Genomic DNA, 113,288 nt, shown 5'->3' on the forward strand with positions numbered 1-113,288 from the left:
CGCAACGCCAAGCATGTCGACCGCCCGACAGTGGCGCAGACGCTGCCTTCGGCGCTGGAATGGCTGTGGAAGGGCTATCCGTTTCCGTGAGGTCTTGCAATGTCGTGGACAGAAAGCGTGTGGCCGAACAGTCTCCGAGCCTCAGAAACTTCACCATCAATTTTGGCCCACAGCATCCCGCCGCTCACGGCGTGCTCCGGCTCGTGCACGAACTTGATGGCGAGGTGGTCACGCGGGTCGATCCGCATATCGGCCTGTTGCATCGGGGCACCGAGAAGCTGATCGAAGCCAAGACGTATCTCCAGGCGATCCCGTATTTCGACAGGCTCGACTATGTTGCTCCACTGACTCAGGAACACGCCTTCTGTCTTGCGATCGAGAGATTGATCGGGCTCGAAGTGCCGCGGCGAGGGCAGCTCATCCGGGTGCTCTATCACGAGATCAGCCGGATCCTGTCCCACCTCCTGAACGTCACCACCCAAGCCATGGATGTCGGTGCCCTGACGCCGCCGCTGTGGGGCTTCGAGGAACGCGAAAAGCTGATGGTTTTCTACGAGCGCGCGTCGGGCAGCCGGATGCATGCGAACTACTACCGGCCAGGCGGCGTGCACCAGGATCTCCCCCCGAAGCTGATCGACGACATCGAGGCCTCGTGCGATCCGTTCCTGCGTGTGGTGGATGATCTGGATCGGCTGCTTTCGCTGAACCGGATCTTCAGGGGCCGTAACGTGGATATCGGCAGGGTCACCCTCGAGCAAGCCTGGGCCCGGGGCTTCTCGGGCGTGATGGTGCGCGGGTCCGGTGCGGCCTGGGACCTGCGGAAGCGCAGCCCTATGACTGTTATGCGGAAATGGACTTCGATATCCCGGTTGGTAAGAACGGAGACTGCTACGATCGGTATCTCATTATGGAGGAGATGCGGCAGTCAGTCCGCATCATGAAGCAGTGCATCGAGAAGCTGAGGTCTCCGTACGGAAGAGGCCCGGTTCTCGTACAAGACAACAACGTCGCGCCGCCTCGGCGCGGCGAGATGAAGCGCTCCATGGAAGCGCTCATTCATCATTTCAAGCTGTACACGGAAGGATTTCACGTTCCTGCCGGCGAGATTCACGTAGCCGTCGAAGCGCCCAAAGGCGAGTTTGGAGTGTTCCTGGTCTCGGATGGCACCAACAAGGCCTACAAATGCAAGATCAGGTCGCCGGGGTTTGCCCACCTCCAGGCGATGGACTTTCTCTGCAAGGGGCACTTGCTGCCGATGTCTCAGCGATTCTAGGCTCATTGGACATCGTGTTTGGCGAGGTGGATCGTTAAGAGGTCGTGTTTGCATTGGACGCAACGTCTTGAGCCAGTGCCTGGTCGAATAGATCTCGCTTTGACCTTCACTTGAACGCGATATCACCCGGAGGCAGTTTCGATCCAAAGGCCGCCAGTGTTGCGAAAGGGCTGTTGATCCCTGGCTTTCTTAGGCTCGTCATTCCTCGCGGCGAAATTGCCGGTCTCCGTCGAAGTCCTTAGCCGTTTCGTCACGTCGCCGATCGCTTCCCGCGGCGAGCGGCCGAACTTCCTCAAGCCGCGGAAATATTCGAGCTGAAGATGCGCCGAGGTACCGCGCTTCGGGATGGTCTTGAGATGCTGGATGTCCTCTTCGACCCCGAGATGTTCGATGTCGGGCGCTAGCAGGGCTATCACCGCGTTTCAGCCAGCTTCTGGCTCCAACGACACCAAATCGATGTAGGTGCCATCGGTTCCGTAGCGCTAGGCGCGCCAGCGGTTTTCTTCGATCAGCGCGCGATGCACTGCCGAATGGTTCGCATTCAGATCGGGATGATGCACGACGTGCCTCACCAGCGCACGACCGCCGCGATCGCGACCGAGTCCGCAATCGCTGTGCAGCAGTCGGTTATACGCAGCTCGAGGGTGGGGTGCTGGAGGGAGGGCCGCAAGGCCCACCAGACATAGCTGGCGTTGGGGACGATGCCCGCGTCGACCAATGTCTTCACATAAGTCTCGTATTCGGCGAGGTTGCGAAACATCTCGGGAAAGCCGGTGCGGGGCAGGGCATCATTCGCGGCGTTGCGATAGCCCAGCAATCCAGTGGGATAGCCGCACCAGAACGGCGACGAGGTCGACAGCGCGAGCAGTAGCGGGAGGAACGGTACCAGTCGGTGCATGATCTCGACCCGCAGGTCGGGCTCGGGCACCTCGACGTGAACATGTAGCCCGCTGATGGGGTTGCCGAGGCCGACCATCCCGAGATCGCTGATGACCTTGCGGCGCTGCGGATTGGCGGTTGACCAGGAAGTATTCCTCCTCGATACCGAAGCGGTAGCGGTGCATGGCCCTAAGCTGTCCTTTTCGCCTTTGCATGCAAGCGAACCGCATCTCCGAAGGTGGAGAGGATGCGCCGATGCATGATCTGTGTTGCCCAATACTTCGGGTGAAACAGCGTGCCGAGCGCAAAAGCGCCGGCGCCCGCGACGATGACGGCCTCTATCGAGCCATCCTCCGCCACGGCCTCCGCGATGAGCCCCGGTGCGAGATCTTTGATTAGGAAGCTGTGCAGCGAATTCACTGTGACGCGTCTGCGCCGCAGATCTGTTGCAGGACACCTCCTTTGCGCAACGTCACCTTTTGCCGGAGCCGGTAGCGCGCATCTTCATTGTCCGCGTCGGGCGTGCCGTGGCGCTGGTCTTCGGGCAGGCCATCCGGGTCCTTCGCCAGCGTGCCGCCAAAAGCGACGTTCAGCTCCTGGATCCGCGGCAGACAAAGAGCGCGGGGATTCCGCGCGCCAGCGCGCGCGGGATCAGATGGAGCGCGACTCGTCGCGGAATTCATCGAACCGGCCGTCGCGAGAGTCGTCGACCATTTGGCTGTAATGCGAGGGATGAACATTGGTCTGCCCGCCGCTGATGAAAAGACCGTCAAGGCCATCGAGATAGGCGTCGATGTCGGCTTGGCGCGCCGCCGGAAGGATCCGCGGCACGGCACCGGCGACCAGGCCGATGGCGTTCACGCAATCATCGCAACCGACGAGAGCTGCTCGCCGCGTGCGACCATCGTCTCGGAGAGAATGCCCACCTGCGGCGCGCCGATGCGCGCTTGCCACTGCCCCCGCGAGGCGCTGTGCTGCCACTGCTGGAGGCCGTAGGCCACCGCACCCGCGGCGCTGCCGAATTGATGAATCGCTGCCTTGCGCTCCCCGACGTTCGTTCCCAAGCGAAGCGCCCATCGACTACAGGCGGCGGGGTCGTGCGATCGATTGTGGGATGCGGCTCGTGCAAATGTCTCGCCTGCGTCAATTCGTGTGTCTGTGCCTGGTAAAACAGCGATTGATCAGAATGGTTGCTCTGCTTAGATCTGTTGACCCTGTGGCGCCGTTAACTTTTGTTATGAACGCGGATCTTCGGGCAAGAGCCGAAGTACGCAACGAGCATCCAAAACCGGGCGAGGGGCGCCAGAGCAAACCGGGTAAGCAACTGGGCAAACCCAAGATGGGCCGACATTCCTCGCCGCGTGCCTCTGCCCATTCAACGATCGTCCGAGATTAACCTTTGTTGTGGGCGCCTCGTGCCCAATTGCATATCCTCATCAAATTAAGAAGAGAAACGCGATGGGATTGAAGCGCAGGCGGATCAAGCAAACAAACTCTCTCCAAGACCGCTTGGCTCAATCCGAGAAGCACATGAGGAAGCGAGCTCACGCCGAGCCGATCGACGCTGAGAAGAACGAGCTTCTCAAGAAGGTCCGCAACGCAGAGCAAACCGTGGACATAGAACGGCAGCTCCGGCAACCGCACTCGGGCGGATGTACCCCAGCGAGCCAGAAGGCCTCCGGTCCGACCCCGGAGGCCTTCTGCCAGTGTTCAAGTTGAAAGCAGATCAGCGATCCGCTATTCATTTCAGCTCAAGGCATTCGTCACGGGCGGCTCGTTCATCTGCTCCACCTGAGCGCTGCTGTCAGGCCCTGGCGGCCCGAGCACCGGCTCTTGGCCCAGGGCTCGAACCCGCCGCAGAACGCGAAGAATACATGTCGGCCCGGAGATTGCCGCTGGCGTAGATGTGCGAGCGGTCGAACGGCGCGCCGTCGCAATTGGCTGGGAATGTCGACAGGCTGGTCGAGAGCAAATGCCGATGCAACATTCCCTCGATGACATGCCGCGGCGCATCGAGGGGGCGAAGGTCGCCGGCATTCATGAAATGGTGCTGAGGCTGCCCAATGGCCCCGAAGCCGCTTTCGAGTCTGCCCCGCTCCCGCACGACTTCGCTGGCCATTGCGCTTAGAGTAAAGAACTGATCGACGATCGAAACGAACAGAAAAACCACGAATCTAAGCACCGACGAGAATCGCAAAGTTCGTCCACGCTTCGACGCCTCAGGTGGTCACCGACTTTAGCTGGGATACGACGAAGAGTAGCAATTGGTATGCCCAGCAATTGACCTTGAATTTCGACCAACGTCTTATGTATGCGCGTGAGGAATCCAGGTTAGCAGTTTCGATGTCGGTCTTGATCTTGTCGTAGGAAAAGCTCGATAACGAAGAGGCGATAGCGAACCACGTTGAGCACTGTTGTCATTTGAAAACGGCCGTTAAACTATTGAACTTATTAGAAGGCATTTTGAGCCCCTTTTCCAAACCCGCTTTCATTAATCAAGCAGGTGTTGATTCCGCCATTCGGAGGCTCGATCCCTCCCGCGCCCAGCCAGCCCTGAGGTCGCGGCTCTATCTTGTTGCTCCACCTCGCCGAGGTCTTGCACGCCGGGCGTCGGCCAGGCGGTCGTCAATTGCGCGGCGTCGGGGTAGCCAAGCTATAGGAACCGCGGGCGGGTGCGCCGGTTTCCACGTCATGAAGAAACACTTAGCGCCCCGTCCACAAGCTGCACCCGGGCTGACGCCGGCTCTCGAGCGGAATATCCACGCTCTAGTCGAGCGAAGGAAGCGCGAGCAATCCGACGCGTCTATTCAGCAAAAGGTCGCCGATGCGATAACTTCGTTTACCGGCAGCATGCAGTTTGTTTACCTGCACTTATTCGCTTTTGGATTTTGGATAGCCGCAAACCTCGGATGGCTTCCAGGAATTGTGCCATGGGACCAGAGCTTTGTAGTGCTCGCTATGATTGCCTCTGTAGAGGCAATCTTTCTTTCGACCTTTGTTCTGATCTCTCAAAATCGTATGGCGGCCGAAGCGGATAGAAGGGCGGAGTTGGATCTGCAGATCAGTCTCCTCACCGAACATGAGATCACGAAGGTGGTCGCGCTCCTGAATGAAATGGCCCGCAAAATGGAGATAGATTCCCGGCAGAACGAAGAGCTTCAGGAAGCCGCCTCAGATATCGCGCCGGAGCGCGTTCTCGACAAGATCGAAGAGAGCAAGGACTAAGCAGGCGCAACGGCGCTCCTGCCGCGAGACGCCAGAGCCGGAATGAGCGCTTCTGGCTCTCAGCTGGCTATTCGGGACTGAGCAGGCTGCGCGCCGGACCTCTCTTTCGCTGCGCGAGAGCTGGCACGAGCGTCGGTGGCTCGCCCGCGATGCGCATCGCGAAATAGGCGATCGTGGCTTGAAGACCATCCTTCAGTGCCACCCGCGGGCGCCATCCCAACAGCCGCATAGCGGTGTCAATGGCGGGCTTGCGGCGCTTTGGATCGTCTTTTGGCAGCGGCTCGAAGCGGAGCGGCGAGGCCGAGTCCGTATACGTCAGAACCTCTCGGGCTATAGCTTCGATCGTCACCTCGTGCGGATTGCCGAGGTTGCAGGGACCGGTCACCGATGAGGAGCTTTCCATCAGCAACTGGAGGCCTCGCACGAGATCATCGACGAAGCAGAAGCTTCTGGTCTGCGTACCGCCGCCATAGATCGTAATCGGCTCCCCGCGCAGGGCCTGCACGATGAAGTTGGAGACGACACGGCCATCGTTCTCCAGCATGCGTGGGCCGTAGGTGTTGAAGATGCGCGCCACCTTGATCTCGGTCCCCCGCGTGCGGTTGTAGTCGAACATCAGTGTTTCGGCGGCGCGCTTGCCCTCGTCGTAGCAGGCTCGTGGCCCGATTGGGTTGACGTTACCTAGATAGGATTCCGGCTGTGGGTGCACCTCCGGATCACCGTAGACTTCGCTCGTGGAAGCTTGCAGGACGCGGGCACCCTTCCGGTGCGCGAGCTCGAGCAGGTTGATGGTACCGAGCACGCATGTCTTCATCGTGCCGACCGGATCCTTCTGATAATGCCGGGGCGAAGCTGGGCAGGCGAGGCTGTAAATGCGGTCAATTTCCCCGTCGATCTCGATCTCCTCCTGCACGTCATGCTCGATGAACCGGAAGTTCGGATGGTTCAGCAGTGGCCTGATGTTGTCGATGCTCCCCGTGAAGAGATTGTCGAGGCAGATCACGGCGTAGCCATGTTGCAAAAGCGAATCGCAGAGATGAGAGCCGATGAAGCCGGCACCGCCAGCAATGAGCACGGTCGGCGAGCGGCGGAGCGTAGGGATGCGGGTCTGGAGTTTCATTGCAGGCTCTCTTCGGCGACTTGAATGGGACGGCTGGCGGCAGGCCGCGGGGATTTGCGGCGGCGGTGCGCGGCTGCTTCGGCGTAGTAACCCTCCAGCTGGCAGGCCCGGTGATCGGCGGTGTGACCGGTCAGAACGCGTCGGCGTGCGCATTCCGCAATAGTGCGCCGACGCTCCTCGGGCATGTCGCGCAGGATCTCGATGACGTCGCGCGGGCTTGAGGCCAGCAGGATTTCCCGCGACGGTGCGAAGATGGTTTCGATTCCCGGCCATTGGTCAGAGATCACGGGCGTGCCGCAGGCAGCGGCTTCGAACAGGCGAACGCTCGGCGAGAAGCCCAACGCACGCATGTCGGCGCGGGTCGCGTTGAGGGTGAAGCGCTGTTCCGCATAAAACTCCGGGTGCTGTTTTGGCGCGAGGTGCTCGATCCGCACGACATTGTCGGGCCAGACGATATCAGCGGGATATTGCGCCCCTGCGACCGCGAACTGCTCTGACGGCAGCGTGCGCGCCGGGGACAGGAGCAGCTGTTCGAGGACGGGCTGCCGGTCCTCACTATAGGTGCCGAGATAGCCGAGGGCCCATCTAACCTCCGCCTGCAGCGGAGCGTAAGCCTCCGTGTCGGCGCTGCAATAGAGAACTCGGGCCATCGGGCTGCCATACCGCTCCTCGATCATGTTGGGCACGGGCCCGCCGGCGAATGACAGATAGAGGTCGAAGCGTGGGATCATTGCGGCTGACAGGTAGTTCAGGCCTTCGTCGAGCCTCGCGAGCGTTACGGGCGTGTCGATGTCATAGAACGCGGTGATTCCCCGCGCCTGACTCGTGATCCACTCGGAAATGGCAATGCCGTCGGGCACATAAGAACCGATGATGACGAGGTCGGCGCCCCGGATCAGCTTGCCGAAGCGGCGAGGCACGTCCTTCAGCGACTGGTAAAGCTCGACCGTCCACGACGACGGCTTGGTCAGATCGCGATGCTCACGATACCAGTGGACGTCGCGCTCGAGGAAGGTGACATGGTGACCTCGTCGCGCCAGGGCCTCGATCAGGGCGCGATAGGTCGTGGCGTGACCATTGCCCCACGACGAGGTGACCGAAAGACCGACGACGACGATACTGAGGTTCATTCTGCTGCCTCGATGCGCGAGCTGCTTCCGAAAAAGAGTTGGTTGAACTGGCGGGCGCGATGCCGATAGGTGTGTTTGCTCAGGACGCGTGCGCGGGCACGGTTGGCGATCGCGGCGGCGCGATCGGCGCTGAGCGCGCCGAGATGGCCCGCCACCTCAGCTCCGCTCGCAGCCACCAGCACCTCGCGATCCGGCTCGAGAAAATGGTCGATACCCGGCCATTGATCGGTGATCAGGCAGGCGCCGGCCCCGATCGCCTCGAACACCCGCGTCGGCGGCGAGAAGCCGCAGCGCGCCATGCTGTCGCGATTGACGTTGAGGGTGGCAAGTCCGGAGCCGAAGAAGGCGTTGTGCTCGCCGGTGCCGACATGGCCGATCTTGCGGAGATTGCTTGCCGTGTCCTTGGTCTCCCAGCCGGAGCCGCCGAGCAGGAACGACTTGTCCGGCAGCTCGAGTGCGACGTCGAGAAAGAAGTGTTCGACCCGCTGTTCGCGATCAGGCAGGCGGTTTGCCAGCAGGCTGAGATCGCAGGCGAAGTCCGGTCTTGGCGGGAATGGAAAATGCGTCTCAGGATCGAGCGCGTTGTAGATCGGCACGCAGTCCCGCGCGCCCATGGCGCGGTAAGCCGAGACGACGCCGTCGCCGCCGCCGTAGGTCAGGACCGTGTCGTAGGAGGGGATCGCACCGCGCAGATGATGGCTCGGATCGTTCGCCATCGCTTCGAGAGTGGCGGGGGCATCGACATCCCAGTAGATCCGTAGGGTTCGGGAGGGCAGGGCGGCGACGGCGATCTCTAGCTCCTGATCGAAGACGCCGACGCCGCTGGCCTTGATCAGCATGTCGGCCGATCGCGCCGCAGCATCGAGCGAGCCGCGCCAACCATCGGACGTTGCGGGGTACACGACGACCCTAGCCCAATCGGGATCGGCGATGTCGCGATGGGCCTGCCGCTCGAACGCGTCGGGTTCGAAGAAGGTGATGTCGTGTCCGAGTGCCGCAATCTGCTTGAGCATGCCGCGATAATAGGTGGCGGCACCGTTCCAGTAGGAGGAGACGAGGCTGGATCCGAAGAAGCAGATCTTCATGCGGAGGCTCCAATGTATCGCAGAGGCCGGGACGAATCGGCGGAGGTGCGAATGGCCTCCACAATGCCCACGAGCTGTTGTGCGCGATGACGGCAAGTATGGCGCTCCCGGATCGTCCGCAGCCCGGCGGCCAGCATGGCGGCGGACATCTCCCGATCATCGAGCACAGAACGGAGCGCGCGCTTCATCTCTTCGCCACTGGCGGCCTGGAGATAGGCGCCATCAGGAAACAGGCCTTCCACGTCGGACCAGGGGGCCGAGATCAGGGGAATGCCGCAGGCGAGCGCCTCGAACACCCGAATGGTGGGGATCCCCGGAAGCGAGCGCACATAGGGCCCGCGAGGAACGTGAACGGTCGCGCGCGCTCCCGCGAAGGCGACCGACGCCCAGTGCGCCGGCAGCCAGCCTCCATAGCGGATGCCCGCGGCCTGGATGGTCTGGAGAGCGGCATCAGAGTAGCGAACGCCGTAGACGTTCGCGCTCAGCTTCAGTTCAGCAACGGGCTCGACCAGAAACTCGTTGAGTTCGGCGCTGCGTTCGCCGTCGCCCCAATTGCCGATCCAGACCAGATCGTCGGTGCGCTCGATATGCGGCAAGGGATGATACATGGACGTGTCGGCTGCCTCGTGCCAGGTATAGGCACGATCTGCCCAGCCGAGATTCATGTAGATCTGACGAAGCACCTCGCCGAAGGCGAGCACACCGTCGAACGCGTCGAGGTCGAACTGCGCGAGCTCGTCCGGCGCGGTGACCGCCCGATGATGGGTGTCGTGGAACAGCAGCGTGAAGGGGGCGCCGTGCGCGCGCCTATATCCGATCTGCCCGATCACGTCGGGCGAATTCCATTCGTGCACGACGACGAGATCGGCACCATCCAGAGCCTCATCGAAATCGAGTGAAGCATCGTAGCGACGAATGGAGATGCCGGGGAAGAGCCGGCGGATGTCTTGCAGGGCCTGACTGGCGCTTTCGCGGATGGCATTCAACCGGCTCCAGCCATCGACCGGCTCGAACACCACGACCTCGTGGCCGAGTGCATGCAGCTCGCGGGCATAGCCGCGCAGGAAATGGGCGTTGCCGTTGTTCCAGCAGGAGGTGAATGCGTGGTAGAACAGAACGCATTTCATGCGCGCACCTCGATCTGACCGGCTTGCGTTGACCTGCGATCGGAGGCGTGCAGCCCCTCGTAGAGCTTCAGATAGGCGCTGGTCGTGCGCGCCAGGGAATAGGTCAGGGAATGTTCATACGCAGCGCGTTGCAGGCGCGTCCTTTCGAGATCATCGGCGCAGAGTTTGACGAGGATTCGGTGCAAGGCCTGACTGTCGCCGGCATCGAAGAAGAGCGCTGCTCCACTCCACAATTCCCGGAACGTTGGAATATCCGACAGCACGAGCGCGCAGCCGGCGGCGGCCGCCTCCAGAACGGAGAGGCCGAACGGCTCGTACAGCGCTGGGCTGACGAAGATTGGGGCGTGTCGGAGATGTTCGCGCAGGGCGCTGTGCGGCAATGGACCAAGCCAGGCGATGCCGAGGGGATCTATCTCCGCCGGGCCCGCGACCTCGACCGGCCAATCCAGTCCTGGCGCAGCCTCAGCCAAGACTTCGATATTCTTGGCACGATCCCACAGGCGACCGGCCGCGAAGATCAGCTCCCGCTTTCGGCTTGGCGCGGCGCCAGCCGCAATCCCATTCCAGATCACGGCGCCGGGAGAGCGCGGGTGATAGATCTCGACGATGTCATCGTGAAAGGATTGGCTCGGGCAAACCCATGCCTGCGCACTGTTGAGCGCAGCGGCCACCCGGTCCGTGTAACGCGCCCATCGGGGCTCGCCGAGCCATGCCGAATCCTGGCAGGCCAGCGCCCATGAGTTGACGCAGGAATGCGCGACGAGAACGGTCGGCGCATGCCACGGCAGGGTTGCCTCCCGAAAACTGTTGAGGTGGGCGACGTCGGGCCTGAGCCTCGCTTCGAGGCCGGCGAGGACACGTTCGGCCTTGGGAAAGTCGCGTCCTTCCGGATCTTGCCACTCCAAAGCGAGGTCGGTTTCGACGAGGCGGACTCGAGAGTCGCGCAGCATCTCGCGCTGGTCGGCGCGCGCGGGCGGGCCCATGGTTGCCAAGGTTACTTCGGCGCCCGAGGCGGCAAGGCTCGCGGCGAGGGAGCAGGAATAGGTCCATACGCCCCCGACGGTGTCGGTCGTCATCAGGATTTTGATGTCCGCATCTCGGCTCATGGCGCCACCGGATGTTCGAGGGCATCGAGGGGCATCGGCCGATCGTTCTGCACGTCGCTGAACTGGTCGTACATTCCGAGATAATGCCGGTGCGCGCGCTCCCAGGCGAAATCGTCGGCTTCGCCCCACAGCTTTTGATAGTCCGGCGAGCCCGGATAGGGATAAAGCGGGACCGGGTCGTTGGCCCAGATGCCGGCATTCTGCATCTTGCTGCGCCAACGCTGCACGACGGGATCGTCGTCCTCGGGCACCTCGATCAGATTGGCCTGTACGAAGGGGACGTGGCGCCGGGCCTCGACCAGCCGGTCGGCAAGCTGATCGGTGGTCATCTTGCAATTCTTGGCGAGCGCCGCCCGTCCCTCGACCGTGAGGCTCTCGATTCCAGCCTCGATCGAAACGCAGCCGGCGCGGCCGAGCAGCGCGAGCATGTCTGGCTTCCAGAGATCGATCCGCGTCTGCACGCCGAATTTGAGGCCGCGCGTACTCAGCCCTTCCAGCAGTTCCGCATTCGGAAGGAATATCTCGTCGATGAAGTAGATATATTCGACGCCTTGGCCGCGCAGGCTGTCGATCTCATCAAGGATGATCGCGGGAGGGCGCTTGCGGTAGGCGTTGCGGAAATTCTCCTTGGCGCAGAACGTACAGTTGTAGGGGCATCCCCGCGAAGCCTCGACCTCCGCGCCGGGGCCGACCGGCTCGGCGTCGAAACGGTGATGGTGGTGATAATGACGCCGGATCATCTCGTCCGGCCAAGCGAGCGCCGGCTGATCCCTGAACTCGACAGCTTGAGGACCGCCATTGACGCGGATTGAGCCACCGTCGGCAAAGCACAGACCGGGAAAGTCTCGCTCGCCGTTTGCGAGCCTCAACAAGGATCCTTCGCATTCCCCCATTACGACCAAGTCGACGCCGAGCTTCCTGAGCGCCGCCCGTGGGGTCGTTGAGCCGTGCGGACCTACTGCGGCCAGGACTGGCGCTAGATCCCGCGCCGCCGATGCGAGCTCCTGCGGAACGCGCAGCTCCGGTGGCGCGCAACGCCAGAACAGATAGGTCGGCGCCGTCGTGATGACGATCATGTCGGGCTCGAACGCACGCAGTTCGGCCTCGATGTCCCGCAACGACAGATCGAACATGTGCGCATCGAGCAACAGCGTCCGGTGCCCGGCCGCTCTCAGATAATGCTCGCAGATGCCGAGCTCGAGCGGAAGGTGGGGGGACCGGCACCCGAAATAGATGCTGCCGCCGAAATCCCAATTCGGATTGATCAGGGCGACGCGCCTCATGCCAGGGCCTCGCGGTTACCTTGAGCTGCTCCAAAACGACTGTCGAGCCAGGCGTGGAGCGAGCGGAGGCCCTCCGTCAGCGAAACCCGCGGTGCCCAACCGAGTGCGGTCGACAAAGCACGGGTGTCGGTGACGTACCAGGGCTGATCGCCCGGACGCCAATCGGCAAAGCTGTAAGCGATTTCACGGCCGGTCAGTTCCGTGATATGGTCGATGAGCTCGCGAAGGCTGACCGCGTTGGCGGGCCCGCCGCCGAGATTGAATACGCGTCCCCGCGCGAGCGCGATGCGATCGAGCACCGCGAGCCAGGCCGCGGCGGCATCCGACACGTGCAAGGCGTCGCGAACCTGATAGCCATCACCATAGATCGTCAACGGCTTGCCGCGGATCGCGCTCAGCAGGAAGTGCGCGATCCAGCCCTGATCCTCAGTGCCGAACTGGCGGGGGCCGTAGATGCAGCTCATGCGCATCACCACGGTCTGGAGCCCGTAGACTCGCGCATAGTCATGGACGTACTGATCGGCGGTTCCCTTGGAGCAGCCATAGGGGCTGTAGAAGTCGAGCGGCGCGTTCTCGGAGATGCCGTCCGCCAGCAGGGCGCTAGTGGGCGTGTAACGACGGCCGGTGAGGGCGATCTCACTGTCCTCGATCAGGCGGCCATAGACCTTGTTGGTGGACGCGAATACGATCGGCGCGGTGCTGTTGTGAAGCCGAACCGCTTCGAGCACGTTCAGGGTGCCGCGTGCGTTGATCTCGAAATCGGCAGCGGGATCGCTCACGCTGTCCGTGACGGCGACCTGAGCTGCCAAATGCAGCACGGCGCGGGCATCGCGTACGGCGTCGATCACCGGGATCAGCTCGCGGACGTCGGCCACTGCGATGGTGATGAGGTCGCCGTGCCTGGATTTCAGCCATTGCGCGTTTTCGCGCACGCCCGCGCGAGCTAGATTGTCCAGCACCAATACACGCTCGCCGCGCTCCGCCAGCCGGTCGGCAAGATTACAGCCGATGAAGCCGCAGCCTCCGGTGATTAGCACGGGCCTGCTATCTTGCTCATTTATCACGCAACCAACCCTCGTTGTAGCAGCTCCTGCGTCGCCCGTGCCGCCTGGTCGTCGGCAACCTGGTATGCGAGATAATCCGCGAGTTCCTCCAGGCCGTCCTTGAACGCCACGTGCGGCTCGAAGCCGAGAAGGTCGCGCGATTTGCCGATGTCTGCGAAGCAGTGCCTGATGTCGCCGGCGCGGTATTTGAGCGTGATCTCGGGGGCGATGTCGCTGCGCCCCATGACCTGGGCGAGATCATCGGCTACCGACAGGATGCTCCTGCTTTGGCCCGAGCCGACGTTGAAGACATCATGCGCATGTTCGGCTTCCAACGCGATGCGGCAGGCACGGGCGACATCATGCACGTGAACGAAATCGCGACATTGCTCGCCATCCTCGAACACGAGCGGGGGGCGCCCGTTGAGGAGCCGCGCGGCGAAGATGGCGAGTACGCCGGTATAGGGATTCGACAACGCCTGACGGGGGCCGAACACATTGAAGAAGCGCAGCGCGACGGTCGGAATACCGTAAGCCTTGCCGGTGATCAGGCACATGCGTTCCTGTGCATACTTGTTCAGCGCATAGACGGAGCTGAGTGAAGGCAACTTGGTCTCCGGCGTAGGCACGGGCTCGAGCGGATGCCCGGCTGTGTCGCGCAACCCCCATTCCCCTCGGCGGAGCTGTTCGATTGATCGTTCGTCGCAGGCAACGACGCTTTGATCGGGCCTTCGATAGAGGCCTTCGCCATAGATGCTCATGGACGAGGCGACGACCAGCCGCTCGACGGGGCGCTTCGACAAGGCTTGGAGCAGTACGGCGGTGCCCAGCTCATTCGTCCGCACATAGGGCTCAATGTCGTACATGCTCTGGCCGACGCCGACGGCGGAAGCAAGATGCAAGACCATGTCGGCGCCGCGCAGCGCGTGGTCCACGGACACGCTGTCAGTGATGTCACCAACAATGAGCTCGGCATCTTCGGCGAGATAGGAGGGACGCTGGCAGTTACTGCCGTGAACCTGAGGCGAAAGGTTGTCGAGCAGACGGACTTCGTAGCCCGCCGCCAGCAGAATGTCCGTCGCATGAGAGCCGATGAAACCAGCGCCACCCGTAATCAATACCCGCGTCATTCACCGCTCCGTGCAGCCTTAAGACCGATCCGCTCAGATCGGTCGATGATGTCTGGTGAAGCGCACCTTGCTGACTGGTCGGATGACCCGCGCGCCGGTCACGTATGGACTCAGAAGCAATGCAAGGAATGTTCGTTCCTGGGAATTGTACAAACGAATATTTCTATAACCTGGATCAATAACCCAAGTGAATCGGTGTGCTGACGACGTCTAGAAATGCACCCCGTGAGGCGGCTGGGGCAGGTCAAGATGCCTTGCCGCGGTGGCGCCGATATCGGCAAAGCCGGCGCGGCGGCCGACGGGAGAAGAAGATTGCGTCGTCCAGGCCAGGATTGGCACCTGCTCGCGGGTGTGATCGGTGCCGCTCCAGGTGGGATCGCAGCCGTGATCGGCGGTGATGATGAGAAGATCATCGCTGCGCAATCGGGACAATAGTTCGGGCAGGCGATCGTCGAAGGCTTCCAGTGCCGTGGCATAGCCGGTAACGTCTCGGCGGTGGCCGTAGAGCGTGTCGAAGTCGATGAAGTTGGCGAATAGCAATCCGCCATCCGCAAGGCTCGCCAGTCCCCTCAGTGTGGCATCGAAGAGCGCCATGTTGCCATCGCCGCGCAAGTTTCGCCCTGTCGCGCGATGAGCAAAGATGTCGTCGATCTTGCCGATGGTCACGATGTCACGGCCGGCGCTCGCGGCGTGGTCGAGGATGGTGTTTTCAGGGGGCAGCACGGAAAAATCGCGCCGGTGCGCCGTCCGCTTGAAGTGGCTCGCGCTTGTGCCGACGAAAGGGCGGGCAATGACGCGGCCGATGTTGAGGGGATTGATCAGTCGTCTTGCGATTGCGCAAATCTCGTACAGACGTTCGAGCCCGAAAGTCTGCTCATGCGCTGCGATCTGGAACACGCTGTCGGCTGAGGTGTAGCAGATCGGCATTCCCGTTCGCATGTGGCGCTCGCCGAACTCGGCGATGATCTCTGTACCGGACGCGTGGCAATCTCCATGGATCCCGGGTAGCCCGGCCTGATCGCACAATGCGTTCGTCAGATCCGCGGGAAAGCAGGGTTTGGTTCGGGGGAAATAGCCCCATTCGAACGGGACCGGCACTCCGGAGATCTCCCAATGGCCCGACGGTGTATCCTTGCCCTTCGAGATTTCGCTTGCGCAGCCAAATTGCCGGTGCTCGACCTGACCGTCCAGGCCCGGCGGCACGCGACCGTTAGCGAGGCTGCAGGCTTGGCCAAGGCCCAGCGCGACGAGATTGGGCAGATAGAGCGGACCCTCGCGGGCGTTGCTGTCGGCCCGCCCAGCCGCGCAGGCGTCCGCGATGTGACCGACGGTGTCGGCGCCATCGTCGGCATAGCGTGCGGCATCCGGCGCACCGCCGATGCCGACGGAGTCCATGACCAGGATCAGGGCACGCATGTTGGCTCTCTGATGGGAGGATCGGCCGATGCTGGCGAGGCGGCAAGACCGGTCTTCGAGCAGTAACGATCGACCATCGATGCGCAGAAATCGGCGAATTCATTGACATCGAGCGGCGGGCTGGTGTGATGCGGCTCGATGCCTCGATGCTCGGGCGTGAAGCAGAACGTGACGGTGACCTGAAATTCCGCCAGCGTCTCCATCTGGCGATCGAACCAATCTAGCGCATTCGGACGGAAACTGTCAGCCCATGACAGGCCAGTCCTGAGATGGGTCACGCCGAGACGGCGCATCCATTGCACGGCATTGTCGAGGCGATGATCCCCAAAGTGAAACCACTGGCACAGCCCCATGGCCGGGGCATAGGCGCCGAACAGATTGGCGGCCGCCTTCGGCGTGCCATCCTCACGCAGCAGGCCCATGTGGAAATGCCTGTAATAGGACGAGCCCTCAGCTTCCTTGTGCCGCGTCGTGGCTTCCCATGCGGAGGGAAGGTCATAAAGGCTGTACCAGTGAATGCGCGGCGCGCGGCCGATCAGGAGCTCGGCGGTGCGCGACAGGCCCCAGGCCTGCACCTCTTCGGCGCCGAACGAGGAGACGCCGACCTCGGTGACCCAGACGGGAAGCGCGGTGACCGCCTTGATCTCCTCGATCTTGGCCGGCCACTCGCCGATCCGCCACAGGTTCCAGTCGAGCGGAAAGCCGTGTACGGCGACCGCGTGGAAATGGTCGAGAACGTCGCGGCTCTGCATTTTGCGCATGAAGGAGGGGTCGATCGGCGAGATGCCGCCAAGCACGATGGGCAGTGCGGGCCGAGTACTGCGGATCGCCTTGCCGGCCGCAATGGCGAGGTCCGCGAACATAGACCAATCCGGATCGATCTGAAGATCCCAATGTGATTTGTTGTTCGGCTCGTTCCAGATCTTGGCGGCCTCGATCATCAGCTAGTACTCCGGGATGGATAGACGGGACCGTCGATTTGAGGCCGATCGGTTCGCCTGCAGAGGTAGACTTCCTCCTCAGGATGGGCGGTGATCGCGAAGCCGGCGCTGCGCAGCATGGCCTCAACGCAGGCTCGGTTCGGCACCCACCAATTGGTGGGATCGTCGGCATATTTGTGCTCGATGAAGTGCAGCTTGGGATAGCCGGCGGAATCGAACTGGTCGGTGGTCCAGAAATCGTAATTCTTGTCGATCGTATCGACATGGCTGGTGCCGCGCTGCATCGACTGGAACAGCAGGAGATCCGTGGCGACGTGCTCATGGATGAGATCCAGCGCCAGCAGCGGATGACGCAGATGATAGAGCACGCCCATGAAGATCACGAGATCGAACTTCTCGCGGAGCTGTCCGACGTCGTAGGTCGACATCTGGCGGAATTCGATCCTGAGGCCGTTTACCTCGGTGGCGAAGCGCGCCTGAGCGAGGTACTCCTCGTCGGTATCGAGGCCAAGCACGCGCTCGGCGCCCCGCCGCTTCATCTCCATGGCGTAGAAGCCGGCGTTGCAGCCGATGTCGAGTACGCTCTTGCCATCGAGCCGGTCCGGTATGATTGCCGCGAAGCGGCGCCATTTCACGTTGGGATAGTCGCCCAGGAAGTGTGTGGGGGCGGTCGGCACACCGTTGAGGTCGAGATTGTGAAACCACGGCCCGAGCGCGTCGATGCGCCTGCGAATTTCCTCGCGCGTGAGTAGCGCTCTCGTCATGCAGTCGCTCCATTCTCCATTGCAGCGATCGGTCGAGTTCCATCCGCGACGCCAGCCCGCAATCTCGATCGACTGTCGGCGCCTGTGCTCTCCGCAAGGACCGCCATTGCCGTGCGATAGCCGCCGACAGTCCCGACATCGACATAGGACTCGCCTGCCTTGATCCCGATGCCACTGCCGCCGGCCTGGAGATAAGCATTGACCAACGTGCCGAAGTATTCGTCCAGCTTGTCCCGGTCGATCCAGAGTGCATGCAGTTCGCGGAAGCCGTGGGCGGACATCCTGAACGCGCCCCAGATCCATCGCGATGTCGGGTTCGGCTGCTTGACCTGGATCTCCCGCACGCTGTCGCCGTCGAGCACGACGGCGTCGAAGAATTCCGGACGCTCGACGGGAAAGAGCAGGAAGGAGAGGTCGGCGCCGGGAAGCGCCTGCAAGGCGGCTTTCGGAAACCAGACGGTATCGGGCAGGCCGACGACGACGTCTTCATCATGGCCAACGACGGTGCCGGCCCTGAAGACGGCGTCGCACAGGCCGGAGGCGTCGGGCTGGACGACATAGGCGAGCTGGGCGCTGCCGTAGTGATCGCCAAAATATTCGAGAATGTCGGACTTGCCAGGCGAGATCACGAAGCAGATCTTGTCCGCGCCGCCGAGGATCAGGCGCTCCAGCAGATACTCGGAGACCGCGCAGGGCCGCTCGGTGCCATCGTCGCACCGGCTGCCGACGGGCAGCAACTCCTTGGAGAAAGCCAGCGGCTGGATACGACTGCCGCGGCCCGCGGCCGGAACGATGCCCCACATGTCAGGCCTCCTCGGATTGCTGGTAACGCGCGCCGCTGGATACCGCCTGCTCGAGCAGCGCCACCAGCTCGCGCGCCCGTTTGTCGGATGTGTGCTGATCCATCGTCCGCTCATAGGCGCGCTTGGCGATGGACTGGAGGTCGGGGCTCGACAGCGCCAACGCAGCCAAAGTGTCCTGTGCATCGCGGGCGATCAGGATCTCCCTGCCGGGCGTGAAGAACTCTACGATGCCTGGCCAATCATCGCTCAGGAGCGGGACGCCGCAGGCCGCCGCCTCGAACAGACGGCCGGAGGGGCACCAGCCCATCTCCGCCATGGCTTTGCGCGTGACGTTGAGGGTCATGCGTGAGGACGCAAAGAAAGGCGCATGCTCCGATGGCGGCAGATGCCGCACGAAGTAGATGTTGGGCGACCACGGAAAGTCGTCAGGATATTGTGCTCCACCAATCAGGAAGCGCAGGTCTTGCCGCGCTCGCGCCGGTTCGACGAATAGCGCCTCGAGCCCGTGTTGGCGGTCTTCGGAGTAGGTGCCGAGATAGGACAGATCCGCGCGATAGTGCGGCTCGGACGGCACTGGGCGGTGAATATCGCTATCGACGTGGCCGTACAGGGGACGTATGTCGTGGGCCCCAAGTCGGTCGCGAAACTCCTGGACGACGCGCGGTCCGCCGGTGAAGCTGAGGACAAGCGCGAAGTCGCGTAGACCTCGCGGACCCATGTAGGGAACGGATTCTCCCGCCATGAGCCGCGCCAGCGTGATCGGGGTATCCAGATCATAGAAGACGGGTAAGGCGCGCCCTTCGGAGATGATCAGGTCGGTCGCCGCAATTGCGTCGGGACAGTAGGACGTCACGATCGCAACATCGGCATCCGCGATGTCATTGCGGGCGAGGGAGCGGGTCTCCTCCCAATTCGAAAAAAGCCGCAGCTGCCCACCGGGCAATTCATTGAAGTCCCGGGCATCGGCATAATAGGGCACGTCGCGCTCGTAGAAGACGACGATGTGGCCGAGACGCGTCAGATGCTTGCAGAGGCCGCGCCAGAGTGTGGCGTGGCCGTTGCCCCAGGAGGACGAGATCGTCAGTCCAAAAATGACGATCTTCACGCCGGCACCCGCTGGTTGATCCCGGTAATCCTGAACCCGCCTCTGTCAGCGCTGAGAGTGCTGATGCTGGATGGATCGATCTCGATCGACAGGAAGTCGTCAAGACGCCTGCGTGCGTAATGCAGCAGCGCCGCACGGATCGGCTCGGCATGACTGACGGCGATGACGGCGCCAGTCGAATTATCGTTGCGCAGTTGCTCCAAATGGCCGACGACGCGATTCTGGAGCGACCGCATGCTCTCGCCTCCGGGTGGGCGGGTGCTGCCGCGCCGCCTGTTCCAGCGTGACCATCGCGGATCCCTGCCGAGTTCCTCGAACGATCGTCCGGTCCATTCGCCATAGTCGAGCTCGTCGAGCGCGGGAACGATCTCGATCGCCGATCCGAAGTGGGCCGCAAGAATGGAGGCCGATTGCGTGCAGCGCCGCTGCGGGCTCGACTGGATCAAGGCAGGCTGCGGACTGACGTTGGTCGCACAACGCGCGACTTCCTCGCAACCGATGTCATCAAGTGTGACGCCGTTCATCCGGCCGCACAACGTGTGGCCGAGCAGGGCGTGGTGACCATGGCGGACAAGATGGATGATCCCGACCATTAGCTGTACGCCTTGTCGTCGATGAAGGCGCGCGTCCGCCGTCCAGCCTCTTCGTCGGTGAACTGCTGCGGCGGCGATTTCATGAAATAGCTCGAAGGGCCGGTCAGGGCGCCGCCCTGGCCGCGGTCCATGGCGAGTTTTGCGCAGCGGACCGCGTCGATCACGACGCCCGCCGAGTTCGGTGAGTCCCACACTTCGAGCTTGACCTCGGCGCTCAGCGGCACGCCGCCGAACGTCGTGCCTTCGAGCCGGATGAAGGCGAGCTTGCGATCGGTCAGCCAGGGTACGTGGTCGCTCGGCCCGACGTGAATGTTGTCGGGATCCATCGGGACGTCGAACTGGCTGGTGACCGCCTGGGTCTTGGATATCTTCTTCGAAGTCAGCCGCTCGCGTTCCAGCATATTCTTGAAATCGGTGTTGCCGCCGACATTAAGCTGATATGTGCGGTCTAGCCGCACGCCGCGGTCGCGAAACAAATTGGCAAGCACGCGGTGCAGGATAGTCGCGCCGACCTGGCTCTTGATGTCGTCGCCGATGATCGGAAGGCCGGCATCGTCGAACCGCCGCCGCCAGTCCGGATTTGAGGCGATGAAGACAGGGATGCAATTGACGTAACCGCAGCCGGCTTCGATCGCGCGTGCCGCATACCATTCGCTTGCGCGTTGTGAGCCGACGGGCAGGTAGGACACCAGAACGTCGGTGCGCGACATCGCCAGGACTTCCGAAACATCGGCCTCCGGCACGTCAGCGACCGGAACGTCATCTTCGAGATAATGACCGATGCCGTCCATCACCGGGCCACGTTGAACAACCACGCCAGTCTGATCGACATCAGCGAAGCGATGCGTGTTGTTTGGCTTGGCAAAGATGGCATCGGCGACGTCGCGCCCGACCTTGCTGGCGTTGACGTCGAAGGCCGATGCGATCTGGATATCGTTGATGTGGTACCCGCCGAGGTCGACGTTCATCAGGCCGGGCACAGGCTCGTTCGAATTGGCGTTCCGATAGTAGGTGAGACCCTGGACGAAGGAGCTTGCGCAGTTGCCGACGCCGACGATACCGACGCGTACGCGCCGCCTGTCCTGAAGACGGGAGTGCATGGACGAAAACCTCCGGCGCGTGGTGTCAGCGTAAGTAGGTCGGCGAACGTGCCGGAAGGTATGTTCGTTCCTGCGTCCAAGCCGCTATGCCTGCGCGCGGATCGATTCCGGGCAAGAAAATGCACCGGGCTTAACCTGGGATAGAATCCGGGGCTGCATGAAAGGAACGAAGATCATCTTGGATGAAGATGAAGAAGATGATGCAGGTCGTCTCGCATCAGCCGTGTCGCGCCGTAAAGAACAAATCTTGCCGACCCGCGTTTCACGGCAGATGGTTCGATGCGATCCCGTGACATTGCCGGACCTACCAACAGGCGAGGTGCCGCATGACGTCCAAAACCCAGAGCAGCGAAGCCCAGCAGACCACCGACCACGCTGCGATGCGCAAATGGGTGGATGAGCGCGGTGGCCAGCCGGCGACGGTCAAGGCAACCGAGGAGGACGGGCATGCCGGCATCCTGCGTATCGATTTCGATCCGCCGGATGAGGGCCTCGACCGTATCGGCTGGGACGAACTCTTCGAGAGATTCGATCAGGCTGATATTGCCTTGCTGCACCAGGACCGGACCAGGGACGGCAAGCTGAGCCGTTTCCACAAATTCGTCCGCCGCTAGCCGGATCGCCGGCGATGGCGAACGACTGGGTGGAGGCGATGCGCGCGGGCGATTTCGCGCGCGCCTGGGCCATCAACGACCGCGATCTGGCAGTGCTGGCATATCCGCCAAAGCACACTGGCCCGCGTCATCTCCAGCGGATCTGGCGTGGCGAGCCGCTCACGGACAGGCACGTGCTGGTGCGGTGCTACCACGGGCTCGGCGACACCCTCCAGTTTCTGCGCTTCATGCAGCCTCTCCGCGACTTGGCGCGCAGCGTCACGGTCTGGTGTCAGGCCGGACTCTTACCGCTGGTGGAGCGCACGACAGGCGTCGATCGCGCACTTGTGCTCCAAGAGGGGACGCCCGAAACAGATTTCGAGGTGGATATAGAGATTATGGAGGTACCGCACGCTCTCAAGGTAGGGCGAGAGCAAGTCGCGATGCCCGCGCCATATTTGACTCTGCCAGCGAGGAGCACGCCGGTTTCAGTCGACGGCGAAATTTTTGCCGTCGGCCTGGTCTGGGAAGTTGGCCAATGGGACAAGCGACGGGCGATTCCGCCCGCAATGCTGCGACATCTCGCTGTCCCTAGCGTAGCGCTTCACTCGCTTCAGAGGGATGCGCCGGCTGAAGATCTCATCCGGATCGGCGCGTGCGACATCAGTACGCCGGACATCCCGACCCTCGGCCATCTTCTTTGCCAGCTCGATCTGGCCATTTGCGTGGATACCATGGTCGCACATCTCGCGGGCGCACTCGGATGCGAGGCCTGGGTGCTGCTGCACGCCGACTGTGACTGGCGGTGGCCATCCTCAGGGTGCCGCTCACTTTGGTATCCGAGCTTGCGGTTGTTTCGTCAAAAGGCGGCTGGCGACTGGGGCGCTGTCATCTCTGAGGTGGCCGAAGCATTGCGGGCGCGTGCGAATTGCAAGCAAAGGGTCGCATAAATACCGTTAGGCCGGCACGACGGCCGCTTTATCCGATTCCAGTTGGGCTGGCCGCGCGCTTTGATCGCGCGGCCGGACGCCAAGATAGTTGGGCTCGAAGCCCGCCAGCCGAACCAGCCCGGGCCAGTCCGAGATCACCAGAGTCTTGCCCTGCCATTGCAACAGGTTGCCCTGCCGTAGCGCCTGGATGGTGCGGTTGGCGTGGACGGGAGAGATGCTGCAGGCGGCGGCGAGGTCGGATTGGGTGAAGGGCGAAGACAACCGCAAATCCTTGGCGAGCCCGACATTTTGCAGTCGCGTGGTGATCTCGCAGAGCAGGTGGGCCACTCGTGTCAACGCATCCCGGCTGCCGAGGTTGATGGTCCAGTTGCGCTGTATGGCGTGGTCACGAAGCAGCATCAGCAGCAGGGTACGCGACAATGCAGGCGAGCGAGCTGATAGCTCGCGGAAGAAGCGATGTGGCACGAGCGCGACAACGGCGGGGCCGAGCGCAATGAGGTTGCCGTTGACGCGGGGCCGGTAGAGTGTCTGGAGGTCAGCGATGTCGCCGGGCACAGAGATCGATGTGATCTGCCCGTTTGCTCGCTGGGCATCCTGCCAGGACAGATAACCCTGGAGCAGCACGCAGCATTGATGGCTGTCGTCGCCGTGGCGCAGGATCGCCTGATGTGAATTGAGGTGCGCGATCGTGCTCGGCATCTCTGCCAGCAGATCGAGATCGTCGGCGGTCACGTCACCGAGACTCGCCAGGTGATCGGCGAGCCTGGAAAAAGCAAATCCAGTCTGCATTGGTCTTCCGATCGCCCGCGCCTCCACCAACTCTGACTCAAATGGAAAAGGGCAGGCAATAACCTGTGATACTGTCTATAGATCCATGCGTATGCATCGGCGGATACAAGTCGACCTTCGACGATCTTCAATGTTCCCACGGAAAGGAGATCACACTAGGAGGCCGCTGCAAACCGCGCGAAAATTTATCTACGGGTCGCTCGATCTTTAACAATGTTGAATCTCCCGCCGTCCCCGTTGCCTTAGTCTTGGGTCTTCAGCTGGAGGCGGATGTTCGACACCGATCCGACGGCGCTTTTGCGCGCCGTGCTCGAGGAAGTTTGCAAAACCATCTTCTGTCGCGAGATTGGTGCCCGGACTCACGTGGCCTCGAAGCTTCTGGAAGCGGCGACAAGAGGACAGACGTCTTTTGACGACCTCAGGCAGGCCGGTTCCAGGGCTTTGTCCGAAGCCTCCGTCGCGCGGAGGTATAGGTGAGAGGAACGAGCGTTCTACCCGGGGATTTGAGCAAGGTCTCCACCGGAAGACGCTCATGCACGAAGTTGATGCCGCCCCACTGACTGCTACCCTGACGAGGGCTACGGACGACATCTGGATCGCCGACGATGCACCCATCAGTGCAGCGGGCTTGCGCCTGCCTGTTCGCATGACGGTCATCCGGTTGTCGAACGGCGACCTTATCCTGCACTCGCCGGTGCGATATTCGCGAGCTCTGCGCGATGAGCTGGAACGTCTGGGTTCGATCGAATATTTGATGGCGCCGAACGTTGCGCATTGGACGTTTTTGCTTGCTTGGCAGAGAGAGTTGCCGCAAGCACGGACCTTCGCGGCGCGCGGAATTTCGGCGCGGAAGCAGGCAAGCGAGGCCGGCCTTCGCATTGATCGCGAGCTCGGCGAAACCACCCCTGAAGAGTGGGCGGTCGAGCTTGAGACCGTCTCGTTGCAGGCCCCGATATTTTCCGAGGTGGAGATATTCGACAAACGGAGCCGCACATTGGTCCTGACGGATCTCGTGCAAAATCTTGATCCTCATCATCTTCCTCGCTCGAATCAGGCCGCCGCAAGCCTGCTTGGCATCGCCAAGCCGGACGGGATTGCACCGATCTATTTGCGGATGTTGTTGCGCCTGGGCGGCCGTTCCGTCCAAGCCGCGGCAGAGCGGCTCGTGGGCCTTGCGCCCGAGCGGGTCATTTTTGCCCACGGCGACTGGTTCGAAACCGGCGGCGCACAGCGTCTCCGCCGGTCACTGCGATGGCTGCTTCCTAGGAGCACTTCGCGATCGCCAACCCGGTCAATGGCAGGCACGCGCGTGGTCATTACGGGGGCATCCAGCGGAATAGGCCGGGCTGCGGCGCTGGCATTTGCGCGGGAAGGGGCGAGCGTTGCGCTCGCCGCGCGGCGCGGCGAGGTCCTGAGTGGCCTAGCGGCGGAGTGCGAGGCGCTGGGAGGCCGCGCCCTGGAAGTCCCGACCGACGTCAGCGATGCCGAGGCGGTGCAGCGACTGGCCAGGCAGGCGGAGGACGCCTTCGGCGGGATCGACGTCTGGATCAACAATGCCGGCACGGGTGTGTTCGGCGCCTACCAGGACGCCGATCTTGCACTTCATCGCCGGACTGTTGAGGTCAATCTGCTGGGAGCGATGCACGGCGCCTTCGCAGTCCTTCCGATCTTCCTGCGCCAGAAGCGAGGCGTCCTGATCAACAATATCTCGCTTGGAGGATGGGCGCCGACACCGTTCGCTGCGGCCTATACAGCAAGCAAGTTCGGCCTGCGGGGATTCACGGCAAGCCTGCGGCAGGAGCTCGGGGCACATCCTCACATCCATGTCTGCGGTGTGTTCCCGGCGATGGTGGATACGCCGGGATTCGTCCACGGCGCCAACATGTCCGGGGAGAGGCTCGAACCGGGCCCATTGTTGTACCAGTCCGAAGACGTCGCCCAGACCTTTTTGAGCCTGGTTCGCGCGCCGCGCGATGAAATGGCCGTCGGGTGGCCGGCCCGTGCCGGTCAGATGGCCTACGCCGTGGCGCCGAAGCTGACCGAGGATTTGCTCGGAGGCGCGTTCCGGTTTCTCTTGTCGCGCGCGCGCCGGGCTCCGATTAGCGAGGGAAGCATGATCGAGGCGTCTCCGCCGGGCACGTCGGTCGATGGGGGTTGGCTGGCGCGGAAGCAGCTTCCGCCGGCTGGGGTCATCAGCGCAGGGCTAGCTGTGCTTGGAATAGCAGCGTGTGCGGCCATCGTAGCCTTGGCAGTTGCTCGTCCGCGCCGGCAGAGCGGGATAAGACGTCGCCGAGCATCCACGCATCGTACCGACGGGCATCATGGCAGCGAGTAGGCCCGCACGTAGGCGCCGAGCTTGGTGCCGAACGAGCCGTGCCCGCCATCGACCGTCACGACATATTGCTTGCCGCCTGCCTCATACGTCATCGGCGTCGATTGGCCGCCCGTCGCCGGCTTTTGCCGGGATAAAGATCGCGGGCGTGGTGCCGCCCATTCGAACGGAGATCGACCCGGCTCGGCTGCGAGGGCATGTCCATGTCCCAGACATCGTGATGCACGTTCTGGAATGACCAGCGCAGCTTCCCGGTCGTGATGTCGAGTGCGATCAGCGCTGAATCGTAGTGCTCCTTGTCAGGCGAACGGCCACCGCCCCAGATATCTGGAGAGCTCGAGCCGGGCGGGACATAGACGAGCCCGAGATTTTCATCGACCGCCGAGATGCCGTCGGCGTCACACCATTTCACGGCGAGCTCACCGTTCGGATCGGGTTGCTGGCGTCGAAGGCCCAGATCAGCCGCCCCGAATAGATGTCGAAGCTGCGGATCACGCCTGACGGGACCTTGTCGGAATAATTATCGATGACGGCACCACCGACGATCAGTACCTTGTCGGTCACGACGGGCGGCGAGGTACCCTCGTAGAAGCCGAACGTCTGGACCTCGCTACCTTCCTTGAGGTCGATCTGCCCATGATCGCCGAAGCTGGCACAAGGCGAGCCACTTTGGGCATCCAGCGCAAAGATCCGGCCGTCATTGGTCGGCACGAAGATGCGCTCCGGACAATCGCCTGGCGCCGTCGCGCCGTCGGCCGTCACGGCGCCCGGCTTCGTGGCGTGATAGGACACGCCGCGGCAGGTCATGTGCTGGAAGGCCTTGTTGTGCTGGACCTGTGGATCGAACTTCCAGCGCAACTGGCCGGTCGCCGCATCGAGCTCGAACACGATCTGGTGCGGCGAGCAGGTGTAGAGCAGATCACCGATCTTGAGCGGCGTTGCCTCGCTGGTGATCTCGTCGGGATCATCAGGACCCTTGTGATCGCCTGTGCGGAACTCCCAGGCGAGGCTTGAGATGCTTTACATTGGCTATAGTTATCTGGCGAGCGCGGAATAGCGCGCGCTGAAACCGCTGCCGCCATAACCCGTCCGGTCCTCGCCGGCGGTGGGCGGGGCTGCTTCGGAGGAGGCAACGGCGCCGGCGTCCGCGATGGTGTCGGCAAGGTCGTGACGATCGCGCGCCAGGGAGAAAGCGAGCACGCCAGCGGCCACGATCAGCACCAGGCCGAGCGCCCATCGCGCGGTCCGCATCTGCGGTATCAGGCGGCCCGCGATGAACGGCAACAGCAGCCAGACGCCCAATGGTGCAAGCACGTCGCCGCGAGCGCGAGCGACCAGAAATCCAGCCCGGCTTCCAGACCGCCCACGCCAAGGTGCCGAGCAGCAGCGCGGCATAGACCCAGAACGCCCCTGCGCGCGAGCAGCCAGCTCGTGAGGAGGAGCGTGATGCCGGCAACGAGATAGTAGACGGAGCCGCCAAGCGTCGCGAGCCAAGCGCCGCCGCCGATGAGTGCCAATCCGATGATCGCCACAATGACAACGGTGGTGGCCAGTATCGGCGTCGCGAAGCAATCTTGCCGAACGGTGGATGGAATTCATGTGGTTTACTTCAGCGTATAGAGAAACGCGGCAATGTCGCGTGCGTCCTTCTGCGGGATGCCCATTCTGGGCATGGCGTTGCCCGGCAACGCCCGCTGCGGATCTTCGATCCAGTCGGCCATGTTGTCCGGCGAATTCTGGATGTAGCCGGCGATGTAGCTCCGCGTGCCGATCCGCTGCAGCGGCGGGCCGACATTGCCGTCGGCACCTGCGATGCCGGGAATGTCGTGGCAGCTGCCGCAGTGATATTGTTTGACGAGCTCGGTGCCACGGCGCGCATCGCCCATGAAATTGTCGGGGCCGGTGGCCCTGCCTGCCTCGCAGGCCGCAGCGGTCACGGCCAGCAGCGAAGCGATGAGTAATCGAGTCGTCGGACTCACCATCGGCTGCTCCCTTTTCTAATCAGGGTTTTTGGCCGAAATTGAAGGTCTTCGTGGCGGACCACGGATCGGTCGTCGAGACTTGCTCGCTCGGGACTTGCTCGACCTCAGGCGACAGCGGATTGGCCGAGAAGGTCCGACCCCATTGCCGGCTGGGCTCGTTGCTGATCTTGCCGATATAGGTGACGAGATCCCAGATCACGCTGTCCGGCAGCACCCCGCCCCAGGCCGGCATGCCATTGGGGCGCCCCTGATAGATCGACAGGTAGATGTTCTCGGGCTGCGAGCCGTAGGTGAAGAGGTTGTTGCTCAGAGCCGGGCCCATGCCGCCGCCGCCATTCGGCGCGTGGCAGCCGACGCAATTGAAATTGACGAAATAGGTCATCCCGCGTTGCTCGGCATTGGGGTCACCCTGCACCGGGTTCTTGATCATAGGCGGATCCGGCTGCGCACCCGGCAAAAGAGTGGTCACGGGCACCTGCATGAACACGCCCGGTCGGCCATTGCCGACGCTGCCGCCGAAATTCGGGCGCGGCGCCAACATCGGCGTCTGCGCCTCCTGAGATTGTGGCAGGGTTTGCTGGGCGAGAGCTGGGCCGTTCAGGAAGGCCGCAAGCAGGAGGGACAGGGCGCTCGTGCGCGGCGCAGACATCATTGACGTCCTCCGGAGGCTGCGACCGGCACGTCGACCATAGGCACGCCGTAGCTCCGTAACAGTGCGGCAATCTCGGACCGATGCTCGTCGATGTAAGCATTCAGTTGATCGCGGAGCGCGCGGTCTCCTTTGCGTACCCCCATCGAGATGGCGAACTCAAACTGCTGAGGCGCAAAACGCTCGCCGTCCTGGATCGGCGTAACCGTCAGCGGCACCCTGGAGTGCCCGGAAAAGTATCCGGCGAGCGGACCCCAGGCCGCGGCGACGTCGATCTCGCCGCGCGCGACCGCCTCGATCAGGCGTGCAGGCGGATTGGCCTGACGATAATCTCCATAGATCGAATAGCCGCGAACATTGTCGACGATGCCCAGCTCGCCGAGCGCCTGCGCCGGCGGTGGATTGTTGCCCTCATCGCCTACGAGATGAACGCCGATCACCAGACGATGCAGGCGCGGGTCGAGCAGCGAAGACAGATCGAGATGCGCGTCCTGGCGGCTGACGAAGACGTAGGTGGAGCGATAATAGGGTTTTGTGGTCTCCACGAGTTCGTAGCCGGAAGGCACCCCTATCACGACGTCGCATTTTTCCGTCTTGAGCGTGTTGCGGATGAAGCCCCGACGCTGTGCCCACCAGGTGAAGGACACCGAGCGTCCCAGCGCCTCGGCCACCATGGAGGCAAGCTTGTTCTCGAAGCCGGCTTCCGTGTTGTTGGAAAATGGCAGATTGTTTGGATCGGCGCAGACACGAAGCGTGCCATTCGGCGCGGCGAATGCGGGGAACGCGATTCCGGTCAGGCCGGCAAGCGCAAGTGCAAGAGTAAGGGCGGCGCAATCACTGCGGAGGTGCATGGCTGTTGTCCTGACCACTGGCGCCGCCGAGCTTGAACACCAGGAGCTCGCTGCCGCCCGTGGTGTAGAACGGAAGATCCTGCATCGCACCGGTGAAACCGAGCGCACCATTGCGTACGCGCTGATCGACCTCTACATTCGCCACCACGCCGGGCCAGCCGCCGACACCTGAGAGGATTGCGATGTATTGCTGCCCATCCGAGCCGCGATAGGAGATTGGTTGTCCGACGAACCCGGAGCCTGCGCGGAACTGCCAGAGCACGTTGCCCTTTTTGGCGTCCACTGCCTTAAACAGGCGGTCCATCGTTCCGTAGAAGGCGACGTCGCCTGCAGTCACCAGCGCGCCACTCCAGACCGGCAGCTTTTCGTGAATTTCCCAGACCTTCTTGCGCGCGACCGGATCCCACGCCATGAACTCGCCGCGATGGCCGCCCGGGCCGGCATACATGTCGACATCGGCACCGACATAGGGCGTGCCGGCGATATAACCGACCTGCGACGCCTTGAAGTTCATGCAGAGATGCTGATGTGGAACGTACAGAAGCTTGGTGCGCGGTGACCACGCTGACGGCTGCCAATCCTTGGCGCCCGGCGCGCTCGGGCAGATGTTCTCGACCGTCTTGCCGACCAGGGGAGTCTTCTCCTCATTCGGGATGATCTTGCCGGTCTTGAAGTCAACGCCCTTGTAGGCGTTCACGAATTCATAGGCGTCCGCCGAGATCACTTCGCCGGTGGCGCGGTCCATGACGTACATGTAGCCGTTGCGGCCAGGATGAATCAGCACCTTGCGCGGCTGACCATTCAGCTCGAGGTCGACCAATACGTTCTCGTTGATCTCGTCATGATCGAACAGATCGTGCGGGTTGACCTGATACGCCCATTTGGCATGGCCATTGTCGGGATCGCGCGCGAAAATGGTCGTGCTCCAGAGATTGTCGCCGCTTCGCTGGTTCGCATTCCATGGACTGGGATTTGCGGTGCCGTAGTAGATCAGGTTGAGGTCGGGATCGTAGGAGATCCATCCCCACATGGTGCCGCCGCCCACCTGCCAGCGGTCGGCAGGCCAGCTATTGACGCCGAGATCCTTGCCCTTGAGGTTGTCGTAGAACGGCTTGAAGTCGTCGCCGATCAAGACGTCCTTGTCGGGACCCGTGGCGTAGGCGCGCCAGGCGATGGCTCCGGTGTTCTCGTCGAGCGCGGTAACCCAGCCGCGCACGCCCATCTCTCCGCCGCTGTTGCCGATGAGAACCTTGCCCTTGACGATGACGGGCGCCATCGTGATGGTCTCGCCCTTGTTGATCTCGCCGAGCTTCGTGTGCCAAAGCTCCTTCCCCGTTTTGGCATCGAGTGCGACGGAATGATTGTCGAGCGTATTGAGGAAGATCTTGCCGTTGTCGAAGGCAAGCCCGCGATTCACGACGTCGCAACAGGCAACGCCCGCCGCAGCAGGCTCCGGCTTCGGCGCATAAGACCATTTCAACTCGCCCGTTGTTGCGTCCAGCGCGAACACACGGTTCGGGTAGGGGCCGGCATAGGGGCCGACCACATACATGGTCCCGTCGACCACAAGGGGGGCGGCCTCCTGACCGCGATCCGCCCCGATCGAGAACGTCCAAGCGAGCTGCAGGCGTGAGGCATTGCCTGCGTTGATCTGATCGAGCTCGCTGTAACGGGTGTTGGCGTAGTCGCGCGCAGCCATCGGCCACTGATCGGGATCCTTCATGCGACTGGCCAGATCGGTCTGGGCAAAGCTAGGCGATAACAATGCGAGGCCTGCGCAGAGCGTACTCAGTACTCCCCACAGCAATCGCCTGAGGCCGAAACCTAACATAAGTGAAGATCTCCACGGCATCGACGAGGCCTTGCCCAGGCCGGTTTGCGAACGTACAAACGTTTGGCTTCCGCTTGGTTCCTAAGCTCTGCGGAGTGTCGCTATCTCACGACATTTCCCGAGACGCCGGCACCGAGATCGACGGCGATCTGGTCTTCCTTGCCGTTGCACTTGGGATGACCGAAGCCCGACGGGCTTTTGCCGTCAGGCCCGATGTCGTAGATGATCGCGTCCTTCATGTTGGGGCTGACGCCGGCCGGCACGTGATCGAGGCCGAGGAAGTGTCGCACGCGCCAGGCGACATTGTGATCCGCACAAGAGCTGTCGCCGCTGACGCCGAGCGCGCCGGCAATGCCGTTGCCGTCATAGAGTGCGAGCCCGCCGCCGAACACGATCACGCCGCCAACGGGCTTGCCGACCATCGGATCTTTTGCCGTGCCGAACTCCTCTGGCGTGCCCGCATAGATAACTTCCGGAGACGGCGGATTGCTGAGCGCCGCGCCGAACAGGAAGCCGCCGGGTTGGGCGCCCGCGTAGAGATTGGCAGTGGCCATCGCCTTGTTTTTCAGGCTGAACGCATTTGCCGTGTTGGCCTTCTCGGCGGCGATGGCGCGGCTGCCGAGCCATTGGTCGTCGACCTTGCTGCCGCTGTAGGCGACGGCGCAAACCACTCCCTGCCGGTTCACCACGGCAGCCCACTCGTTGTTGTCGAGGCCGCCATTGCTGGGGCCGCCGCTGGGCTTGACGCTTTTCTTCAGGATGTCCGCCAGCTGATCATGGTCGACCGGACATGACATTCCCGGGCGCGGCTGATCTTGCGCTGTCGCGCCTTGCAGCATCGCAAGAGCGGCCGCGATGATAACAGTCGCTCGGACGGTTCGTATGCCCATATGGCCTCCACGGGATGGTCGAGAGTCAGCTGGCGAACGTTGCATTACAGCCGCGGTTCCTATGTTCGCCGTGGGTCTAAGGTCATTCAGCCGGCATGCCGAGCCGCTGGAATGTGGCAGTGCGCAGGAATCGTGATGAGCCAACGATAGGCGAAGAACAGCGCTGCGCCGGTGTAGAGCATACCCATGGGCACCCACATCAAAATGCCCGCGAGCTGCTGATCTTCCAGGGGAGACAAACCGAATTCGCTGGCGAGTGCGCCTTGTCCCGGAACCCAAATGCGTGTCGACAGCGTCAGCAGTGCTCCGAGCACGCCGGAATGCAGGACGGTGACGAACAGGCAAGCGATCGCGATCCCGTCCCGCAGCCGCAGGCTGCGTCCGACGCCGCGGCCATGGAAAAGCACCCACCAGAACAACAGCGCGGTCGCAAAGAAGCTGATGTGCTGGAGGCGGTGGATGGCGGTGTTTTCGAGTGCCCACGCATAGAGAGGCGGCGCGTGCCAAGCCCAGAGCGCCAAACCATGCAGGGCGGTCGCGCTGACAGGATGGCTGATGACGGCCCATGGCCGCGCCAGAGTCGACCAACACAAGAGACGGCCCGCAGCGGGACGCAGCGAGGCGGGCAGGCTCCACATTATCGGCCCGTTGATCCGGGCGTAGGCTATCAGCGGCGCGCCGACCACCATGAGCAGCTCGTGCTCAATCATGTGCGCCGTGAACAGGCGCTCCCCGAGCCAATGCAGCGGCGATGTCAGCGTGAGCGCGACCACCAGCCATCCAGTCCAGAATGCGCCGACCTGACGGAAGCTGACACCGCGGCCGCCGCCGGCATGGCGCCACAGCCGCTGCGTGCCGACATAGAAGCCGATGCCGACGACATAAAGCGGCGCCAGTAGCCAGGGATCGGAGCTCCAGAGCGAGCCCGTGTCGACGTCCGCGATGCCGTGCGCCATTGCAGGCGTTGCCATGAGGCCAAGCAGGAACGCCAACAGGCTCAGCGCAGGCATGGGCTGATCATGAGCGATGCCGCAAGCTGGTTTAGGATCACCAGCGCAAACAGCACGCCGGAGCCGACGCCGAGCCACGCCATGAACGTCCGGGGGCCGCCGCCTTGGGCATCGGTCCACTGAGCCCCCGCGCCGCGCCGGACCGCGCGTGCCGATATCACTGTGCCCGCGAGGGCGACAACGACCAGGACCGTGCTCATGATCGTGCCGGTAAGCTTCGTCGTCTCGCACGAGAAATGGGCGAGCGCATAGACGCCTTGCAGGTTGATGCCCCAGGCTAGCGGCCCCAGGGCGACACCGGACCAATAAAGCAGTCTGGTATGTCTTTCGGCGGCGGTCATAGGCGCGGCACCCAGTCGAGCAGGACGTAGAGTGGCAGCCAGGCCAGCACGACAAAATTCCAGTAGAACACGTTATCGGTGACGTCGCTGAACCGGCGCGGCTTGGCGTGCCGGGTGAACATCAGCACTGCCAGCACGATCGTGTCGCCGACGTCGGTGGCAAGGTGGGTCGTGTGCAGTCCCAGGATCAACCAGACGATCGATCCGTAGGCCGAGTTGTCCCAGCGCGTGTTGAGATGAGCGAATTCGAAGCCGCGCAGGACGAGCAGGGCAATTCCGATCAGCGCCATCACGATGAGGCCTGGGCGTACTTTCGCAAGGTCCTGCCGATGAGCGACGCGATTGGTCATCTCGTTCGGAATGATGCTCAGGAGATAGATGATGGTCTCGGCCGTGCCGGGCCAAAGATCGGGAGGCGCTGCGCCAATCGGCCAGTTCGGATTGACGGCATAGAGATAGAGGTAGGCGCCGATCGCGATGGCAAATCCCATCCCCTCCAGCGCCATGAAGCCGATGGCGCCCCACCAGGGGCCGCTGCGCGGACCGTAGCCATAGGTAGGCAGCTCGGCGACATTGCAGACGATTGTTTGTCTCACTCTTCGTCCTCCTTGCTGCCGGCCGGCCAGAACCAGCCGATCAAGGCGACAGCCATCGGCGGCGTGCCCCACAGCACTGCCCAAGGCGTAAAGATCGAGCCGATGAAGAACACCGTTGTCGCGATGGCCGTCAGGAGCGGCCAGATGCTCGGCTCGGGAGACGCCTCCCGGATCTGCGGCTCCGCTTCGGCCAGCGATGTCAGGAGCACCTCTCGCCGCTCGACGCTGAGGCCGGCAACGACAGCCAGGCTCGCGTTGTCGAGCCAGAGCGGATCGCGGTGCTTGACCACGGGAATGCGGTCGAAATTCTGCGGCGGCGGCGGTGAGGACGTCGCCCACTCCAGGGTGGAGGCATCCCAGGGATTATCGCCCGCCAGCGTGCCGCTGCGCAGACTGAGGATCACATTGACGAGCAGCAGCGCAAAGCTGAGCGCAAAAATAGCGGCTCCGCCGCTGGACAGCAGGTTGAGGTGCGCCCAATCCATGTCGGCGGTGTAGGTGTAGACGCGGCGCGGCATCCCGATCAACCCGAGAATGTGCATCGGGAAGAACGCGACATTGAAGCCGACAAAGGCGAGCCAGAAGTTCCAGCGGCCGAGCCACTCGCTCAGCATCCGGCCGGTGATCTTGGGAAACCAATAGTAGACCGCGCCAATGAGCGGGAATACGGCGCCGCCGATCAGGACGTAATGGAAGTGGGCGACGACGAAATAGGTGTCATGCACCTGGGTGTCGATCGGGACCGACGCGACCATCACGCCGGACAGTCCGCCAAGCACGAAAATGACGATAAAGCCGATCACGAACAGGAGCGGGGTGCGGTAGACCGGGCGGCCATCCCAGAGCGTTGCCAGCCAACAAAATATCTGTAGACCGCTTGGCACCGCGATCAGCATGCTGGACGCCGTGAACAGGCCGGCGCCGAGTTGGGGCAGACCGGTTACGAACATGTGGTGGACCCACAGGCCGAACGACAAAAAGCCCGTCGCGATCAGCGAAAGGATGATGACCGGGTAGCCCACCACCGGCCGGCGCGCGAATGTGGCGAGGATCGCCGAGACCATGCCCGTACCGGGAATGAAGATGATGTAGACCTCGGGGTGGCCGAAGAACCAGAACAGATGCTGCCAGAGCAGGGGATGCCCGCCCGAAGACGAATCGTAAAAGCGCGTGTTGACGAGGCGGTCCAGGATCAGCGACGTCGATGCGACCATGATTGACGGCATCGCGAACATTACGAGGAGCGCCGTAACCAGTATCGCCCAGACGAAGAGGGGGATACGGTCGAGCGTCATGCCGGGCGCACGCTGCTTGAACACGGTCACGACGATCTCGACGGAAACCGCGAGCGCGGCGACCTCGGTGAAGGTGATCATCTGCGCCCAGACATCTGGGCGCTTCGTCGGCGTGTACTGCAGCGATGCCAGCGGAACATAGGCAAACCAGCCGACATCAGGGCCGACGTTCACCGCAAAGGAGATCCAGAGGAAGCAGCCTCCGAACAGGAACATCCAGTAGCTGAAGGCATTCAGGCGCGGGAAAGCAAGGTTTCGCGTTCCGACCATCAGCGGGACGAGATAGACGGCGAAGGCCTCCATGATAGGCACGGCGAACAGGAACATCATCGTCGAGCCGTGCATCGTGAAGATCTGGTTGTACTTGTCCGCCGACAGGAACGTGTTCTCGGGTCGGGCGAGCTGAACGCGCATGAGCACCGCGAGAAGTCCTCCGAGCAGCAGGAACGCGAATGCCGTGACGATGTAGCGGCGCCCCACGACCTTGTGGTCCACCGACATCAGTGCGCCGAAAAAGCCGGAAGGTGTGCGCCAGATGCCCTCGAGCCGGGTCGAAAGCTGGAGACCATTCAGAGCGTCATCGCGCAGCTCGCGTTGCTCGGCCACCATGCTCACTTGAGCTGCTCCAGATAGTGAAGGATCGCGATGAGCTCATCCGATTGCAGCGGCATCCTCGGCATCATGTTGCCGGGTTTGATGTGCTGGGGATCGGCGATCCAGGCGGCGAGGGTTGCCGATGACATCGGCAGCGTTCCGGCTGCAAGCGTTGTTCGGTTTCCGACGTGAGTGAGGTCGGGGCCGAGCTGCCCGCCGGCAAGCGTCCCGCGGACGGTATGGCAGAGCGCACAGCCTCTTCCGCGGAACAGCTGCTCGCCCTGCTTGCCGAGCGGGTCGGTCGGGCTGCTTGCGCTCTGGTTTTCGTGATCGCGCCAGCGGCCGAATTCGTCCGGCGATAGCGCGAGCACGGCGAAGGCCATGTGCGCGTGCTGAAGGCCGCAAAATTCGGCGCATTGGCCGCGATAGACGCCGGCATTTTTCGCCGTGAATTGAAGCTCGTTCTTCTGCCCGGTGATCAGATCCATCTTTCCGGTCAGGCTCGGGACCCAGAAGCTGTGGATCACATCGGCGGATTCAAGCTCGACCTTCACCGGTTGCCCGGTCGGAATGCGGACCTCGTTCGCGGTGACGAAGCTCTTGTCGGGGCTGTCGTCCTCGTATCGGACTTCCCACCACCATTGATGGCCTATAATCTTGAGGGTGAGAGCGTGCTCGTCCTTGGCGAAGACGGTGCGCTGACCGGCATAGCTGACGATCGAGAGCCCGAGCACGATGACGAGGGTTGCGAGCCCCAAGGCAAAGACGACGCGGCCGGTCGTTTGCTCAAAGGGCGCGTCCAGTGCGAGGGGTTGGTCAGCCCCGCGCTTCCGGCGCAGCATGCTCACGCAAAGCACGATCACCACGGCGATCCAGACGACGGCCGCCACGATCAGGAAGATGAAGAGGGTGTGGAGGATCTCGTCAGATTGAAGTCCCTGCGGATCGAGCACGGACTGGCGGCCGGCACATGCGGCCAGCGGCAACGTCGTAAATGGCACCAGAGCCGTTCGTATCCGGACGGGCATCGATGTTCGCCGTGCTCTCCTGTTGCAGGGCGAACCGGTCAATCCTATGAAGGTTCCTATTGCAGCGAGGCGGCTGGTCTCACAAGTCAGAAGGGCCAGCCCCTGGCTGCGATGAAGATTGCCCCGTCAGCCACGGCCATCAGCAGCAAGACAAGGACTATGGCAATCATCGCTCCGGGCTGGGCGATCGCGCGAAGGTCTTCGAACATATATCGTCCTCCGCGTTCGATCACCTTGCCATCAGCTTTTGTCGATCATCGCGGCGTTGCGTCGCTTCGGTGTTCCGGTCAAGCTGGGCGCATTCGCTACGACGCCAACTGCGAGCAAGCTGCCGTGGTTCCTAAGCGCGGGAACGCGGCGGGACGTCATGAGAGCGCTGTGATCAGAATTGGGGTGATCTCGGACACGCACGGGCTCCTACGGCCAGAAGTGGCGCCTTGCCTTAACGGAGTCGCGCATATCATTCATGCCCGCGATATCGGTGCCGGGTAGGTGCTCGAAGGGCTGCGCACGATTGCGCCTGTCACTGCGATTCGGGGGAATGTCGATACCGGCCATTGGGCGCGGGACTATCGGGATACGGAGACTGTGCGCCTCGGCCGGTACGACTTCTACATCCTGCATGATCTGAACGGGCTCGGGAGCAAACCTGCGCCTGAGGGCACCGCTGCCGTGATTTGCGGTCATTCGCACCGGGGAGCGTCAGGACGGTTGACGAGGTTCTTTATCTCAATCCCGGGGGCGCCGGGCCGCGACGCTTCAAGCTTCCGATCACGCTTGCGACGCTCGATCTAGACGAGAGCGGCGAGCTTCGACCGATCGTGCACACGCTCGGTCGGTCCTAGCGCCGACATATGGCGCTTGGACGAAGAGGTCTGACTGCGGGTCAGGAACGCTTGCCGTCGCTTCCGTCACCGGCGCAAACTCCGGAGCCGCTCCCGAGCCGATCTGGCCCCCTCATTCCGGCGACCGTGCCGGAGGACTCCGTCAAAAATTTCGGCAAGCAGGTGCCGACGCAGCGCGCCGGAAAGCCCTCCGAGCTCGCGGCGGCCTATGTGCTGCTGCCCAACCCGCTCTCGAGCTATGCGTCGGGGGCCACGTTGGCCGTCAGCCGTTCATCTGTTCCAATGCACACAGGTGCGGGGCGGCGCCCGCGTTCAGCAATCCTGGTTGCGGCTAGCAATTCAGGACGTACCGTTTCGGGATGATGTCTGTCTAGGAGTATTTTGCCCGACGCGTCAAGCTGGATTCGAAAAAACAGAAGTACGTCGCGATCGGCCGCTAATCCATTGATTCCATTGTGGGTTACTGTGCATGGGGTTATTTTCGCGCTTCTGTTGTTGCAAGCCGATCGAGGAACCGCACGGGCAGCGAACGGTTGCTTCGAACCTGCCACACGAGGTTTCCCATGGACCTGAAAGACGCGTCCGCAATGACCGAAGCATCCGGCCCTTCTGATGATCCCAGCGTTGGTAACCCCTCGGCAGCAACCGGCGCCCGGAGAGCGGAAACCCCGCGGCATGGAGCACCTGCGAAGGCAGCCACAGCGCTCATTTCCCCAGCAACTGCGGGACATCGCCATCGCGGCACCGCTCCGGTCCCTGGCCGCGGCATTGGTGTCGGCGTTATGGTCGCCCGCCGACGCCAGGCATCCGATGCATCGTCGACGATCCTGTCGCCCGCCGGGAGGCCAACCGATGCGTCTTCGATCGGTAGATGTTGTGCCGCGACCGAGCAAGCCGAGTTAGGAACATCTCTCCCGGCGACATGTTTTCGAGGCAGTCACGGGAGAACAGCATGGATCAGAACGACCACACCATCGTTCGGTCACGGCAGAACAGCGCAGTGGCTGGATGGTCGGCGCCATCTTCGTCATAGCGGTCGTCGCGGCAGTCTTCTACAATGGACGCGATGTCGGACATCAGACCACCACCACGACTCCGAACAACGCCCCGGCTCGACCTCATCCAGCAAGTGAACGCGCGCTACGCCGTTTCGAGACCGGAGCGCGACAGGCAGGAAATAAGAGCACGGGATCGCTGCAGATCATTTCCTGACCGTGCACTGGGAAGTGAGAAGCGAGGAACGCAAGCCGCGCCCGCCGCGTTCATTCAGCGAAGGAACCTCGCGGACTTGTCGTGCTTATCAGCGGAGGGGGATTCGCCCCGACGAGTGAAAAATATGGAGCTTCGGCAGCAGACGGCCCAGCCATCGCTGGCGCGAACTGTTGAAGAGGTCGCGATTAGCCGACAACCCCACGATCCCCTACAGAGTTGAAGGAGGTCGTGGTGGCCCAACCGACCGAAAAGAAAATCGAGAAGCGCACCTATGAAATATGGGAGCGGAACGGCAAACCCGAAGGCAGGGAGGAAGAATTCTTCCAGTTGGCGAACCAGGAGTTGCGAAATGAGGACAGGTCATAACCCCTCCGCACTCCAGGCAGCCTGTAGAGAGGAGAGCGCTTGCCGAATGTCTCATTTCGCAGCAGCCGAAACCATATTGCTGTACTTTGTGCTGCCCCTTTGGCTATTGGCCGGCTTTGCTGATTACCTTTGCCATCGCGCTTCTCGGATTGAGATAACGAGCGGTTATAAGGAAACTCTGCTTCATCTATTGATGTTGATCGAGCTGGCGATACCGATGCTGGCGGCGATTTTTTTGGAGATTAACGCTCTTATTATCGCGACTATGATCGCGGGCTTTGTTGCGCATCAGCTGACAGCCCTCTGGGACACAACATTCGCTAGCCATAAGCGGCTCATCACGCCCATCGAACAGCAGGTCCATAGTTTTCTTGAACTGATGCCCCTCATGGCGATGGTCATCGTGATTATCTTGAACTGGCCGCAATTCCTTAGCCTCTGGGGGATGGGGTCTGAGCCCGCACGCTACGAACTCGTCTTGAAGCGAGAGCCATTACCCTGGACCTACGTGGCTGCATTCTTATTCGCAGTCCTGCTGTTTGAAGTCCTTCCCTATATGGAGGAATTCGTTCGAGGTTTGCGATCGCGGAACAGGGCTTAGCTCCGAACGCGGAGGACCATCAATGAAGGTTGCTGTCATCGGAGGGACAGGACTATTGGGATCCGCGATTGTGGCTTACCTATCCTCGCGCGGCCATTCAATTGTTTCTATGAGTAGAAGCGTGGATTTTGGGAGTCCGAGTGCTATCTCGGTCGACCTTAACCAGGCGACGTCTCCGTCTTATTGGCTGCCCCACCTCGATGGCGTAGAAGCCGTAGTGAATTGCGCCGGGGTACTCCAAGATAGCCCAAAGGATTCCACGTCAATGGTCCATCATCAGGGCATTGCGAATCTTTTTGCCGCCTGTGAGCAACTCAAAATCCGCCGCGTCATCCATTTCTCCGCAATCGGGGTAGACCGGCAAACTCCCAGCGCGTTTTCAGAAACGAAATTATCTGGCGACAAGGCTCTGATGGGGCGTGACCTCGACTGGATCATCTTGCGGCCGTCTGTCGTGATCGGTCGGGCGGCCTATGGGGCCAGCGCGCTCATGCGAGGCTTGGCGGCCCTGCCGGCTCTGCCGGTGATGCCGAACACGGGACAGCTCCAGATCGTCCTGCTCGAGGACGTCGTGCAAACAGTGCAGCATTTTCTAGAGCCCGGTGCGCCGACACGGACAATTGTCGAACTGGTCGGCCCGCATCGCCATTCTTTCCATGAAGTCATTGCACTGATCCGCCGTTGGTACCGTTGGCCTCCGGCGCGCGAGATCCGTTTGCCGAACTTCGCTTCGAGCCTGATGTACAAATTCGGTGACATGATTTCGCTGTTGGGCTGGCGGCCTCCCGTACGAAGCACTGCCGAGCGGGAGATCAGGCGGGGCGCGGTCGGCGATCTCGAAGACATGCGGCGGCTTGGGCTGCATCCAAGAGGCCTGCCGGAGTTCTTCGCCTCCGAACCAGCTTCAGTGCAGGAACGCTGGTTTGCGCGGATGTATTTGCTCAAGCCAGCGATACTTATTGTGTTGTCTCTATTCTGGATCTCGACTGCCTTTGTCTCGCTCGGGCCGGGCTGGGGCTACGGTATGGGTCTCATGGGCGAGGGCGGCGTCGAAGGAGCGAGTGCGGCGCTCACGGTGGTCGCCGGCGCATTATCCGACCTGGTGATTGGACTCGCGATTGCCTATCGCCCAACCAGCCGGTACGGCGTCTATGCGGCCATCGCGATTTCCTTCACTTACGCGATCATCGGGACCATACTTGTGCCTCGCCTATGGGCCGACCCTCTAGGGCCGATGCTGAAAATCTGGCCGATTATCGTCCTGCATTTCGCAGCGCTAGCTGTTCTTGAAGATCGATGATGCTGTACTTCGTTCTCAAGTACTTACATATCGTCGGCGCCGCTGTCTTGCTTGGCACGGGATCCGGCATTGCATTCTTCATGCTTGCAGCTCACCTCGGCGGAAAGCCCTCCGTGATCGCGGGCGTCGCCCGAATTGTTGTGATTGCGGATTTTATCTTCACAGCCACTGCCGTCGTTGCACAGCCCGTCACAGGCTCGCTGCTTGTGCTGCACGTCGGTTACTCCTTCTGGGAAGGATGGATCGTTTGGTCGATCGTGCTGTATCTCATCACAGGGGCGCTATGGCTGCCCGTTGTTTGGATGCAAATGCGCCTTAGGGACATTGCCTCAATCGCGGCGGCAAAAGGCTCGCCTTTGCCGCCTGAATATCACCGAATTTTTTGGCTATGGTTCGCCTTCGGCATTCCAGCGTTCACTGCCGTAGCCGCTATACTCTGGCTGATGATAGCCAAACCCCAACCTGCGGTTTTTTGAAAGATGGGAGGAATTGCCGAGCTAGACTCAGGAATCGGGTATTCCTATGCCAACTTGCTGCAGCCGCCCGGACAACGCGCAGACGTAGCGAACTGGGGCATCACGACCATTGGGCCGCCCGACAACACGGCTGCCGACGAGGGACTCACCCGGTTTCTTCTCGACATTCGCCAGCTTCTCGATCGCGAGGAATAGAGCGCGACGCGCGGCAGCGGCGCCAGCCTGTTGATCGCAAAGCCTATTGAGGGGGAGGGGAGGCGGTAGGAACCAACGCGGCCGCGAAGGCTTGGCACCTCACCAAGGGGCCGGTCGAGGTACAGGATGAGCGAGGCACTGTGCGACACGCCTCTCGAGCCAGCCACCACGTGAGAAGATGACCTTTGCCTTCGGAAGGCAACGCCTTACCCGACCCAAAGCTCTTAGCTCGAAGCGGACGATCTTTGATGTCATCGCTTTTAAAATGCTCTAGCTCGCTCAAATTGGTCCATGATGGATTGGAGCAGAGTTCAAATTTCTCAATGCGTTAGAAGGCCGCGCGTGCATGACGTGTGCACCGGGAGATCAAGAAAAATCCATCGCAGGCAAGCGTCGGGGGTCCTTCGTTGGAGCTGCGCAACGTCGCAAAACGTTAGCGGATAGAGAGCGCGTGCGCAGCGCAGGCTGGCGCCCACCGCAGGGTCTACTAAGATGCCCAGCTTCGCGAGCAGCGCTCAGCGTCGGTCAATGCCGAGATGTCACGTGAGCTGTAGTGAGAAAGCAAAAACTGACGTCGAGGCTCGAGTCGCTCCCCCCTAGGCCGCGTACTCATAAATCGACCGCGTGAATCGATTTCCGCTTGTCCCCCAATAGCGGCGCGAAAGCGGACGTTGTCGGGCTTCCGAGAAGGGTCGATTTTGTTGCAAAAGTCAGTTGAGACGAGCCGGTAAGCGTGATTCCGTTGTGTTGACGCGAATCGCGATGAGGTCGATCCATGATGGGCCGTCTGAAGAGTGACCAAGGTCAACTGTTCTACGAGTTTCATCTCAGCGACGCGGTTCCCGAAGATCATCTGGTGCGGAAGATCGACGCTGCTCTCGATCTGTCGTGGCTTCGCAGCGAACTAGCTCCTCATTATTCGTCCATGGTCGCCCGTCGATCGATCCGGAGCTGATGATCCGGATGCTGATCGTGGGGTATGTCTTCGCGATCCGCTTGGAGCGACTGCTCTGCCGTGAAGTGCAGGTGAACCTCGCCTATCGGTGGTTCTGCAAGCTCGTGTCGAGGACGCTATCCCGGTCATTCGGCCTTCTCGCGGGTTCGCAATGAGTGCTTCCGCGAGGGAGATGTCGTTCGTCGCGTATTCTAACATATTGTCGAGGTGTGCATTGTGGCCGGTCTGGTTGGTGGCGAAGGTTTTGCGGTAGACGCGAGCCTGATCCAGGCAGATGCCAACAAGCAGCGCTCAATCGCGGGTCAGGATTGGCGCAGGGATCGCGATCCGGCGAGGTCAAGCCGCGCGGCTGAAGGAGTATCTGGCGACCTCGACGATACGGCGTGGGGCGCGGCCAGTGACGTTGTCCCGAAGTTCGTTTCTCTCTCCGACCCCGCAGCCCAGTGGACCGGCGCTCACAAGGGACCAGCATTCTTCTCTTACTCCGACAACTATAAGTGAAGTTCGGCGTCATCGTTGATGTCGAAGCGTCCCGTGCCATTCGCCAGGCCGAGGTCGGAGCGGCGAGGACAATGATCGAACGAACAGAGGAGCGCTTTGGTCTCAAGCCGGAGCGGCTTGTCGGGGATACTGCTTGCGGGGCTGCTCCGATGCTGAATTGGCTGGTTGAGGTATCGCGCCACATGTCCCCGTGTTCGACAAGTCGAAGCGAGATGACGGTACCTTTTCGCGCAGCGACTTCGATATGATCCGACCAGCGACGTCTACCACTGCCCGGGCGGAAAGCGGCTCGGGACGAGCGGCAACGTGCACGAGGGCAAACGCTTCTGTATCGTGCGAGCAAGCTCGACTGCGACGCATGCCCGCTTAAACCGCAGTGCTGTCCAAAAGAACCAACGCGCAAGATCCCGCGCGATATACATGAGCACGCCCGGGACGTCGCCCGGTCGTTCGCTGGCGCCGAAGGCTTCGAGACTTCGCGACGTGTCAGCGCAAGAAGATCGAGATGCGGTTTGCGCTCTTGAAGCGCATCCTGAGGCTTGGCCGGCTTCGGCTTCGTGACCCACAGGGCACCCAGGTCGAGTTTGTTCTGGCTGCCATCGCTCAAAATCTGAGGCGCCTCGCGTCGTTCGTTGCGCGACCTCCACCCGTTCATGCTCTGTGCATTGCGTAGCGTAGAAGTTGCGTTGAGAGCGTTAGGGTCGGCGGATCAAAGCCGGTCGGCCTTACCGTGCCGAAAGACATCCGTCGGTCACAGCCGACTTTTGCAACAAAATCGACCAGAAGCGGACATTGGAGTGATAGCGTCTCAGCTTCTTATGGCGCAGTCGGCGCCCGGAAACTGATTCAGGTTACAGCCGCAAATAGGCGCATCGGCTCGGCAAGACCCTTAAGCTCGGCCGGTCCCTGATCGACAAACTTGAGGCCAGCACCCGCGACTAAGTCTCTTACCGTGCTCGAGGCCAGAACTTCGCTCGCTTTCGCATGCTGAGCTACCCGGGCTGCGATGTGCACAGCAATGCCGCCCACATCGTCGCCCATCAACTCAATCTCACCGGTATGAACGCCGGCCCGTACTTCGAGATCGAGCGGCCGCACCGCGCTGACGATCCTCTGGGCGCAGCGGACAGCGCGCGCCGGGCCGTCGAACAGGGCCAGAAATCCGTCGCCTGTAGTCTTAACTTCGCGTCCGCGATGCCGCTCCAGTTCCGAACGCACCGCCGCATGATGCGCTTCGAGAGTTGAACGCCACTGCCTATCGCCCACCAACGAAGCTCTCCTTGTCGAGTCGACGATATCGGTGAACAGCACGGTCGAGAGGACGCGATCAACGTCGACGGCAGTAGCGAAAACACCCATGAATTGTCTGATCTCCTCGACAAGCCGATCCTGATCTCCTGACCATGCGAGGTGATCGCTACCCGGTAGTTCGATGTAGCGCGCCCGAGAGATTCTCTCTCCAAGCTCGCGGCCGGCGAGTGCACGTATGCGGACGTCGTCGCGCCGGTGCATGACAAGCGTAGGAACACGGATCGACGGCAGGATTGCCGTTACGTCGATCTCGCGGTTCATACGCATCAGGTTAATCACATCGGACGGGCTGGCCGCCGAGCGCTCGAACTTGGCGAAGCGCTCCATGGCCCCGGGAATTGCGGCTGCCGAGGGGGAGAAACTTGGCAGACTTTTGCCGGTACCCCAGTTGGACCGGATATCGCGCTCCAGTCCCGCAAAATCGTCAAACGGAACGGAGGAGCCAACCGTGCGCGCATACGTGCCGAACAGGATGAGACCGGCGACCCTTTCCGGGTAGGTCGCCGCGAACAGGATCGACATCGGCCCGCCCTCCGAGACACCGAACAAGTAGGCTCTCTCAGAACCCGCGGCGTCGAGGACGGCGCGGATATCGTCGATCCTTTCATCGAGATGCGGGACACCGACGCCACGATCGCTGAGACCCGTGCCGCGTTTGTCGAATCGGATCAGTCGCGAGAACGAGCCGAGGTCGTTAAGGAAACGCGCGGCGTTGGGATTCTCCCACGACAGCTCCAGATGCGATACAAAGCCCGGTGTCATGAGCAAATCCGGACCGTCCTGTCCGGATATTTGGTACGCGACGAAGACCTCGCCGCTGGTCACATAGCGCGTCTCGACAACCATGGCTTCCCGCCAGTCTGGGTCACCGGGTAGCCTACGGCTAAACGGCCACGCAGCGCAATCGAGCGGCGAGAGGCTCATGACCGTGTGGCCATGGCCCCAGGCTGCTCATGTTCGCTGAGGGTCCGCGGCGCACCTCTGCCGAAGCCTTCGGAGGCCTGCTTTGGGTCAAAATCGGTCCTGTCATCGCTCGAATTGGACGCAAGTACGTCTCCAATGATCTCGAAGCGGACGCGGGATTGGAAGGGCTCCGGGCTGAAAATGACCAGCCTCCCTAGCTGAGGAGGTCAACATGACCGATAGCCCAAGCACTATCCTCGAGACACGCTCCTTGGAACAAGGGGAAGATATCGGCGCAAAGCCGCCGCTCCGTCCGAAGCACGTCTGGTCAATCCGAATCAAGCTGCAGGTCGAAGGCCGAATGCGCGATTTGGCGCTATTCAACGTCGCCATCGACAGCAAGCTGCGCGGCTGCGACGTCGTAGCCTTGAAAGTCGATGGCCTTGCGCCGGGCGGATATGCGGCCGACCGCGCGACCGTCCGACAAAAGAAGACCGGTCGGCCAGTCAAATTTGAACTGACGGAATCAGCCCGGCAGGCAATCGATGATTACCTGCGCCAAGAACTCAGGAGAATACCTGTTCACTGGCCGTCGGTGGACTGGACATATGACGACCCGCCAGTATGCCCGACTACTATCTCACTGGATCGCTGACATCGGACTGGACCCGCACCTGTTCGGGACGCATTCCCTTCGCCGGACGAAGGCGAGCTTGATTCATCGCCGAACCGGCAACCTACGAGCCGTACAGCTCCTTCTGGGGCACACGAAGATCGAGAGTACCGTTCGATATCTCGGCATCGAGGTCGACGACGCTCTCGCGATAGCAGTGACTTCGGGGGCAGAGCAGACGTGCTCTGCGCTGCCCTCACAGACGGCTCCGGGCCAAAAGCCGAACTCACCAGACTGAGCGCCATGAACAAAAGTTCCCCTCCGTGCTATTGCTTCCTAAAGCGCTCTATTTCGACCGTGAACCTGACCCGCATGACGGGCCCTATATTATCGCGGACTTCAATGACAGCTTCGCCGGGTTTGATTGGGCGTTGCAAGCTTTCTCGGGCAGCGTCAGCCATGGCTTGGGTCGCCTCCCGCTCTACGCTGTCCATGTCGCCAAATTCCATACCTTCCTCGTCAACCACAAGGCCGTCTTGGTCTACTAGATCGAAGTAGTAGCGTGTCATTTGTCACTGCCAAGGCACCCCCACGGACAAAATAACTCAAGTTAATTCTGTTCCTGTCCCGCCAATTCACTGCGCCAGAACCAAACAGGACACCACGGGTCAATGCCCCGCCAACGACACGATGGGGACAGACCGGAAACTGGAACGAGCCGCGAGCTGCTTTCGTCGGCTTTGGGGCACAAGCTGACAACTTGGCGCAACGGCGTGAAGGGGCGCCCTGTGACAAAGGCCGAGCGCGAGACCAACATGCGCCAGATGATCCTTGAGCACATCAAGGAGTTACGCAGACTTCCTCGGTGAGTGAAGGCGAGTGAACGTGGGCTACCGGCCCCAAAGCCCCGCCGACCTTCGGTTTTGGCTTTCTCGACTCAAGGTCGGCACCAATCAGACGCTCTAGTGTTCCAACCCTTTGATTCCCGGACCGTCATCTCAACCAGAGCGACGGCATCACTAACGCCGCTCATCTGAATGTCGATCATCTTTTGGGCGACGAGACCGCAGAGGGGATCGTCCCGGTCTACCAAGTCCAGCTTTCGCAGCGCGTTCTTGAAGGCCAATTCAAGCACATGTTCTTGTTCGCGGGTAAGATCGGTGTTCTCAATCAGCCGTGAAATCGGCATGACCGTGCTCCCTGTTTGAGTAGGCGGAAGCGCAATTGGTCACCGATAGACGCCACGAACCGGGCGGTGATGGAACACACTGTTCCTCAGCCGTTTGGCAGTCAATCCCCCTAGAGTGCCAGAAGAACGATCAGGCCCTTGATCCTTCTCGGTGCAGCCGGCGTTTTGGGATTCAAGATATTCAGCGCGTGAACGATACTCTTCGGCGATCTCCAGCAAGGCGGCCTTAGCACGCTCGTCAGCTGACAGAGATGCTTGCTCGCGGGCGGCCTGTTCGAGGCGTCGGAGTTCTCGCTTTATGGAGGGAGATTACCCGGACGTGCCGCGGTCCGCATTAAAATGTGCTAAAGTGTACACACATCCCCCACTCACTCACGGCAGTGGAGGTGGGCTCGGCTTAGTCTCTCGGATCACCCAGTACAGGTGCTCAAACCACCAGCGGCATTCCGCAATGCAAGCCCGGTTTTGATCAGACAGGCGACGGCTCTCCGCGATCGCGTCGTCCGCACGTTTGAGCAGTTCGGCATCAGCTTCGTTCATGTTGGCGGGAGACTACAGCCCCATCTGGTGGACCGTCATTAACAAAGTCCATTCCATCAGGGACACCGCATCCACCGTGGAATTTCCGCTATGGTCAAAAGCTGCGGTGAGCACCCTCATCGTGTGAGGTCCGGTCTCCCTCGGAGAGCCGACGTGGTCGACAGCTCGCCCGTTGTTCGGCTCATGTCGGCCTACTCGACCACTTCGTTGGCGCGAAGAAAAAGAGAGGAGGGAATTTGGATGCCCAAAGACTTCGCTGTGGTTGAATTGATGACTAATTCAAAGGCCGTAGGCTGCTCTATAGGCAGCTCGCTCGGCCGTGCACCATTTAAGATGAGTGCCGCGTAGGCGCCGGCTTTTTGTAGCGCTCCGGCTAGGCTGGGGCCGTAGCTCATCAGGCCGCCGACCGCACAAAACTCGCGAAATTCGTAAGTCGCCGGGAGCGAATGACGCTTGGCCAATGCGACGATTTGCATGCGCTGGCCGAAAAAGCCCGCATCATTGCCGACAAGCACTGCACCGACCTGAGCCCTGACAAGCTGCGCAAATGCGGATTCGAGGTCATCCGGACTGCGCGCTTTGGCGACCTCCAAGGACCGCCCCGTGGAACGCGCAATCTGTTCGATTTCCACCAGCAACTCCTTATTGTCAGGGTTTATCAAGAGACCTACGGTCGCGTTCGGTGGGAGGAGTTCCCGGATTAATTCAAGCCGCTTGAGTGTGAGCGTTGCCGTCTGCATGGATACGCCGGTGGCATTCCCTCCGGGGCGAGCGAAGCTTTTCGCGAGCCCGATCTTCACGGGGTCGGACGCAATGATGAAGACTATGGGAATGGTTGAGGTGGCGCGCCTTACAGCGAGAGCAACCACATTGCCTGGTGCCACGATCAAGCTTGGGTTCAGGCTTACGAGTTCTTTTGCAAGCTCAGCAAGCTTGTCGTGATTTCCTTCGGCCCATCGGGCCGCTTTCGTAACGTTTCTGCCGAACACATATCCTCGGTCCGCAAGACTTCTGTCGAACGCCTCAATATCAGAGCCTGGCGAATTCATTGACAGCATACCGATGACAGGCATCGCCGCCTGTTGTGCCCGCGCACTGAGTGGCCACGTTGCCGCTGCACTAAGAAACGCGATGAAGTGGCGCCGCCGCATGAAACCCTCCGTAGGAAACGCTTCATCGTCGTAGGAAGCCTGACAAACTCTAAAACCGTGCGGCGAGGATCAGAGGAGCCGCCGCGACCCAATGCCCGCTTAGGGGCAAGGCTGCCTTTGCGAATAGGTTGGCGCGACGTCCGCTATAAGATAGCCGCCTAGCTATTGCAGCACTATAGTCGCGGCTGGTGAGCGCCAGACTTGTTCAAGGAGCATTGGTTTGGAGGGCTGGCCTTTGTTGCCGTAATGGAAACCGAGAGCCTTCGCTGGCTGCCTCGAGCTCACGTTTCTAAAGTTGTGGACCTCGCCCGGCATCTCCGCGTATGCTTCGCCTACCTTGAAGGTCTGCGGCGGCTTTCCATCAACTTCGTAGACAACCGCACCTTCAAGTACATACACGAATCTCGGCGTTGGGTGCGAATGTCGGCCGGTAGCGGAGTTCGGCGGAATGTCAGTAACCCAGACGTTTATGCGCTTGCCCTCCATTTCTGGAAGGGCAGTCTTGAGAAGGTCGGTCCGCTTAATCGTTGCTGGCTGTTGTCCGAATGTAATCTGATCGCCGATTACAAACAAAGCTGTCCCAAGGATCGTCCCAGACAAAATGGCTCGCCACATAGCGGGACTCCCATTGCATAGGCGGGCGGAGCGGCTCGCGACCGTAAAAGTCTAGGATGCGAACACAGCTTCGCCAAGTCTCCTTCGGGTCGCGAGCGTCGATTTGGCCGCGTCCTCACCACGTCCGGTCTGCGTCGGCTGCTGACGTGGCGGGCACGGTGGCGATCTTCGCCCTCGAACCAGAAGCAGACGCGCAGTTCCGCTCTCGAACCACCACTTGGCCCTGCTCCGGGCAGTTTGATGCACAACCTTGCGCGTGAGGAGTGAAGGTATTGAGATGCCCTGTCTGGCATCTTCAGAGACGAGCTCGGAGATAGCTTGGTGCTAGGTGCAGAGTTCTTCTAACAGTGCCTTGCTGTCCTTCAAGTCGCGAACATCGAAGCCCTCGTCGAACCAATCGTAGACCGGGGCGAGAAGGTCGCGTGCTTCATCACCCTTGCCCTGGCGGCGCCAGAGCCGGGCGAGAGTGACGGCAGAGCGGACCTCCCAGAGTTTCGCCTCCTGTTGGCGAGCAATAGCAATGGAGCGTCGAAACTCGGTCTCAGCCTCGGCCTCGGCGTCCGGCCGAGCCGTCAGCATCAAGTCGCCTCGTCGCCGATGCAGCTCGGCCTCGAACCATCGCACCCCCAATTTCTGCGTTAGTACTAAGGCGTCGGAGAGTTGACCGAGGCCGGTTTCAAATCGTGCTCTCTTTGCCTCGGCTGCCGCGAGCTGCGCAAGGTAGAACGGAAGAGTCCATGCTGCGCCGGACGCCTGGAATCCCTCGATACCGTGTCGCAGTAAGTCCACCCCGGCCTCGGCGTCGCCGGCTTCGGCCAGCGTCCAACCGCGATAGGCGGTCCCCATCGCGAGAAAGAAAGCAAAGCGCTGCTCCGAGGTTAGCGCAACTAGCTCCTCTGCCAGTTGCGCGACCATACCCGCGTCATCGAGGACGAAATGCAACCGGCAAGCGACGCTCAGCGCGAAGGCAAGGCTGATCGGATGGGACGACCCGCGCGCCTCCGAGATTGCCTCACTGCTCTGAACAAGCGCCTGATCGGGAAATCCAAGAAGGCTATAGGTTAGCGAGAGGAACGAAAGCATCGCCACGCGGGCGTTTTCTGCGAACAGTGCCGTCAAAGAGCGCTGCTGCGACGGATCGTAAAGGGCAAGCCCCCGCTCGAGATGGACGCGCGCCAAGGCCAATTGCCCGCGATGAAGGCAGCTGTCGCCGACAGCCCGATGACCGGCGACAAGAATGGCCGCATCGTTCTGTCGTCCGGCCAAATCTAGCAGTTCCTCAGCGATGCGATGCGATCGGTCCGTTTCGCCCCGCACATGATAGTGCACGAACTGCCCCCAAAGCGTCTTGAGCAGGTTCGGCCTGTCGTTCAGTAACTCGCAAAGGCGGCGAGCCCGGGCATAAGCCTTGCCGGTCTCTTCGGCCGCATGTCCCTTCGCAGCGATCAGTGCGCCGCCGAGTGCGAGCTGGAGGTCGGCTTCGATGCCTTGGCGTCCGGCGGTATCGGGCAGATGGGATAGCAGATCGAGCGCTTTTCGCATCTGCGCGATTGCTTCTGTCATTGCCGATCGAGCTTTTGAGCGCTCACCGGCTTCCTGCCAATACGACACTGCCTTTTCGATCAGACCTGCATGCGTGCAATGATGGGCTAGGATCTCCGGTCGCTCTTGAATGCCCTTATAGAGCCTCTCCTCAAGCGCGTCCACAATTCGTGCGTGCAGCTCGCGGCGTTGGCTGCGCAACAGCGTGCCGTACGCCGCATCTTGGATCAGTGCGTGTTTGAACAAGAAATTGGCGTCGGGCGGTTCGCCACGCCCAAACATGAGCTCGGCATTGATTAGCCGATCAAGTGCAGCCTGCAGCTCATTGTCGCATCGCTGTACAACGGCGGCAAGCAGGTCGTAGGAGAACTCGCGGCCGATGGCCGCGCCGATCTGCGCCACTTCCTTGGCTATCGGACCGACCCGGTCGAGCCGCGCCATCAATGAAGCATGGAGCGTGGCCGGCACAGCAAGTCCGGGTAGCGGCGCGAAGGAGATGGCTCGCGGGATCCCCTCGTTGCTTGTCTCGAGCACCGCTTTGGTCAATTCCTCAACGAACAACGGCACGCCATCCGTTCGTTCAGCAATCTCATTAACAATTTCGGTCGGCAACGTCCGGCTACCGGCCACGCTTCGGATCAGCGTGGCACCTGCTTTCTGGTCCAGCCGGTTCATCACAAGCAAACTGACGTGCGGCTTTCCGCTCCATACCAGCTGGAGCTCGGGGCGGTAGGTGATCAGGACCAAAACTGGTAAGCTTGCTACGCGATCGACCGTCCGGTCCAGCAGCTCGCGCGAGCTCGGATCGATCCACTGCATGTCCTCGAACACGACCATGACTGGGTGTTTTTCTGCAAGAACTTCAAGCTGGCGGACCAGAGCGGCGAAGCTTCTCTCCTTCTTTTGTTGCGGCGTAGCAGCAACCGGCAGATACAGGTCACCGCTGGGAATCGACAGCAACTCGGCCAGGATCGCCACGTCCTCGTCGGACGGCAATGCCGGGGACAGTAGCAGCCGGAGCTTTTTGAGCTTCACAGTTGGCGCGTCCTCACGATCGAAACCAGCAGCTCGCTGGAGTTGTGCGGTGAAGGGATAGAGCGCACTTTCCTGATGGTGAGGCGAGCAGAAATATCGCAAGAAGGTGTGCGGCTCGCGCTCGATACGCTCCTGGAGAGCCGCAACGAGGCGCGACTTGCCAATGCCAGCCTCGCCGACGAGCAGCACTACTTGGCCGCTATCCGCCTTCGCAAGATCCCAGCTCCGCTCCAGTCGCGCGAGTTCTTCCTCACGCCCTACCAGCGGAGCGAGCATCGAAGGGTGCAACGCCTCGAAGCGGCTTTCTGCCGTTCCCTCATGAAGCACCCGCCAGGCTTGCACCGGGGCGGCAAAGCCTTTCAGAGTCACCGCGCCGAGGTTTTCATAGTCAAAAAGCCCGCCGATGAGCCGTCGCGTGTCCTCAGCGATGACCACGCCATCTGGTTCAGCGAGCGCCTGCAGCCTAGCAGCAAGGTTCGGCGTCTCGCCAAGGACCGCCTGTGTTTCTGCAGCCTCGCTGCCGATAAGATCACCTACGATGACGAGACCAGTCGCGAGTCCAAGACGAACCCGCAGCTCGAACTCGGGCGGCCCTCCAGGCGAATGCCTGGTCGCGGCGATCTCAAGCGCAGCGCGCACGCTGCGTTCGGCATCGTCCTCATGCGCTGAGGGATGGCCGAAGAGGATGAGCATGCCATCTCCTATGTAGCGGCTGATGGTTCCGCCGTATTTGCGGACGACCGCCGCTACGCTATCGCGGTACTTGGCGATTATGTCCCGTAGATCTTCTGGGTCGAGCTTCGTCGCAAGCGCTGTCGAGCCGACAAGGTCGCAGAACATAACTGTGAGCTGGCGGCGCTCGGCGGAAGAACTTGGTACGGGTGATAAGCTCGAACGCTCGGTGACCCGTGACGTTATCGAGGTCGATGCGCCGGCAGCCGCCGTGACTTGCGGCAGTACTGTTGGCGTGAGCGCCGCACCGCAGTCACCACAGAAGTTCTTTCCTTTCGGATTGTCGGCTCCGCACGCGGGGCAGCGAAAGGATAGCGCCGCGCCGCAATCGCCGCAGACCTTCTTTCCCTCTAGGTTGAATCTGCCGCACTTCGGGCAATCCATGCCGCACCCAATCGAGCTTCGACCAATATGAGGTCGCGTCGGTCCGTGGGCGCCCCTTCAGAGCGCTCTCGACGATACTCTTCAGCTGCCTACCAAGCACCAAGAATGATCAAGTCACAACGGTCAGAAAGGAGATAGAGGCGATCGTCACAAGGACAATGAGCCAGCCGGGTGTCATCGTTGCCTCCCGAGCGTTCGTCTCGAAAGCTTAAGCTCGCAGGCACCACAAAATTATGAACTAGCTAACACTCTGCAGTTGAAGCCCATTTTCAATCTTAGAAAGCGACCACAGCCTGACACGACCGAAACGCGAGAATGGTGCCGCAGCAAATGCCTGCATTTGCGGGCAGTCGACTGACCACCGCCTCCAGAGTCGATGAAAGGATCTCTCGCACGCCAGCACCGCGAGCTTTTGCAGATATGAATTTGGAAAAGAGCAACTCTTGGGCGCGAAGCTCACCGATCGGCCGACTAGGCATTTGCCATAGGACCAAGAAGCGACCCAAGAGTAGAAGTGTGGTGCTCAGGGAAAATGTCTTGGCTCCAATTAGGAACGTCATGATGAAGTGCCGGCTTAGCGTATGAACCCCTCCTTCATAGGTGGACAACCATGGCTTACCCAACCGAAGCGCCTCGCCAGAATCATCGATCTCCTCCGCAGAGGAGTGAAGTCGCTCCTGCCGACGACATACGCACGATCATGCTGAATCAGGTGGCTTGGGGCGCTGTTTTCGCAGGGGCCGTAATCGGGCTAGTCATGCAGATTATCCTCAATATGGTCGGGCTGGGCGTAGGTCTATCGACGATGGATATCGCTCAAGGCGACGCGCCTAGCGCGGGCTCAATGTCGGTCGGTGCTGGGATTTGGTTTGTCGTCTCGGGAATAGTCGCCGCTGCGCTCGGCGGGTACGTAGCTGGCCGGCTTCCGGCAAAGCATCGCAATCGACGACGGCTTATCACGGTCTAATTTCTTGGGCGGTCTCGACGCTCACTGTGGTCTATCTTCTCTCGTCGGCTGCGTCTGGCATGATCGGTGGCGCCGTCAGCACGGCGTCCTCGGCTCTTGGTGGAGCAGGTAAGGCATCTAGGCGGAACAGTGCAGACTGTAGCTCAGACCGCAGCGCCCTCTCTGAATAACGTTGCCGACCCGATGGCAGCCATCGAAAGCAAAGTGCGAAGCGCGTCCGGCGGCCGGGATCCTGCAGCACTTCGTGACGCCGCGATGACAGCTGTTCGAGCGGCACTAACTGGCGACCCTGCGCACAGGCTGCTGCGAACGATAAGGCGGCGGACGCCTTAGCCAAGCCGCAGAACATCTCTCAAGACGAGGCGAAAGGTCAGATCGCTCAGTATCAGCAGCAGTACAAGGAGACGGTAGCGACGACCAAAGAACAGGCAAAGCAGGCGGCCGACACCGCGGCGAAGCGTGTATCGCAGGGCGCCTTATTCGGTGCCCTTGCCCTCCTTCTGGGCGCGCTGGCTGCATTTTTGGGTGGTCGAGCGAGCGCTGTGACTCCGGCTGTTTCGGTCAGAACAACCTAAGGCGAGATGACCACGTTGGCATTACAGAAGGTCCGGGGCTGGCTTACGGATCTCGGCGTTCTCGCCTCGCGTCCCGCCGCATTCGCTATCGTTGTCGTGTACAGACTACTTTGGACTTTCGTTGGCCGTGGGCTCGGGTGGCACGATCTGGCGACGCTTTCGACGTGGGGGATGACCTTGGTGATTCAGCGAGCTGAGCACCGCGACACGCAAGCTCTTCATGCAAAGTTAGACGAACTGTTGAGAACAACGGGGACGCGAAGAACTCACTCATGACCCTCGACAACAAGGACGCCGAGGAAGTCGAGCAAGAACGGGCGGCTCAGTTCCGTTCCTGATGGGAGAAGCCCAACATATGCGCCAGCTTGCGAGCCGCCACTGGTCCCATTGACTGGGTTGCCCCGCCGGAGGCCACTTAGCTTGGCAGTTTGAGTGCGCTGGAAATCTCAGCCACGGTCGCCTTCTCGGCGTCGCTGACAGCTACACCTCCAATACCCAAAAATCCGCCCTCGCTGGACGCCTCGGCAACGCTTTGGCTGATCTGACGCAACCAGTTCTTGAAAGCCACGGCGTCGCCGGGGGACTTCGCAGCGAGAATGCCGTCAACTTTCCGTAAAATTTGGATACAGGCGTTCTTCACTTCGGCAGGTTTTTTACCGCTCAGTTTTTCCTTCAGGCCATCTCGGGACGCGGTCCGGCCCTCACTTGTTGCAAAGTCATCGACAACGGCCTTGATGAGCGTGTTCGAACCAGTGTCCATTTTGGCTTTCGCGAGTAGCGTGCCGCTCGCAAAACTTTCTTGGAGTAGACCCCAGAGGCCACTTGGCTCGGCGGCGCTGACGGCGAGTCCCGGAGCCATCACGCTTTCCAAAAGGGTTTTCCATTCGTCGGATGTGAAGGTTGATTTGTCAGCCATGCCCATCTCCTTGCTCTTTGGATCAATCTTCCAGAAGCTGAAAACGCGCCGCAACCGCCATAGTTGCTTGTTGGGTATCGGCGCAACGAGCGATTCGCGCCCGCCTTTACGCCTGGCAATAGAGGTCTCGCCGATCTCAGTTCCTAAGCACATCGGCCGCGCTGGGAACACTTGGCGTAGGCGAAAGGAACGATCCTCTGGGGTGCTAAGTTTTTGCCCCGCCCGACGGGAAGTAGCACTCGGAAGCGGGAATTTTGCTGAGCACTACGATGTTGGATTGCCGCGGGGTCAGCGTTCAAGCAACAGGCCACCCATGCGTTCTCGAACTAAGGCGTTGCCCAAGAATTCGCCTTGCAATTGTGCCCGTCTAGGGTCGTAATGCTAAGATTGTTTGAGAATATAATTCAGTCCTGTTGTGTTGAGGTTGTGATGAGTATTTCCGGTCGGATCTTCGATGCCGCTGTTGCTCTGCACCAACGTAGCGTATTTCTCGAACGTCAAATTTCTGAATTGGTTGACCTGCGAAACCGATTAGCGCACGCCCAGTTGCGCCGTTCCCGGTCAAGGTCGGGGCGTTTAGTTTCCAGTAAACTAGGTCGGCGCCGTAAGTGTAGGTAGGGCCTTCCGGGTAACAAACCCCGAGTTGCCAATTGCCCTTCATAGCCTCAATCTATGGGCAATTCGTGAGTCGCGGGGATTCATGGTACGGAAGGCATTTGAGACGATGTCTCTCGATGAGCTGTGGCGACTCCACACGGCCGTCAATGACATTCTCGCCGCTAGACTCGTGGCTAAAAAGGAAGAGCTTGAACGACGATTGGGGCTGCTCAACCGGGAAGATAAGCCGCCCAATTTATAAGATGCTTAGATTTCCTGACCATTCACGCTGACTAGCCCCCGCGCTTCGGCCGTCGGCGTCGCTGCACTAATTAGGATTGGCGCAACGATAGCTCCTTCTAATCCTTGACTGGAGCGTTGAGCAGGCGACCGCCCAGCGCCGCTGGTTGAGCCGTGTTGTTGAGCGCACCCCTTGCAGTACGCGATAGTTGCAGGCCCAAGTCGGGCGGCAGTGGGTATCGACATGCGCAGCCGACGTCTTCGCCTCGGAGATGTTTCGAACCCCTGGTGGGCGAACCCTCGAATTTGACGTCGGCATGAACCTGGACGGCACGTTGAGGCCGTGCGCAACCGGCTATTGTCTGCCGCCTCCACCGAAGAGGTGCTGGCGCTGAAGTCGACGCCCGCCGGCGGTCGTCGGACCTCGGCTGCGTCGATGGACGGTACGAGAAATGCGACCCAGTGGAGCGCGGCGCGATTAGGCGATGGTCCGCTTGGCCCTTTTAGCGGCTTTCCAACGAGGCGCTGTTCAGGTCAGCTTGGGGCCACAAACGGAAGTTGCCTTGTCAATCATTCGATGGCGCCTGGCGAGACCGGAGCCATGCCCGGTCTGAGCGTTGACACGCTACTGGCCACGCGCCTGTGATCACCGAAAACAACCGCGCGGGGTGTTATTGCACGTGGATCAACACCGCTTGTGCTTGTTCGACTTTGACTGTCAGGTATCCGCGAGTTCCGACATATCGCCACGGTCGTCCGAGGCAAGTCCGTGGAGGCGAACAACCGGATCATACGGTCCCGCAAAGCTTCCTTCTGCAGCAACACGAAGATGGCGACCACCACCATGATGCCGAACGTGGCGAATGGTGACAGGACGGGAGACAGAGATTTCTCCAGCAGCGCTAACGGGTTTGTGGGCTGGCTGCCGGGCGCTGCCTGCTCGCGAGCGGGAGAGTCGACCTTGGGCGCCGAAGGCGGCGCGGTCGCGGCTTGCCCGGGCTTCGCATTATACCCCAGGTGCTCAAGCATGCCTGACATCTTGTCCAAGGCAAACTCCCGCACGGTCAATACCTTCTTCCCGATTGTCGCCGCATACTCCGGGGCATGACGGGCAATTGTGCGACCTGGAATCCAATGATGGTGCCGAGATAGCGATGATCCCGATCGCAAGGAGGACGGCGATGAGAACCGATGGGATTCGGCCAAGCCGCAACCGCCGAGGAAGTTCACCAGAGGAGACAGGACGAAAGATAGAAGAACCGCGACGGGTCGGCGCATAGGAACACAGCTGTCTCCTCCGAGTTCGAGTGTTTAACCTGTTGAGGAGCCTAAGATGAGCCGCGGAATGCCCTCCATGACCGCACTTCTCGGAATGCTGGCAATCGCCGGGTATCAGAATCGAGACAAGCTGGCGGAGCTGCTCAAAGGTCCGGGCGCTGGATCGCTTGAGCCGGCCAACGCCCAGCAACCGCTCGGCGGCCTACTCGGAAATCTTACAGGTATGTTGAGCGGCGCAGGCGTCGGGGGCCTGCTTCAAGGAGGAATTGGCGAACTCTTGGAGAAGTTCAACCAAAATGGCCATGGAGACGAGGCCAGGTCTTGGGTCGGCTCTGGGCCGAACAAGGAGATCTCGCCGCCGCAGCTCCGGGAAGCAATTGGGCCCGAGGTGTTGGAGAAGCTCGAGAAGGAGACCGGGCTTTCTCAAGAGGAAATTCTCGCAAGGTTGTCGCGCGAGCTGCCCCAGGCAATCGACAAGTACACGCCGGATGGGCGTTTACCGACCTCCTAGCGACCGAATTGTCGCCGCTTTCTATTAAGGAGGAGCAGAGCATGAGCATTATCTGGACGATAATTATCGGCTTTGTTGCGGGAGTCATCGCGAAATTCATCATGCCGGGCGACAACGAACCCTCCGGGTTCATCCTGACGACCATCCTCGGCATCGTCGGCGCCTTCGCTGCAACCTACCTTGGCCAAGCTCTTGGCTGGTACCGTCCAGGAGAGGGTGCCGGACTCATTGGTGCCGTGGTCGGCGCCATCATCGTGCTCTATGTGTATGGCCTCTTCGCCGAGCGACAAAGGCGCGCGATTTGAGATGAAAGTCAGGCTGCTGGCTGAGCGAACATTTTGTCTGATCAGATACCAGGAGCGCGACGTCGTCAGCGCGCTCCTGCTATCTATATCACTCATGAGGGAGACTTCACCTCGCTCCGCGCTGCGGCGGCAGCATCCATGCCGGCTTGCTTGAGCCGGTCCACAACTTCGGCCCCGGTGTCGCTGATCTCTGCGATGACGCTGTCCGAAGCTTCCCGGACGGCCTGCGAGACCGCACCGGCGCGCCGATTCAGGTCGGCCTTCACATCGTCGCTGACCTCGCCGATATATCTGTTTTCGAGCTCGGACGCGCGAAATGCGCCGGCAACCGCTGCACCGATCGCGACACCCACGACGCCGAGCACGAGGGGTTGCCGTTCAAGCATATCTGCAAGCGACGATTTCGCGCTGTTGATGGTTTGTCTGTCCGGGGACGAACTGGCGAGCTTGCTGAATTGCTCCTTCGCGAAGGCGACGCCCTCGTCGAAGCGGTCGCGGATGTTGTCGGCAGCTCCCGACACAGCGTCGGAAGTTGCAGCGGTCGCGCCACGAAACGTGTCTCCGATCCCCATCGAACTGTCGTCGTCCATTTCAGGTGCTGTCGGAGGCGCCACGGTCTGCTTGACGGCGGATGCCGCCGACCTGAGGCCACTCGTTCCAACGTCGGCGGCGGATGCAACGGCCTCCGTCGCCGATCGCGCCGCACTTTTCAGGCTCTGGTCGCCGGCGAGCAACCAGAGCGCGCCGCCCCCGATCAGTGCGGCGGCAACAGGGTTTTCCCCGGCGGCGGTCACCAAACTGTCCATAAAGCTGGTTTTTGTGCTGCTCATCGCACCATTCCCTTCACGGTATCCTTATCCTTTTCGAGCTGGCCAATCGTTTCCCGGGGGGCCAGATGACGCGCGTCAAGCCGGTTGATGCCGATGGCGACCAGCACGGCGGCGATGACCGCCGCGATGATTGCCGAGGTCAGATAGGAGACCGGCGGCGACCATCCCGCCGAGATCAATGCGGCGGACAAGGCGAACAGCGCCATGACGATCGCCGGAATCACCAGAACGGCGCCACCAACGATCAGGCCCAACGCCCCGCCGATCTTCTGAAGCTTCTCGCCAAGCTCCGCCTTTGCCAGGTCTATTTCATTCTGGAAGAGCTTGGCGAACTGCGACATGGCATCGCCGAGCAGTGTCGAAATAGCCCTGAATTCGCTTTGGCTGGTTTTGATATCGCGCTCGATGCTCATGGTACCGTGCTGCCCTGTGCCGACGAGGTTTGTTTCGTATCAGAGCTGCGCTGCATGGACTCTTGAGCCCAGGCTTGTTGGCCCGGCCTGAACGAGGTCCCGCCCGGCTTCTGACCGCCTCCCGAGGACGCACTGCCCGTCATGTCGCTCTGCCCCGCGGAGGACGACTGCCCTCCCGATGCCTTCAGGAAGCGGACTGCCGCGAAGCCTGCCAGCACTGATATCCCGAGAAAGGCCGCAGGCTGACGTTTGGCGAAATCGGTCGCGCCCTCGACGAGATCTCTGAAGCTTCCTTCCCGGATCTTCTGCGCAGCGTCTTCGACATAGTCGGCGGCGGAATCGATCCCCCGGGCGGCGAACGGCACGTCTGCCTCAAACGCGCGGCCCGCTTCGCGGATATTATCTGCCAGGCGCTCGATGAAATCGGCGCCGGACCGGGCCTGGCTCTGGATCTGGTCCACAGTTCCTTCCGCGACCCCCTTTGCTGCATCCGCGGCCTCACCGAACTTGTCGCGCGCAAGACCGGCCGATGCCTGGAAAGCATCGCCGGCGCGCTGCATCACCTCCGCTCCGGCATCGCCAATGTGTTCTTTCAAATCCTTTGCGGTGCCCTTGTCCGGGTTCTTTCCGAATTGGGTGACGTTGTGCGGGTCCAAATCGCTCATGATGGTTATCCTCAAGTGTTGGTTTGAGAGGGGCTAAAGGCAGCTTTGACCACGTCTTCGGCTGCCTCCTTCAATGTGTCCGCCATGTTCTGCGTCAAACGGCTGGCATGGCTTCCGAGATCAGCCTCGGCGACTTTTTGCGTCGCAGCATCGGCTGCGGATGTGGTCGCGTCTTTCGCCGCTTCGAACCCGGATTGCGCGGCAGCAGCCGCAGCCTGCTTCACTCCGTCACTTGCCTGGCCCATCACCTTGGCTTCAGCCTTCGTTTCGGGAAGAGCGGTAGCAATGATGGCGCCGATCGCGATACCCAGGCCTCCGATCAGCGCGGCATTGTCGCCAATGGTCTGTCGGGCCCGGTCAGGGGCGTTTGCCGCGGCATCCTTTGCGGCGTCGATGCCGCTCTTGAGCTTTTCACTTGCGGAGCGCGCAGCCTGCGCCGCGCTCGCCCGCAGATCAGAGGCGAGACCAGCGGCCTTGTCCTGCGCGTCACCGGCCATCCCGGCGGCCCGGCTTTGGGCGGAGGATAGCGTGTCCCTGGCGTCGCCCTGAATGGCCCGGGCGCCCTCCGTCACGTTCCCAAGCATGTGCTCCGCTTTGTCCATGACCGGGCCGGTGACGTCTGCAGCGCGATCCCGCACTGTCTTCGAGGTCAGGGCTAGTCCGGCGCCGATCATGAGAAGTGGCAGCGGCGTGCCTCGCACCAAGCGGAGCAGCGGGACACCCACTGCGGCGCCCGCGGCCACGGCGCGCATCGGATTGTCCATGATCTGTTGCTTGAGCCCGTCGACCCAACTCTGGGTCTTATGGCTGACGTATTCGGTGACTTCGGATTTGATGTGCTGCGGCGAGACCTTATGGCGAATGTCATCGGCGGTGTCCGATATCCGCTCCCTCAAACGCCCCACCGTAGTCGCCAGCTCCGCGCGCGTGCGCTCAGACTCTCGTCTCAACTCCTCCACCGATCGCGTCATCGATCCATCCTCTTATTTCTCTTGGATTTAATGACGAACTCACGCTTTCTTGAATCGTTCCTCAGGGATCGTCTTGGTGATCCCTGTAGCGATGTGACGTGCTTTGAAGAGCGGGTGGAGCTAATCTGCCCACCGCGTCCATGTAGCTTCGAAGCGATAGAGCTCGCGCGGCGTGCCCGCTTTACGCGATGCTAAATTCCGGAAAGCCGATAGCTTCGCTAAGCAAGCACTGCGTTGGAGCAGCGTGACCCCAAGGATGCACCTGAACTTCGGTAGTCGGCGGCAGCATTGGGTCATCAGGTGATAGACTTTCGGAGTACAGGGAGTTGCTCCTGGGTCACCTTGTGACGCTCCAACATCTTTCGTTGCAACTTTTTCCCGTTTCCCTCATTAGAGCATCTGAAACAACCAGCGGCCATACGGGCGCTCGGTTCACTTATCGTAGGAGGGAAATGGATGAAGTGGGTCGGCTTGTCCGGTTTTGCGATTGCCCTTGCTTCATTTGTAACGTCCTCCGCGTCGGCGATGCCCGCGGCAACACCGGATGCGATTGGCGCGTCCGATTCTAGCGCGCTCCCGGTCAAAATTGGGCACGGTCATGGCTGGGGGCGCCGTGGCGGCCGAGGGCATCACTACGGTTGGGGCAGAGGCCGTGGCCACCACTACGGCTGGAGGCACCACCTTCGCTGGTAAGCGGGCGGGCCCGTCGACCATTGGGTTGCTAAAAAGCGCCCAGCTACCTTTGGACGCTTGTCCCCTCGAAGCTCGCATTGCAAACTGACAGGATAGTTATCGCCTGCACGCCCTTTCCGTGAGGTTGGGGCGAGAACATTGCGCCGGTGAGGGCGGTGGGAGTCTCTTGATGCTGTGTTCCAGGCCGCGACATCCGATCCGTACGACGCTCGATCTAGCGGATGTAAAGCAGGTGAGATCCAAAAAGGAGGCTCGGCATATCGCAAGCTGACCTAGCCAAGATTGTGAGCAAGATCGGCAATTCCCTGGCGGCTATCCAGAAGGAAGTTGAACTCGACAAAGCAAGCACTGTTGAAAAGCGTCAAGTTGCGAGGAAGCACGTAGTTGCCCAGCAGTGACTTCCGATCCGCCTGAAATTTTCGCTTCCGAATTACGATAGCTTATCAAGGTTACGCTCCTGTTCTGAAAGTGGCGAGGTCTCGGGGAGCATCAAATGCATGGCACCCACCAAATCAACACCATCATCGCAGCAACAGTTTGCGACTTCTTCAAAGATCATTCCACCGCTCGGATCGCGAGTGAAGACGCTAAGCTGCTGGGGTAGTTAATCGTTGAGGCGCTGAATAATGCGGGGCTGGAGGTTGCCCTAGTCATCAAACAGACGCACCCGGCCCTTCGACTTCGCAGGATTGACAGTTAGGACTGGCGGCCAGGGGCATGTGCTCAAGGCGTGACGAGGTCGGTTGAACGGTCGTTTTCCGCTTTGGGTTAGCAGCAAACGGAACGAGGAGCGGAAGCGATGGGCCAACAGCCGACATCTCCAAAAGAGGCAAACGCCCTGCTCAAACAAAGAAACCCGCCGAGCGTTCTTGCGGGTTCACTCCCTGTGCCGCTGGCAGATCGCGGGCGATCTCATTTTCTAAGGCGGTCCTCGAAGGCTATTTCTTTCTTCGACGCGGAGCCGTCCCTCAAGGAAGCGTTGTAGTCGGCCTGCGAACTATTGATGTTTGATGGATTGCCGGGCGGCACTGCTACCAGTTGTCGCCCCGCTCGTGCTCGTTGGCTCTCCCGGTGCGTGAGAAGCCGAGCCAGGCCGGTCCTGGTTGCCAACATAGCCGGATTCGCCGGAATCGCGGATCTTAATGCCCTTATCGACTTGAGTTTGCACGTTTTGAGCAACACCGGATTGAGACGTCGTCTCCGTTTGCTGCTGGGCGGCAGCAGGTATCGACATCATTGGAAGTGCGACAAGGAGCTGCCGATAGGTATCGCATGGCTGTTTCTCCATCTAGCCCCGCCGCTTGATCAATGTGCGCAGCCCCGAACATTTCCGCCCTACTGATGAAAACTTGTGACTGCTGCGTTGACACATCTCACGCAGTAGTAAGCAGCACAGAGTGCAATCTGTGTTCTTCATCCGCCGCTACAGCCAAGTCTTAGTGCGCAACGGCGGCACCGCGTCTCGTAGGAACGACCGCGCAACGGTTTCGTTGTGCTCGTCTTCCGGACAAGAAAGGATAACGATCATGGACCGTGAACATGTGAAGGGCGCCGCCGACAAGACAAAGGGCGCGATCAAAGAGGGTGCCGGCAAGCTTACCGGAGACAAGGACCTGGAAGCCGAAGGCAAGATGGATAAGGCAAAGGGCTCCGCCCATAACGCTGCGGGAGACGTGAAGGACGCCGCGCGGGACGCCGCTGACGCCCTCAAGAAGTAAGTAGAAGAAGGTCTGAACTAGCCGCCTATGGGCGGCCTTTTCTTTTCTGTCAGTCCCACGACAAGCTTTGGGGCCGCTCTAGCTCGTAGGCTTTGCCTCCGCAATCCACATACGTAAGTGAAACTAGCCCATTTCGGCTCTGGGTCATAATGCGAAAACTTGGCCTGAGCAATCAAAGTCCGTACCGACCCGCTAAGCGGAACTCAGGTGTCTCAACTGCGCTGATGGGCCACTAACGGACTCATGCAACGCAGAGCTCATTCGATTATCTCGTCGGCACGGGCGAGCACGGACGGTGGCACGGTCAGACCGAGCGCTCCGGCAGTTTGGCAATTGACGACCAGTTCAAACTCGATTGGTTGTTCGACAGGCGGTTCGGCGGGCTTTTGCTCCTTTGATAATCTTGTCAACGAAACCAGCTGGTCTGCGAAAGAGATCTCGGGTGTCAGCGCCGTATGCTAAAATCAAACCGGCTTGCGCCCAATCCTTGAAACTTGCAGCTCGCTAAGCCCGCCTCCAGTGCCGCTGCAGCAGATATGAAGCGCTATTCGATCACCTCGTCGGCGACAGCCAACAAACTCACCGGAAATTCCAGCCCAAGCGACTTTGCCGTTGTTCGATTGAGCACCAGCTCGAATTTGGTTTGCTGGTAAAACGGGATGCCAGCCGGTTTTGCGCCTTTCATCACTTGATCGGTCATATCTGCAAGACGACGCATGGCGTCCCCAAGGTCAGTGCCGTAACTCAGCAGACCGCCCACATCGACGAATTCGCGATGAGGGTAGACAGCAGGCAGACGGTGTTTGGCGGCTAGATCAGCGATTAGTTGACGGTTCGTAAGGTGTTCGCCCTGATGCGCAACCATGAGACCGTCAACGCGGTCTGTTTCCATTTCATCGAAGACCCGCTCATACGCTGCTCCGTCGAGCTTCTCGCTGAGCAATACAGCGGCAATCCGAATACCAACCCGGCCTGCGGCTTCTCGGAGGGGTGCGAGACCCGTTTCCCAAAACATCGTCGCAGATGAAGGAATGAGCACCCGCACATTGCGTAGGTTTCGCACCGTCTCGCTAAGGAATTGCAGACGCTTGTCGTATACTCCCAATCCCGCATCAACACTCACTCCAGTGATATTTTTATCCGGTCTGGCCAGGTTCGTCACGACTCCGCCGGCGACCGGGTCACCGCTGCTAACTAATATTGGAATTGTAGTGGTCAGGGGCTTCAACTGGCGTGCAATCGGGCCGGAGAGCGAGATGATCAAATCAGGATGACTGGCAACGATTGTGCGAGCCAAGTCTCCATAGTGGTCGGACTGACCGAGCGCCGAATACCGGTCCACGAGCAGGTTTTGTCCTTCGACATAGCCAAGCCTCTTCAACTCCCCAAAATAGGCTTTGAACGTCAGGCGACCGTTGATAGTCATTCCCTCGGGCTTTTCGGCGGTATGGACAATCGCGATCCGTTTTATGCCCGGCGACCGAGCATCAGTCTGAGCGTAAACAGGCTTTGCGAAGCTCAGGGCTGCGGTGATCGCCGTACCCGCGATGAACTCCCGCCGTCGCATGTGCCCTCCAAGGATCACGCCGGAGCGCGAACAATCTAGCACTTTGTCATAAGACTGTGTGAGCGGCAAAGCTGCATTTGCGGGGCGGCGGCGAGCAAGGTCCGCTTGGGGTCAAAAAGCGGCGGCAAAAGCAAGCGACGTCCGCCGTCCGGTTTCCCCTCAATAGCTGAAGTGCCAACCGCGGCTTCTGCCACCCGTATTTTCCCAAGTGTTCGCCGGTCCCGGCTTCGGGTATGCGCTTAGTCGCATGAATCGAGCCGACTGTAACGCCCCGCCACCTCCTGTCTGCGAAAAAATGACGTGAAATGGTACCGGTAGGAGCGTTGCGCGCAATCGTGGATCGGCAGGCTGTACGGGTCTACAAGTGCTTTCCATGCCAGCGTATCGTCTCCGCGCCTCTGCGGGACTAAGGACATACTTGAAATTTCCGGCTGTCGCATTTGCCTGTGCCCAAGCGCAGCCAGAGTAGCCATGACGCAAGCGCCGCACCCGTGCGCCGCCTACCAGACCCCGAGAGCCAGCAAAACGAAAATGGTCAGGGACGACCGCAACGGCGTCAAGGAGAGTCCATGTCTCGCGGCCGCTTCAATTCGGCGCGCCGTAATTGATTTCATGCTGCGTGTCTGTCCTGCAAACGCTATCCCGAACATAATCGGCTTGCAAGCCTTCAGGACTTTGTCTGGCAATCAGAAGCTGTTTCCGCATTTCAGCGAGGCGGGCGCGGCAGTATTCGCGATAGAGCAGGTTGAATATGGCGGGCATGGGGCCCCCATCGTTTGAGTATCGCTATGAGATATTCCGAGTTTCTAAGCCCCAGCGATGCTGCCCGATGTGAGCCCATCCACAGGCTGCGTCAAACTTCAAAGGATGATCAGCTAACTTGCTTATCGGTGCAAAAACGGAACAGGGCTAGTTACCTAAAATCTAGCATAGCAGCCTTCTATTTCAGCAAAACTTCGTCAAACAACTCAAGATCGCTGCTGCGCGAATAAAAATCCAACCACAGCGCGAAATGAATTACCACTGGATGCAAGCACCGTTGGCTGCAACGCCGCCTATTAGCCACCGTACCGAAGCAAGAATGGATCAACCGAGGCAGCTAGTCGGTTTGCCACTTGCATGTTCGGCGTGGACTGCGTTTCGGTAGGCAGCGAACCGAGAGAATTGACGGCCATCCCGGCACCAGCGGCAAGAACAGCTATTACAATCGCGGAGAGATATTTGATCCTCATGGCGATGATCCTCCCATCGCTGACGACAAGACAATTGTGTTCGATGAAAATTGGTTCCGTTGCGGGTAGGTCCGTGTTGCGGGAACGATGCAAAAATTTTGGCCCGGGATTAAAATTTTGGCCGGGATTGAGTTGTCCTCCCGGCCAACCCGCCGCGCGCGTCTATCAGAACATCCCGATCGAGGCGAAAAGCGCAACCTCGATTAGGACAGTGAGGCTCATGATGCCGACAGTGAGAATTTCTTCGCCCGGTGGTAGAGGCGTCATAGCCTGCCTCGCACTGCGAGTTCTTCAGTTCGTTCTTCAGCTCATTCAACTTGGGCACCCAGGGCGGGATCAGCATCTTGAAGAGCGACGGCACTCTGTTGGTGCGCTGGCCGGCGGCTAAGAGTGTCCGAACAATTGGCGATACGTCTCTCTTCCAGCAACGCATAGGCGAAAGCGCCTCCGGGTTCTACAGATCACATCTCCGTTCGATGGTCTGATCAAGTACGTCGGTTACGAGCAGACTTCAAACCACCCTTTGGTCGTCACCGTGGCCAAGTCGGAGGCTGAAGTTTTGGAGAGCTGGCGCACTGATCTTGCCTCCGACGCTCTGATTGCTGGGATACTTTTGGCAGTGGTCGTTGGAGTTGCATGCCTGCTGAACGCCCAATTACGGTTCGGTGCGAGGGTCGAACGCTCCTTGCAAGAACGAGAGGCGCGCTTCCGGCTCCTCGAGGACAACATCGCCGACATCGTGATCGTTATGGATAAAAAAGGATACGTTCGCTACGTGTCGCCTTCCGTGGTTACCGTGCTGGATACTTGTGAAGATGCCTTTCTCTGCAGATTGTGCCTCGATGTCGTCCACGAAGATGATCGTGATAGAGTGATCGATGCGAGTAAGCAATGAAGGAGGAGGCGGCCTCTCCGTCCGTGCGCTTCCGGATGCGGCGCGCGACTGGTTCTATCGTGTGGTTAGAGGCCCACTTCAAGATCGCTGAGCGTTTCTCTTCGGCCGATGCGGAGATTGTGGGCGTCCTCGGGGATGTCACGAAGCAGAAGGAGATGGAAGACGAATTGTCCAAGGCGAACTTGAAGTCGGCCCAGCTCGCAATGACGGACGGGCTAACCAAACTGGCAAACCGGCGCAGCTTCGATGCATTTTTGCGAGATGCCTACGCTGCGCATGATGTTGTCTCGGTTCTCCTTATCGACATCGACCACTTCAAGGAATTCAACGACGGTTTGGGCCATCCAGCGAGTGATGCATGCCTGCAACAGGTTGCTGAAGTGATTGGCCGCGCAACGGCGAATACGAGAGGCTTCTCGGCGCGTTATGGTGGGGAGGAGTTCGCAGTAATACTCCCAGGGGGCACTGAGGAGAAAGCAGCGAGGGTCGCCGATGCCATTCGACTGTTGGTTCAGCGTCTGAAGATTCGTCACCCTCGGTCACCAACTTCTCGCGTGGCTGTTAGCGTCGGCGTGGCGCAAAAAAACCACGCCACGTCCGATGAATTCACATTACTCAGCGACGCTGACATCGCTCTTTACCATGTCAAGAAGCGAGGCAGGAACTGCACAGTGGTCAGTTCGACTACCGCCAGTCGCGCTGCCGATGCGCCGCGCCTCGCTCCATCTCTGGCCAGCCTGCAGAGGACGACAGAGTGAAGCCGAACAAACGAGGAGCACGGCGAATCGAATTCGCCCGTCCCTTTACCGCCAACATTATGGCGTTTGACGGTTCTTGGCAGCGGGCCTGCACTGTCAAAGACGTGTCTGATACTGGGGCGAGGCTCATTGTTGACGCCTCAGATCACGGTCTGCCTCCGAAAGAGTTCTTTCTCGTGCTTTCCGCGACCGGATTGGCTTACGGGCGATGTGAGGTGGCCTGGGTGAACGGTACGGAGGCCGGCGTGACGTTTCTGAAGCAAGCCAACGGAAACCGGAAGCTCAATCGAGCTACGGCCCAACAGTAGTGTGCTCCCTCGGAAGCCAATGAGCGAATCGCGGCAACGGGGCCGGTCTAAGGCCGCCGGCTAGCGGAGCAGGGCGTGGTCTCGCTCAGCAAACGGGCGAGATCGAGCCCGCCCGACGCAAGCTCAACCCAGCGCTGTCGCCCCCGGCCGTTCAGAACGCGCAGCCTCTTTCATCGCGGAGCTCGACCACAAGGCAGTTCTCATTCCCGCCTTGATCAAAAATGTGAGCGCGCCCTTCGGTGGCAGAGGTGCCGCCTTCTGGCCCTTCTGCGAATTGAGCATCGGCGGACGAAAGTCCGGCATTACATTAGAGCTGACCTGATTGCTCAGCCTGAGTTTTTCGCAGCTTGAACCGAAGCGGACAATGACGCTTTCGCATTTTTGGACTTAACTGCCTGACCTTGGCCGGGATGCTGCGAGAGATTGGCGGCACGGCACGTTGGGCGCACAGCGTAAGATCGGTCAACACGGGACGAGCGGCTTCGGTCGCTCCTTTCGTTGCTCCGCTGCCGGCCCTGCGAGCAACAGCGGCGACATCTTTCCGCTCGCGTATGCTTCTGCCGACCCCCTCGGTGCGGCCGATCGCGGTGCTTCGAAACCAGCCCCTCAAGGCCCATGCGGCAAGCAGCGCGGAATAGGTCAGGCCCGATCTCGCCTCGTTCGAACGGTGCCACGCTGATCCCGTCTGGTCGGCGCGCTAGCAGCTGCTGCAGATTTGCTTTGCGCAGGTGGAGGGGCAAGGAGCGCAAGTCGTCGCCGCCGCCCATTGAAGGCATAGAGCTGCACCTCGTGGTCGAATTGCCGGCTGTGCAGCGCGTTGAAGTCGCTGATGCCGTCCACCCCAAGAATGACGGCCTCGCCATCGATCACAAAGCGCTTCTGCCGGTTCTTCAGCGCCGCTTCGGCAATCCAGGGGTAGCTTTTGGTCCAGTCGGTGCCGTTGCGGGAAAGCAGGCGCATTCGGGTATCCTCCCGGATGACCAGCATCCGGTAGCCGTCGTGCTTTACTTTCGTGGATCCAATCCGGCCCGGGCGGGACCTGCTTGGCGGCGGTAGCAAGGCAGAGCTCGTACGCCATACGCATGCCACCGAAGATAGATTTCGCCACGCGCTTTCCAGTCGGGAACAAGTGGCAATCCCGCGGATTATGCCTTTGCTTCGGTCTCCCAACCCAGCCCTTGAGCCGGAGCAATCCCCATCGGCCCCGGCAGTTCCCCCTGCTGGGGCCGCCGTTTTTGTTGGCCACAAGCCCAATTACCAAAACGGGCCGGCCACAGCACACCGGCTGCCGGTTATGCTAGTAAGAAGACGTGCCGCGCCGATCGTGCGGAACGTCGCGGCATAGGCCGCAGGGGTCGTGCCAGAGCGGCTTCTGCGCCTTTTCTGTTTCCCGGCAGAGCTGTGGGAGTTTGGACACACTCCGGGAATGTTGGGAAATGGAAGGAACAGCAGGTCGGAGATGTGCTTATGTTGGCGGTGACGGCCTCAATCCCACGAGGCAGGAGCCTGTCCGGAGGCCCCAGCATCATCATGCCCCCCGGCCTGATGCTGGGGCCGCTACGGGAGTTTTATCTGTACGAGGCGTCGGTTGGACGAGACTTGGAGAGTCCTTTTCGCGCTTAGTGCGACGGCAGTCGTCGCCGTTGGCTCCTTCTTCGCCATCCGTTTTATTATCGGTTTGCACCTCTGATTTCGATCTCAGTTGATCGATAGTCCGGTAGCCCACGATGGCAAGTCGTCCATCACCACGATCAAAGTCGGGGCGAATGTCGGCGCCGCGAGCACCGCAGCCCTGGCACACGAACCGCGGCTCGAGATCTGACAGCCGGATTTCATCGGGCCAACTGTCCGCATTGATCGCAACGTGGTGCCCGCAATGGCAGTAGACCAGGACGCCGCTCAAGCCCATTTCTCGCATCTCGCGGAACGTGATCTTCAGCGGGCGACCGTCAGCGTGCGTGGGCGTGTGGCGTCGGACACGGCGAGGCATGCCGTCATCAAAGCGGCATCGTAAGTAGCTCGCAAATTATCGATTTGTAGGGGCTCGGAAGATCCGTGACCTACTTCCCATCGTGGGTGTGGAAAAGCAAAGAGAGCGCGATCAAGGGCGCCGCTTATGTCCAAAGGGATACAGACCCGATTGCCGAATTTTCCTAGAGCTTAGGGGACCTCGGCACCACCCCATTACTGTCGAGGCCTCCAACGGCGCCGGCGGGTTGTGCTAGGGCCTTTTTTTGCGGCATCAATAATGAGCGCGCGTCGTTCCGGTCGCGGGAGTGGAGAACGCGCTATTCGATCCCAGGATCGTGTTGCTGACCTTTCACGACGATCGCCAGGAGGCCAAGCACAGCGGCCGCAATCAGCAGCAGAACAGAGCCGATGAACCAGAGACCAATCACGGCGCGCCTCCTGTGAACATATCACGAAGATTGCCGATAGGTATCTGAAGGACGGGCCTAAGGGTGGGACGACGCTGCCGACATCGGCTGCACACCTCGCCAAAGAAACCGGGCGGTTTTACGGAGCGATCAGGTTATGTGGAGCGCGGCTCCGAAGGCGAGGATTACAGCCGGTTTCGGGCGGCCCATTGGGCGCAGGCCCTGTGTGCGTGTAATGATAATCGCAGAGTTGAGATAGACCGTGCTGGTCTGGGCTCTCGCGCCCCGTTCGCCGCGGCTCGAAACAACACTGGGCTCGCGCTCGCTGAACGCTGTCAGACGGTTATTGCTCGCGGCGCAGAGTTTTCTGGGATATCGGCAGCACCGCAACAATACCGCGACCAAGGGCAGCTTCGATGGACCGGCTTGTGGCCCGGAGGACGCCCTTATTTCCACGCTAGACCGCCACACATTGCCGCTGCGCTCGGCGATCATCTCGGGGTATTGGAAGCCAGCTTAGACGGTCGGACCGCGCGCGAGATTGGCGCCGCGAACGGCTGGGGCGATGGCAAGGCTGGGGAGAGGAGGGCTGTGCGCGCTCAAGACAATGCTTTGGCTGCGTTGGCTTCGATGGAGAAAAAGCTGGCAGCCTAACAATGAAACCATGGTCCAGCCTCATTTGAGACTGGAATCGCCGATCAACATCACCCCGCGTTATAAGCGGGGGACGGCGAGACGTGGCGAACGAGCGGCGACGTAATGTCTATGCTGCGCAGATCTTGGTCGACGGCAGTCCTCTGCGGTGCAAGGTCCGCCACCTCACGAATTGCTCTGCCATAGTCCAGATCGATAACGCGCCTTTCGTGCCCGCGGCTTTCGGCCTGCGCGTTCCAAGTACTGGCTTGGATATTGATTGCTCGGTTGTATGGCGGGATGCGCGCCATATCGCTGTGAAGTTTCTGAACTAGCAGCCTGCTTTTTCGTCGACGCGCGTCCCTGCCTTCAAGTGGGACCGTATTGACATGAAGGGATGTTGATCCCGACGTGACGTGCAGATTTTGGCGCGCCGGCCCACTACCGGCGTCGCCCATTTTTCCGGCCCAGTGCCGTGAGCCGCTTGGCGGCTCGTTTTTAAATCACCTAGTCGCAAGCGCGATCTCTTATCTCTGAAAGGAGAGCGGCCCGCTATGGCCAAACACACCACCGTGCTCGACGTTGTCGAGCGTCACCTACAATTCCCTCGCAGTCGCAGCGGCGGCGTTAGCAGACGATTGCAGGAAAACGGCCTCCTGCCGACAGGCCTACGGACCGCTGCACCAGATCTGGACGAAGACCAAGTAATCGATCTCGTGATTGCGTTGGCGTCCGACGTCACCTTGCACGAAGCGGCGGACGCGGTGCGCGCGTTTCACCGAATGACTCCTGGCGGTGTTCATCTCGAAGGCGCACCTCAAACTATTCCGAACGCTCCGATCGCGGTGTCGATCTTAGTTGAGGATGCCCGCGCTGGCGTAGCCGTCCCAATGCAGGAACGTTCGGTAGCGTGACGATCGGCGGGCTGGTCAGGCTTCGCGCAACACACGCAGGTCGATGCTGACGAGATCCGGATCTAGCTGCTGAAGCGTTGGCCGGACGAGGTCGTTGGCGGCGCCCCCGCGTGAAGGCGGGCTGGACCAGCCTTTCTTTTGTCGAAATTCAGGCACTAGCTTTGCTTTTTAGAAAATGGAGAATTCAAAGTGGCTATGGGGACAGTTAAGTGGTTCAACCCGACAAAGGGATATGGGTTCATTCAGCCGGATTCTGGCGGCAAGGACGTCTTTGTTCACATCTCGGCAGTCGAGAAGGCTGGATTTACCTCTCTCGCCGAGGGCGCAAAAGTCAGCTTTGACGTCGTGAACAATCGCGGCAAGGACTCCGCGGAGAACCTGCGAATCCGCTGATCCGGCTCAAGCGGCGCCGCGCAACGGCAATGCGAGCTGCAGTGTAAAAGGGCGGCTCGCGTTAGCTTGAACGAAGGCTTCAAGCGCTGGCGTCAGGTCCAACCGTTCCCGAGCAGCACGTTCGGCCAACGCATCTGCAATGTCCCCGGTGGCATCGCGGGACCAACCCTCGATGGCGTTCAACGCGACAATTCGGACGGGATAGGCGTATTGGCCGGAGAGCAGATCGCGAATGACGGTGTCACGATCGGTGTCTTGCTCGTCGGTCTCGCGCCACGCGCAGCCGGCATGTGCGCCGAAGTCTTCCAGAACCAAATAGATGTCGCGGTCTAGCCGATCCAGGGGGACAATCGAGGGCGACTGACGCATACGCTTACTCCGATACTACCACTCGGTGCGGAGAGACGGCCCCGGCTGGCAGGGGGCTGGGGTTATGGGCCGGGGCCGCTCCGCCGGCTCCGGGGACGAGCCGGCGTCGATTCAAGCATTAGCCCCCTCTGATGTTCCTTTGAGAAAGCCGCAGAGGTGCATTTGCGGTCGACGTATGCGGTAGAACGCGCGAGGCGCGACCTTCGTAAGAAGTGGAGCTTATTAGCTCCCTCATATCACCTCTGATGCCCTAGCCCGATCTCCAGGACAATCGCCTTCTGACGTAGTGCGCCTTCAGTTCGCTTAGTCATCTTAGCAATTTTTACAACCGGCGTCCGCGCCTTCGAGTGTGCCTTCAATTCTTTGATGTCTTCCTTGGTCCACTCACGGCGAACAGTCTTCTTGGTCTTCTTAGCCAAAACGCGCTCCTTCAATGGTGAGGAGCGCGGTCTAACACACCAGTCGCGATACGAAAACCCGCGCGACGTTACGTAGCGCGCATTCACCAATAGGAAACCAATGGCAAACGACTTGGTAGTTCAACTCGGCGCGAAGCTGGACCAATTCCAAAGTGATCTGAATCAAGCTGGCGACATGGCGGATGATGCGATTGACCGCATTGAGCAGTCGTTTGCTAAACTCAACGGCGGGTGGGTTCGCGACTCTCGGCGTTGCCGCTGCCGGCGTTACCGGCTTGGTTGGCGGGCTCCTTGCTGCGCTTACCAAGGTCAATAGCGAACTTGCTGACCTGCAGAAGAACGCCGAATTTACCGGCCTCACTGCGAAGCGCTTCCAGCAGATCCAATTTGCTGCAGGGCAGGGCGGTGTTTCTTCGCAGGAGTTTGTTACCTATCTGCGCAAGTTCGCCTCACTGCTGGCCGACGCCAAGGAAAATGAAAACTCGCTGACGAAGCTGCTTGATGCCAACAACATCAAGTACAAGGACCGCAACGGCCAGGTTATCAGTCTGAGCCAGCTTCTGTTATTGCCGGCGATCTGATCAACAAATTCGGTTCGATGCCCGAGAAGACGAAGGCGGCTCAAATGCTCGGGCTCTCCGAGAGTTGGGTTGAGGCTCTTCGGAACGGAAGCAAGTCGTTTGAGGATATCGCGCAGGGAGCGGAAGCGGCTGGCGCCGTGATCGCTGGTGCCACAGTCGCCAAGGCTGCTGCATTCGACCGAGCGTGGAAACAGTCCTCTGCGCAACTAGCTGCACAGTTCAAGTCGACTGCCGCTGATATCGGCGGGTGGTTGGATGACCTGATTGGTAAGGCGGGGGAGCTGGTAAAAGCTGCGCTTGAATCTCAAAACATTCAGTCCGGTAGGGGATCGGGAAAACTTCGCAATCGGCAAAGCGCCCAGCTTGCCGTCCCGCTGCGTCTCAGCGATCCTTATCTTCTTTGCCGTTGGGGCTGCCGTCGCCGCCGCCACTGCCATAACCGTTATTGCCGTTGGACCATCCGGCCTCCGGAGCTGGCGATGGCTGTGCTAGTCAGGGACGTCGACAGCAATGCTGTGATGGTAGGGGGGTACAACGGCGAACTTGCCGCAGGTCTTCAGAAATTCCCGCCGATCGTCATCTTGTTCTGACATTTCCACCCTCCGAGAGGTCCGCGCGGCTTAGATAATATTTAATCCACAATTAACGCCCCCAGCCAATGTCGACGAGCGCTACAATGGCGTGCTTCAGATGGAAGTTTCCATATCTTTCATGGCACTCCCCTCAAGGAACACCAATCGTCCGTTTTAGAACATTCGCAAAACGCTCGCCTCCCGGGACCACAATCATAAGGACCTTCGACGGCGTTCGCCGTTTGGCAGGTTTTCAAGCAAAAGTCGCGGAGCGTTGCCCATTTGCAACCCGCACAGCCGTTCGGAGTTGTAAGCTGATCGATCAGAATGACCGAAACATATTTCGTATTTGCTTTGACAATCGCAGCGGGGGCGAAAAGTGTTTGATGTCTATCGCAATGGGAAGCGAGATTTGCTCGTTCTAAACACAGGGTCCGCGATACCCGGGGCTTACTCTGCAAATAAGTGGCGCAAGAGCAGAAAAAGAATTCTCAAAGTAAGCGACGAGATTAGGTCAACCGTTCAGCGACAAGGGTATTACGTTCGTCGCTTGCACGTCACGAAGAACGGTTCGATTTAGTTCGAACGCGTCGGGCCCAATCTGCTGATTTATAGAGCTGTACTGGGCCCGCTACGAATGCGAAATAGGTCAGCGCTGGGGCCGCTTTGGGCAAGCGCGTCATCCTGCGGCTTTAACTTCCGGTCGGCCGCGCCCAGCGGACACTCTCAGCGTGCAGTGGAGGGTCTCAAATGGGCCACAAGCGGAAGTGAACGCTAAGGATGCGGCCCTGATCACGCCCTGTGTTCTGGGGACCAGCTCTGATTGGTCATCCAAGAACAGAACGCCATCGAGACACCTCCAGCAGCGGCGATCAAAAATAGATGGCTTTGGGAAGAGAAGCCCGCCAGAGACGATCCAACAATGCCGGACGCTGTAACGAGAGCGAGCTGCCAGCGTCGCCCTTCCAAAGAGTAATCGACAACCGCACTTGGAAACGCAACCAAAACGCTCAAGAACGGAAGCCCAACCAACCAAGAGCACTCGTCGACCCAAACAGAAAGTCGAGCACGCCGCCCATAAGCAGCGGCCCGACTATGAGAAACGTAAAAATGCGTTTCATTAGGTCACTGCCTCGCAAGAAAGGCGATCCGTTCGGAGCGTGGTGGCTCGTATAACCGGGTTGTGTTAACGCGGCACGAAACCGAATCCGACAAACGTCTGAAAGGAGTCAAAAGCGGCCCTCAACGGGCAACGCCGTGTTGGTCAGCTATGGGCCGTAAGCGGAAGTAGGAAAGGTCGGAGCGGATCGATTTGCTACTACAAGAATATGTTCCAGATCGCGACACGTGCATCGCTCAAATGCTTCTCGGCGTCAAATTCCAAGCTTACGATCCATTGCTTGTAGCCCATGACGTTAGGAGTCATTGCCTGACACTCCAACCATTCCTTCTTTGTCAGACTATCGGCGGTTACGTGACCTTCGAGTAGGCGCTTTTGTGGTTCGATGTTCGTGACTGGCTCGGCCTTAGCCCGACATCCCAGTCCCTCGTTGCGAAGAAACGCGATGACTGTATCCTTACCTGTGCCGAGAGGTATCATTTTCAACATTGCGTCGCGTGCGGATGCGGAGTCGTTTGTGCTTTGTTTCTCGACTTCCCGCATCGCACCAAACAAGCGATTGTCGTGATAAAATCGATCAACCTTAGCCGTCTCGTAGGAAAACCAAATCCAGAGCGCTGCGAAAAGTCCGGCCGGAACAGCCGCCACCACCGACAAGACAATAAGCAGAATTTTAATGGATTTTGGCACAGTACGACCGCTTTCAAGTCACAAGCAAGCGCTACACTCTCGTTACCTAACACTTTGCCAAGCTGCATGTGACGAATGTCGGCTTTGGGTCAATCGCGACGGTTTGGGCCCGCTTAGGTTAGGTCCGATCTATCCCCGACAGCCGACATATCCTTGGCCGTGGCATGCGGCAGCGATGGGCCACTTGCGGCCGTCGCAGAGGGGGACCGCTCAGGTTGAGCGAACAGGCGAGCCAAAACATTTGGCGGGACGTGAACCAATTCACATCTGACGAGGCCGCCCGGGGGCAGTATGAAAGCGGTGAATTTAAACCAAGGCCGTGGGATTGATTGCCAACCCTCCTGCTACGGAGTGCTCCATGAGCGGCGAACGGTGGCCTTTCTTTGCCGGCGTTGCATCGATCATCTTAGCGATATCCTTTGCGTACTTGCTTGAACGGAAGTGCCAAAGAGAGCTTGCATTTCAGCGCTCCTTTCCATCCGCGCTGTCCGAGCTAATTGTAGGAAGCGAGCCGATTAGGTGTTGGTTCGATAATTGATCTATGTGGAGGCCGACTTCTGCTCTGGTTCACAAGCGGCGGTCCGGCCGCTCAGTTCGTCAGGTCGGGCTCCTTCCCTGAGAATGGCCTTCTCGGCGGCTCAAAGGAATTCGGCTACGGGCTAGGAACGGCTTTATGTATCGCGGGACGAAGCCCCCCGGAGCCCCGCCCGGTCTGAGCGTTGACACGCTACCGGCCACGCGCCTGTGATCACCAAAAACAACCGCGCCGGGTAATATTGAACGTGGATCAATACCGCTTGTGCTGTCCGACTTCGACTATCACGTATCCGCGAATTCCCACAAAACCGAATGTTTGCATAGGGGTGATCCGATGAATTCCAATGCAGATTTTTCGACAATTCTAGACCGCATACTTAATACAGCGGCCGACAATTTCAGGATCGCAAAGATCCTCGTTCAAATGGGACTTGATCCCGACAACATCACCTACGACGCACTGTTTAATCGGCTGTTTGAAATTGTGTTGGCTAATATCACGCTCGCCAACATGTTCGCCTTGGTTGGCGCCATATTCTTTGTCGCTACCTTGCTGATGCAGAGAATGGTGCCGCTGCGGGTCGCGAATATGGTCGGCTGTACATTCTTCGCAATTTCTTGCGCGCTTTCCGGAAGCGTCGCCACCTTTCTGCTTTATCTGCTGCTGTTGCCAGTCAATGCCGTTCGCCTCCGTCAACTGCTCAAGCTCGTTAAGAAAGCACGTAACGCGACGCGGGGCGACAGGTCGATGGAATGGCTCAAACCATTCATGACCGAACGTAGATATCGCCGAGGCGACATACTCTTCAGGAAGGGTGATTCCGCTACGGAAATGTTCCTCATCGCCACCGGGAAGTTTCTCGTCATAGAAATCGGGGTCGAGCTTCCGCCAGGGCGCTTCATGGGAGAACTTGGCTTCCTCACACCCGATAACCGGCGAACCGCGACGATCGAGTGCATAGAAGACGGCCAAGTCCTGACCATAACCTATGAAAGGTTGCTTGAAATCTATTTTCAGAGTGATCAGCAATTCGGATACCATATCCTCCTCCTGACCAGCCAGCGTCTCCTGGAAAACAACCAGCGACTCCAGGGAAGCATCTCGCGGCTGGAAGCAGCTCTCGCACAAGAGAAAGCGGCGCGACAGATGGCAGCTGCGCGAGGCACAGCTTGAATGGCATTGACTACCATTGGGGGCACTACTGTCGCCGCGCAGTGCGGCTCTCGCGACGCAACGATGTCCGCTTGGGGTCAAAGGCAGGCGTCGAAGTGTCCACGGTGGCCTTCCGCTCAGCCGTCGGAAGCGGACCGTGTGGGGCTAAGAGGGCAAGTCAGTCGCGCGGGCCACGAGCGGACGTGGCACTGGCCTACCTATTGCGGGTATTAACTGCTGGCCGGCCAGTCAAATTCGAACTGACTGAATCGACCCGGCAGGTAATCGACGATTACCTGCGGGTTGCAGGCAGGAGGTCGGGAGAATACCTGTTCACTGGCCGGCGGCTGAGTGGACATATGACGACCCGCCAGTATGCCCGCCTCCTATCCCGCTGGCTCGCCGACATCGGATTGGACCCGCATCTGTTCGGGACGCATTCCCTTCGCCGGACCAAGGCGACCTTAATATATCGCCGAACCGGCAACCTGCGAGCCGTACAGCTGCTTCCAGGCATACTAAGATCGAGAGCACCGTTCGATATCTCGGCATCGAGGTCGACGATGCCCTCGCGATAGCAGAACAAGTCGACGTCTGACTTCGGGGCAGAGCAGACGCGCTCCGCGCTGCCTCACAGACCGCTCCGGGCCAAGAGCCGACCTGTGCGCCAGCGACCAATTGGTAAGTGTGCACCGTCGGCGAACTCAGGGAATAAGCGGCGCTGGCAGCGGCCCCGTTGGCAGTGGGACAAATTGATTCTGCGGCCCCCGGGCCATCGCCAGGATTGCCAAGATGATTGCAATGACCGCCAGGAGTTTGACCATCGATCGAAATTCTGCTGAAAACTTGTTCGTACATCCAAGTTCTTGGCTTTGCGCTGCGTCGTAAAAGCAATCGTCAGCGACCAGACGGCGCGAGTGGTATCTCGCCGGGATACAAACAGACTGCCTATCGTAGTGACAGTGAGCACGCCTATCGCCGATTGCCGAGCTAGGATGAACGAAAGATGGTTGGGTCGATGGATGGGTTCGAGGTGACGAAGTCGATCTCACCGCGCGTGATACCAATGTCCATAAGCTCGCTGTCCGTCAGCCGGCATAGCTGGGTTCGCAGCCTCTCGCGTTTGCGCCACTCACGAAACGCATCCCAATATGCTTCGAGGGGACTGTAATACTGCCGCCTTCCAGTTGCCGGTCGGATCCCAGTGGTCGCGTGGATCGTGCTCATGGCAGTGAGTCCAAGTTGGGCTGATTCACCAAGCGAAAATTGCCAGCACATCCGCTCGCGCGCTTAACAGCTGGCTTACATTTTCCTCACCGGCAGCTTATTCTTCGCGCTCCTGGCGGGCGTGGTGCCGCCGAAAAGGATTGGCCACTTGCGTTATCTTTTTGAGGATTACGCATTAGATTCCGATCGGCGCGAGCTTTACCGCGCAACGGAAGTGATTGTTGTCACACCTAAGGTGTTCGATCTGCTTGATTACCTGATCCGGAACCGGGAGCGGGTCGTCAGCAAAGACGACCTTATCAACGCCGTTTGGAACGGACGTATCGTTTCCGACGCCGCGCTGACGACCCGCATGAACGCCGCTCGGAGCGCAATCGGCGACACTGGTGAGAAACAGCATCTGATAAAGACGCTCCCGCGCAAGGGCTTCCGCTTCGTGGGCTCGGTTCGGGAAGGAGATGAAATCTCGACAAGACCGGTTGCACCTTTAGAGCAAGGCAGCGAGAACCTAACGTGCCCGGCTTCACCACCGCGTCTCTCCATCGTCGTGTTGCCATTCACCAATCTCGGCGGCGATTTGGAGCAGGACTATTTCGTGGATGGCGTCACCAGAAAATCTGACTGCAGACCTCTCCCGCATCAACGACTTCTTCGTGATCGCTCGCAATACCGCGTTCACCTTCAAGGGCAAGGCCCTCGACGTCAAACAGGTCGGGCGTGAGTTGAATGTCCGCTATGTGCTGGAGGGATCTGTGCAGCGGGCCAATAAGCTGTTGAGAGTGAGCGTACAGCTCATCGACGCCCAAACAGGGAGTCATCTATGGGCCGACCGGTTCGACAAGCCTGTTGCCGACCTTTTCGAAATGCAACACGAAATTGTATCGAGGCTGGCCAATACTTTAAACGTGCAGCTTGTTGCAGTTGAGGCACGACGTGCGGAGCGAATGCAGCATCCTGACACAATAGACTTGAATTTCCTGGGACGTGCTTGCTTAAACAAAGGCACGACGCGAGAAAATCTCGACCGAGCGCGCGGCTTTTTCCAACGAGTACTGGAGCTCCACCCATACGACGTCGGTGCGCTGGTGGGCATGGCGACCGTCGACGCGTCGCTCGCAGCCTCCTTTATGACAGATGACGGCGCCGCGCGTCTTGCGGCGGCCGAGGCGGCGTCGATTAAGGCTGTTTCTCTCATGCCTAGCCATGCCGTGGCCCATATCTGCTTGGGCTTCGTCCAAATGATCACGGACCGGCGGACCAAGCTATTGGCGAATACGAGCAGGCACTGGCGCTCGATCGGAACCTGGCCAACGCTCACGGTCTGATCGGTTTTGCGAAGTATTTCCTAGGCCGCGGCGCAGAAGCTGAATCCCATATCCAGGAGGCATTCCGTCTTTCCCCTCGTGATCGCGGCGCATTCCGCTGGATGGTGTGGGTCGGCTTCGCCAAGCTTCAGCTCAATGCTAACGCGGAAGCGGTCTCCTGGTTACGCCGAGGTCTCGAAGCCAACCGGAATTAGTCCATGGCGCATTTCGTTCTCGCCGCTGCGCTGGCCCAGCTACGCGAATTGAACAATGCACGGACCGCGGCGCAAGAAGGGCTCTCGCTCGATCCGACCTTCACCGTCAGCCGCTTTCGAACCATGGTCTTGAGTCGCCATCCGGCATCTCTCGCGGCGCGAGAGCGCACTTACGAGGGCATGCGTATGGCCGGGCTGCCCGAGGGATGACGCCTGCTTTGGGTCAAAGGCTGCCCGCGTTAGGCACCGTTACTTTGGTCGGCTAATCTGTCGGAAGCGGATATAGTTACGCTCTTGCCCAAGGTCAGCCACGGGCCAACAGCAGACGCCACTCGCCACTGAGGCGGCCTACTTTGGAGCGATCCTGTAAACGTCGCCAGGTTCGAGGTTGAGTTCCTCGAACATCCTCTGCTGCTTTTCTGTGAGGACCGCTGGCACAACTTCCGCAGTCCAGCCTTCGGGAACGGCAGCAAGGACTAGCGTCAATGCCTGACTAGGCTTGGCTAACGCGAGCCACATCTGCTTCGTTGGCTGCGGAGCGTCGTCCGAGGTCACCTCAACGATAGTGAATGAAGTGCCGAACGACTCTGCCATCCGTGGCTAATCCGCGGAATTGATAAGCGTTGCAATAACTAGCTGGGTCGCGGAAGGCGCACGGGGCCAGCAATCAATCTATAGGTGGGCACCCAAGCGGTGTTCCACGATTCCATGGTGGCACCGCAAACCGAGCACTCAAAGCTGGCGATCTGCCGACCTGAGGCCATCGCCTCGGTTCGGCTATAGACCGCTCCACGGTGGCAGGTTCGGTGGTGCGAATCGGGCATCCCCGTTTATGCGCTCCAAAGGCGAAACAGGCCACCGCTAAAATCGAATTAGGCCGCTGAGGATGGAAGCAGTGAAGCCGGGATGTACAGCAGGCCCCTTAACTAACGTGGCTTGGCACCGCTGTGCGGGCGCCGCCTTGCCCCCAGCCCTGCATATAGTTACTCTAGCTCAATTCGACGCTGGCCGAAACTTTCACATGCTAACGACGACACGCCAGTACATTGATTTTTGGGTCGAGAACAGCGTTCACGCTGCGGAGCAATATGGGGCGCCGGGCGCTTCACAAAGCGTGAACATTCAGTCCAAGAGTTCCGCCCCCTACCTAGGAACCGTTAAATATTGCCAACCAGATTGTCGACAATGGGCCGTGCAGCCCCTCGGGGCAGTCCAGCCGCCGCCCCTCCGGGAGTGTCAATTTAACTTCTGCTGCAGCTTCATGATGATCTCGCAGAGGTCTGCGATGTACTCCTCGATGATGCGACGCGCCTCGTTCAAGCGCGACGGCTGGGCTACCTTTCCGTCAGTCTGTTTGTCTGGATCGGTCATGAACCCGATGGAATGACCGCGGACCGCGAACTACCGAGGAGCACGCCCGGCGGGGTCGCGTCCTTGAGCCTCTGCACGCCCCTGCGGAGGCCGCAGCGATGTGGTGGCTGTTGGTCCACGGGAAGGCCTTTCGCGTCGACGACACTACGTACTTCGGCTTGGCCTCCACGCGTATCGCCAGCGGTGGCGCTGCTGCCGGATCACCGGTACCCGGGGAGGCTGATGGCTCGTCAGCCGCGGCGATAGAGCTGGAGGTAGCTCGGCGAAAACAGGGCCGCATTCTTAAGCGCATTGAAGTCAGGGATGGTCAGCGCGCGCTCACGCAGCACGATCAGGCCTGATGCGCGCAGCTCTTGCAGGGTTCGGTTGAGATGAACGACTGACAGACCGGTAGCATCGGCAAGATCCATCTGGGTGATCGGCATGACACAGGAATTGCCCTCAACTATCCCGACTGGACGAAGCCGCTCGAAGATTTCGCAGAACAGATGCGCCCCGCGCTCCAGCGCAACCCGGCGACCGAGATTAATGGCCCATTCACGTTGGATGGCGTTGTTGACCAGCGTTTCGCATAAGAACGCTTCCGACAGCGTGGGGTTACCGCCGACAAGACTCTCGAAGCGCGGGCGCTTGATCTCGGTGAAGACCACCGGCGTCATCGTCGCGATGGAGTGGTCCATCACCCGAAGAAGAAACGCGTGCGCATCACAGCTCTCGCCCGGAAAGATGAAATTGACGATCTGGCGCCGTCCGTCCTCAAGCGTCTTGTAGCGGCAGAGCCATCCCGACAGCACCACGCGGACGCTGTCGACGGGATCGCCTTCGGAGATCAGGTCTTCGCCCGTTCCGGCGCGCTGGAGGCCTTCGAACATCGCATATTCGAGCGATGCACGCGCTTCCGCCGACAGCGGCTTCAGCATGTTGAGCCGGCGAATGACCGGCTCCATGAGGCTGCGATCGGACGTCGATAATGGCATCAGCCAACCACCACCGGAGTGTGGAAGGTACGCTTGTTCAAGGGTATGGCGATCGTGCAGTGCAGCCCGGAGGGATCGAACGCGATCGCGGTCTGCCCCTTGAACTCGAACGCCAGCGTACGCTCCAGAAGTTCAGTCCCAAAGCCCTTGCGTGCGGGCGCCTTGACCTGCGGCCCGCCGCGCTCGCGCCATTCGAACACCAGCTCCGCCGGCTCGCGGCTCTCTTCGAGGCGCCAGGTAACCTCGATGCGCCCGGTCGATTGACTGAGGACTCCGTATTTCATCGCATTGGTCGCAAGCTCATGGATCGCGAGCGCGAACGTCTCGGCGGCCTTGGGCTGCAAGCGTACCTTGGGACCGGAGACCCGCATCTGCTCGCCTTCCCGCGCGTTGTAAGCGAGCAACTCCTCGACCACCAGATATTCGAGATCGACGCCGCCTTCGGGATCGCGCGTGACCAGCGCCTGAGTGCGAGCGAAGGCATTGAGTCTGCCGTCGAGATGGGAGGCGTATTCCTCGACGGTGGCGGCGGATTCGGCGGAGCGGCGGGCGATCGAGCGCACCACGCCGAGGGTGTTGCGGACGCGATGCTGCAATTCGGCCAGCAGCATGCGCTGCCGCTCCTCGGCGCGAGTGATCGCGGTGACATCGATAAAGGTGATAACGACGCCGGCGATGAAATTGTCGATGCTGCGGTAAGGCAGGATGCGCACGATATAGCGCGTGCCGCTGTCGGGTGCGCTCAACTCGCGCTCGACACTCGCGAGTGTGCGCAGTACCCGACGGACGTCCTCGTAGAGTTCTTCGATGGGCACCCGGGCCTTGATATGAGCAATGGGACGGCCGGTATCGGTTTCGACAAGATGCAGGATCTGGGTGATGGCCGGGGTGAATTTCATCACGCGCAGATCGTTGTCGAGGAAGACGGTGGCGATCTGGGTGCTTTCGAGGAAGTTCTTGAGGTCGCTCGTGGCGCGCGTCAGCTCCTGGACACGATGGGCCAATTCGCCGTTGACGGTGGTGAGCTCCTCGTTGACCGACTGCAATTCCTCGCGCGACGTCTCCAGTTCCTCATTGGCCGACTGCAGCTCCTCGTTGAGCGACTGGTATTCCTCGTTGGAGGATTTCAGCTCCTCATTGGTGCTTTCGAGCTCCTCGATGGTCGCCTGCAGGCGCTCGCGCGTAGCACGCAGCTCGCTTTCGAGCCGCTCGACATGCTCGGTGCGCACCAGCGTATTGCTGTTGCCCTGGTTGGTGTCGACCACCCGCAACGGGCCGTCCTTGAACAGGACCACGAAATTGCGATGGCGGCCGACCCCCTCCTGGATCGGCTCCACGGTGATGTCGACCAGGACGCGGTGACCGTTCACGCCAAGCTGCACCTGCTCGGCATGCGCCGCCTCGTTGGTCTCCGCGGCGCGGCTGAGCGCGGTGCGTAGCTCCAGGCGGAGATCGCGGTGCACCAGCTGAAGCAGGTCCAGCGTGGCAGTGCCTGCCGTCGGCTCGATGTAACGGCCGGTGCGCCCCGAAAAATGCAGGATCTGGAAATTGTCGTCGGTGATGACATAAGCCGGCGCATAACGCTCCGCGACGCGCTGGGCGCGGCGCTCCAGTCCGACGTCGGGACCGAACGAGCGCACCGGCGGCAGCTCGACCGGGGTCCTGCTGGCCGACGTGGTGATGGGGAATTCCGGCGGCAGCCGCGTGCCGGTTTCCAACTTCCTGAAGATGCGGGCGCGGCGGTCGACAGGCGCGAACAACTTCGGGTGCCGCGTTACGTTCTCGGAATTGCCAAGGAACAGATAGCGCCCCGGCAGCAGTGCGAAATGGAACAGCGGGATTACCCGGTTCTGCAGCTCGGCATTAAGATAGATCAGCAGATTGCGGCAGGAGACGAGGTCGAGCTTGGAGAACGGCGCGTCCTTGATGACGTTGTGCTGCGAGAAGATGCACATCTCGCGCAGCTCCTTCACCACGCAATAGGTATCGCCCTCTCGCACGAACCAGCGCGCAAGGCGCTCGCTCGTCATGTCGGCCTCGATGTTGGTGCGATAGCGGCCGACACGCGCGGTCGCAAGCGCCCGTCCGTCGATGTCGGTTGCGAAGATCTGCACCTGCGGCGCAGAATCCATCCGCGCCATGTGCTCGCGCAGGAGAATGCCAATCGAATACGCTTCTTCGCCGGTGGCGCAGCCGAGCACCCAGACGCGGACCTGCTGGCCCGGGTCCTTGCCGTCGAAGATCTGCGGAATGACCTGGGTCTCCAGCACCTCGAACTCGCGCTTGTCGCGGAAGAACTCGGTGACGCCGATCAGGAGGTCGTTGAAGAGGTGCTGGACTTCGTCCTTATCGTTCCTGAGGAAATCGACATAGGCCGCGATGTCGTCGATCTGCACCACCTGCATGCGCCGCTGCACGCGGCGCAGGAAGGTGTTCTGCTTATAGCCGTGGAAGTCGTTGCCGGACTTGTTGCGCAGGATGTCGGCAATGCGCGACAACGAGGTCGCGGCCGCGGCCAGCACCTCGTCAAACCCCTGCTTCTCCTCCAAGCGGCGCAGGTGCCTTGCATAGACGTGGATGTGCTCCGGAATCTCTTCCGGCGGCAGGATGTAGTCGGCGATGGCTGAGGGCATGTTGCTGTCGAGCAGAGGATCAGCCTCCTCGCTCGCGAGCTTTTCGGCGATCGCAAGACCGCCATGGTCCTTGAGCGTGGCAACGCCGAGCGTGCCGTCGCCGCCGGTGCCGGCGAGGATCACGCCGATCGATTGCTCGGCACGCTCCTCCGCCAGCGACACCAGGAAGCTGTCGATGGTGGCCCGCTCGCCCGGCGCCTGCTCGGCCTTGCGGATCGCGAACCGGTCGCCCTGGATGGTGGTGATCATCGCCCGCTGGCACAGATAGACCGTGCCGCCCTCGATTGTCTGGCCGTCGCGGATGTCGGCGACTTTGCTTCCGTTGGATCCCTGGACCATTTCGCGCAGCCGCGGCCCATCGAAGGCTTCGTGATGCTGCAGCGCCAGCACGACAGCCTGGTCGTCCGCGACGTTCAGCTTCGCGAAGAAGCGCGCGATGCTGTCCATCGCAGCGGGCGAGGCGCCTACGCCAATCACCAGCGGAGACTTGATCTTGCGCTCGACCGGCTGGTCGCCGACTTCATTCATGGCTCTGGCAGCTTTCGTTTCCTGACCGTGAGCGACGGGCGCCCGGCCTCTGCAAATAGCAGGAATCCATGTTATCCCAACAGATCAAAGGCGAAAATGTCCCTAGCCTCTTTCGGCCGAACGGGTGCGTTGTCAGCGAGAGCCGAAAGCACCATACGCCGGAGATGCCGCAGGAACCGACCGGAGAGCTATCGGGAGAGCTGGCGGCCTTGATCCGGCGGGCCGAGGGCGCCGTCGCGACCGCCCGCCAACTGATGGACGAGAACGAATACTGGCGCCGCAGCGTCGCGCAGCAGCTCGATTACATGTACGAGCTCGGCGCGGAGTTCAGGCGGCCAGCGCTCAAGCGTCCCGCGACGCTTGGTCGGCCTCGTGGCGAAGATGAAGGACCCGCGCCTCGATCAGGGTCCGATGACGTTCCCACTCCGTCAGCGTCTGCTTGAGCAGCTCGACCAGACGCTCGGCCTGGCGAATGTCGTGTCCATCAGCCTGCAGCTCGCGCACCCGCGCTTGCTGATCGTACACACGCTGCCGGCCATCTTCGATGTCGGCGTTTGCCTTGATGAGAAGACGCTGCTCGGCGTCGAGCTGCCTGGTGCATTCGGCGAGCGACATGGTCATGGCGGAATCTTCATACCTCGCGCTTGCGCGCCGGGGGATCGAGCGACTTTAGCACGACGCGCCGGATCATGTCGGCATATTCGCGGTATTCGGCCGCCCGCGCCTCATACATTTCGGCGACGGCAGCCCGGCCGCTGCGGCGGCCGTCGGAGGCCATGCGATGCACCAGCTCCGCCCGCTCCTCGATGATGCGCAGCGCGACGCGCAGCGCCTCGTCGACCCGCCCTTCCTGCTCCTTGGCGAGGGCATCGGCGGTATAGGCGTGCCCCACCTGGCAGCGGAAGCGCATCGGCCGGGCCTCCGTGACCTCGGACAGCACCCCCCCGCACGCCGGGCAGGTCAGCGCGACCGGGTCAGCCATTGCGACCAGATTGTCACTGCCGATCCGCTCGCCGGCGGCAATCTGGACCTCGAGTCTGATCTCAGGTGGGATCGGCAGCACCGCGCCCGCCTGTTCGCGGGCCAATTCGGACAGCACGTCGCCCATACCGGCGCCGGGGACGCAGAGATCGACCGTGGTGGCCTCCATGGCCCGCAACGGCATCTCGTCGGAGATGGCGTCCGACGGGTCCTGCACCACGGTCATCCCGCCGCAGCGCTTGATGGCGTTGAGGCCGGCTGCGCCGTCCGACAATAGGCCGCTCAGGAGCACGCCGATGACCCGCGGGCCGTGATGGAGGGCCGCCGAGCGGAACAGCGCGTCGATGGCCGGCCGGACCATGTTTTCGCGCGGACCGCGCCCAAGCATGACGCGATCTTCCGCCAGCAGCAGATGATGGTCAGGCGCGGCAAGATATCCGGCCCGGCTCGATCTTCATGCCATTTTCGGCCTGCCGGACCGGGAGCGGGCCGGCACTGCTGGCGACCGTGGACAGGATCCCGATCCCTTGCGCCGGAATGTGCAGGACGATGAAGATGGCCGCCGGCAGGTCCGCCGGCAGACGGCTCAGGATCTGCTTCAAAGGCTGGGTGGCCCCGGCTGAGCCCCCGATCACGATGATGTCGCGGTTGCCCATGGAACTCACCTCCGATTGCATCGTTTGCACCAAGGCGGCCCCCCGACTTATGTTCCAAGGTGGAGGGCTCTGCGGAGGGGATCATGTCCGTTTCAGCTTCGGCCCCATCGTCGCGTCAATCTGCGCCGCTCGCGGGCCGCCGCATTCTCGTGGTCGAAGACGAGTATTTTCTCGCCGACGACATTGGCAACGCGCTGCGGCAGCTCGGCGCAGAGATCGCAGGTCCCGTCGGCCACATCGAGGATGCGGTCGCGATGCTGCATAGCGGCGGCGTCCTGGATGCTGCAGTGCTCGACGTGAACATCCGCGCTGCGCCGATCTTTCCGATCGCCCGGGAGCTCGGGGCGCGCCACGTGCCCTTCGTGTTTACCACCGGCTACGACAAGATCAGCATCGAGGCGGAATTCCACGACGTGCCGCTCTGGGAGAAGCCGATCGATATCGTGGCCATGGCCCAAAATGTAGCGACCCTTGTGGGAAATAGACGATTCTGAGGTTGAGCGCGTCGCTTCTGCGGGCTTCCGAAGGAGCGTGACCTCGATGATCTATAAGCCCGATTAAGCCGTCGATCAGCAGATGCTGAGTCATTCGCGCGAACTGATGCGCGAGGCCATGGGACTGCTGCGCAGCACCGATCATCTCGTGAGCGGGCCGCTCCTAAACGACGGGCAGCCTAAGGGGTTGGTGTCCGGTTTGGGTCTTGGTTGTGTGCAAACGCACAGGTCGGGAGCGGCCGTTGCCGCCAATCATTGCAGTCGGCCGATGTCGTCGCTCCGATAGTCAATGACTGGGCCAAACGAAGTATCGCGGCGGGGTATTGCGGTTTTGGACGCGCTTTCCGGCCTTCAGGCGGCGCGGATGGGTGCAATCAGGCTTGGTTTGCCGACGATGTTCATCACCCGTGTGAGGTTATAGGCGAGAACATGCAGCACCGTGCACGAGGGCAAGACGCTTATCGCGCCAGCAAGATCGACTGCGATGTATGCGCGCTCAAACCGCATTGCTGCCCAAAAGAGCCCGCACGCAAGATCCCACGCGACGTCCATGAACACGCCCGAGACGTTGCACCCTCCTTCGCTGGCACCGAGGGCTTTGAGCAGTCGCGACGTGAGCGAAAGAAAATCGAGATGCGGTTTGCGCACCTCAAGCGCATCCTCAAGCTCGGCCGGCTTCGACTCCGCGGTCCACGAGGCGCCCAGGACGAGTTTGTTCTTGCTGCCATCGCCCAGAACTTGCGGCGGCTCGCATCGCTGGTTGCGCGAGCGCCTCCCGCTCAGGTTCGGTCCCCGACGCCCAGGTGAAATGGCCGAACGGCATCGTCGGTTACAGCCGACCTTTGCAACAAAATCGGCCACAAGCGGAAGTCAGCGTTGGCTGAATGAAAAAAGCCACCAACTGAGGGGCGGCCCTAATTTTCAAGTTCGTTTAGCAGGCGCTCCACGTCTTGTTCATGAAGTGTCTGCGTTTGGCGCAGTGTGGTGAGTACTCTTATGGCTTCCGCCGTATCGTGGCCATTGCGATCTAGTTCGGCAATGAGCTGTTCCTGCTGATCAAGATGCTCTCTGCCTTGCGCGGCGTGCCGCTCGGCTATGCCCAAGTGCCGCTCTAGCATGGCGCGATCCATAACTCTACGCCTTACTCGTCCCACTGCTCGCGGGGCAGCTACTCTGCTGCGTCTTGAACTGTACGGATGCGTCCGGCGCGTTGGGCTAGTTCGTCATAGTTGTCAGCGACCTTGCTGAGCGCGTCCTTGGTTTGTCTATACTCGGCATTGTCCGCCTTAGCGCGAAACTCCTCGGCTCGCATCTGCCAGTATTTGGGTGGGTACATACGCTCGATACCCATAACTCCGCCTCCCGACTGGAGCATCCTTAATGATTAATGGACTTCCAATCCAATAGTTCCATCGGTTCGCGAATGTCCGGCTTCGGATCGTTAGCGACAGATCGACGGAGTTCGTTGTAGGTCGGCTAAGGGCCCAGCAACCGAAGTCAACGTGGGGTGAAATGAAAGATGCCGCTCACTGACGCGGCCTTAGTTCATCTTGCGGGTAGCTTTTGGATGATCTCGCGCAACTCGGCTGTGTACTCCTCGATTATCCGTCGCGCCTGCTCCAGCCGGGACGGCTTGATCTCCTTACCCTCGATCTGTTTGTCGGGCTCAGGTCATGGCTCAGCGTCGCCGGGGGGAATGGCGGAACCGTTGCGCTAGATCAACGGAGGGCTGGCAACTGAGGCGGCCTTACCCTTGCGGGCGCTTCCGCGTATCCAAGGCGTCCACAAGTTTGCCTGTTCGCCGCAAGGCAGTCTCGCTTTCGGCCAACGTCCGGAAGCTCCGTTCCATCGCCTCTAGGTGGGTTCGGGTGAATGGGTCCGTGGCCGTCTCTTTAGACTGCCGATAGCGCTCCGCATTGGCCAAGTATTCTTCAGGCGTCATGAGGTGATCTTAGTGCTTCTTGATTGGTTTTGGCCATGTCCGAGGCAGGGGGGCATCTCGTCTAAAAGCTTTCGGGACTGCTCAAGTTGCTCCCGTGATCTGGCGAGCATGATGCGCGTGAGATCGCTGCCGGCCGCCGCGCGCTCGGCGGGGTATATCCCACGTATTTGCGGAAAAATTCGACTTCCGGGAGCATCCGCATGCGAACCTCCTGAGTAGCCCTGCCGAGGTAATCTACGTTAGGAATTGGAGTTACGACACTGCGTAATTCGAACTAGGACAGTCGGGGTCAAATACGGACAGCACCCTACATTGAAAGGGAACAAGCGGCGACCGCAGCACGGAATGAGAATGGTCAAGGTCCGCTAAGGGTCCACTAGCAGTCCTCATCATGCAGCCGGCGGGATGTCTGCAATAAGTCTGGAAGCCGAAGTTGGCTGCCCTGCATCTCGGCATGTCCTGGCGTCGTTGCCGCCTCAGATCGCGCATCTCCGATTAACATGCCTGAATCCCAAGGCCGGGAAACTCGGCTAAGATGCGACTTTCCCTTATCGGGGGCATCTCATGTTCGACACGGCAACCACCGCGCTTTTGCGTGCGGTCTTCGAAGAAGTATGCGAGGGTCTTCCGCAGCGCGAGATCGGGGCGCGTACGCATGTGGCATCGAAGATCCTGGAGGCCGCCACCAGCGGCGAACTCTCTCCCGAAGACCTCAGACAGGTCGGCCGCAAGGCCCTCTCGCACGCGCCCACCATGTGGTGCTAACTGAGAGCGGGGATGCGGACGTGAACTTCCAGGTCACTGTTTTGAAGATCTTGGCGGCATACCCAGACGGGTTTGCCGTGATAGAAGACCTCAAGCGAGACATGGCCATCCTGGCGACGAGTGGCCGCGACTGGGCGGACCGGACCAGGCGGCTCGCGGCCAAGGCGCCCGACCTGGACATCTGGTCACAAGGACTGGTCGAGCGCCTAAGCGGGGGATGGAAGATCACAGCGGGCAGTGCTCGACCTCATGGAGGCCCGCCCAGCGGCGTCGGCGGCTGTCCAATTGCCTGCGGTTGAAGATTCCATTGCGGCGTCCACGTCGCCCGTTCCACCGCTGCGGCAGCCCGCCGATCGAGCCAAGCGGCGGCGCGAGCGCCGGGAGCGTCGCCGTGAGGCCCGTGAACCAGCAAGGGCGAACGCCTCCTGAGGGAGGTTGAATGAAAAAAAGCCGCCAGCGGAGCTGGGCGGCTTGATAGTCCCGGACCGTCGGTTGCCTCCCCAGCCCCAAGCGTACCGCCGTTACCTTGTTTGCGGCCATGCCGCTCCGAACTATCGAATGCGCTTCGATTCGGCTATTGGGCCGCCGATTTATGCACGGCGCATTTTACAGAGCCGGCAATGGGCGGGATGAGGATGGAAGCCCGCCCGGGGGCTATGGCCAGCCGCGACCGTCCCGTTGCCCGGACCACGCCCAGCAACCCGATTGGAAGGCGACGGCTCGTTTCCGCCGACGAGAGCGCGTGCCGTTAAGGCCGGCTTGCAACCGATCGCGGAGAGCGCCGGCTAAGAATTGATCGCGGGACTAGGCGGGGGCCTTCAGAGAATCGAGACGCTTGCGCAGAAACGCCAGAACCATGATCTCGTCCGGCGTGAGCTTGGCGTACTGGCGCTTGAACTTCCGAGCGATCTTGGCTTCGATCATCTTCACGAGGTCACCGGACATGTAGGCGTTCAGGACTTCAGGGTGCACGTAGCACTTGCGGCAGATTGCGGGTGTGTTGCCGAGCTGCTTCGAGACGCTCTCGATCGCGGCGACGACGTTACGCTTCGCCTCGGCCTGGCTGTCGTACTTCTTGAATTCAGCCAGCGCCAATGCCGCCAGAACCGTCCCCGCCCATGTTCGAAAGTCCTTGGCGCTGAAATCCTCCCCTGTGATGTCCTTGATGTAGGCGTTAACGTCGCCGGAATCGACGGTGCGCGGCTGTTCGTCATCTTCCAGGTACTTGAAGAGCTCTTGTCCCGGGATCTCCGCGCAGCGCTTCACGATCGCGGCGATCCGCTTGTCCTCGACGCGAAGTTTCCACTGTTTGCCCGACTTGCCCGTGAAGTCGAACCGAAGGACGCCGCGGCCGACCTCCACGTGCTTGCGGCGCATGGTGGTGAGCCCGTAGGACTTGTTTTTTTCCGCATACTCGGCGTTGCCGACCCGGATCAGCGTCTTCTCCAGCAGACTGACGATCGTGGCCAGCACCTTCTCGCGAGGCAGTCCGTCCCGCTTCATGTCGGCGGCGACCCGCTCCCGTAGTGCTGGCAGCGCGGCCGCGAACTGGATGATGTGCTCATACTTGTTCTGGTCGCGCAGGTCGCGCCACTTTGCGTGGTAGCGGTATTGCTTGCGGCCTCGCGCATCGAGCCCGGTTGCCTGGATGTGGCCGTTGGCCGAAGGGCAGATCCACACGGATTCGTAGGCCGGCGGGATGCCGATTGATTTGATGCGCCGGATGACGGCGGCGTCGGTGATGCGCTTTCCGTCCATGTCGTAATAGCAGAAAGTGGTTCCGGTCCGCTTGCGCGTGTACCCCGGCGCGGAGTCGCTGACGTAGCGGAGGCCTTCTTCCGCGATGGTGGCCGCCACTTCGGCAGTGCGGTCTAGCACCTGTACTTCGTTGCCGGTCTCGCGGAGCATGCGCCTGTCCCTCGGAAGCACCCTGGGATCGAGGCTCCACTCTTTCTAAAGGACGGAGACACTGGTTAGTTCCGCTGTGAGGTCGGTTGACGCGCTGTATTTTCGGTGACAACGCAGAATTGTGGACCTTAGATGAGAGGCGGCCGGTTCCTTCGGCAAAGCGCTGCGCAATCGATGGACGCGGCATGGCTCAACTTCAGACAATCGCCACAAAGTTCACCGACACGCTCCTCCCAGTCAGTCTTTGCGAAGGCCGCTATGTCCCAATATTCGCTCGATGTATTGCGTCAGCGCTATGTCGTCGAGAAAAGACCCCTCGAGGCCACCGCCGAGCAGATCTTGCGGGCCGACACCCGCGCAGGAGCCCGTGCCATCCTGGCTTCAATCGATAGACGCCGCTTCGAAAATAGGTCCGAAGGGCAGCGCCTCCGCAAGATGCTCCGTTTCGAGACCTCTCTCTGGGAAAGCGGCCACCATGCCGTGGCAGGCGTGGACGAGGCCGGAATGAGCCCTCTTGCGGGGCCAGTCTCCGCTGGCGCCGTGATTCTGAAACCTGGCACGCGGATAGTCGGGATCGACGACTCGAAAAAGCTCGACGCCGCGGCTCGCGAAGAACTTGCGAAGGAGATCAAGGAAAAGGCAGAGAGTTGGTGTGTAGTGTTCGTCCAGGTCGAGGAGATCGACGCGATCAATATCTATTGGGCGGGCATCCAGGCTATGCAGCGTGCGGTCCGGGGGCTGCGATTGACGCCGCAGCACTTGCTGATCGATGCGAAGCGGTTGAAGGAAATCGACATCCCTCAGGAGGCTATCATCAAAGGCGACGCCAAGTCCGCCAGCATCGCCGCCGCCTCCATCCTTGCGAAAGTCGAGCGCGACGCCGTCATGCGGACGCTCGACGTGCGTCACCCCGGCTATGGGTTCGCGGATCACAAGGGCTACCCGGTGCCGGCTCATTATGAGGCGCTCGCCAGGTTTGGCGCATGCGCAGCTCACCGGCGATCGTTCGGACCCGTACGTAAGGCTCTCGGGTTGCCGCCCCTGCCGCCCTGGCCTTCGGCATCCGAGCGGCCCGCCGGCTGACTCCAGGTCGTACGGCTGTTCTCGCCGGCATTATTTTCGCGACCAGTTCTTTTCGCGAGCGACGTCCTGCGCGTTCTTGTCGGAGCGCAGGCCGAGATAGACCGGCTGGCGCAGCTCGCCCTTGCTGGTCCACTCCGCAAACTTCACTTCCGCGACCAACGAAGGACGCACCCAGGTCGTGACCTGCTCGTCCTTCACCTGGGCAGGAAAGGGCGACTTGGCCGTCTTGAGCCTCACGAGCTTGCCGTGAAGCTCTTCCAGAGCCTGGTGGCTGAAGCCGGTGCCGACGTGGCCGATGTACCGCCATGCATCGTCTTCGCGTACCGCTAGCACGAGCGCGCCGAAGAAGGGCCGGGTTCTCCTCGGCGCCGTGAAGCCGGCGATCACGACCTCCTGCCGCTGCGCGGTCTTCACCTTCAGCCAGTCAGCGGTCCGACGTCCGGACGCGTAGGGGCTGTCGGCGCGTTTGGCCATGATGCCTTCGAGATGTCTTCTTTCGGCGTCTGCGAAGAACTTCGTGCCGTTGCCTTTGCGGTGGTTGCTGAACGCGATCAGTTTGTGGCGCGGCAGAATGGCCTTGAGCCGCGTCTTGCGCTCGAGGAGCGGCAGCGCGCGCAGGTCCTCGCCGTCTGCGAACATGAGGTCGAACGCGCAGTACAGAAGCTTGGACTTGTGGCGAAGGGCGTTTTGAAGCAACTGGAAATGGGATACGCCATCCTTACCGATTGCAACGAGCTCGCCATCGATCACGGCGTCCGCCTTCACGCCCTCAAGTGCTTTCGCGACCTCGATATAAGAGCGGCTGATTATTTTTCCGTTGCGGCTGTAGAGCGCGACCCCACCATGCCGGATTTCCGCGACCATGCGAAAATCATCGAATTTGTCCTCGAAGACCCAATTTGGATCGTCGAACGGTGTATCGGTCAGCGTGGCCAGCATGGGCTGCAGGCGACGAGGCAGGGTCGATTTTCTGGCCATGGCAGGGTCTCTCTACAGGGCCGGCAAGGGCCGAAGCGAGGAGGACGGAAGGCGGACCCGCGCGATATCACCAGCCGCGACCGTCCCGCCGGTCCGTACCACGCCCAGCACGCCGGATTTGAATGGAGGGCCCCTTTCCGCCGACGAGAACACCTGCCGCTTAAGGCCGGCTCGGAAGCGGTCGATAAGGACGCAGGGCGTCCGGAGGCCGGTTAGCTCAACGACCGCGGCCGGCCCGAGCTCGATCAGGGTCCCGAGCGGCATCCGCTCCAGGTCTAGGCCAGTCGTGGTGATATTCTCACCCATGTCCCCCGCTGCGACCTCGAAGCCGGCTTCCGCGAGGAATGCAAAGAGCTCGGCCGGGATCAGGTGGACCTGCCGGAGATTGAGCAGGCGTGGCCGGCGGCGGGCGAGATAACGGTGCTGGACGAAAGGGCCGGCATGGGCGTCGCCTTGGACGCCGTGGCCCTCCACCAGAACGATGCGAGCCTGGACCGGTTTGCTGAAGTGGTGCCCAGGGTCGGCGGCGACCGCCGCCACCTTTCCCTCGAGCGAGAGATCGTGCGCCTGCGGCATCAGGCGGCGCGGGCGAGCGAGCGCCGCTTCTGGCGGAAGTAGCGCGTGATTTCGGGAAGCTTCATCGCGTTCAGGACCCGATCGGCAGGGACGCCGCCCTTACGGGCCATTTGGACGCCCGAGTGCATGTGGTCGAGTTCGGGGATCGAGTGCGCGTCCGGATTGATACTCAGCATGCAACCGAACTCCAGCGCCGTCTGGTGCCAGCGCCAGTCCAGGTCGAGCCGCCATGGGTGGGCGTTGATCTCGACGACAACGTCGTGCTTCGCGCATGCCCGCAGCACCTTCTCGACGTCGATTTCATAGCCGGGCCGCCGCTGGAGCTGCCGCCCGGTCATGTGGCCGATGATGGTCGTGTGGGGATCGGAAATGGCTCGAAGCAGGCGCTGCGTCTGCGCTTTGCGATCCAATTTGAAGCGGCCGTGGATGCTGGCGACCACGAAATCGAAACGCTCCAGCACGTCGTCCGGATAGTCCAGCGAGCCGTCCGCCAAGATGTCTGACTCGACGCCTTTGAGGATCCGAAAGTCTTTGCCGAAGCGCTTGTTCAGACGGTCGGCTTCCCGCTGCTGCTGCGCAATCTCCTCGACGGAGAGACCGCCGGCGTAGTGAGCGGACTTGGAATGGTCGGCCACGCCAAAGTACTCGAAGCCGCGCTGGCGCGTGGCCTTGGCCATGGTTTCCAGGGTCTCGGTGCCATCGGAGGCATCGGTGTGGCAGTGAAGGACGCCGCGCAGGTCCTGGTCGGTGACGAGCTTCGGGAGCTTGCCTTTCAGAGCCGCCTCGATCTCGCCGCGCCCCTCCCGGAGCTCAGGGTCGATGAAGGGCAGACCGAGGGCGCAGTAGATCTCGGCCTCCTCGCCGGCGATCAGGGTGCGCCCCTTGTGCAAGCCATCGGCTTCCAACCGCATCTCTTTCTCGGCGGCCAGCGTCCGGAGCTGCTCGATGTGGGCGGCGGAGCCCGTCGCGAATAAAAGCGCGGCGCCGAAGTGCTTGCGGTTCGACAGGTGGATCTGCAGTCCGTCCGTCAGCGATGGCTTCGCCGCCTTGCTGGCCTTGGGGGCCTCAGCAACGATCGAGAGATCGCCGACGAGTTCACACCCTCGTCGGAAGTCGCCGGCAATGGTGACGCGCTTCAGCTCAGGTTGAGACTTACGGATCGATTCCGTGGCGTGCGCCAGCAGGGCGGCGGCCCGGTGCAGATGGAGGCTGCCTTCACCGCTCTTCGCGATCGCCCGATTCTGCAGGATCTTGGTTTGCAAGGCGGCCCCGAGTCCTTTGGCCTTCTTGATGCGGTCGTCCTTCGCCGCGGCCTCCAATTCGGCAAGGGACCTGATGCCGAGATCCTTGTAGAGACGCAGCACCTTCTCGGGGCGGAGACCGGGCACGGAGAGCATCTCGAGCACGCCCTCAGGAATTTCCTTGCGCAGCTTCTCGAGGCTCGGATCGGTGCCCGTCTTGTGCAGCTTGGTGATCATGCCGGCTATGGCCTCGCCGACACCGGGGATCTCGGTGAGCCGGTCTTCGGCGATGAGCACATGAAGAGGGATCGCAAGGGCCGCCAGGCTATCCGCGGCCCGAGAATAGGCTTTCGCGCGGTACGGATTGCCGCCGCGCAAGGCGCTACGCTGCGCATATTCTCGAAGGAGGCCTACTACGGCGCGGGTGTCGAGGGCTGGCACTCAATGAGCCTCCCGCCCTATGTCCTGCGATCCCGGTGAAGTGACACGACGTCGCGCGGTCGCGGCGACGCCAGGCTCCCGATCGAGAAACCTCTCGAGCTTCTGCGCTGCGCGGAAGTCCTCAAGGTGCTGCATGTTCGGAGCGTAAGCGGCCTCCTTCTTGAGGAGGTTATAAATTCGTCCGGCCACAAGCTGCAGATGCTTCATCTTGCCTTGCGGCATCGAGCGGGCCTTGCAAAGAGCTCGGACCGCGTAGGCCCGGAAGTAGTCAAAGGCGTCTGACATGATCCGATAACGTCCGTTGTCGGCTATGGTTCGGAAGCGCGCCTCCAGCTTGCGGGAGGGGCGACGAGCCGCTCAAAGGGCCGCAACAATTCGCCCGCTCAGACCGGCAGGCTCGAAATGGCTCCTGAACCTGCGAATCCTTGCGGCGTTGCACCCGATCGATCATTCGCGATAGGAGTAGCCGATGGCGGCTAAGAAGAAGACCGCGCGAGGGCGCAAACAGGACCGAGCGCGGGTAGCCAAGGGACAAGACTACGAAGTCCGGTATGAAGCGAAGAAAACTGGTCGCTCGGCGTCGGCCGTGAAGAAGGCCGTTAAGAAGGTCGGCAACTCCCGCAAGCGGGTCGAGAAGCGTCTCGGCCGATGACGGTCGGGTTCTTCGGCGGGCTCAGGAAGGCGCCAGCGCGTCCTCAGATCCTGCAGGAGAAGCGGGTGAAGGCGGTCAGCGTTTGCAGACGCGGCTCGACGTCGCGCAGGTAGATTTCGGCCCTCAGAAATGCGAGCTCGTCGTCAACAGCGGCCTCGCAAACCTCGACGTACCAGCTTTTCGGACGGCCGTCCGTGCCGTCGCTCCAGCGATAACCTCGCCGCTTCAACGAAGCCTTCAACTCGAACGGCGACTGCTCGGCCCAGATCCGGACCGTCTTTCGCCGCGCCGTATCGAGCAGGAGTGCGAGTGCCGAAGCTCACTGATGCTCAACAGGACCTCGGACGGCGTATCGTTTTGCACCGTCTTCAGCACCCCATAGACCGGACGTCGGTTCGAGACCGATTGCCGGCCTGCTGCTCGCCATCCTTCCGGCGCTCAAATCAAGCCCGGCGACAGAAAACAACTGTATCAGCGCCATAGTTGCCAAAGCCGCTACGGGGAGCCAGCCGCGAGGGCTGGCAGTGTTTTTTGCATGCGCTTGTCACCGGCAAATCCTCCGAACGGTAGCTTACCTTTTTCGGAAGAAATGCAAGCGCGGCGCTTGCATCGCGTCCAGGCGAAGCCGACCGCCGGTCGTCGGCAACGTGAAGTCCAGGATCTCCAGCAGCGCATGGCAGTCGTCTACGGCCCTGTGGGCCTGGTGGAAATGTCCGGCTCCGTGCAGCAGGTAGGCGAGTTGGCGCGCCCGCAAAGCCGTGTGCTCGCCAGTCGATCTCCGTCGCGCTGCAGCCCCAAGCTTTGCTCTCAAAGACAGGACAGTAGCGCTCCGCGAACTTTCGATCGAAGCCTCTCTTGTGAGCGATGACGATAACCGCATCCGCGACGAAGGCGTTCACCGCGGCCTCGTCGATCTTGTGGCCGGCCACCATTTCATCGGTGATGCCGGTGAGTGCCGTCACTTCCTCGGAAATCGGCGCACTTGGCTCGTTGAAGGCCGAGAAGGTGTCTCTGAGGCGGACGATCCGACCATTCGCGGTGTAGTCGAATTTGACCATCCCAAGCTCGATGATCTCGTCTCTCTCGTGATCGAGGCCCGTCGTCTCGGTGTCCAGTAGGGCGGCGGTCCGGGTCCCACAGCCGGCGGGCGACCGGCAGGGCGGGCGCGGAACGAGCCGCCGCAGCACGCGGTAGTCCGCCGACCGGCTCAAGGCCTCCGCCATTGCGGCCAGGTTCGTCTTGTCCTGAAGCATCGATCTAGTTTGCCACGGCAGCTCGCCAGGAGGTACTTGAAAAGGAGCGTTCCGCTCGAGCCACTCGTCGGCTGCTCGCTTGCAGGCGAACAGCTTGGCCCAGGAAGTGTCTCCGATCGCTCTTGAGTTCTCGTCGGGGAGATAGATCCAGACGGAAGCCTGCCGCTGCCCGCCTTCGATCTCGTATTCCCACGCAACGCCCTCCGGATCGTGCTGGTCGAACCATCGATCGGCCGCCTCCGCGGATGCGAACACCTTCACCCATTCCGCTTCGCCCACGTTCCGCCGCGTTCCATCCTCGTAGTCGTTGAGGTAAACCCACGCCGTCCTTCCGGACCGTCCAGCTCGGCCCGATGTTCAACTGCGGCGTTGACCTTCTGCCGGTCGGCGCGATGTTCTCGAGGGAGCGATCTTACGGTGGCGTGGATTTCGGACGGCAGCCCCGTCCTTTGCCCGGGCGGTTTCTTGGTCCACTCGATCCAACGGTCGAACGCATCCGTCATGGGAGCCTCCTCTGCTTCACAGGAAAGGGGCTATCCATCGTGAATGCGTCCGGCCTCACGCCTTTCTCTATGCGCGCCCAGGTGACGGGCGCAGCGATCGGAAACGCTTGGCGCGCCCGCGGCGAATAGGTGCCGACGGCGGTGGTCCCGCGTCCGTTGCGCAAGTAATCGAGGAAGATCCGCCCGTTGCGGGTTGCCTGCGCCGAAAGGACGTAGCGTTCGGGGTCGCGCGATGCGAATTCAGTGCACAGTCGCCGGGCGGTCCGATGAGCCTGATCGTGCAGCATCGGTACCCCGAGCGGCGCCATCAGGTGGGCGCCTTTGCCGCCGGTCAGCTTCGGCCAAGTCTCCAGTCCCTGGCGCTGCATAAAAGCGCGAAGCTCGAGCGCGGTCTCGGCCACCTGCTCCCATTCTACGCCCTCGCCGGGATCCAGGTCGATGACGATCCGGTCCGCCTGCTCGATGTCCTCGATCGTCGAATTCCACGGGTGCAGCTCGACGGCTCCGATCTGCACGAGGCCGAGCAACCCGTCCAGGCTGTCGACCCAGAGGCGCGTGCCCTGACCGCCCTCGCGCTTCTGGATGCGAAGCTGGTGGACGACTTCCGGAATATCCTTCGGAAGAGGCCCCTTGTGGTAGAAGGTGGTGCCGTGCACGTGCCGAACCAGTTTGAGCGGCCGGAGGCTGAGATGCGGCAGCGCTCTCTTCCATACCCGCTGCCAGTAGTCCGCAAGGTCTTCCTTGGAAGGGACGACCGCGTGGGGAAGAAGCTGCAGGATGTTTTCTTTGGGCACGCCTACCTTCGGCCGTCCGGCTGAGGAGGGCACCAGGCGCGGCGCCTTCACCTTCCGCACTGTCAGATCGTCGCGAAGTCCTTTGAACACGGCTTCACGCAGCAAACCGTCGTCAGTCAGCGCGCCGTACTCCACCTCGGCATCGACCGTTGGTTCGACCCAGGTCGCCTTCGGCTTCTTGACCTTGACGTCGAGCCGTGATGTGCGTCGGATCAGTGGATCCAGCTGCTCGCGCAGTTCGCGCGCGGCTGCCTCCGTGTAGCCGGTACGGACTTTGCCCGCGTAGTTCAGCTTGCCGTTCTCGCGACGGCCTACGTATAGGGAAGCGATCTTACGTGGGTGAGCACCGAGCTTCTCGACGAAAGCGACGATCGGAAACGTGTCGCTTTTCTTGCATTTGAGCTTGATCCAGGTCTCCTGGCGGCCCGAGCGGTAAGGCTGGCCAAGCCGTTTGGCGATCAGACCTTCGAGGCCGAGCTCGCAACCCTTCACGAAGACCTTGTCTCCGTCGGCTTCGAGAGCCTCGACGTAGATGAAGGTCTCGGGTGCCTCCTTCAGAAGCTCGTGCAGCAACCGCTTGCGATCTTCGTACGCCGCGCCGCGCAGATCGTACCCGTCGAGGTGCAGGAGATCGAAGGCATGATAGCGCACACGCTCGCTGCGTTTGCGGCCGAGTTCGCAACGGAGCTGCTGGAAGTCCGGCAGGCCGCCGCTGCCGTAGACGACGGCCTCGCCGTCGATGATCGCGCTCTTCGCCTTCAGCTTATGAGCCGCGGCTGCGATCGAAGAAAACTGCTCGGTCCAATCGAGCCCCGTGCGCGAATAGACCATGGCATCGCCATCTTCAAGATGCAGTTGGGCGCGATAGCCGTCCGCCTTGATTTCGTAGACCCAACCCTCGCCACGCGGCGGATTCTCGCGCAACGTGGGGTCACACGGCTCGATGTAACCTGCAATAGCAGCTTTGCGGGCGCCGGCAACGCGCGATACTCCCGAACGAGACTGACGCAACGCCACGGCACACATGCGGACTCAACGCCCGCAGCCGGATTCGTTCCGTCCTGTCGCCCTGGGCCGGCGCCTGCGGCGCCGTATGTCAAGATCATTCCGGCGGCAGCCGTCGCGATACCCGAGCCGGATGGAGCGGTGTCTGATCGCAGCGGAGCGCCGTGGCTGGCGATCGCCAAGCTGTGGAACTCGCGGGCGCGGCGGTCGTTGCTTGGCCGCGGCACCAGTAGCGAGTAGGAGAGCACGTGAATCGACGCCAGCTTGTTCGAGGGTCGGCGGTGTTGCCGGCATTGCTGCTCGCTTCGCGGACTGGTTTCGCCGCCGCTGGCCCTCCAGAGGGCGCGTTCGGTCCCTCCACGGTGAGGGATCTCGCCCGTATGCTTGCGGGCAAACCGTACGAGGCGCCGGACGAGAAGCTGCCGAGCGGCTTGAAGGACCTCGAATACGATCAGTACCGTTCGATCCGATACCTGCCCGAGCGCGCACTCTGGCGCGGCAAGAATCTTCCGTTCGAAGCCCAGTTCTTCCACCGCGGCTTCTTCTACAAAAACAGGGTGACCATCTTCGAGGTCGCGGACGGAAAGGCAACCGAACTCAAGTACCGCAAGGCGGATTTTTCATTCGACGAGAAGGTGCCGGCGTTCGATGAGGCCGACCTCGGCTTTGCCGGCTTCCGCATACACGCGCCGATGAACCGCGCCGACTATTACGACGAGGTCTGCGTCTTCCTGGGCGCGAGCTACTTCCGGGCCGTCGCCAAAGGGCAGACGTACGGGCTTTCCGCCCGGGGCCTCTCGATCGATACGGGCGAAGCGAAGGGCGAGGAATTTCCGCTCTTCAAGGTCTTCTGGCTCGAACGGCCCGCGCCTGGTGCGACCTCGTTGGTGATCCATGCTTTGCTCGACAGCAAGAGCTGCGCAGCGAGCTACAGATTCACCGTTCGGCCCGGGGACACGACTGTCTTCGATGTCGAGATGTCGGTCTACCCGCGCGTCGAGATGCAGCGGGCCGGGCTCGCGCCGATGACCAGCATGTTCTTCTACGGTCCCAACGACCGCAACGACATCGATGATTTCCGCCCATCTGTCCACGATTCCGACGGGCTTGCGGTCTTCAACGGGAAGGCCGAAAGCCTGTGGAGGCCGCTCAGCAATCCCCGTGATCTCCAGATCAGCACTTTTCAGGATCTCAATCCGCGCGGCTTCGGCTTGATGCAACGGGAGAGAAACTTCTTCGCCTATCAGGACATCGAATCCAGCTTCGAAAAACGCCCAAGTCTCTGGATGGAGCCGATTGGAGATTGGGGCGAGGGCGGCGTCATGCTGTTCGAGATCCCGACAAAGGAGGAGGTCCACGACAATATCGCCGCATTCTGGCGGCCGAAGAATCCGCTGCAGGCAAAGGGCGAGCACAACTACACCTATCGGCTGCATTGGGGGCCGGACAGTCCCAAGGCGCACTCGCTTGCCAGGTTCACGCGAAGCGGGATCGGGGCGAGGGGCGAGGGCTCGCGCCTCTTCGTCCTTGACCTCGTCGGCGACAGCCTGAAGGGCGTCGATCCTGCGGTCATCAAGGGCCTGGTGACGGCGGAGAAGTCCGAAGTGAAGAACATCGTCACGCAGCCCAATCCCTACACCGGTGGTTGGCGGCTGAGCTTCCAGTGCCAAGTGAAGGGGGAGCCGATCGAGTTGCGCGCGTTTCTGGCCGAAGGCGACAAGCCGCTGTCGGAAGTCTGGGTCTACCGATGGGCACCCTGAGCACGGCACCGCGGCCGATAGCCGGCGATATCGCGGCCCAGCGGCTGCTACCGCGCGAATCTCCGCTTCCGATGGCTCCTGGCGATCTCGGAAAGAGCCGGGCGTCGGACCGAGTTCCTGCGCCGGTCGCCACCACCATGGCTTGGCGGCGCGGCCTCATTCTCCTCTCGACGGCGGCGCTGACCGCGGCCGGTGGCTATGAGATGTATCGCGTGCTGGAGGTCGGCGGCGTCACCGTCCTCGAAGCCATGGTGCTTGTCCTTTTCCTGGTCCTGCTCGCTTGGGTCGCCTTTTCCTTCGCGTCCGCGGTGGCAGGCTTCTTCGTGCTGCTGGCCCATCGTCCAGACCGGCACGCCTTCCGGCCTCACCCGGAACTACCGGCCGTATCCGGCCGCACCGCCATGCTGCTTCCCACCTACAACGAAGACCCGCACCGCTTGACGGCCCGGCTCCGGGCGATCATCGAATCCTTGGAGACAACGTCGCACTCAGAGCTGTTCGACTGGTTCATCCTGAGCGACAGCACCGATCCCGACATCTGGGTCGCCGAGGAAAAAGCGCTGCTGGCGCTGCGCCAAGCCGTGGGAACGGCTCGGCTGTACTACCGTCACCGCGCCGACAACACCGCGCGGAAAGCCGGCAACATTTCCGAGTGGATCACGCGGTTCGGAGGCGTGTACGACTTCATGATCGTTCTAGATGCAGACAGTCTCATGAGCGGGGACAGCATCGTCCGCTTGGTCCACGCCATGGAGACCAATCCGACCGCCGGGCTCGTCCAGACGCTACCTATGATCGTCAATGCGCGAAGTCTGTTCAGCCGCGTCCAGCAATTCGCGGGCCGCCTGTACGGACCGCTGATCGCCGCCGGCGTCGCCTGGTGGCACGGCTCGGAAGGCAACTACTGGGGACACAACGCCATCATCCGGGTGAAGGCATTCGCCGAAGCGGCCGCCCTGCCGCAGCTTCGGGGTCGGAAACCGTTCGGTGGGCACATCCTTAGTCATGATTTCGTCGAGGCCGCGCTGATGCGGCGGGCTGGATGGGGCATTTACATGCTGCCGACGCTGGGTGGAAGCTACGAAGAGGTGCCGCCCTCGCTGCTCGATTTCGCGGCGCGCGACCGCCGCTGGTGTCAGGGCAATCTTCAGCATCTGGCCGTGGTGCCTGCGCGAGGTCTCCATTGGGTCTCGCGCCTGCATTTCATGGTGGGCATCGGTGCGTATCTGACTGCGCCTTTGTGGTTGCTTTTCCTGCTGCTGGGGATGTTGATCTCGCTGCAGGCCCGTTTCGTGCGTCCGGAGTATTTCCCGAAAGGATTCTCGTTGTTTCCGACCTGGCCGGCCCAGGATCCCGTGCTCGCCATCTGGGTGTTCGTCGCCACCATGGGGCTGTTGCTGTTGCCGAAGCTGCTCAGCTTAATCCTCCTCTGGACGCGGCGGTCGGTGCGGCGTCAATTCGGCGGCGCTTTTCGAGCCTCGGCGGGAGTTCTCGCAGAAATCGTCGTCTCGGCCTTGATGGCGCCCGTGATGATGATCTTCCAGTCGATCGCCGTCATCGAGATCCTCGCCGGCCGTGATGCGGGGTGGCAGACGCAAAGGCGCGACGACGGCACTGTGGAGCGCGGGGAGCTCTATCGGAAATATGGCGTTCCGACCTTGTGCGGGGTCGCGATGGCTGCAAGCGCCTATGCTGTTTCGCTGCCCCTTCTGCTCTGGATGTCGCCCGTCATCGTGGGGTTGCTGTTCGCCGTTCCCATAGGCGCGCTGACTGCCAAGCCCGCATTCGGCAGACTGTTCGCCACACCGGAGGAGGGAGAGCCGCCTGCGGTGCTGGGGCGGGCGAATGAATTGAGCGCGTCGGCGGATATACCAATCGCGCCCGCACTGGTGGAGCTGCGCGAAGACCCTGCGCTTCTAGCCTTCCACCTCGCGCAGCTGCCGCCTCCTCGCGCCGCCCGACCCGACACGATCGACGCAAACCTGGCCGTCGGCCGCGCCAAAGTCGAGGCGAGCGATACTTTCGAGGAGGCCGCCGGCCATCTGTCCTCTCGGGAGGTCTTGTCGATCTTAAACGACGGTTCGGTGCTCTCGGCGGTGCTGCAGAAGCGATGAACACGCGCCGGAACCTTCGCGTCCGTCGATCCGGGCCTGATCTCAGTCGAGGATTACGTCAATAGCAAGGGAGCCTTGGCTCGATAGCATTGCTGGTCGTGACTATTCCTAGAATCTCAAATGACCTTGAACGGAGAAGTTCTGGGACAGCCGCTGCCAGCGAGGACTGGGAGCGGCCAAGGTCTCAGAACTGCGACCGCGAAATTGGTAACGCCATGACTCTTTGAAGGAACGAGTTCGCAAAGCTTTCCTTGGCTGGTCGTCCGGATCGGCAAAGGAGAATACGATCATGGACCGCGAACACGTGAAGGGCGCTGCTGACAAGGCAAAAGGCGCGATCAAAGAAGGTGCAGGCAAGCTTATTGGTAACAAAGACATGAAAGCAGAAGGCAAGATCGACCAGGCAAAGGGATCCGCGCATTCCGCGCCGGAGATGTGAAGGACGCAGCGCGCGATGCCGCTGATGCCCTCAAGAATAAGTAGAACAGGCAATACCAAAACTGGCCGCCCATGGGCGGCTTTCCTTTTCTACCGGCCGGTCCGGCGGACGCGCCGCTGTCGCGCTCTCAGCCGAGCCACCGCGACTGGACGGCCGCAGTGCCGGCGTGCCTGTCGAGGCCTTGGCGGAATTCCCCGTTGCACCGCATTTCGCGTTCGTCCAAGCGCCGGGAAAAAGTAGCAATCACCACCACAATCCCGGAACCTTGCCATCATTCGCGTGTTCTCGCAGGCCGCATCCTGCGGACAGGAGATTTCGATGAAAAGGCTGATGCTGGCGTGCGCCACCGCCGCGCTGATATCGACGGGCGCCATGGCGCAGTCCACTGTCGTCACTACCGGGACCGGCCATGCCGCCGCCGTCTAGATCGAACCGGAATACCGCACGAAGATCCGCACATACGTGACCGAACACAAGGTCGGCCCGTGCAGACCCGCGAGAAGATCGTGGTCGGTCAGCCCGTGCCGCGCGAAGTCGAGCTCGAGGCGGTGCCTGCCGATTGGGGGCCTTCGCTCACCAAGTACCGCTATGTCTACTCAGCCGAGCGCGTGATGCTGGTGGATCCGTCGACCCGCACGGTCGGGCCCGTTTGAGACATGCCGGGGCGGTCTGAGGATGTCCGCTCACATGGGGAGACCAGCTTTTCTGACGAGCAGAAGACGGCCGCCGACGAACTGCTCGCGCCTCAGATGGGCATGATGCCGATGATGCAGGGCGGCCCGATGGGTATGCGGATGCAAAATAAGTGAGCTTACCGGAAACTTGATGTGCCTCAACAATGATGACAACCGCGGCGGTAGTCTCCTTACATCCATAGGAGCGTGGCAATGTCGGTGCAGGATCATCCCGGGTATCGAGAGCGCCCTGAGGAGGGCATGTCCACCAAAGCGAAGGCCGGCCTCGTCCTGATGGGATTCCTCGCCATCGCCGGCGCGCTCCTGTTCACCGAGCACCGAGCCCATGTCCTCGGACTCCTGGTCTGGCTGCCTCTGCTCGCTTGCCCGCTGATGCACTTCTTCATGCACGGGGGACACGGGCACCATCACGGCGGCGGCCGGCCGAACGACCCAAGGAGCGTGTGATGCACGACATCGCGCCCGCTTACGGCCTCTGGAGCCTCGTCATCGTCAACTCGGCGGTGTTCATCCTGTTCGCCTACAGCTTCTTTAAGCCGCAGACTTCCCGCGACCGGCGCTCCTTCAGCGCCTTCAGCGCCTTTCTGGTCGCGCTGTTCGTCGAGATGTACGGCTTCCCGCTCACCATCTACTTCCTGTCCGGCTGGCTGCAGTCGCACTACCCAAATGTCGACTGGTTCTCCCATGACGCCGGTCACCTGCTCGAGATGATGCTCGGCTGGAAGGCCAATCCGCGCGCCGGACCGTTCCACATCCTGAGCTTTATCTTCATCGGCGCCGGTTTCATCCTGATCTCAGCCGCCTGGCGCGTTCTGTACGACGCGCAGCAGACCAGAAGCCTGGCGACCACCGGCCCATACAGCTACGTGCGGCATCCGCAGTACGTGGGCTTTGTCCTGGTTATGTTCGGCTTCCTCTTGCAGTTGCCGACGATCCTCACGCTGCCGATGTTCCCGGTGCTGACGATCATGTACGTGAAGCTTGCGAAGGACGAGGAGCGAGACACCAGATCCGAGTTCGGCGAAGCCTACGCGAAGTACGCGGCGGAAGTGCCGGGCTTCATTCCGCGCCTGAGCCGGATTCTCGGTCCGGGCTCCTCGGGCAGCAGCCTTCACCACGGCTGATCCGGGGCGGCCACGATGCGCGAGAGTTGGGGCGTTGGCGTCCATCATCGATGCTCCTGGCGGCTTCCGGCGTCCTGCTGATCGGCGTCGGGATCTACTTCCTATTCCTACGGCCTGCGTTGCTGCCCGAGGACATCCGGTACATGAGCCTCACCCCGGCGGAACTGCAGTCGATCGGTCCGAGGCTGACATCGTGGCTCACGCACGTGTTTCGGGTCATGGGCGGCTACGTGGCGGCCACCGGAGTGCTCGCGCTCACGCTGGCGTGGACATCCCTCTGGGACCATCGGCCGGTCGCTGCGGCCGGCGCCGGAATCGCCGGCGGGCTCTCGATCGGGCTGATGGCCGCCGTCAACTTCATGATCCATTCCGATTTCAAGTGGGTGCTGCTCGCCATGGCGCTCGTCTGGGCGGCGAGCATCGCGACGCTCGTCCGTGAATCCGCCGTTGCTCCGGACGAGCGGCCGGGACTCTGACCTACGTCAATACCGGAGCGGCGGATCCGGCCTACAATCCCTTCTCGAAAGGGCAGCCATGAGCGACGCCGTGTTCACCGCGAAGGAATTGACCAAAACATACGTCTCCGGCGAGGTGAGGGTGCATGCGCTCAACGACGTCGATCTCGAAATCGCCGAGAAGGAAGTGGTCGTGCTGCTCGGCCCGTCCGGCAGCGGCAAGACGACGTTGCTCAACATCATGGGCGGCCTCGACCGACCGACCAGCGGCAGGTTGTTCTTTCGCGATCTGGACCTGACGGACCTTGAGGATCGGGAGCTAACGAAGTATCGCCGCGATCACGTCGGCTTCGTGTTCCAGTTCTACAATCTGGTGCCGAGCCTCACGGCCTACGAAAACGTCGCGCTCGTCACCGAGGTCGCCAAGAACCCGATGCGGCCTGACGAGGCCCTCGCGCTGGTCGGGCTCGAAGAGCGGATGCATCACTTTCCCGCCCAGCTCTCCGGCGGCGAGCAGCAGCGCGTCGCCATCGCCCGCGCGATCGCAAAGCGTCCGGCGGTGCTGCTCTGCGACGAGCCGACCGGGGCGCTGGACTCGAAAACCGGAATTCGTGTCATCGAAGCTCTGCTGGGGGTCAACCGGCAGCTCGGCACCACAACTGTCATCATCACGCACAACGCTAGCATCCAAGAGGTCGCGGACAGGGTGCTATTCTTCGCCGACGGCCGGATCGCCCGCGTCCGGAAGAACGAGGCCCGCCGAGAAGCGGCCGAACTCACCTGGTGAGGGCATGAGCGCGCTCGACATCAAGCTGTTCCGGGACGTCAGGCGGCTCTGGGCGCAGGTCCTTGCCGTCGCGCTCGTCGTCGGAGGCGGCGTCGCTACGCTGGTGCTCGCTGTCGGCTCGCACCGATCTCTGGAGGAGACCCGGATCGCGTACTACGAACGCTACGGCTTCGCCGACGTGTTCGCGCAGGCGAAGCGGGCCCCCAAGGCACTCGCTTACAGGATAGGCGAAATACCAGGCGTCGCCGCTGTCGATGCCCGCATCGCCAAGCCGGCGCTACTCGACATTCCCGGGTTCTCTGAGCCCGCCAGCGCACAGTTCGTCTCGCTGCCCGACAACGGCGAGCCGCATCTCAATCGGCTCTACGTGCGTTCCGGACGGGTTCCGGAGCCGGGGCGCGCCGAGGAGGTCGTCGTCAACGAGCCGTTCGCCCGGGCCCACGGCTTTTCGGAAGGGGCGCGGTTCTCGGCCATACTCAACGGCAAGAAGCGCGAGCTCGTCATCGTCGGCACCGCGCTGTCCCCGGAGTTCGTCTACACCGTCGGGCCAGGCGACCTGATGCCGGATGACCGCCGCTATGCCATCGTCTGGATGTCGGAGAAGGCGCTTGCCGGCGTCTACGATCTCGATGGCGCCTTCTCTGCGGTATCGATCAAGCTGCAGCCCGGTGCGTCCGAGCGCGAGGTGATCTCGCGGCTCGACGTCTTGCTCGATCCCTACGGCGGCCAAGCGGCCCACGGCCGGAAGGACCAGACCTCGCACGCCTGGCTCGATCATGAGCTCGACATGCTCAACAACATGAGCCGTACGCTGCCTCCGATCTTCCTGCTGGTCGCCGCCTTCCTGGTCAATCTCACCCTGACCCGCCTGGTCGCGCTCGAACGGGAGCAGATCGGTCTCTTGAAGGCACTGGGCTACGCCGACAGCAGCATCGTGCTGCACTACTTCAAGTTCGTGGCACTGATCGTGGTTATCGGGGTCATCCTGGGCGGCGTCGCCGGCACGTGGCTCGGATATCGCGTCACCGCGCTGTTCGGCGACTTCTTCCACTTCCCCTTCCTGGTGTTCGCGAAGGCGCCGGATCTATACCTTACCGCCGGCGCCCTTAGTTCCGCCGCCGCCGCCGTCGGCGCGCTGCGGGCGCTGCGCGAAGTGGTCAAGCTGGCGCCGGCCGTCGCCATGCAACCGCCGGCGCCTCCGGTCTATCGGCGGCTGCTGCCGGCGAGCATCCAGCTCGACCAGGTCATGTCGCAACCGACGCTGATGATGATCCGGAACATCGCCCGCCATCCGGTCAGGGCAGCATTCACGACGCTTGGGATGGCGCTGGCGACCGCCATCCTGGTCGTGTCGCTGTTCACGCGCGACACCATGGAGCAACTGATCGACGTGACATACTTCCTCGCCGACAGGCAGGACGTGACCATCGGCTTCGCCGAGAAGCGGATCGAGAACGTCGTGGAGCAGGTGAACCGGCTGCCGGGCGTACTCGCTGCCGAGCCGTTCCGTGAGGTGCCCGTGCGGATCCGCCATGGCAACGTCGAACGCACGATCACGATCAGCGGCCGGCCCGCCGGTGCCGATCTGCGGCGCATCATCGACGCCGACCTCCGGCCGGTCGCACTCCCCGGGACGGGCCTCGCCATTTCCGCCATGCTCGGTCACATCCTCGGCGTACAGGCCGGCAACACGGTAGAACTCGATCTGCTGGAGGGTGCCCGCCGCACGGTCAGCATGCCGATCGTGGCAACCGTAGAGGACTATTTCGGCATCCGGGGCATGATGGACATCGAGGCGCTCCGCAGACTCATGCGCGAGGCGCCCGTCGTGAACAGCGTGAACCTCAGCCTCGACGAGAATCGGAAGGAGGACTTCTACGCGGCCGTGAAGTCCATGCCGACGGTCGGCGGCGTGGCGTTGCAGCGCGTCTCTTTGGCGAATTTCCGCAAGACCGTAGCGCTCCTCGTCACCACGATGGCAAGCATCTACACCGGACTGGCCGCGGTAATCGCGTTCGGCGTCGTCTACAACAACGCCCGGATCTCGCTCTCCGAACGGGCTCGGGAGTTGGCCAGCCTGCGCGTGCTGGGCTTCACGCGCGGCGAGGTCCTGCGGATCCTGCTGCTGGAGCTGACAATCCTGACGCTGGTCGCGCAACCGCCGGGTTGGCTCGTGGGCTACGGGCTCGCTTGGGTCATGAAGACGAATCTCGCGGGCGAACTGATGCGCGTTCGCCTCGTCGTCGAGGACTCGACCTACGTGGTCGCGACGTCCGTCGTAGTGCTGGCGGCCATCGCCTCCGCCGCGGTCATCCGCCAGCGTATCGACAACCTGGACCTCGTCGCGGTCCTCAAGACGCGAGACTAGCCATGCAGGCTAACTGGACTAAACGTATCATCGGCGCTGCGGCACTGGCCGCGATCGCGGGAGGGCTGGTCTGGTTCGCCTGGCCGCGGCCTACTCTGGTTGACCTCGCGACCGTCAGGAAGGGGCCGATCGAAGTCACGGCGGATGACGACGGCAAGACCCGTGTGCGTCACGTCTACACCGTCTCAGCGCCGATCGCGGGAAAGGTCCTGAGAATCTCGCATCCGCTCGGCGACCAAGGACCTTCGCTTCACGTCGGCGACGAAGTCGTCGCCAACCAGACTGTCATTGCCCTGATGCAGCCGACGCTGCCGGGCTTCATCGACGTGCGCTCACGCGACCAGCTTCAGGCAGAGGTTCTTGCTGCGGATGCAGCCATCCAGCAGCAGGAGGCCGAGGTGAAGCGCATCGAGGCCGCGCTGGAGTTCTCTCGGGCCGAGTTCCAGAGGGCGCAAACGCTGCTGCGGACGCAGTCGACCTCGGCCCAGGCCTTCGACAAAGCGAAATTCGAGGTGGCGACGAGCGAAGCCAATCTGGCGAGCGCCAAGGCCCAAGTCGAGATGCGCCGCGCGGTGCGAACCAGCCTGGCCGCTCGATTGATGGACCCGGCCAACGCCGCGCCTTCTGCGGAGCCGACTTGCTGCGTCCGGGTGCTCGCGCCGGCGAGCGGACGAGTGCTGAAGATCGCCCAGGACAGCGAGGCGACCGTCCTTCCCGGGACGCCCCTCGTCGACATCGGCAACCCACTTGATATGGAGGTTGTGGCAGACCTGCTCTCGACCGATGCGGTCCAGATCAAGGTCGGCGCCCCCGTCCGGATCGACGGGTGGGGTGGCCAAACCATCAAGGGGAAGGTGGTCCGCGTCGACCCGGCCGGATTCCTGAAAATCTCCGCCCTCGGCATTGAAGAACAGCGGGTTCGGGTGACCATCGACTTCGCGGATCCGCCCGAGGCGTGGGCCTCGCTTGGGCATGACTACCGGGTCGTCGTCCACGTGACCACCTGGAGCGCTCCGGACGCCCTGACGGTGCCGGTGAGCGCTTTGTTTCGGAAAGGCGACCACTGGGCCGTTTTCACCGACGAGAACGGCCGCGCCAAAACCGTCGCGATCACCGTCGGCCACCGAAACAGCCGAGTGGCCGAGGTCCTCTCTGGGCTCACCGCGGAAGATCGGGTCGTTCTGCATCCCAGCGACCGAGTGGCCGATGGAGGCAGGATCGCGATGCGCGCCGGACCGTAGGTGGCGGTCCGTTGGTAAGTGGTCCGCTTGTTGATGCAAAGCAGAAGACCGGCGAATCCTCGATTTCGCCTCGGGGTCAAAAGCGGCGGTCGGGGCAGGTGCGGCCCCGTGTCCGGTCAACTGCTAACAGCAGACATCCAAACCGGCTCAGTAGTTTTCAGCTCAGGGCTAGAAGCGGATATGGCTGCTTAGGCGAACGCCGTTCTCCAACATCTCGCGGACCCGGAGCGCGAGCTTCGCCAAGGAGATAGGCTTTTCCA

General features: G+C 61.2%; 104 protein-coding genes and 13 pseudogenes. 48 read left to right on the forward strand and 69 right to left on the reverse strand.

Annotation, left to right across the window (positions count from 1 at the left end; translation table 11 throughout):
- Positions 1–119 precede the first annotated feature (119 nt).
- Positions 120–1,311 (forward strand): annotated as a pseudogene (locus tag GGD65_RS34615) (NADH-quinone oxidoreductase subunit D).
- Between the two features lie 84 nt (positions 1,312–1,395).
- Here the strand turns inward: GGD65_RS34615 and GGD65_RS34620 are convergent.
- From GGD65_RS34620 to GGD65_RS34650, 6 genes and pseudogenes are all read right to left on the reverse strand, one after another.
- Complete coding sequence (locus GGD65_RS34620) at positions 1,396–1,689, reverse strand: hypothetical protein (protein WP_183238149.1); 294 nt, start codon at positions 1,687–1,689, stop codon at positions 1,396–1,398.
- Between the two features lie 152 nt (positions 1,690–1,841).
- Complete coding sequence (locus tag GGD65_RS34625) at positions 1,842–2,429, reverse strand: glutamate-cysteine ligase family protein (RefSeq protein WP_183238150.1); 588 nt, start codon at positions 2,427–2,429, stop codon at positions 1,842–1,844.
- Positions 2,342–2,892 (reverse strand): annotated as a pseudogene (locus GGD65_RS41260) (gamma-glutamyl-gamma-aminobutyrate hydrolase family protein). The gene GGD65_RS34625 and the pseudogene GGD65_RS41260 overlap by 88 nt, the downstream one beginning before the upstream one ends.
- The gene (locus tag GGD65_RS40890; protein ID WP_183238153.1) at positions 2,804–3,013 is read right to left on the reverse strand and encodes a gamma-glutamyl-gamma-aminobutyrate hydrolase family protein; all 210 of its coding nucleotides are present in this window, start codon (positions 3,011–3,013) and stop codon (positions 2,804–2,806) included. The pseudogene GGD65_RS41260 and the gene GGD65_RS40890 overlap by 89 nt, the downstream one beginning before the upstream one ends.
- A complete protein-coding gene (locus tag GGD65_RS34645; protein ID WP_183238154.1) occupies positions 3,010–3,216 on the reverse strand; it encodes a hypothetical protein in 207 nt (68 codons plus the stop codon). Before GGD65_RS34645 ends, GGD65_RS40890 begins: the two co-directional genes overlap by 4 nt.
- Before the next feature lie 740 nt (positions 3,217–3,956).
- Positions 3,957–4,322, reverse strand: coding sequence for a hypothetical protein (locus GGD65_RS34650; protein ID WP_312014221.1), 366 nt, complete (start codon positions 4,320–4,322; stop codon positions 3,957–3,959).
- 521 nt (positions 4,323–4,843) lie between these two features.
- On the opposite strand from GGD65_RS34650, the gene GGD65_RS34655 reads away from it, so the two are divergent.
- Positions 4,844–5,377 (forward strand): DUF1003 domain-containing protein, encoded by a 534-nt coding sequence (locus GGD65_RS34655; RefSeq protein ID WP_018322042.1) that lies wholly within the window; start codon positions 4,844–4,846, stop codon positions 5,375–5,377.
- Between the two features lie 67 nt (positions 5,378–5,444).
- On the opposite strand, the gene GGD65_RS34660 is transcribed toward GGD65_RS34655, so the two are convergent.
- The 15 genes from GGD65_RS34660 to GGD65_RS34730 form a co-directional block, all read right to left on the reverse strand.
- Positions 5,445–6,497 (reverse strand): UDP-glucuronic acid decarboxylase family protein, encoded by a 1,053-nt coding sequence (locus GGD65_RS34660; protein WP_018322041.1) that lies wholly within the window; start codon positions 6,495–6,497, stop codon positions 5,445–5,447.
- Positions 6,494–7,627: a glycosyltransferase gene (locus GGD65_RS34665; RefSeq protein ID WP_018322040.1), complete on the reverse strand. Its 1,134-nt coding sequence runs from the start codon at positions 7,625–7,627 to the stop codon at positions 6,494–6,496. Before GGD65_RS34665 ends, GGD65_RS34660 begins: the two co-directional genes overlap by 4 nt.
- Positions 7,624–8,712, reverse strand: a complete 1,089-nt coding sequence (locus tag GGD65_RS34670; protein WP_018322039.1) for a glycosyltransferase — start codon at positions 8,710–8,712, stop codon at positions 7,624–7,626. Before GGD65_RS34670 ends, GGD65_RS34665 begins: the two co-directional genes overlap by 4 nt.
- Complete coding sequence (locus tag GGD65_RS34675) at positions 8,709–9,839, reverse strand: glycosyltransferase (protein WP_183238155.1); 1,131 nt, start codon at positions 9,837–9,839, stop codon at positions 8,709–8,711. Before GGD65_RS34675 ends, GGD65_RS34670 begins: the two co-directional genes overlap by 4 nt.
- Positions 9,836–10,945: a glycosyltransferase family 4 protein gene (locus GGD65_RS34680; RefSeq protein WP_183238156.1), complete on the reverse strand. Its 1,110-nt coding sequence runs from the start codon at positions 10,943–10,945 to the stop codon at positions 9,836–9,838. Before GGD65_RS34680 ends, GGD65_RS34675 begins: the two co-directional genes overlap by 4 nt.
- Complete coding sequence (locus GGD65_RS34685; RefSeq protein ID WP_018322036.1) at positions 10,942–12,228, reverse strand: TIGR04295 family B12-binding domain-containing radical SAM protein; 1,287 nt, start codon at positions 12,226–12,228, stop codon at positions 10,942–10,944. The genes GGD65_RS34680 and GGD65_RS34685 overlap by 4 nt, the downstream gene beginning before the upstream one ends.
- On the reverse strand, positions 12,225–13,289 hold the full coding sequence (locus GGD65_RS34690) for an NAD-dependent epimerase/dehydratase family protein (RefSeq protein ID WP_026202667.1): 1,065 nt from the start codon (positions 13,287–13,289) through the stop codon (positions 12,225–12,227). The genes GGD65_RS34685 and GGD65_RS34690 overlap by 4 nt, the downstream gene beginning before the upstream one ends.
- The gene (locus GGD65_RS34695; RefSeq protein ID WP_183238157.1) at positions 13,289–14,401 is read right to left on the reverse strand and encodes an NAD-dependent epimerase/dehydratase family protein; all 1,113 of its coding nucleotides are present in this window, start codon (positions 14,399–14,401) and stop codon (positions 13,289–13,291) included. Before GGD65_RS34695 ends, GGD65_RS34690 begins: the two co-directional genes overlap by 1 nt.
- 210 nt (positions 14,402–14,611) lie before the next feature.
- On the reverse strand, positions 14,612–15,817 hold the full coding sequence (locus tag GGD65_RS34700) for a phosphopentomutase (RefSeq protein WP_183238158.1): 1,206 nt from the start codon (positions 15,815–15,817) through the stop codon (positions 14,612–14,614).
- Positions 15,805–16,758, reverse strand: coding sequence for a beta-xylosidase (locus tag GGD65_RS34705; RefSeq protein ID WP_183238159.1), 954 nt, complete (start codon positions 16,756–16,758; stop codon positions 15,805–15,807). The genes GGD65_RS34700 and GGD65_RS34705 overlap by 13 nt, the downstream gene beginning before the upstream one ends.
- The gene (locus GGD65_RS34710; protein WP_183238160.1) at positions 16,758–17,522 is read right to left on the reverse strand and encodes a TIGR04290 family methyltransferase; all 765 of its coding nucleotides are present in this window, start codon (positions 17,520–17,522) and stop codon (positions 16,758–16,760) included. Before GGD65_RS34710 ends, GGD65_RS34705 begins: the two co-directional genes overlap by 1 nt.
- On the reverse strand, positions 17,519–18,325 hold the full coding sequence (locus tag GGD65_RS34715) for a sugar phosphate nucleotidyltransferase (protein ID WP_018322030.1): 807 nt from the start codon (positions 18,323–18,325) through the stop codon (positions 17,519–17,521). Before GGD65_RS34715 ends, GGD65_RS34710 begins: the two co-directional genes overlap by 4 nt.
- 1 nt (position 18,326) lies before the next feature.
- Positions 18,327–19,430 (reverse strand): glycosyltransferase, encoded by a 1,104-nt coding sequence (locus GGD65_RS34720; protein WP_183238161.1) that lies wholly within the window; start codon positions 19,428–19,430, stop codon positions 18,327–18,329.
- On the reverse strand, positions 19,427–20,023 hold the full coding sequence (locus GGD65_RS34725; protein WP_018322028.1) for a histidine phosphatase family protein: 597 nt from the start codon (positions 20,021–20,023) through the stop codon (positions 19,427–19,429). Before GGD65_RS34725 ends, GGD65_RS34720 begins: the two co-directional genes overlap by 4 nt.
- Positions 20,023–21,123, reverse strand: coding sequence for an inositol-3-phosphate synthase (locus tag GGD65_RS34730; protein WP_018322027.1), 1,101 nt, complete (start codon positions 21,121–21,123; stop codon positions 20,023–20,025). The genes GGD65_RS34725 and GGD65_RS34730 overlap by 1 nt, the downstream gene beginning before the upstream one ends.
- A gap of 326 nt (positions 21,124–21,449) precedes the next feature.
- Here GGD65_RS34730 and GGD65_RS34735 point away from each other — a divergent pair, with 326 nt between their 5' ends.
- Entirely contained in the window at positions 21,450–21,737 is a 288-nt protein-coding gene (locus GGD65_RS34735; protein ID WP_183238162.1) for a hypothetical protein, read from the forward strand.
- Positions 21,738–21,751: 14 nt separating this feature from the next.
- Positions 21,752–22,666 carry a hypothetical protein gene (locus GGD65_RS34740; RefSeq protein ID WP_183238163.1) on the forward strand — a complete coding sequence of 305 codons (915 nt, stop codon included), beginning with the start codon at positions 21,752–21,754 and terminating at the stop codon, positions 22,664–22,666.
- A gap of 6 nt (positions 22,667–22,672) precedes the next feature.
- Here the strand turns inward: GGD65_RS34740 and GGD65_RS34745 are convergent, their stop codons facing one another.
- Positions 22,673–23,455 carry a Crp/Fnr family transcriptional regulator gene (locus GGD65_RS34745; protein WP_018322023.1) on the reverse strand — a complete coding sequence of 261 codons (783 nt, stop codon included), beginning with the start codon at positions 23,453–23,455 and terminating at the stop codon, positions 22,673–22,675.
- Between the two features lie 532 nt (positions 23,456–23,987).
- On the opposite strand from GGD65_RS34745, the gene GGD65_RS34750 reads away from it, so the two are divergent.
- Complete coding sequence (locus GGD65_RS34750) at positions 23,988–25,790, forward strand: SDR family oxidoreductase (RefSeq protein WP_183238164.1); 1,803 nt, start codon at positions 23,988–23,990, stop codon at positions 25,788–25,790.
- An 88-nt stretch (positions 25,791–25,878) separates the two neighbouring features.
- On the opposite strand, the gene GGD65_RS40535 is transcribed toward GGD65_RS34750, so the two are convergent.
- From GGD65_RS40535 to GGD65_RS40895, 14 genes are all read right to left on the reverse strand, one after another.
- Positions 25,879–26,199, reverse strand: coding sequence for a PQQ-binding-like beta-propeller repeat protein (locus GGD65_RS40535; RefSeq protein WP_026202666.1), 321 nt, complete (start codon positions 26,197–26,199; stop codon positions 25,879–25,881).
- Positions 26,196–26,804, reverse strand: coding sequence for a PQQ-binding-like beta-propeller repeat protein (locus GGD65_RS40540; protein WP_312017766.1), 609 nt, complete (start codon positions 26,802–26,804; stop codon positions 26,196–26,198). The genes GGD65_RS40535 and GGD65_RS40540 overlap by 4 nt, the downstream gene beginning before the upstream one ends.
- A gap of 18 nt (positions 26,805–26,822) precedes the next feature.
- On the reverse strand, positions 26,823–27,101 hold the full coding sequence (locus tag GGD65_RS40545) for a hypothetical protein (protein WP_246783513.1): 279 nt from the start codon (positions 27,099–27,101) through the stop codon (positions 26,823–26,825).
- Between the two features lie 290 nt (positions 27,102–27,391).
- On the reverse strand, positions 27,392–27,769 hold the full coding sequence (locus tag GGD65_RS34760) for a cytochrome c family protein (RefSeq protein ID WP_183238165.1): 378 nt from the start codon (positions 27,767–27,769) through the stop codon (positions 27,392–27,394).
- 19 nt (positions 27,770–27,788) lie between these two features.
- Entirely contained in the window at positions 27,789–28,418 is a 630-nt protein-coding gene (locus GGD65_RS34765; protein WP_183238211.1) for a cytochrome c, read from the reverse strand.
- Entirely contained in the window at positions 28,418–29,269 is an 852-nt protein-coding gene (locus GGD65_RS34770) for a substrate-binding domain-containing protein (protein ID WP_018322019.1), read from the reverse strand. Before GGD65_RS34770 ends, GGD65_RS34765 begins: the two co-directional genes overlap by 1 nt.
- The gene (locus GGD65_RS34775) at positions 29,253–31,100 is read right to left on the reverse strand and encodes a methanol/ethanol family PQQ-dependent dehydrogenase (protein WP_183238166.1); all 1,848 of its coding nucleotides are present in this window, start codon (positions 31,098–31,100) and stop codon (positions 29,253–29,255) included. The genes GGD65_RS34770 and GGD65_RS34775 overlap by 17 nt, the downstream gene beginning before the upstream one ends.
- Positions 31,101–31,201: 101 nt before the next feature.
- Complete coding sequence (locus GGD65_RS34780) at positions 31,202–31,990, reverse strand: heme-binding protein (RefSeq protein ID WP_246783515.1); 789 nt, start codon at positions 31,988–31,990, stop codon at positions 31,202–31,204.
- Between the two features lie 86 nt (positions 31,991–32,076).
- On the reverse strand, positions 32,077–33,000 hold the full coding sequence (locus GGD65_RS34785; protein ID WP_018322016.1) for a cytochrome c oxidase assembly protein: 924 nt from the start codon (positions 32,998–33,000) through the stop codon (positions 32,077–32,079).
- A complete protein-coding gene (locus tag GGD65_RS34790) occupies positions 32,988–33,341 on the reverse strand; it encodes a hypothetical protein (RefSeq protein WP_018322015.1) in 354 nt (117 codons plus the stop codon). Before GGD65_RS34790 ends, GGD65_RS34785 begins: the two co-directional genes overlap by 13 nt.
- Positions 33,338–33,937, reverse strand: a complete 600-nt coding sequence (locus GGD65_RS34795) for a cytochrome c oxidase subunit 3 (protein ID WP_018322014.1) — start codon at positions 33,935–33,937, stop codon at positions 33,338–33,340. The genes GGD65_RS34790 and GGD65_RS34795 overlap by 4 nt, the downstream gene beginning before the upstream one ends.
- Positions 33,934–35,841 (reverse strand): cytochrome c oxidase subunit I, encoded by a 1,908-nt coding sequence (gene ctaD, locus GGD65_RS34800; RefSeq protein WP_183238213.1) that lies wholly within the window; start codon positions 35,839–35,841, stop codon positions 33,934–33,936. The genes GGD65_RS34795 and ctaD overlap by 4 nt, the downstream gene beginning before the upstream one ends.
- A 2-nt stretch (positions 35,842–35,843) precedes the next feature.
- Positions 35,844–36,827 carry a cytochrome c oxidase subunit II gene (gene coxB, locus GGD65_RS34805; protein ID WP_245283345.1) on the reverse strand — a complete coding sequence of 328 codons (984 nt, stop codon included), beginning with the start codon at positions 36,825–36,827 and terminating at the stop codon, positions 35,844–35,846.
- Positions 36,828–36,940: 113 nt separating this feature from the next.
- Positions 36,941–37,063 (reverse strand): hypothetical protein, encoded by a 123-nt coding sequence (locus GGD65_RS40895; protein WP_018322011.1) that lies wholly within the window; start codon positions 37,061–37,063, stop codon positions 36,941–36,943.
- 169 nt (positions 37,064–37,232) lie between these two features.
- On the opposite strand from GGD65_RS40895, the pseudogene GGD65_RS40550 reads away from it, so the two are divergent.
- From GGD65_RS40550 to GGD65_RS34835, 7 genes and pseudogenes are all read left to right on the forward strand, one after another.
- A pseudogene (locus GGD65_RS40550) lies at positions 37,233–37,699 on the forward strand (metallophosphoesterase family protein).
- 80 nt (positions 37,700–37,779) lie between these two features.
- A pseudogene (locus GGD65_RS40555) lies at positions 37,780–37,966 on the forward strand (NAD(P)-dependent oxidoreductase); the annotation flags it as partial.
- 1,176 nt (positions 37,967–39,142) lie between these two features.
- Complete coding sequence (locus GGD65_RS34815; protein WP_183238167.1) at positions 39,143–39,277, forward strand: DUF2934 domain-containing protein; 135 nt, start codon at positions 39,143–39,145, stop codon at positions 39,275–39,277.
- 46 nt (positions 39,278–39,323) lie between these two features.
- Complete coding sequence (locus GGD65_RS34820) at positions 39,324–39,878, forward strand: hypothetical protein (RefSeq protein WP_020508791.1); 555 nt, start codon at positions 39,324–39,326, stop codon at positions 39,876–39,878.
- Between the two features lie 22 nt (positions 39,879–39,900).
- Positions 39,901–41,178, forward strand: a complete 1,278-nt coding sequence (locus tag GGD65_RS34825; RefSeq protein WP_183238168.1) for an SDR family oxidoreductase — start codon at positions 39,901–39,903, stop codon at positions 41,176–41,178.
- Entirely contained in the window at positions 41,178–41,654 is a 477-nt protein-coding gene (locus GGD65_RS34830) for a DUF2269 domain-containing protein (RefSeq protein ID WP_026202655.1), read from the forward strand. Before GGD65_RS34825 ends, GGD65_RS34830 begins: the two co-directional genes overlap by 1 nt.
- A gap of 970 nt (positions 41,655–42,624) precedes the next feature.
- Positions 42,625–43,978 (forward strand): annotated as a pseudogene (locus GGD65_RS34835) (IS1182 family transposase).
- Between the two features lie 173 nt (positions 43,979–44,151).
- Here the strand turns inward: GGD65_RS34835 and GGD65_RS34840 are convergent.
- On the reverse strand, positions 44,152–45,462 hold the full coding sequence (locus tag GGD65_RS34840; RefSeq protein ID WP_183238169.1) for an adenylate/guanylate cyclase domain-containing protein: 1,311 nt from the start codon (positions 45,460–45,462) through the stop codon (positions 44,152–44,154).
- Between the two features lie 289 nt (positions 45,463–45,751).
- Here GGD65_RS34840 and GGD65_RS40560 point away from each other — a divergent pair, with 289 nt between their 5' ends.
- Together GGD65_RS40560 and GGD65_RS40565 are read left to right on the forward strand one after the other, a co-directional pair.
- Positions 45,752–46,174, forward strand: coding sequence for a hypothetical protein (locus GGD65_RS40560; protein WP_246783516.1), 423 nt, complete (start codon positions 45,752–45,754; stop codon positions 46,172–46,174).
- The gene (locus GGD65_RS40565) at positions 46,128–46,430 is read left to right on the forward strand and encodes a tyrosine-type recombinase/integrase (RefSeq protein WP_246783517.1); all 303 of its coding nucleotides are present in this window, start codon (positions 46,128–46,130) and stop codon (positions 46,428–46,430) included. The genes GGD65_RS40560 and GGD65_RS40565 overlap by 47 nt, the downstream gene beginning before the upstream one ends.
- 28 nt (positions 46,431–46,458) lie before the next feature.
- On the opposite strand, the gene GGD65_RS34850 is transcribed toward GGD65_RS40565, so the two are convergent.
- The 5 genes from GGD65_RS34850 to GGD65_RS34870 all read right to left on the reverse strand — a co-directional run bounded on the left by GGD65_RS34850 (position 46,459) and on the right by GGD65_RS34870 (position 53,320).
- Complete coding sequence (locus GGD65_RS34850) at positions 46,459–46,701, reverse strand: DUF6894 family protein (protein ID WP_183238170.1); 243 nt, start codon at positions 46,699–46,701, stop codon at positions 46,459–46,461.
- Positions 46,702–47,069: 368 nt separating this feature from the next.
- Complete coding sequence (locus GGD65_RS34855; protein ID WP_183238171.1) at positions 47,070–47,321, reverse strand: hypothetical protein; 252 nt, start codon at positions 47,319–47,321, stop codon at positions 47,070–47,072.
- Positions 47,322–48,052: 731 nt separating this feature from the next.
- Entirely contained in the window at positions 48,053–49,012 is a 960-nt protein-coding gene (locus GGD65_RS34860) for an ABC transporter substrate-binding protein (protein WP_018322497.1), read from the reverse strand.
- 162 nt (positions 49,013–49,174) lie between these two features.
- Positions 49,175–49,627, reverse strand: coding sequence for a cupin domain-containing protein (locus GGD65_RS41265; protein WP_084674994.1), 453 nt, complete (start codon positions 49,625–49,627; stop codon positions 49,175–49,177).
- Between the two features lie 324 nt (positions 49,628–49,951).
- Positions 49,952–53,320 (reverse strand): adenylate/guanylate cyclase domain-containing protein, encoded by a 3,369-nt coding sequence (locus tag GGD65_RS34870; protein WP_183238172.1) that lies wholly within the window; start codon positions 53,318–53,320, stop codon positions 49,952–49,954.
- A 700-nt stretch (positions 53,321–54,020) separates the two neighbouring features.
- On the opposite strand from GGD65_RS34870, the pseudogene GGD65_RS40570 reads away from it, so the two are divergent.
- Positions 54,021–54,862 (forward strand): annotated as a pseudogene (locus tag GGD65_RS40570) (PhnA-like protein).
- Between the two features lie 6 nt (positions 54,863–54,868).
- Positions 54,869–55,138, forward strand: coding sequence for a low affinity iron permease family protein (locus GGD65_RS34875; RefSeq protein ID WP_246783518.1), 270 nt, complete (start codon positions 54,869–54,871; stop codon positions 55,136–55,138).
- 139 nt (positions 55,139–55,277) lie between these two features.
- On the opposite strand, the gene GGD65_RS34880 is transcribed toward GGD65_RS34875, so the two are convergent.
- The gene (locus tag GGD65_RS34880) at positions 55,278–55,778 is read right to left on the reverse strand and encodes a hypothetical protein (protein ID WP_183238173.1); all 501 of its coding nucleotides are present in this window, start codon (positions 55,776–55,778) and stop codon (positions 55,278–55,280) included.
- A gap of 2,170 nt (positions 55,779–57,948) precedes the next feature.
- On the opposite strand from GGD65_RS34880, the gene GGD65_RS34885 reads away from it, so the two are divergent.
- Together GGD65_RS34885 and GGD65_RS34890 are read left to right on the forward strand one after the other, a co-directional pair.
- The gene (locus GGD65_RS34885; protein ID WP_018322502.1) at positions 57,949–58,404 is read left to right on the forward strand and encodes a YidB family protein; all 456 of its coding nucleotides are present in this window, start codon (positions 57,949–57,951) and stop codon (positions 58,402–58,404) included.
- 41 nt (positions 58,405–58,445) lie between these two features.
- The gene (locus GGD65_RS34890) at positions 58,446–58,709 is read left to right on the forward strand and encodes a GlsB/YeaQ/YmgE family stress response membrane protein (protein ID WP_183238174.1); all 264 of its coding nucleotides are present in this window, start codon (positions 58,446–58,448) and stop codon (positions 58,707–58,709) included.
- Between the two features lie 92 nt (positions 58,710–58,801).
- On the opposite strand, the gene GGD65_RS34895 is transcribed toward GGD65_RS34890, so the two are convergent.
- Genes GGD65_RS34895 through GGD65_RS34910 form a run of 4 tightly spaced genes read right to left on the reverse strand, consistent with a single transcriptional unit; the run spans position 58,802 to position 61,588 of the window.
- Entirely contained in the window at positions 58,802–59,503 is a 702-nt protein-coding gene (locus GGD65_RS34895) for a hypothetical protein (protein ID WP_312017764.1), read from the reverse strand.
- A gap of 32 nt (positions 59,504–59,535) precedes the next feature.
- Positions 59,536–59,952, reverse strand: coding sequence for a phage holin family protein (locus tag GGD65_RS34900; RefSeq protein WP_018322505.1), 417 nt, complete (start codon positions 59,950–59,952; stop codon positions 59,536–59,538).
- Positions 59,949–60,617 carry a hypothetical protein gene (locus GGD65_RS34905; RefSeq protein ID WP_183238176.1) on the reverse strand — a complete coding sequence of 223 codons (669 nt, stop codon included), beginning with the start codon at positions 60,615–60,617 and terminating at the stop codon, positions 59,949–59,951. The genes GGD65_RS34900 and GGD65_RS34905 overlap by 4 nt, the downstream gene beginning before the upstream one ends.
- An 11-nt stretch (positions 60,618–60,628) precedes the next feature.
- Entirely contained in the window at positions 60,629–61,588 is a 960-nt protein-coding gene (locus tag GGD65_RS34910) for a DUF3618 domain-containing protein (RefSeq protein WP_183238177.1), read from the reverse strand.
- 2,219 nt (positions 61,589–63,807) lie between these two features.
- Between GGD65_RS34910 and GGD65_RS34915 the strand changes: the two genes are divergently transcribed.
- A complete protein-coding gene (locus tag GGD65_RS34915) occupies positions 63,808–63,999 on the forward strand; it encodes a CsbD family protein (RefSeq protein ID WP_026202761.1) in 192 nt (63 codons plus the stop codon).
- A gap of 544 nt (positions 64,000–64,543) precedes the next feature.
- Here GGD65_RS34915 and GGD65_RS34920 read toward each other — a convergent pair.
- Positions 64,544–65,566, reverse strand: coding sequence for an ABC transporter substrate-binding protein (locus GGD65_RS34920; RefSeq protein ID WP_183238178.1), 1,023 nt, complete (start codon positions 65,564–65,566; stop codon positions 64,544–64,546).
- Between the two features lie 471 nt (positions 65,567–66,037).
- On the opposite strand from GGD65_RS34920, the gene GGD65_RS34925 reads away from it, so the two are divergent.
- From GGD65_RS34925 to GGD65_RS40575, 5 genes are all read left to right on the forward strand, one after another.
- Positions 66,038–66,346 carry a hypothetical protein gene (locus GGD65_RS34925; RefSeq protein ID WP_183238179.1) on the forward strand — a complete coding sequence of 103 codons (309 nt, stop codon included), beginning with the start codon at positions 66,038–66,040 and terminating at the stop codon, positions 66,344–66,346.
- A gap of 796 nt (positions 66,347–67,142) precedes the next feature.
- Positions 67,143–67,283, forward strand: a complete 141-nt coding sequence (locus GGD65_RS41270; RefSeq protein WP_409362779.1) for a hypothetical protein — start codon at positions 67,143–67,145, stop codon at positions 67,281–67,283.
- A 50-nt stretch (positions 67,284–67,333) separates the two neighbouring features.
- A complete protein-coding gene (locus GGD65_RS34930) occupies positions 67,334–67,693 on the forward strand; it encodes a PAS domain-containing protein (RefSeq protein ID WP_183238180.1) in 360 nt (119 codons plus the stop codon).
- Positions 67,690–68,451: a GGDEF domain-containing protein gene (locus GGD65_RS34935; RefSeq protein ID WP_183238181.1), complete on the forward strand. Its 762-nt coding sequence runs from the start codon at positions 67,690–67,692 to the stop codon at positions 68,449–68,451. The genes GGD65_RS34930 and GGD65_RS34935 overlap by 4 nt, the downstream gene beginning before the upstream one ends.
- Positions 68,448–68,759, forward strand: coding sequence for a PilZ domain-containing protein (locus tag GGD65_RS40575; RefSeq protein WP_183238182.1), 312 nt, complete (start codon positions 68,448–68,450; stop codon positions 68,757–68,759). The genes GGD65_RS34935 and GGD65_RS40575 overlap by 4 nt, the downstream gene beginning before the upstream one ends.
- A 639-nt stretch (positions 68,760–69,398) precedes the next feature.
- On the opposite strand, the gene GGD65_RS41045 is transcribed toward GGD65_RS40575, so the two are convergent.
- Complete coding sequence (locus tag GGD65_RS41045) at positions 69,399–69,719, reverse strand: hypothetical protein (protein ID WP_312014219.1); 321 nt, start codon at positions 69,717–69,719, stop codon at positions 69,399–69,401.
- 2,605 nt (positions 69,720–72,324) lie between these two features.
- Here GGD65_RS41045 and GGD65_RS34950 point away from each other — a divergent pair.
- Together GGD65_RS34950 and GGD65_RS34955 are read left to right on the forward strand one after the other, a co-directional pair.
- A complete protein-coding gene (locus tag GGD65_RS34950) occupies positions 72,325–72,684 on the forward strand; it encodes a hypothetical protein (protein WP_246783519.1) in 360 nt (119 codons plus the stop codon).
- A 189-nt stretch (positions 72,685–72,873) separates the two neighbouring features.
- A complete protein-coding gene (locus GGD65_RS34955) occupies positions 72,874–73,077 on the forward strand; it encodes a cold-shock protein (RefSeq protein ID WP_018321078.1) in 204 nt (67 codons plus the stop codon).
- A 6-nt stretch (positions 73,078–73,083) separates the two neighbouring features.
- On the opposite strand, the gene GGD65_RS34960 is transcribed toward GGD65_RS34955, so the two are convergent.
- On the reverse strand, positions 73,084–73,446 hold the full coding sequence (locus GGD65_RS34960; protein ID WP_183238183.1) for a hypothetical protein: 363 nt from the start codon (positions 73,444–73,446) through the stop codon (positions 73,084–73,086).
- Positions 73,447–73,682: 236 nt separating this feature from the next.
- Entirely contained in the window at positions 73,683–73,865 is a 183-nt protein-coding gene (locus GGD65_RS34965; RefSeq protein WP_183238184.1) for a hypothetical protein, read from the reverse strand.
- A gap of 191 nt (positions 73,866–74,056) precedes the next feature.
- Between GGD65_RS34965 and GGD65_RS34970 the strand changes: the two genes are divergently transcribed.
- Positions 74,057–74,446, forward strand: coding sequence for a hypothetical protein (locus GGD65_RS34970; protein ID WP_183238185.1), 390 nt, complete (start codon positions 74,057–74,059; stop codon positions 74,444–74,446).
- Between the two features lie 381 nt (positions 74,447–74,827).
- Here the strand turns inward: GGD65_RS34970 and GGD65_RS40585 are convergent.
- Positions 74,828–75,039 (reverse strand): annotated as a pseudogene (locus tag GGD65_RS40585) (hypothetical protein).
- A 358-nt stretch (positions 75,040–75,397) separates the two neighbouring features.
- Between GGD65_RS40585 and GGD65_RS41275 the strand changes: the two are divergent.
- Entirely contained in the window at positions 75,398–75,598 is a 201-nt protein-coding gene (locus tag GGD65_RS41275; protein WP_018321073.1) for a hypothetical protein, read from the forward strand.
- Positions 75,599–76,336: 738 nt separating this feature from the next.
- On the opposite strand, the gene GGD65_RS34980 is transcribed toward GGD65_RS41275, so the two are convergent.
- Positions 76,337–76,828, reverse strand: a complete 492-nt coding sequence (locus tag GGD65_RS34980) for a hypothetical protein (protein ID WP_183238187.1) — start codon at positions 76,826–76,828, stop codon at positions 76,337–76,339.
- Between the two features lie 871 nt (positions 76,829–77,699).
- Here GGD65_RS34980 and GGD65_RS34985 point away from each other — a divergent pair.
- Both GGD65_RS34985 and GGD65_RS34990 read left to right on the forward strand, forming a co-directional pair.
- Positions 77,700–78,539 carry a Crp/Fnr family transcriptional regulator gene (locus GGD65_RS34985; RefSeq protein WP_018321070.1) on the forward strand — a complete coding sequence of 280 codons (840 nt, stop codon included), beginning with the start codon at positions 77,700–77,702 and terminating at the stop codon, positions 78,537–78,539.
- A 212-nt stretch (positions 78,540–78,751) separates the two neighbouring features.
- Positions 78,752–79,116, forward strand: a pseudogene (locus GGD65_RS34990) (tyrosine-type recombinase/integrase); the annotation flags it as partial.
- A gap of 392 nt (positions 79,117–79,508) precedes the next feature.
- On the opposite strand, the gene GGD65_RS40900 reads toward GGD65_RS34990, so the two are convergent.
- The gene (locus GGD65_RS40900) at positions 79,509–79,796 is read right to left on the reverse strand and encodes a DUF1127 domain-containing protein (protein WP_312017765.1); all 288 of its coding nucleotides are present in this window, start codon (positions 79,794–79,796) and stop codon (positions 79,509–79,511) included.
- A gap of 97 nt (positions 79,797–79,893) precedes the next feature.
- Here GGD65_RS40900 and GGD65_RS41280 point away from each other — a divergent pair, with 97 nt between their 5' ends.
- Entirely contained in the window at positions 79,894–80,466 is a 573-nt protein-coding gene (locus GGD65_RS41280; RefSeq protein ID WP_409362398.1) for a winged helix-turn-helix domain-containing protein, read from the forward strand.
- An 801-nt stretch (positions 80,467–81,267) separates the two neighbouring features.
- On the forward strand, positions 81,268–81,474 hold the full coding sequence (locus tag GGD65_RS41285; RefSeq protein WP_409362397.1) for a hypothetical protein: 207 nt from the start codon (positions 81,268–81,270) through the stop codon (positions 81,472–81,474).
- 138 nt (positions 81,475–81,612) lie between these two features.
- Here GGD65_RS41285 and GGD65_RS35005 read toward each other — a convergent pair whose 3' ends face one another.
- The 6 genes and pseudogenes from GGD65_RS35005 to GGD65_RS35025 all read right to left on the reverse strand — a co-directional run bounded on the left by GGD65_RS35005 (position 81,613) and on the right by GGD65_RS35025 (position 88,410).
- On the reverse strand, positions 81,613–81,858 hold the full coding sequence (locus GGD65_RS35005) for a hypothetical protein (protein ID WP_018321067.1): 246 nt from the start codon (positions 81,856–81,858) through the stop codon (positions 81,613–81,615).
- Positions 81,859–82,500: 642 nt separating this feature from the next.
- Positions 82,501–82,635, reverse strand: a complete 135-nt coding sequence (locus GGD65_RS40905) for a hypothetical protein (protein ID WP_018321066.1) — start codon at positions 82,633–82,635, stop codon at positions 82,501–82,503.
- 230 nt (positions 82,636–82,865) lie between these two features.
- The gene (locus GGD65_RS35010; protein WP_183238188.1) at positions 82,866–83,612 is read right to left on the reverse strand and encodes a Crp/Fnr family transcriptional regulator; all 747 of its coding nucleotides are present in this window, start codon (positions 83,610–83,612) and stop codon (positions 82,866–82,868) included.
- Positions 83,612–86,773, reverse strand: a complete 3,162-nt coding sequence (locus GGD65_RS35015; protein WP_183238189.1) for a CheR family methyltransferase — start codon at positions 86,771–86,773, stop codon at positions 83,612–83,614. The genes GGD65_RS35010 and GGD65_RS35015 overlap by 1 nt, the downstream gene beginning before the upstream one ends.
- 342 nt (positions 86,774–87,115) lie before the next feature.
- On the reverse strand, positions 87,116–87,394 hold the full coding sequence (locus GGD65_RS35020; RefSeq protein WP_183231763.1) for a hypothetical protein: 279 nt from the start codon (positions 87,392–87,394) through the stop codon (positions 87,116–87,118).
- Positions 87,395–87,404: 10 nt separating this feature from the next.
- Positions 87,405–88,410, reverse strand: a pseudogene (locus GGD65_RS35025) (chemotaxis protein CheB).
- Between the two features lie 83 nt (positions 88,411–88,493).
- On the opposite strand from GGD65_RS35025, the gene GGD65_RS35030 reads away from it, so the two are divergent.
- Both GGD65_RS35030 and GGD65_RS35035 read left to right on the forward strand, forming a co-directional pair.
- Entirely contained in the window at positions 88,494–88,904 is a 411-nt protein-coding gene (locus GGD65_RS35030) for a response regulator (RefSeq protein ID WP_183238190.1), read from the forward strand.
- Between the two features lie 459 nt (positions 88,905–89,363).
- Positions 89,364–89,711 (forward strand): annotated as a pseudogene (locus tag GGD65_RS35035) (transposase); the annotation flags it as partial.
- 107 nt (positions 89,712–89,818) lie between these two features.
- On the opposite strand, the gene GGD65_RS35040 reads toward GGD65_RS35035, so the two are convergent.
- A complete protein-coding gene (locus tag GGD65_RS35040; protein ID WP_183238191.1) occupies positions 89,819–90,034 on the reverse strand; it encodes a hypothetical protein in 216 nt (71 codons plus the stop codon).
- A 1,376-nt stretch (positions 90,035–91,410) separates the two neighbouring features.
- On the opposite strand from GGD65_RS35040, the gene GGD65_RS35045 reads away from it, so the two are divergent.
- Entirely contained in the window at positions 91,411–91,611 is a 201-nt protein-coding gene (locus GGD65_RS35045) for a hypothetical protein (RefSeq protein WP_183238192.1), read from the forward strand.
- Between the two features lie 20 nt (positions 91,612–91,631).
- Positions 91,632–92,040: pseudogene (locus tag GGD65_RS35050) on the forward strand (hypothetical protein).
- A 375-nt stretch (positions 92,041–92,415) separates the two neighbouring features.
- Here the strand turns inward: GGD65_RS35050 and GGD65_RS35055 are convergent.
- Positions 92,416–93,519 (reverse strand): DNA topoisomerase IB, encoded by a 1,104-nt coding sequence (locus GGD65_RS35055; RefSeq protein ID WP_183238193.1) that lies wholly within the window; start codon positions 93,517–93,519, stop codon positions 92,416–92,418.
- A 258-nt stretch (positions 93,520–93,777) separates the two neighbouring features.
- On the opposite strand from GGD65_RS35055, the gene GGD65_RS35060 reads away from it, so the two are divergent.
- Entirely contained in the window at positions 93,778–94,602 is an 825-nt protein-coding gene (locus GGD65_RS35060) for a ribonuclease HII (RefSeq protein ID WP_183238194.1), read from the forward strand.
- A gap of 30 nt (positions 94,603–94,632) precedes the next feature.
- Here GGD65_RS35060 and ligD (GGD65_RS35065) read toward each other — a convergent pair whose 3' ends face one another.
- From ligD (GGD65_RS35065) to GGD65_RS35080, 4 genes are read right to left on the reverse strand one after another with little or no spacing between them, the layout of a single operon-like run.
- On the reverse strand, positions 94,633–95,580 hold the full coding sequence (gene ligD, locus GGD65_RS35065) for a non-homologous end-joining DNA ligase (RefSeq protein ID WP_183238195.1): 948 nt from the start codon (positions 95,578–95,580) through the stop codon (positions 94,633–94,635).
- 12 nt (positions 95,581–95,592) lie between these two features.
- A complete protein-coding gene (locus GGD65_RS35070) occupies positions 95,593–96,156 on the reverse strand; it encodes an MOSC domain-containing protein (protein WP_183238196.1) in 564 nt (187 codons plus the stop codon).
- Positions 96,156–97,838 (reverse strand): DNA polymerase/3'-5' exonuclease PolX, encoded by a 1,683-nt coding sequence (locus GGD65_RS35075; protein WP_183238197.1) that lies wholly within the window; start codon positions 97,836–97,838, stop codon positions 96,156–96,158. The genes GGD65_RS35070 and GGD65_RS35075 overlap by 1 nt, the downstream gene beginning before the upstream one ends.
- Positions 97,839–98,123: a hypothetical protein gene (locus tag GGD65_RS35080; protein WP_246783520.1), complete on the reverse strand. Its 285-nt coding sequence runs from the start codon at positions 98,121–98,123 to the stop codon at positions 97,839–97,841.
- Between the two features lie 184 nt (positions 98,124–98,307).
- On the opposite strand from GGD65_RS35080, the gene GGD65_RS35085 reads away from it, so the two are divergent.
- Positions 98,308–98,490, forward strand: a complete 183-nt coding sequence (locus tag GGD65_RS35085; protein ID WP_085352473.1) for a DUF3606 domain-containing protein — start codon at positions 98,308–98,310, stop codon at positions 98,488–98,490.
- 43 nt (positions 98,491–98,533) lie between these two features.
- Here the strand turns inward: GGD65_RS35085 and GGD65_RS35090 are convergent.
- From GGD65_RS35090 to ligD (GGD65_RS35100), 3 genes and pseudogenes are all read right to left on the reverse strand, one after another.
- Positions 98,534–98,809 (reverse strand): annotated as a pseudogene (locus GGD65_RS35090) (3'-5' exonuclease); the annotation flags it as partial.
- A gap of 312 nt (positions 98,810–99,121) precedes the next feature.
- Positions 99,122–99,743: pseudogene (locus tag GGD65_RS35095) on the reverse strand (3'-5' exonuclease); the annotation flags it as partial.
- 499 nt (positions 99,744–100,242) lie between these two features.
- Complete coding sequence (gene ligD / locus GGD65_RS35100; RefSeq protein ID WP_026202480.1) at positions 100,243–102,066, reverse strand: DNA ligase D; 1,824 nt, start codon at positions 102,064–102,066, stop codon at positions 100,243–100,245.
- 227 nt (positions 102,067–102,293) lie between these two features.
- Between ligD (GGD65_RS35100) and GGD65_RS35105 the strand changes: the two genes are divergently transcribed.
- The 10 genes from GGD65_RS35105 to GGD65_RS35150 all read left to right on the forward strand — a co-directional run bounded on the left by GGD65_RS35105 (position 102,294) and on the right by GGD65_RS35150 (position 113,028).
- On the forward strand, positions 102,294–103,805 hold the full coding sequence (locus GGD65_RS35105) for a glucan biosynthesis protein G (protein WP_183238198.1): 1,512 nt from the start codon (positions 102,294–102,296) through the stop codon (positions 103,803–103,805).
- Positions 103,793–105,919 carry a glucans biosynthesis glucosyltransferase MdoH gene (gene mdoH, locus GGD65_RS35110; protein WP_183238199.1) on the forward strand — a complete coding sequence of 709 codons (2,127 nt, stop codon included), beginning with the start codon at positions 103,793–103,795 and terminating at the stop codon, positions 105,917–105,919. The genes GGD65_RS35105 and mdoH overlap by 13 nt, the downstream gene beginning before the upstream one ends.
- Before the next feature lie 289 nt (positions 105,920–106,208).
- Positions 106,209–106,358 (forward strand): CsbD family protein, encoded by a 150-nt coding sequence (locus GGD65_RS35115; protein ID WP_371260728.1) that lies wholly within the window; start codon positions 106,209–106,211, stop codon positions 106,356–106,358.
- Positions 106,359–106,843: 485 nt separating this feature from the next.
- Entirely contained in the window at positions 106,844–107,011 is a 168-nt protein-coding gene (locus tag GGD65_RS40590) for a DUF1236 domain-containing protein (RefSeq protein ID WP_245283311.1), read from the forward strand.
- A 234-nt stretch (positions 107,012–107,245) separates the two neighbouring features.
- Positions 107,246–107,500 (forward strand): DUF2933 domain-containing protein, encoded by a 255-nt coding sequence (locus GGD65_RS35125; protein WP_183238200.1) that lies wholly within the window; start codon positions 107,246–107,248, stop codon positions 107,498–107,500.
- Positions 107,500–108,177 (forward strand): isoprenylcysteine carboxylmethyltransferase family protein, encoded by a 678-nt coding sequence (locus GGD65_RS35130; RefSeq protein ID WP_183238201.1) that lies wholly within the window; start codon positions 107,500–107,502, stop codon positions 108,175–108,177. The genes GGD65_RS35125 and GGD65_RS35130 overlap by 1 nt, the downstream gene beginning before the upstream one ends.
- A gap of 50 nt (positions 108,178–108,227) precedes the next feature.
- Entirely contained in the window at positions 108,228–108,653 is a 426-nt protein-coding gene (locus GGD65_RS35135; RefSeq protein WP_018321058.1) for a hypothetical protein, read from the forward strand.
- A 58-nt stretch (positions 108,654–108,711) separates the two neighbouring features.
- Positions 108,712–109,419 carry an ABC transporter ATP-binding protein gene (locus GGD65_RS35140; protein ID WP_018321057.1) on the forward strand — a complete coding sequence of 236 codons (708 nt, stop codon included), beginning with the start codon at positions 108,712–108,714 and terminating at the stop codon, positions 109,417–109,419.
- 4 nt (positions 109,420–109,423) lie between these two features.
- Positions 109,424–111,787, forward strand: a complete 2,364-nt coding sequence (locus tag GGD65_RS35145; protein ID WP_018321056.1) for an ABC transporter permease — start codon at positions 109,424–109,426, stop codon at positions 111,785–111,787.
- Between the two features lie 2 nt (positions 111,788–111,789).
- The gene (locus GGD65_RS35150; RefSeq protein ID WP_183238202.1) at positions 111,790–113,028 is read left to right on the forward strand and encodes an efflux RND transporter periplasmic adaptor subunit; all 1,239 of its coding nucleotides are present in this window, start codon (positions 111,790–111,792) and stop codon (positions 113,026–113,028) included.
- The last annotated feature ends 260 nt before the right edge of the window (positions 113,029–113,288 follow it).

The organism is Bradyrhizobium sp. CIR18 (assembly GCF_014198295.1).
In the GTDB taxonomy this organism is placed as follows: Bacteria; Pseudomonadota; Alphaproteobacteria; order Rhizobiales; family Xanthobacteraceae; genus Bradyrhizobium.

Coding starts and splice junctions, on each gene's coding strand:
- GGD65_RS35040 (WP_183238191.1), bottom strand. CDS start 90,034: ATGGATCGCGCCATGCTAGAGCGGCACTTGGGCATAGCCGAGCGGCAC.
- GGD65_RS34760 (WP_183238165.1), bottom strand. CDS start 27,769: ATGGTGAGTCCGACGACTCGATTACTCATCGCTTCGCTGCTGGCCGTG.
- GGD65_RS40900 (WP_312017765.1), bottom strand. CDS start 79,796: ATGTGCTGGCAATTTTCGCTTGGTGAATCAGCCCAACTTGGACTCACT.
- GGD65_RS34910 (WP_183238177.1), bottom strand. CDS start 61,588: ATGACGCGATCGGTGGAGGAGTTGAGACGAGAGTCTGAGCGCACGCGC.
- GGD65_RS34880 (WP_183238173.1), bottom strand. CDS start 55,778: ATGGCTGACAAATCAACCTTCACATCCGACGAATGGAAAACCCTTTTG.
- GGD65_RS35140 (WP_018321057.1), top strand. CDS start 108,712: ATGAGCGACGCCGTGTTCACCGCGAAGGAATTGACCAAAACATACGTC.
- GGD65_RS35070 (WP_183238196.1), bottom strand. CDS start 96,156: ATGCCGCAGGCGCACGATCTCTCGCTCGAGGGAAAGGTGGCGGCGGTC.
- GGD65_RS34750 (WP_183238164.1), top strand. CDS start 23,988: ATGCACGAAGTTGATGCCGCCCCACTGACTGCTACCCTGACGAGGGCT.
- GGD65_RS34710 (WP_183238160.1), bottom strand. CDS start 17,522: ATGACGAGAGCGCTACTCACGCGCGAGGAAATTCGCAGGCGCATCGAC.
- GGD65_RS34920 (WP_183238178.1), bottom strand. CDS start 65,566: ATGCGACGGCGGGAGTTCATCGCGGGTACGGCGATCACCGCAGCCCTG.
- GGD65_RS34885 (WP_018322502.1), top strand. CDS start 57,949: ATGAGCCGCGGAATGCCCTCCATGACCGCACTTCTCGGAATGCTGGCA.
- GGD65_RS35135 (WP_018321058.1), top strand. CDS start 108,228: ATGCTCCTGGCGGCTTCCGGCGTCCTGCTGATCGGCGTCGGGATCTAC.
- GGD65_RS40565 (WP_246783517.1), top strand. CDS start 46,128: ATGACGACCCGCCAGTATGCCCGACTACTATCTCACTGGATCGCTGAC.
- GGD65_RS34820 (WP_020508791.1), top strand. CDS start 39,324: ATGTCTCATTTCGCAGCAGCCGAAACCATATTGCTGTACTTTGTGCTG.
- GGD65_RS34785 (WP_018322016.1), bottom strand. CDS start 33,000: ATGCCTGCGCTGAGCCTGTTGGCGTTCCTGCTTGGCCTCATGGCAACG.
- GGD65_RS35085 (WP_085352473.1), top strand. CDS start 98,308: ATGGCGGCTAAGAAGAAGACCGCGCGAGGGCGCAAACAGGACCGAGCG.
- GGD65_RS34655 (WP_018322042.1), top strand. CDS start 4,844: ATGAAGAAACACTTAGCGCCCCGTCCACAAGCTGCACCCGGGCTGACG.
- GGD65_RS34665 (WP_018322040.1), bottom strand. CDS start 7,627: ATGAACCTCAGTATCGTCGTCGTCGGTCTTTCGGTCACCTCGTCGTGG.
- GGD65_RS34830 (WP_026202655.1), top strand. CDS start 41,178: ATGCTGTACTTCGTTCTCAAGTACTTACATATCGTCGGCGCCGCTGTC.
- GGD65_RS34740 (WP_183238163.1), top strand. CDS start 21,752: ATGGCGAACGACTGGGTGGAGGCGATGCGCGCGGGCGATTTCGCGCGC.
- GGD65_RS34925 (WP_183238179.1), top strand. CDS start 66,038: ATGACGCAAGCGCCGCACCCGTGCGCCGCCTACCAGACCCCGAGAGCC.
- GGD65_RS35115 (WP_371260728.1), top strand. CDS start 106,209: ATGGACCGCGAACACGTGAAGGGCGCTGCTGACAAGGCAAAAGGCGCG.
- GGD65_RS40895 (WP_018322011.1), bottom strand. CDS start 37,063: ATGTTCGAAGACCTTCGCGCGATCGCCCAGCCCGGAGCGATGATTGCC.
- GGD65_RS34900 (WP_018322505.1), bottom strand. CDS start 59,952: ATGAGCATCGAGCGCGATATCAAAACCAGCCAAAGCGAATTCAGGGCT.
- GGD65_RS35030 (WP_183238190.1), top strand. CDS start 88,494: ATGTCCGTTTCAGCTTCGGCCCCATCGTCGCGTCAATCTGCGCCGCTC.
- ctaD (WP_183238213.1), bottom strand. CDS start 35,841: ATGGTGGCCGAGCAACGCGAGCTGCGCGATGACGCTCTGAATGGTCTC.
- GGD65_RS34680 (WP_183238156.1), bottom strand. CDS start 10,945: ATGAGCCGAGATGCGGACATCAAAATCCTGATGACGACCGACACCGTC.
- GGD65_RS35080 (WP_246783520.1), bottom strand. CDS start 98,123: ATGTCAGACGCCTTTGACTACTTCCGGGCCTACGCGGTCCGAGCTCTT.
- GGD65_RS41285 (WP_409362397.1), top strand. CDS start 81,268: ATGGCGCATTTCGTTCTCGCCGCTGCGCTGGCCCAGCTACGCGAATTG.
- GGD65_RS35130 (WP_183238201.1), top strand. CDS start 107,500: ATGCACGACATCGCGCCCGCTTACGGCCTCTGGAGCCTCGTCATCGTC.
- GGD65_RS34985 (WP_018321070.1), top strand. CDS start 77,700: ATGAATTCCAATGCAGATTTTTCGACAATTCTAGACCGCATACTTAAT.
- GGD65_RS34735 (WP_183238162.1), top strand. CDS start 21,450: ATGACGTCCAAAACCCAGAGCAGCGAAGCCCAGCAGACCACCGACCAC.
- GGD65_RS35045 (WP_183238192.1), top strand. CDS start 91,411: ATGTTCGACACGGCAACCACCGCGCTTTTGCGTGCGGTCTTCGAAGAA.
- GGD65_RS34730 (WP_018322027.1), bottom strand. CDS start 21,123: ATGCACTCCCGTCTTCAGGACAGGCGGCGCGTACGCGTCGGTATCGTC.
- GGD65_RS35150 (WP_183238202.1), top strand. CDS start 111,790: ATGCAGGCTAACTGGACTAAACGTATCATCGGCGCTGCGGCACTGGCC.
- GGD65_RS34960 (WP_183238183.1), bottom strand. CDS start 73,446: ATGCGTCAGTCGCCCTCGATTGTCCCCCTGGATCGGCTAGACCGCGAC.
- GGD65_RS34700 (WP_183238158.1), bottom strand. CDS start 15,817: ATGCGTGCCCTGATCCTGGTCATGGACTCCGTCGGCATCGGCGGTGCG.
- GGD65_RS34875 (WP_246783518.1), top strand. CDS start 54,869: ATGACCACGTTGGCATTACAGAAGGTCCGGGGCTGGCTTACGGATCTC.
- ligD (WP_183238195.1), bottom strand. CDS start 95,580: ATGGCCAGAAAATCGACCCTGCCTCGTCGCCTGCAGCCCATGCTGGCC.
- GGD65_RS34695 (WP_183238157.1), bottom strand. CDS start 14,401: ATGACGCGGGTATTGATTACGGGTGGCGCTGGTTTCATCGGCTCTCAT.
- GGD65_RS34675 (WP_183238155.1), bottom strand. CDS start 9,839: ATGAAATGCGTTCTGTTCTACCACGCATTCACCTCCTGCTGGAACAAC.
- GGD65_RS34915 (WP_026202761.1), top strand. CDS start 63,808: ATGGACCGTGAACATGTGAAGGGCGCCGCCGACAAGACAAAGGGCGCG.
- GGD65_RS34890 (WP_183238174.1), top strand. CDS start 58,446: ATGAGCATTATCTGGACGATAATTATCGGCTTTGTTGCGGGAGTCATC.
- GGD65_RS40905 (WP_018321066.1), bottom strand. CDS start 82,635: ATGACCGATCCAGACAAACAGACTGACGGAAAGGTAGCCCAGCCGTCG.
- GGD65_RS34855 (WP_183238171.1), bottom strand. CDS start 47,321: ATGCCGATTTCACGGCTGATTGAGAACACCGATCTTACCCGCGAACAA.
- GGD65_RS34685 (WP_018322036.1), bottom strand. CDS start 12,228: ATGAGGCGCGTCGCCCTGATCAATCCGAATTGGGATTTCGGCGGCAGC.
- GGD65_RS34850 (WP_183238170.1), bottom strand. CDS start 46,701: ATGACACGCTACTACTTCGATCTAGTAGACCAAGACGGCCTTGTGGTT.
- GGD65_RS34705 (WP_183238159.1), bottom strand. CDS start 16,758: ATGATCGAGGCCGCCAAGATCTGGAACGAGCCGAACAACAAATCACAT.
- GGD65_RS35055 (WP_183238193.1), bottom strand. CDS start 93,519: ATGCTCCGCGAGACCGGCAACGAAGTACAGGTGCTAGACCGCACTGCC.
- GGD65_RS35020 (WP_183231763.1), bottom strand. CDS start 87,394: ATGACCATGTCGCTCGCCGAATGCACCAGGCAGCTCGACGCCGAGCAG.
- GGD65_RS41265 (WP_084674994.1), bottom strand. CDS start 49,627: ATGTGGCGAGCCATTTTGTCTGGGACGATCCTTGGGACAGCTTTGTTT.
- GGD65_RS41045 (WP_312014219.1), bottom strand. CDS start 69,719: ATGCGCCTGCTTTCCCGCAACGGCACCGACTGGACCAAAAGCTACCCC.
- GGD65_RS35005 (WP_018321067.1), bottom strand. CDS start 81,858: ATGGCAGAGTCGTTCGGCACTTCATTCACTATCGTTGAGGTGACCTCG.
- GGD65_RS34765 (WP_183238211.1), bottom strand. CDS start 28,418: ATGTCTGCGCCGCGCACGAGCGCCCTGTCCCTCCTGCTTGCGGCCTTC.
- GGD65_RS34790 (WP_018322015.1), bottom strand. CDS start 33,341: ATGACCGCCGCCGAAAGACATACCAGACTGCTTTATTGGTCCGGTGTC.
- GGD65_RS35125 (WP_183238200.1), top strand. CDS start 107,246: ATGTCGGTGCAGGATCATCCCGGGTATCGAGAGCGCCCTGAGGAGGGC.
- GGD65_RS34870 (WP_183238172.1), bottom strand. CDS start 53,320: ATGGATTGCCCGAAGTGCGGCAGATTCAACCTAGAGGGAAAGAAGGTC.
- GGD65_RS35015 (WP_183238189.1), bottom strand. CDS start 86,773: ATGAATGAAGTCGGCGACCAGCCGGTCGAGCGCAAGATCAAGTCTCCG.
- GGD65_RS34670 (WP_018322039.1), bottom strand. CDS start 8,712: ATGAAGATCTGCTTCTTCGGATCCAGCCTCGTCTCCTCCTACTGGAAC.
- GGD65_RS35060 (WP_183238194.1), top strand. CDS start 93,778: ATGTCCCAATATTCGCTCGATGTATTGCGTCAGCGCTATGTCGTCGAG.
- GGD65_RS34725 (WP_018322028.1), bottom strand. CDS start 20,023: ATGGTCGGGATCATCCATCTTGTCCGCCATGGTCACCACGCCCTGCTC.
- GGD65_RS34825 (WP_183238168.1), top strand. CDS start 39,901: ATGAAGGTTGCTGTCATCGGAGGGACAGGACTATTGGGATCCGCGATT.
- GGD65_RS34660 (WP_018322041.1), bottom strand. CDS start 6,497: ATGAAACTCCAGACCCGCATCCCTACGCTCCGCCGCTCGCCGACCGTG.
- GGD65_RS34775 (WP_183238166.1), bottom strand. CDS start 31,100: ATGTTAGGTTTCGGCCTCAGGCGATTGCTGTGGGGAGTACTGAGTACG.
- GGD65_RS34950 (WP_246783519.1), top strand. CDS start 72,325: ATGGCCAAACACACCACCGTGCTCGACGTTGTCGAGCGTCACCTACAA.
- GGD65_RS34905 (WP_183238176.1), bottom strand. CDS start 60,617: ATGAGCGATTTGGACCCGCACAACGTCACCCAATTCGGAAAGAACCCG.
- GGD65_RS35145 (WP_018321056.1), top strand. CDS start 109,424: ATGAGCGCGCTCGACATCAAGCTGTTCCGGGACGTCAGGCGGCTCTGG.
- GGD65_RS34770 (WP_018322019.1), bottom strand. CDS start 29,269: ATGCACCTCCGCAGTGATTGCGCCGCCCTTACTCTTGCACTTGCGCTT.
- GGD65_RS35010 (WP_183238188.1), bottom strand. CDS start 83,612: ATGCCATTATCGACGTCCGATCGCAGCCTCATGGAGCCGGTCATTCGC.
- GGD65_RS34715 (WP_018322030.1), bottom strand. CDS start 18,325: ATGTGGGGCATCGTTCCGGCCGCGGGCCGCGGCAGTCGTATCCAGCCG.
- GGD65_RS34935 (WP_183238181.1), top strand. CDS start 67,690: ATGAAGGAGGAGGCGGCCTCTCCGTCCGTGCGCTTCCGGATGCGGCGC.
- mdoH (WP_183238199.1), top strand. CDS start 103,793: ATGGGCACCCTGAGCACGGCACCGCGGCCGATAGCCGGCGATATCGCG.
- GGD65_RS34745 (WP_018322023.1), bottom strand. CDS start 23,455: ATGCAGACTGGATTTGCTTTTTCCAGGCTCGCCGATCACCTGGCGAGT.
- GGD65_RS34840 (WP_183238169.1), bottom strand. CDS start 45,462: ATGGTTGTCGAGACGCGCTATGTGACCAGCGGCGAGGTCTTCGTCGCG.
- GGD65_RS40560 (WP_246783516.1), top strand. CDS start 45,752: ATGACCGATAGCCCAAGCACTATCCTCGAGACACGCTCCTTGGAACAA.
- GGD65_RS34780 (WP_246783515.1), bottom strand. CDS start 31,990: ATGGGCATACGAACCGTCCGAGCGACTGTTATCATCGCGGCCGCTCTT.
- GGD65_RS34860 (WP_018322497.1), bottom strand. CDS start 49,012: ATGCGGCGGCGCCACTTCATCGCGTTTCTTAGTGCAGCGGCAACGTGG.
- ligD (WP_026202480.1), bottom strand. CDS start 102,066: ATGTGTGCCGTGGCGTTGCGTCAGTCTCGTTCGGGAGTATCGCGCGTT.